At 69.4% G+C, this 115,343-nt stretch carries 90 protein-coding genes and 3 pseudogenes (1 of these 93 running past the window's edge); 37 read left to right on the forward strand and 56 right to left on the reverse strand.

The window, feature by feature from the left end:
• Nucleotides 1-115: 115 nt before the first annotated feature.
• Nucleotides 116-433: a rhodanese-like domain-containing protein gene (locus ABD466_RS05115; protein WP_344655758.1), complete on the reverse strand. Its 318-nt coding sequence runs from the start codon at nt 431-433 to the stop codon at nt 116-118.
• A 159-nt stretch (nt 434-592) separates the two neighbouring features.
• Here ABD466_RS05115 and ABD466_RS05120 point away from each other — a divergent pair, with 159 nt between their 5' ends.
• A complete protein-coding gene (locus ABD466_RS05120) occupies nt 593-856 on the forward strand; it encodes a metal-sensitive transcriptional regulator (RefSeq protein WP_344655759.1) in 264 nt (87 codons plus the stop codon).
• 230 nt (nt 857-1,086) lie between these two features.
• On the opposite strand, the gene ABD466_RS05125 is transcribed toward ABD466_RS05120, so the two are convergent.
• The 4 genes from ABD466_RS05125 to ABD466_RS05140 all read right to left on the reverse strand — a co-directional run bounded on the left by ABD466_RS05125 (nt 1,087) and on the right by ABD466_RS05140 (nt 5,408).
• Nucleotides 1,087-2,322, reverse strand: coding sequence for a penicillin-binding transpeptidase domain-containing protein (locus tag ABD466_RS05125; protein ID WP_344655760.1), 1,236 nt, complete (start codon nt 2,320-2,322; stop codon nt 1,087-1,089).
• A 204-nt stretch (nt 2,323-2,526) separates the two neighbouring features.
• Nucleotides 2,527-2,826 carry a cupin domain-containing protein gene (locus tag ABD466_RS05130; RefSeq protein WP_344655761.1) on the reverse strand — a complete coding sequence of 100 codons (300 nt, stop codon included), beginning with the start codon at nt 2,824-2,826 and terminating at the stop codon, nt 2,527-2,529.
• A gap of 91 nt (nt 2,827-2,917) precedes the next feature.
• On the reverse strand, nt 2,918-4,432 hold the full coding sequence (glpK, locus tag ABD466_RS05135) for a glycerol kinase GlpK (RefSeq protein ID WP_344655762.1): 1,515 nt from the start codon (nt 4,430-4,432) through the stop codon (nt 2,918-2,920).
• 208 nt (nt 4,433-4,640) lie between these two features.
• Nucleotides 4,641-5,408, reverse strand: coding sequence for an IclR family transcriptional regulator (locus tag ABD466_RS05140; RefSeq protein ID WP_344655763.1), 768 nt, complete (start codon nt 5,406-5,408; stop codon nt 4,641-4,643).
• Between the two features lie 340 nt (nt 5,409-5,748).
• Here ABD466_RS05140 and ABD466_RS05145 point away from each other — a divergent pair, with 340 nt between their 5' ends.
• The 3 genes from ABD466_RS05145 to ABD466_RS05155 are packed head-to-tail and all read left to right on the forward strand — an operon-like array spanning nt 5,749 to nt 9,956.
• Nucleotides 5,749-6,591 (forward strand): MIP/aquaporin family protein, encoded by an 843-nt coding sequence (locus ABD466_RS05145; protein ID WP_344655764.1) that lies wholly within the window; start codon nt 5,749-5,751, stop codon nt 6,589-6,591.
• Nucleotides 6,592-6,649: 58 nt separating this feature from the next.
• Entirely contained in the window at nt 6,650-8,170 is a 1,521-nt protein-coding gene (gene glpK / locus ABD466_RS05150; RefSeq protein WP_344655765.1) for a glycerol kinase GlpK, read from the forward strand.
• 46 nt (nt 8,171-8,216) lie between these two features.
• The gene (locus ABD466_RS05155; protein WP_425558537.1) at nt 8,217-9,956 is read left to right on the forward strand and encodes a glycerol-3-phosphate dehydrogenase/oxidase; all 1,740 of its coding nucleotides are present in this window, start codon (nt 8,217-8,219) and stop codon (nt 9,954-9,956) included.
• Between the two features lie 227 nt (nt 9,957-10,183).
• On the opposite strand, the gene ABD466_RS05160 is transcribed toward ABD466_RS05155, so the two are convergent.
• The 8 genes from ABD466_RS05160 to ABD466_RS05195 form a co-directional block, all read right to left on the reverse strand.
• On the reverse strand, nt 10,184-11,524 hold the full coding sequence (locus ABD466_RS05160; protein ID WP_344655766.1) for an FAD-binding oxidoreductase: 1,341 nt from the start codon (nt 11,522-11,524) through the stop codon (nt 10,184-10,186).
• A gap of 217 nt (nt 11,525-11,741) precedes the next feature.
• Complete coding sequence (locus tag ABD466_RS05165; protein ID WP_344655767.1) at nt 11,742-13,547, reverse strand: cytochrome P450; 1,806 nt, start codon at nt 13,545-13,547, stop codon at nt 11,742-11,744.
• Entirely contained in the window at nt 13,544-15,112 is a 1,569-nt protein-coding gene (locus tag ABD466_RS05170; protein ID WP_344655768.1) for a hypothetical protein, read from the reverse strand. Before ABD466_RS05170 ends, ABD466_RS05165 begins: the two co-directional genes overlap by 4 nt.
• Before the next feature lie 247 nt (nt 15,113-15,359).
• A complete protein-coding gene (locus ABD466_RS05175; protein ID WP_344655769.1) occupies nt 15,360-15,974 on the reverse strand; it encodes a hypothetical protein in 615 nt (204 codons plus the stop codon).
• Complete coding sequence (locus tag ABD466_RS05180; RefSeq protein WP_344655770.1) at nt 15,971-17,326, reverse strand: MFS transporter; 1,356 nt, start codon at nt 17,324-17,326, stop codon at nt 15,971-15,973. The genes ABD466_RS05175 and ABD466_RS05180 overlap by 4 nt, the downstream gene beginning before the upstream one ends.
• 690 nt (nt 17,327-18,016) lie before the next feature.
• Nucleotides 18,017-21,577 carry a cell wall-binding repeat-containing protein gene (locus ABD466_RS05185; RefSeq protein ID WP_344655771.1) on the reverse strand — a complete coding sequence of 1,187 codons (3,561 nt, stop codon included), beginning with the start codon at nt 21,575-21,577 and terminating at the stop codon, nt 18,017-18,019.
• A gap of 237 nt (nt 21,578-21,814) precedes the next feature.
• Complete coding sequence (locus ABD466_RS05190; RefSeq protein ID WP_344655772.1) at nt 21,815-22,381, reverse strand: hypothetical protein; 567 nt, start codon at nt 22,379-22,381, stop codon at nt 21,815-21,817.
• A gap of 223 nt (nt 22,382-22,604) precedes the next feature.
• Complete coding sequence (locus tag ABD466_RS05195) at nt 22,605-24,173, reverse strand: FG-GAP-like repeat-containing protein (RefSeq protein WP_344655773.1); 1,569 nt, start codon at nt 24,171-24,173, stop codon at nt 22,605-22,607.
• 339 nt (nt 24,174-24,512) lie between these two features.
• On the opposite strand from ABD466_RS05195, the gene ABD466_RS05200 reads away from it, so the two are divergent.
• From ABD466_RS05200 to ABD466_RS05215, 4 genes are all read left to right on the forward strand, one after another.
• The gene (locus ABD466_RS05200) at nt 24,513-25,742 is read left to right on the forward strand and encodes a hypothetical protein (RefSeq protein ID WP_344655944.1); all 1,230 of its coding nucleotides are present in this window, start codon (nt 24,513-24,515) and stop codon (nt 25,740-25,742) included.
• Complete coding sequence (locus ABD466_RS05205) at nt 25,726-26,496, forward strand: alpha-ketoglutarate-dependent dioxygenase AlkB (RefSeq protein ID WP_344655774.1); 771 nt, start codon at nt 25,726-25,728, stop codon at nt 26,494-26,496. The genes ABD466_RS05200 and ABD466_RS05205 overlap by 17 nt, the downstream gene beginning before the upstream one ends.
• 677 nt (nt 26,497-27,173) lie before the next feature.
• Nucleotides 27,174-28,190: a hypothetical protein gene (locus ABD466_RS05210; RefSeq protein ID WP_344655775.1), complete on the forward strand. Its 1,017-nt coding sequence runs from the start codon at nt 27,174-27,176 to the stop codon at nt 28,188-28,190.
• Nucleotides 28,191-28,386: 196 nt separating this feature from the next.
• Nucleotides 28,387-28,824 (forward strand): VOC family protein, encoded by a 438-nt coding sequence (locus ABD466_RS05215; protein WP_344655776.1) that lies wholly within the window; start codon nt 28,387-28,389, stop codon nt 28,822-28,824.
• A gap of 123 nt (nt 28,825-28,947) precedes the next feature.
• Here ABD466_RS05215 and ABD466_RS05220 read toward each other — a convergent pair whose 3' ends face one another.
• Nucleotides 28,948-30,165, reverse strand: a complete 1,218-nt coding sequence (locus ABD466_RS05220) for a PP2C family protein-serine/threonine phosphatase (RefSeq protein WP_344655777.1) — start codon at nt 30,163-30,165, stop codon at nt 28,948-28,950.
• A gap of 692 nt (nt 30,166-30,857) precedes the next feature.
• On the opposite strand from ABD466_RS05220, the gene ABD466_RS05225 reads away from it, so the two are divergent.
• On the forward strand, nt 30,858-32,081 hold the full coding sequence (locus ABD466_RS05225) for an FUSC family protein (protein WP_344655778.1): 1,224 nt from the start codon (nt 30,858-30,860) through the stop codon (nt 32,079-32,081).
• A gap of 64 nt (nt 32,082-32,145) precedes the next feature.
• Here ABD466_RS05225 and ABD466_RS05230 read toward each other — a convergent pair whose 3' ends face one another.
• The 13 genes and pseudogenes from ABD466_RS05230 to ABD466_RS05285 all read right to left on the reverse strand — a co-directional run bounded on the left by ABD466_RS05230 (nt 32,146) and on the right by ABD466_RS05285 (nt 47,101).
• Nucleotides 32,146-33,165, reverse strand: a complete 1,020-nt coding sequence (locus ABD466_RS05230) for a DUF475 domain-containing protein (RefSeq protein ID WP_344655779.1) — start codon at nt 33,163-33,165, stop codon at nt 32,146-32,148.
• Nucleotides 33,162-34,157 (reverse strand): HpcH/HpaI aldolase/citrate lyase family protein, encoded by a 996-nt coding sequence (locus tag ABD466_RS05235; RefSeq protein ID WP_344655780.1) that lies wholly within the window; start codon nt 34,155-34,157, stop codon nt 33,162-33,164. Before ABD466_RS05235 ends, ABD466_RS05230 begins: the two co-directional genes overlap by 4 nt.
• On the reverse strand, nt 34,154-35,365 hold the full coding sequence (locus ABD466_RS05240; RefSeq protein WP_344655781.1) for a CaiB/BaiF CoA transferase family protein: 1,212 nt from the start codon (nt 35,363-35,365) through the stop codon (nt 34,154-34,156). The genes ABD466_RS05235 and ABD466_RS05240 overlap by 4 nt, the downstream gene beginning before the upstream one ends.
• Nucleotides 35,362-37,428, reverse strand: coding sequence for a formylglycine-generating enzyme family protein (locus ABD466_RS05245; protein WP_344655782.1), 2,067 nt, complete (start codon nt 37,426-37,428; stop codon nt 35,362-35,364). Before ABD466_RS05245 ends, ABD466_RS05240 begins: the two co-directional genes overlap by 4 nt.
• The gene (locus ABD466_RS44365) at nt 37,425-38,393 is read right to left on the reverse strand and encodes a ribokinase (RefSeq protein ID WP_425558552.1); all 969 of its coding nucleotides are present in this window, start codon (nt 38,391-38,393) and stop codon (nt 37,425-37,427) included. The genes ABD466_RS05245 and ABD466_RS44365 overlap by 4 nt, the downstream gene beginning before the upstream one ends.
• Before the next feature lie 12 nt (nt 38,394-38,405).
• Nucleotides 38,406-39,839: pseudogene (locus ABD466_RS44370) on the reverse strand (ADP-ribosylglycohydrolase family protein); the annotation flags it as partial.
• Between the two features lie 65 nt (nt 39,840-39,904).
• The gene (locus ABD466_RS05255; RefSeq protein ID WP_344655784.1) at nt 39,905-41,059 is read right to left on the reverse strand and encodes an ADP-ribosylglycohydrolase family protein; all 1,155 of its coding nucleotides are present in this window, start codon (nt 41,057-41,059) and stop codon (nt 39,905-39,907) included.
• A 75-nt stretch (nt 41,060-41,134) separates the two neighbouring features.
• Complete coding sequence (locus tag ABD466_RS05260) at nt 41,135-42,433, reverse strand: extracellular solute-binding protein (protein ID WP_344655785.1); 1,299 nt, start codon at nt 42,431-42,433, stop codon at nt 41,135-41,137.
• Between the two features lie 113 nt (nt 42,434-42,546).
• Complete coding sequence (locus tag ABD466_RS05265; RefSeq protein ID WP_344655786.1) at nt 42,547-43,410, reverse strand: carbohydrate ABC transporter permease; 864 nt, start codon at nt 43,408-43,410, stop codon at nt 42,547-42,549.
• The gene (locus ABD466_RS05270) at nt 43,410-44,408 is read right to left on the reverse strand and encodes a carbohydrate ABC transporter permease (RefSeq protein WP_344655787.1); all 999 of its coding nucleotides are present in this window, start codon (nt 44,406-44,408) and stop codon (nt 43,410-43,412) included. The genes ABD466_RS05265 and ABD466_RS05270 overlap by 1 nt, the downstream gene beginning before the upstream one ends.
• Complete coding sequence (locus tag ABD466_RS05275) at nt 44,405-45,493, reverse strand: LacI family DNA-binding transcriptional regulator (protein WP_344655788.1); 1,089 nt, start codon at nt 45,491-45,493, stop codon at nt 44,405-44,407. The genes ABD466_RS05270 and ABD466_RS05275 overlap by 4 nt, the downstream gene beginning before the upstream one ends.
• 550 nt (nt 45,494-46,043) lie before the next feature.
• On the reverse strand, nt 46,044-46,616 hold the full coding sequence (locus ABD466_RS05280; protein WP_344655789.1) for a DUF5994 family protein: 573 nt from the start codon (nt 46,614-46,616) through the stop codon (nt 46,044-46,046).
• 74 nt (nt 46,617-46,690) lie between these two features.
• Nucleotides 46,691-47,101, reverse strand: coding sequence for an STAS domain-containing protein (locus ABD466_RS05285; RefSeq protein ID WP_344655790.1), 411 nt, complete (start codon nt 47,099-47,101; stop codon nt 46,691-46,693).
• Between the two features lie 489 nt (nt 47,102-47,590).
• On the opposite strand from ABD466_RS05285, the gene ABD466_RS05290 reads away from it, so the two are divergent.
• Nucleotides 47,591-47,821, forward strand: coding sequence for an RNA polymerase-binding protein RbpA (locus ABD466_RS05290; protein WP_344655791.1), 231 nt, complete (start codon nt 47,591-47,593; stop codon nt 47,819-47,821).
• A gap of 876 nt (nt 47,822-48,697) precedes the next feature.
• The gene (locus tag ABD466_RS05295) at nt 48,698-49,090 is read left to right on the forward strand and encodes an SsgA family sporulation/cell division regulator (protein WP_344655792.1); all 393 of its coding nucleotides are present in this window, start codon (nt 48,698-48,700) and stop codon (nt 49,088-49,090) included.
• 175 nt (nt 49,091-49,265) lie between these two features.
• Here the strand turns inward: ABD466_RS05295 and ABD466_RS05300 are convergent, their stop codons facing one another.
• The gene (locus ABD466_RS05300) at nt 49,266-50,804 is read right to left on the reverse strand and encodes a DEAD/DEAH box helicase (protein WP_344655793.1); all 1,539 of its coding nucleotides are present in this window, start codon (nt 50,802-50,804) and stop codon (nt 49,266-49,268) included.
• A 246-nt stretch (nt 50,805-51,050) separates the two neighbouring features.
• Nucleotides 51,051-51,254: a cold-shock protein gene (locus ABD466_RS05305; protein WP_344655794.1), complete on the reverse strand. Its 204-nt coding sequence runs from the start codon at nt 51,252-51,254 to the stop codon at nt 51,051-51,053.
• A gap of 802 nt (nt 51,255-52,056) precedes the next feature.
• Between ABD466_RS05305 and ABD466_RS05310 the strand changes: the two genes are divergently transcribed.
• On the forward strand, nt 52,057-52,407 hold the full coding sequence (locus ABD466_RS05310; protein WP_425558539.1) for a MerR family transcriptional regulator: 351 nt from the start codon (nt 52,057-52,059) through the stop codon (nt 52,405-52,407).
• Nucleotides 52,408-52,513: 106 nt separating this feature from the next.
• Here the strand turns inward: ABD466_RS05310 and ABD466_RS05315 are convergent, their stop codons facing one another.
• The gene (locus tag ABD466_RS05315; protein ID WP_344655795.1) at nt 52,514-53,017 is read right to left on the reverse strand and encodes a DUF5994 family protein; all 504 of its coding nucleotides are present in this window, start codon (nt 53,015-53,017) and stop codon (nt 52,514-52,516) included.
• A 417-nt stretch (nt 53,018-53,434) separates the two neighbouring features.
• Here ABD466_RS05315 and ABD466_RS05320 point away from each other — a divergent pair, with 417 nt between their 5' ends.
• The 3 genes from ABD466_RS05320 to ABD466_RS05330 all read left to right on the forward strand — a co-directional run bounded on the left by ABD466_RS05320 (nt 53,435) and on the right by ABD466_RS05330 (nt 55,205).
• Complete coding sequence (locus ABD466_RS05320; protein WP_344655796.1) at nt 53,435-53,638, forward strand: cold-shock protein; 204 nt, start codon at nt 53,435-53,437, stop codon at nt 53,636-53,638.
• A gap of 309 nt (nt 53,639-53,947) precedes the next feature.
• A complete protein-coding gene (locus ABD466_RS05325) occupies nt 53,948-54,688 on the forward strand; it encodes an MBL fold metallo-hydrolase (protein WP_344655797.1) in 741 nt (246 codons plus the stop codon).
• Between the two features lie 10 nt (nt 54,689-54,698).
• Nucleotides 54,699-55,205: a nuclear transport factor 2 family protein gene (locus tag ABD466_RS05330; protein ID WP_344655798.1), complete on the forward strand. Its 507-nt coding sequence runs from the start codon at nt 54,699-54,701 to the stop codon at nt 55,203-55,205.
• 89 nt (nt 55,206-55,294) lie between these two features.
• On the opposite strand, the gene ABD466_RS05335 is transcribed toward ABD466_RS05330, so the two are convergent.
• Complete coding sequence (locus ABD466_RS05335; protein ID WP_344655799.1) at nt 55,295-57,604, reverse strand: AfsR/SARP family transcriptional regulator; 2,310 nt, start codon at nt 57,602-57,604, stop codon at nt 55,295-55,297.
• 305 nt (nt 57,605-57,909) lie between these two features.
• Here ABD466_RS05335 and ABD466_RS05340 point away from each other — a divergent pair, with 305 nt between their 5' ends.
• Both ABD466_RS05340 and ABD466_RS05345 read left to right on the forward strand, forming a co-directional pair.
• The gene (locus tag ABD466_RS05340) at nt 57,910-65,544 is read left to right on the forward strand and encodes an RHS repeat-associated core domain-containing protein (RefSeq protein ID WP_344655800.1); all 7,635 of its coding nucleotides are present in this window, start codon (nt 57,910-57,912) and stop codon (nt 65,542-65,544) included.
• Between the two features lie 66 nt (nt 65,545-65,610).
• Nucleotides 65,611-66,054 carry a hypothetical protein gene (locus ABD466_RS05345; RefSeq protein WP_344655801.1) on the forward strand — a complete coding sequence of 148 codons (444 nt, stop codon included), beginning with the start codon at nt 65,611-65,613 and terminating at the stop codon, nt 66,052-66,054.
• 65 nt (nt 66,055-66,119) lie between these two features.
• Here the strand turns inward: ABD466_RS05345 and ABD466_RS05350 are convergent, their stop codons facing one another.
• Nucleotides 66,120-68,753, reverse strand: coding sequence for a serine/threonine-protein kinase (locus tag ABD466_RS05350; protein WP_344655802.1), 2,634 nt, complete (start codon nt 68,751-68,753; stop codon nt 66,120-66,122).
• Nucleotides 68,754-69,562: 809 nt separating this feature from the next.
• Here ABD466_RS05350 and ABD466_RS05355 point away from each other — a divergent pair.
• The 4 genes from ABD466_RS05355 to ABD466_RS05370 all read left to right on the forward strand — a co-directional run bounded on the left by ABD466_RS05355 (nt 69,563) and on the right by ABD466_RS05370 (nt 74,830).
• Nucleotides 69,563-70,462 carry a right-handed parallel beta-helix repeat-containing protein gene (locus ABD466_RS05355; RefSeq protein WP_344655803.1) on the forward strand — a complete coding sequence of 300 codons (900 nt, stop codon included), beginning with the start codon at nt 69,563-69,565 and terminating at the stop codon, nt 70,460-70,462.
• 168 nt (nt 70,463-70,630) lie between these two features.
• Nucleotides 70,631-70,969: a CU044_2847 family protein gene (locus tag ABD466_RS05360; RefSeq protein WP_344655804.1), complete on the forward strand. Its 339-nt coding sequence runs from the start codon at nt 70,631-70,633 to the stop codon at nt 70,967-70,969.
• A 4-nt stretch (nt 70,970-70,973) separates the two neighbouring features.
• Nucleotides 70,974-73,385 carry a WD40 domain-containing protein gene (locus tag ABD466_RS05365; RefSeq protein ID WP_344655805.1) on the forward strand — a complete coding sequence of 804 codons (2,412 nt, stop codon included), beginning with the start codon at nt 70,974-70,976 and terminating at the stop codon, nt 73,383-73,385.
• A 332-nt stretch (nt 73,386-73,717) separates the two neighbouring features.
• Nucleotides 73,718-74,830 (forward strand): serine hydrolase domain-containing protein, encoded by a 1,113-nt coding sequence (locus ABD466_RS05370; RefSeq protein ID WP_344655806.1) that lies wholly within the window; start codon nt 73,718-73,720, stop codon nt 74,828-74,830.
• Between the two features lie 143 nt (nt 74,831-74,973).
• Here the strand turns inward: ABD466_RS05370 and ABD466_RS05375 are convergent, their stop codons facing one another.
• Complete coding sequence (locus tag ABD466_RS05375; RefSeq protein ID WP_344655807.1) at nt 74,974-76,344, reverse strand: hypothetical protein; 1,371 nt, start codon at nt 76,342-76,344, stop codon at nt 74,974-74,976.
• 147 nt (nt 76,345-76,491) lie between these two features.
• Here ABD466_RS05375 and ABD466_RS05380 point away from each other — a divergent pair.
• The 3 genes and pseudogenes from ABD466_RS05380 to ABD466_RS05390 all read left to right on the forward strand — a co-directional run.
• A pseudogene (locus ABD466_RS05380) lies at nt 76,492-76,680 on the forward strand (transposase); the annotation flags it as partial.
• Between the two features lie 266 nt (nt 76,681-76,946).
• Nucleotides 76,947-77,297 (forward strand): effector-associated constant component EACC1, encoded by a 351-nt coding sequence (locus ABD466_RS05385; RefSeq protein ID WP_344655808.1) that lies wholly within the window; start codon nt 76,947-76,949, stop codon nt 77,295-77,297.
• Nucleotides 77,294-78,364, forward strand: a complete 1,071-nt coding sequence (locus ABD466_RS05390; RefSeq protein WP_425558541.1) for a caspase, EACC1-associated type — start codon at nt 77,294-77,296, stop codon at nt 78,362-78,364. The genes ABD466_RS05385 and ABD466_RS05390 overlap by 4 nt, the downstream gene beginning before the upstream one ends.
• Here ABD466_RS05390 and ABD466_RS05395 read toward each other — a convergent pair.
• The 6 genes from ABD466_RS05395 to ABD466_RS05420 form a co-directional block, all read right to left on the reverse strand.
• Nucleotides 78,345-79,952 carry a phospholipase D-like domain-containing protein gene (locus ABD466_RS05395; protein WP_344655810.1) on the reverse strand — a complete coding sequence of 536 codons (1,608 nt, stop codon included), beginning with the start codon at nt 79,950-79,952 and terminating at the stop codon, nt 78,345-78,347. The two genes, ABD466_RS05390 and ABD466_RS05395, sit on opposite strands and share 20 nt — an antisense overlap.
• Nucleotides 79,933-81,111, reverse strand: coding sequence for a hypothetical protein (locus ABD466_RS05400; protein ID WP_344655811.1), 1,179 nt, complete (start codon nt 81,109-81,111; stop codon nt 79,933-79,935). Before ABD466_RS05400 ends, ABD466_RS05395 begins: the two co-directional genes overlap by 20 nt.
• 149 nt (nt 81,112-81,260) lie before the next feature.
• On the reverse strand, nt 81,261-85,250 hold the full coding sequence (locus ABD466_RS05405) for a DEAD/DEAH box helicase (RefSeq protein ID WP_344655812.1): 3,990 nt from the start codon (nt 85,248-85,250) through the stop codon (nt 81,261-81,263).
• Nucleotides 85,251-85,269: 19 nt separating this feature from the next.
• A complete protein-coding gene (locus ABD466_RS05410; RefSeq protein WP_344655813.1) occupies nt 85,270-86,742 on the reverse strand; it encodes a hypothetical protein in 1,473 nt (490 codons plus the stop codon).
• 242 nt (nt 86,743-86,984) lie between these two features.
• Complete coding sequence (gene adhP, locus ABD466_RS05415) at nt 86,985-87,995, reverse strand: alcohol dehydrogenase AdhP (protein ID WP_344655946.1); 1,011 nt, start codon at nt 87,993-87,995, stop codon at nt 86,985-86,987.
• 306 nt (nt 87,996-88,301) lie between these two features.
• Nucleotides 88,302-89,177, reverse strand: a complete 876-nt coding sequence (locus tag ABD466_RS05420; protein ID WP_344655814.1) for a universal stress protein — start codon at nt 89,175-89,177, stop codon at nt 88,302-88,304.
• Nucleotides 89,178-89,666: 489 nt separating this feature from the next.
• Between ABD466_RS05420 and ABD466_RS05425 the strand changes: the two genes are divergently transcribed.
• The gene (locus ABD466_RS05425) at nt 89,667-90,566 is read left to right on the forward strand and encodes a universal stress protein (protein ID WP_344655815.1); all 900 of its coding nucleotides are present in this window, start codon (nt 89,667-89,669) and stop codon (nt 90,564-90,566) included.
• A 353-nt stretch (nt 90,567-90,919) separates the two neighbouring features.
• On the opposite strand, the gene ABD466_RS05430 is transcribed toward ABD466_RS05425, so the two are convergent.
• The 6 genes from ABD466_RS05430 to ABD466_RS05455 form a co-directional block, all read right to left on the reverse strand.
• The gene (locus ABD466_RS05430) at nt 90,920-91,300 is read right to left on the reverse strand and encodes a YybH family protein (protein ID WP_425558553.1); all 381 of its coding nucleotides are present in this window, start codon (nt 91,298-91,300) and stop codon (nt 90,920-90,922) included.
• Nucleotides 91,301-91,603: 303 nt separating this feature from the next.
• On the reverse strand, nt 91,604-92,551 hold the full coding sequence (locus ABD466_RS05435; RefSeq protein ID WP_344655817.1) for an oligopeptide/dipeptide ABC transporter ATP-binding protein: 948 nt from the start codon (nt 92,549-92,551) through the stop codon (nt 91,604-91,606).
• A complete protein-coding gene (locus ABD466_RS05440; RefSeq protein WP_344655818.1) occupies nt 92,548-93,336 on the reverse strand; it encodes an ABC transporter ATP-binding protein in 789 nt (262 codons plus the stop codon). Before ABD466_RS05440 ends, ABD466_RS05435 begins: the two co-directional genes overlap by 4 nt.
• The gene (locus ABD466_RS05445; RefSeq protein WP_344655819.1) at nt 93,333-94,235 is read right to left on the reverse strand and encodes an ABC transporter permease; all 903 of its coding nucleotides are present in this window, start codon (nt 94,233-94,235) and stop codon (nt 93,333-93,335) included. The genes ABD466_RS05440 and ABD466_RS05445 overlap by 4 nt, the downstream gene beginning before the upstream one ends.
• An 8-nt stretch (nt 94,236-94,243) precedes the next feature.
• Nucleotides 94,244-95,329, reverse strand: coding sequence for an ABC transporter permease (locus ABD466_RS05450; RefSeq protein WP_344655820.1), 1,086 nt, complete (start codon nt 95,327-95,329; stop codon nt 94,244-94,246).
• Entirely contained in the window at nt 95,304-96,905 is a 1,602-nt protein-coding gene (locus tag ABD466_RS05455) for an ABC transporter substrate-binding protein (protein WP_344655821.1), read from the reverse strand. The genes ABD466_RS05450 and ABD466_RS05455 overlap by 26 nt, the downstream gene beginning before the upstream one ends.
• 166 nt (nt 96,906-97,071) lie before the next feature.
• On the opposite strand from ABD466_RS05455, the gene ABD466_RS05460 reads away from it, so the two are divergent.
• Together ABD466_RS05460 and ABD466_RS05465 are read left to right on the forward strand one after the other, a co-directional pair.
• Entirely contained in the window at nt 97,072-97,701 is a 630-nt protein-coding gene (locus tag ABD466_RS05460; protein ID WP_344655822.1) for an Lrp/AsnC family transcriptional regulator, read from the forward strand.
• A 683-nt stretch (nt 97,702-98,384) separates the two neighbouring features.
• The gene (locus ABD466_RS05465; protein ID WP_344655823.1) at nt 98,385-98,849 is read left to right on the forward strand and encodes a luciferase domain-containing protein; all 465 of its coding nucleotides are present in this window, start codon (nt 98,385-98,387) and stop codon (nt 98,847-98,849) included.
• A 61-nt stretch (nt 98,850-98,910) separates the two neighbouring features.
• Here the strand turns inward: ABD466_RS05465 and ABD466_RS05470 are convergent, their stop codons facing one another.
• Together ABD466_RS05470 and ABD466_RS05475 are read right to left on the reverse strand one after the other, a co-directional pair.
• Entirely contained in the window at nt 98,911-99,324 is a 414-nt protein-coding gene (locus ABD466_RS05470) for a LuxR C-terminal-related transcriptional regulator (protein ID WP_344655824.1), read from the reverse strand.
• Between the two features lie 87 nt (nt 99,325-99,411).
• Nucleotides 99,412-100,080 (reverse strand): hypothetical protein, encoded by a 669-nt coding sequence (locus ABD466_RS05475; protein WP_344655954.1) that lies wholly within the window; start codon nt 100,078-100,080, stop codon nt 99,412-99,414.
• 81 nt (nt 100,081-100,161) lie between these two features.
• On the opposite strand from ABD466_RS05475, the pseudogene ABD466_RS05480 reads away from it, so the two are divergent.
• Nucleotides 100,162-100,684, forward strand: a pseudogene (locus tag ABD466_RS05480) (alpha/beta hydrolase); the annotation flags it as partial.
• 88 nt (nt 100,685-100,772) lie between these two features.
• Here ABD466_RS05480 and ABD466_RS05485 read toward each other — a convergent pair.
• The 5 genes from ABD466_RS05485 to ABD466_RS05505 form a co-directional block, all read right to left on the reverse strand.
• Entirely contained in the window at nt 100,773-101,612 is an 840-nt protein-coding gene (locus ABD466_RS05485) for an SDR family oxidoreductase (RefSeq protein ID WP_344655825.1), read from the reverse strand.
• Nucleotides 101,613-101,721: 109 nt separating this feature from the next.
• Complete coding sequence (locus ABD466_RS05490; RefSeq protein ID WP_344655826.1) at nt 101,722-102,765, reverse strand: zinc-binding dehydrogenase; 1,044 nt, start codon at nt 102,763-102,765, stop codon at nt 101,722-101,724.
• A gap of 49 nt (nt 102,766-102,814) precedes the next feature.
• Nucleotides 102,815-103,705: an aldo/keto reductase gene (locus ABD466_RS05495; protein WP_344655947.1), complete on the reverse strand. Its 891-nt coding sequence runs from the start codon at nt 103,703-103,705 to the stop codon at nt 102,815-102,817.
• A 92-nt stretch (nt 103,706-103,797) separates the two neighbouring features.
• Nucleotides 103,798-104,205 carry a (R)-mandelonitrile lyase gene (locus ABD466_RS05500; RefSeq protein WP_344655827.1) on the reverse strand — a complete coding sequence of 136 codons (408 nt, stop codon included), beginning with the start codon at nt 104,203-104,205 and terminating at the stop codon, nt 103,798-103,800.
• Nucleotides 104,206-104,320: 115 nt separating this feature from the next.
• Nucleotides 104,321-104,590 carry a hypothetical protein gene (locus tag ABD466_RS05505; protein WP_344655828.1) on the reverse strand — a complete coding sequence of 90 codons (270 nt, stop codon included), beginning with the start codon at nt 104,588-104,590 and terminating at the stop codon, nt 104,321-104,323.
• A 113-nt stretch (nt 104,591-104,703) separates the two neighbouring features.
• On the opposite strand from ABD466_RS05505, the gene ABD466_RS05510 reads away from it, so the two are divergent.
• Both ABD466_RS05510 and ABD466_RS05515 read left to right on the forward strand, forming a co-directional pair.
• Nucleotides 104,704-105,591: a helix-turn-helix transcriptional regulator gene (locus ABD466_RS05510; protein ID WP_344655829.1), complete on the forward strand. Its 888-nt coding sequence runs from the start codon at nt 104,704-104,706 to the stop codon at nt 105,589-105,591.
• Between the two features lie 28 nt (nt 105,592-105,619).
• A complete protein-coding gene (locus ABD466_RS05515) occupies nt 105,620-105,814 on the forward strand; it encodes a choice-of-anchor P family protein (protein WP_344655830.1) in 195 nt (64 codons plus the stop codon).
• 119 nt (nt 105,815-105,933) lie between these two features.
• Here ABD466_RS05515 and ABD466_RS44375 read toward each other — a convergent pair whose 3' ends face one another.
• Together ABD466_RS44375 and ABD466_RS05525 are read right to left on the reverse strand one after the other, a co-directional pair.
• Nucleotides 105,934-107,346, reverse strand: coding sequence for a putative Ig domain-containing protein (locus tag ABD466_RS44375; protein ID WP_425558543.1), 1,413 nt, complete (start codon nt 107,344-107,346; stop codon nt 105,934-105,936).
• Nucleotides 107,347-107,509: 163 nt separating this feature from the next.
• A complete protein-coding gene (locus ABD466_RS05525; RefSeq protein ID WP_344655831.1) occupies nt 107,510-107,890 on the reverse strand; it encodes a hypothetical protein in 381 nt (126 codons plus the stop codon).
• A gap of 28 nt (nt 107,891-107,918) precedes the next feature.
• Between ABD466_RS05525 and ABD466_RS05530 the strand changes: the two genes are divergently transcribed.
• The 4 genes from ABD466_RS05530 to ABD466_RS05545 all read left to right on the forward strand — a co-directional run bounded on the left by ABD466_RS05530 (nt 107,919) and on the right by ABD466_RS05545 (nt 111,789).
• Entirely contained in the window at nt 107,919-108,209 is a 291-nt protein-coding gene (locus ABD466_RS05530) for a hypothetical protein (protein ID WP_344655832.1), read from the forward strand.
• 49 nt (nt 108,210-108,258) lie between these two features.
• On the forward strand, nt 108,259-108,681 hold the full coding sequence (locus ABD466_RS05535) for a hypothetical protein (protein ID WP_344655833.1): 423 nt from the start codon (nt 108,259-108,261) through the stop codon (nt 108,679-108,681).
• A gap of 163 nt (nt 108,682-108,844) precedes the next feature.
• Entirely contained in the window at nt 108,845-109,429 is a 585-nt protein-coding gene (locus tag ABD466_RS05540) for a hypothetical protein (RefSeq protein WP_344655834.1), read from the forward strand.
• A gap of 122 nt (nt 109,430-109,551) precedes the next feature.
• Nucleotides 109,552-111,789: a hypothetical protein gene (locus ABD466_RS05545; RefSeq protein WP_344655835.1), complete on the forward strand. Its 2,238-nt coding sequence runs from the start codon at nt 109,552-109,554 to the stop codon at nt 111,787-111,789.
• Nucleotides 111,790-112,076: 287 nt separating this feature from the next.
• Here the strand turns inward: ABD466_RS05545 and ABD466_RS05550 are convergent, their stop codons facing one another.
• Entirely contained in the window at nt 112,077-112,718 is a 642-nt protein-coding gene (locus ABD466_RS05550) for an MBL fold metallo-hydrolase (protein WP_344655948.1), read from the reverse strand.
• A gap of 84 nt (nt 112,719-112,802) precedes the next feature.
• Here ABD466_RS05550 and ABD466_RS05555 point away from each other — a divergent pair, with 84 nt between their 5' ends.
• From ABD466_RS05555 to ABD466_RS05565, 3 genes are all read left to right on the forward strand, one after another.
• Complete coding sequence (locus ABD466_RS05555) at nt 112,803-113,327, forward strand: MarR family winged helix-turn-helix transcriptional regulator (RefSeq protein ID WP_344655836.1); 525 nt, start codon at nt 112,803-112,805, stop codon at nt 113,325-113,327.
• Nucleotides 113,328-113,342: 15 nt separating this feature from the next.
• On the forward strand, nt 113,343-114,023 hold the full coding sequence (locus ABD466_RS05560) for a fumarylacetoacetate hydrolase family protein (protein ID WP_344655837.1): 681 nt from the start codon (nt 113,343-113,345) through the stop codon (nt 114,021-114,023).
• 707 nt (nt 114,024-114,730) lie between these two features.
• Nucleotides 114,731-115,036 (forward strand): hypothetical protein, encoded by a 306-nt coding sequence (locus tag ABD466_RS05565; RefSeq protein WP_344655838.1) that lies wholly within the window; start codon nt 114,731-114,733, stop codon nt 115,034-115,036.
• Between the two features lie 242 nt (nt 115,037-115,278).
• On the opposite strand, the gene ABD466_RS05570 is transcribed toward ABD466_RS05565, so the two are convergent.
• Nucleotides 115,279-115,343, reverse strand: partial view of a hypothetical protein gene (locus ABD466_RS05570; RefSeq protein ID WP_344655839.1) — the end only. Its footprint extends 1,396 nt past the window's final position; 65 of the gene's 1,461 nt are visible here — the last part of the coding sequence; its start codon lies off the right edge, out of view; it ends in the stop codon at nt 115,279-115,281.

Below are 115,343 nucleotides of genomic sequence, written 5' to 3' on the forward strand. Positions count from 1 at the left end.
ACGACCGTCATCACCGTCACCGTTCCCTCCTGGATACCCCCATGGGTATCCCGTGACGATCATTCTAGGCATACCCCGGGGGGTATGACAAACCGGCGCAACGTCCCGGCCGGGCTCAGCGCTTCCGCGCACCTATGACGATCGGACGTCCGGCGCGGACCCACCCGCCGGTGCCGTCGGTCACGGAGAACGCCCGGAGCCCGGCGGCGTTCAGAAACCAGGCAGCTGCCTTGCTGCGGTCGCCCGACGCGCAGATCACGTACACGGGGTCGGTGCGGGACAACTCGACCAGGGCTGAGGGAAGCCGGTTCAGCGGGATCAGCCAGGCGCCGGGCACGTGCCCGCCCGTGTACTCCCAGGCCTCGCGGACGTCGACGACGAACGCGCCGGCCGCATGCTCGGCGGCGAAGGATTCCTGATCGATCTCGTTCATCCGGCGCCAGCCTCCGACTGCGGTCCCAATACCCCCGGGGGTATACTGGCCTCCACGGTAACCCGCGGCCCGGCCCTGTTGTCAAACTCCGGCCGGACCTGCCCTTATACCCCCGGGTGTATATTGGCGAGCATCCGGATATCGACTGAAGAGGAAGCCATGCAGGTACAGGAAGACGCCGTCAGCGACGTGGTCAAGCGGCTGCGCCGCGCCGAGGGTCAGATCCGCGGGGTGATCGCCATGCTGGAGGCCGGCCGGGACTGCGCCGATGTGGTCACTCAGCTCGCCGCCGTGTCCCGGGCGCTGGACAAGGCCGGGTTCAAGGTCATCGCCAGCGGTCTGGAGCAGTGCATGTCCGGCGAAGGCGAGGAACGGGCGGCGGATCTGGCCAAGATGGAGAAGCTGTTCCTGTCCCTGGCCTGACCCAGCGCTATCGGGAGCCGGTCGCTGAAGCCGACGACGCCGGCACCGGATGCGCGGCGCTGGATCTTCGGTGGGCCGACGCGCGCAGGTGGGCCAGCGCCAGATCTGCCTCGTGCAGGGCGACGGCGACCTGCCGGGCCGGCTGCGCTTTCGGCCACGCCGCTCGTCGTCCCCGTCGGTGCGCCGCCGGACCGGCCGACCGCGACGCGTACTCGCCCCTCTCGCTCCCCCTACCGCACGGCCCCCAGCATCGCCGCGATGGCCGGACCCGCGGCGTCATCGCCGTGGCCCCCACCCTCGACCAGGCACGCCACCGCTATGTCGCCCTGGAACGCGATCATCCAGCTGTTGTTCGCCGCGTTGCCGCCCGGCTCGGCCGTGCCGGTCTTCGCGCTCACCGCCGGGCTGACGCGGCGCAGCGAGCTGGCGGTTCCCTCGGTCACCACCCGGCGCATCAGCGTGCGCAGTGTCGCGGCCACGGTCTTGTCCAGCGGCTGGGCGTGCGCCGACGCCTTCGTGCCGCGCACCAGAATCGGTTGGTGGAAGGAGCCCGCGGCGACTGTGGCCGCGACCGAGGCCATGTTCAGCGGTGAGACGGTGATCTCGCCTTGGCCGAACATCTCCCGGGCGAAGTCGCCGCCGGTCGCCTCGGGGACGTTCGCCGCGCCCGAGGCGCCGTAGGTGACCGGTCCCAGGCCCAGGTCCCATGGCTGGTTGAGCCCGAAGTAGGTGCTCGCCTCCCGGTCCAGCGGGCTGCCCGAGAGGCGGCCCAGCAGCCCGGTGAACGAGGTGTTGCACGAGTAGGTGAACGCCCAGCCCAGGTCTGCGTGGCCGTTGGTGAGCGAGGTGTCGTCGTTGGAGACGTCGTACTCGTCGTCGTGCGCCTTGCAAGGAGCCGGGGTCGAGGCACGGACTCCGTTGCGCAGCAGGTCCTCCGCGGTCACCACCTTGAACGTCGATCCCGGGGCCAACTGCGCGTGGTAGGCCAGGTCCGCGGCACCGTGCGAGGCCATCGCGAGGATCTCGCCGGTGTCCGCCCGCAGCACCACCATCGCCGAGTCCTGATACTTGGCCAGCGCGGACGCGGCGGCGTTCTGGTACCGGGGGTCGATGGTGGTGGTGACGTGGGCCGAGGTGCCGAGCGCGTCCGAGATCTTGGTCAGGCTGGGGAAGCTCGACAGCGGTGTCGTGCCGTCCGAGGCGAAGGCGCCGGTGGCGTCCCCGCTCGGCGACGCGCTCGACGCCGTGCTCGACGACGCGGTCGGGGCCGACGAGGGCGAGTCGGCCGCTGTCGGCGTCGTGACCGTGGGAAGGGCGCCGGCCGTGGTCGAAGTCGTCACGCCCGCGGGAGCGGCCGGCTGGGCCGACGAGGAGTTCTTCCCGCCGGTCAGCACCACGGCCCCGGCTGCCACCGCCCCGGCTGCGATGACTCCGACGGCTATGTACAACGGCTTCTTGTTCGGCATGAGCCGACCCCCCGGTTGTGGAAACCATCCGAGGTCCCAGGCTCTCACCCGCGTCGCGCCCGACGCCGTCGCACCGTAACCACCACGGCGAACCGCGACTGCATCGATATGAAGGAGTGGCCAGATAGGTACCGAGTCTTTGTAACCCATTTATGGACCCAAGGCGTCGGCCGCCCCGCCGTCTTGCCGTGCGACCTCTTGGAGCTAATCCTCAGGCACCTCGATGATGACCAGGGTCCCTCGGCTCCCGCTCGGTACGGAATGCGCCACGCCTGCCGGGACTACGTACATCTGACCCGCTGAGAGGGTCACGCTCTCGCCGCCGACCAGCAGTGGCAAGGTGCCGTCAACGACGAGGAGTGCCTCGTCGTGCGAATGAGACTCCTCCTTGAGCGGTGTGTCTTCCATACGCAGGACCTTCACCGCCGCGTCGCCCACCTTGGCCAGCACCGTCGAACTCCAAGCGCTCGGCAGGCCTGCGGCCACTCCAGAAAGATCGATCACGAGGTGATGCTAGCGGTAACCCGCCATGACGGCTACTGCCTATTACCCATGGAATTCCTCGCCCGCCTCGTCGGCGAAGATCAGACGATCCCTACTTCTCCGCCACCGGCTGCAGCCAGCCGAACGTCCGCTCGACCGCGCGCCGCCAGTTCGCGTATTCGCTGTCCCGGTGTTCGGGCTCCATCGACGGGTTCCACAACGCGGCCCGGTGCCAGTTGCGGCGCAGGCCCTCAAGGTCGGGCCAGTAGCCGACCGCGAGGCCCGCGGCGTAGGCGGCGCCGAGGGACACGGTCTCCGCGACCATGGGACGGACGACCGGTGCCGCCAGGACGTCCGCGACGAACTGCATCAGCAGGTTGTCCGCGGTCATGCCACCGTCGACCTTGAGGGTGCTCAGGGCCAGCCCAGAGTCGGCGTTCATCGCGTCCACCACCTCGCGGGTCTGCCAGCCGGTCGCCTCCAGCACGGCCCGGGCCAGGTGGCCCTTGGTGATGTACGAGGTCAGGCCCACGATGACGCCGCGGGCCTCGCTGCGCCAGTGCGGCGCGTAGAGGCCGGAAAAGGCCGGCACGATGTAGCAGCCGCCGTTGTCCTCGACGGTGCGGGCCAGTGTCTCGATCTCCGGGGCGGTGGTGATCAGGCCGAGGCTGTCCCGGAACCACTGGACGAGGGAGCCGGTCACGGCTATCGACCCTTCGAGGGCGTAGACGGCCGGCTCCGTGCCCACCCGGTACGCCACCGTGGTGAGCAGTCCGTGTCGTGAGCGGATCGGGGTGTCGCCGGTGTTCAGCAGCAGGAAGCTGCCGGTGCCGTAGGTGCACTTGGCCTCGCCGGGGGAGAAGCAGGTCTGGCCGAACAGGGCGGCCTGCTGGTCGCCGAGCGCGGCGGCGATGCGGACGCCCGGGACGGCGCGCTCGGCTCGTCCGTAGATCTCCGCCGAGGACCGGATCCGCGGGAGCATCGCCGCGGGAACGCCGAAGAACGCGAGCAGCTCCGGCGACCATTGCAGGGTTCTGATGTCCATGAGCTGGGTCCGGCTCGCGTTGGTCACGTCGGTGATGTGCTCACCGCCGTCCGGTCCGCCGGTCAGGTTCCAGATCAGCCAGCTCTCGATGGTGCCGAACAGCACGTCGCCGCGCTCGGCCTGTTCGTACAGCCCCGGCGTGTGGTCCAGGAGCCAGCGGATGCGCGGGGCCGAGAAGTAGGTGGCCAGCGGCAGGCCGGAGAGTTCCTGCACGATCCCGGCGTCGGGGCGCTGCGTGAACTCCGCGACGAGGGCGTCGGTGCGGGTGTCCTGCCACACGATCGCGCGGCTGACCGGGTGGCCGGTGTTCCGGTCCCACAGCACGGTGGTCTCGCGCTGGTTGGTGATGCCGAGGGCGGCCACCTGCCGGGGCTCGACGCCGACCCGGTGCAGCGCCTCCGGCGCCAGGTGCTCCAGGTTGCGCCAGATCTCGGCGGCGTCGTGCTCGACCCAGCCGGGCTTGGGGAAGTACTGCTTGTGCTCGCGCTGGGACACCGACACCAGGCGGCCTCCGCGGTCGAACAGGATGCAGCGGGTGGAAGTGGTGCCCTGATCGACCGACATCACGTAGTGCGCGACCATGGTGCCGCCTTTCGGTGAGGGGGAGTCAGGCTGACTGCGGGGCGGTGGCGGGCGGGCCGGCCGCGGTGGGGCCAGCCGCGGGTGCCGTGCCGGGCGCTGTGCCCGGGGTGATGCTTCAGGCCCTGCTTCAGGCCCTGCTTCAGGCCCTGCTTCAGGCCCTGCTTCAGGCCGTGCTTCCAACCCTGCCCGGCCCTCGGCGGACGGGGACCTACCAGCGCCCGGCGCCGAGGTCCCGGGAAATCATCTGTGCGGCGTTCTGTACGAAGTCGACCAGCGCCGGATCGGGCCGGCCGCCCGAGGGGCACAACCGGTCCACCGCGCCGGTGATGCTGATCGCCCCCACCACGAGCCCGCCGTAGCCGCGGATCGGCGCGGCGAGCGAGGCCTGGCCCAGCGTCGACTCCTCGATCTCGGCGGCGAAGCCGTGCTCGCGGACCTTCGCCGTCTCCCGGCGCAGCGCGGTGGGGGACACCAGGGTGCGGCGGGTGAGCGGCTCCAGTTCGGTGTCGCTCAGGCACGCCGCGGCCTGGGTGTCGTAGGCGAGCAGGACCTTGCCCAGAGCGGTCGCGTGCAGGGGTAGCAGCGCGCCCACCTCCAGGCTCTGCAAGGAGTCGTCGGGCCGGAAGACATGGTGGACGACGAGGACCTTGCCGTCCAGCAGGGTGCCGATCCAGACCGCCTCGCCGCTGCGCGCGGCCAGGGCGTCGGCCCAGTTGATCGCCCGGGACCGGAGCTCGTTGACGTCCAGGTAGCTGGTTCCCAGGTGCAGCAGGGTGGCGCCGAGCTGGTACTTGCCGCTGGCCTTGTCCTGCTCGACGAACCCGACGCCCTGAAGGGTGCGCAGGATGCCGTGCGCCGTCCCCTTCGCCAGCCCGAGCGACGCCGCTATCTCGCCGACGCCCAGCCGCCCCGAACCGCGGGCCAGCAGGCGCAGGATCGCTGCCGCGCGTTCGATGGACTGCACAGGTCCCGGCATGGCGGTGATGATAACCCTTCGTCTGGCGGTCGACGGTGTCGAACAGGGTTTTCCCCGAGAAGTCCGATGCCGCCCGGTGCGGTGGCGAGTGCGCAGCACGTCGGCCGCCGCTCCGTGCCGCGACCGCCCAGTACGCCGGAGTTTCCGCCATGTCGCGGGACGGTACTCCAGGTCGGGGATCCTGACCAGAGTTCGACAATGTCGACCGTCATACGTTGACGGACCGTTTCGCGGCCCGCACGCTTCTCCGCAAGCCCCTGGCAGTGGTCCAAGCACCGCCACGGGCCGCCAGGCGCCCCGGACGGCCGGGGCCCCAACCGTGGAGGTCTCAGGAGGAGACATGGCGGATCGCATTGCGGATCGCATCCGGGCCAAGGGGCTCGTGGGAGAACTGGCCGCGGAGTTCGCGGGCACGTTCATCCTTCTGCTGTTCGGCCTCGGAGTCGTGGCACAGGTCGTGGCCGGCGGCCTCGGCGGCCACGACAGCATCGCCTGGGCCTGGGGGTTCGGCGTCATCCTGGGCGTCTACGTCGCCGGCAAGATCAGCGGAGCGCACCTCAACCCGGCGGTCACCGTAGCGCTGGCCGCCTTCGGCGGCTTCTCGTGGCGCAAGGTGCTGCCGTACTCGCTGGCCCAGACCGCCGGCGCCTTCGTCGCGGCGCTGGTCGTCCGCTGGAACTACAGCGAGGTGCTCGACAAGCTCGACCCGCACCACGGTGTCAGCAGCCAGGGCATCTTCTCGACGCTGCCCGGCAACGGCGCGCTGCCGGTGCACCTGTGGGGCGGGTTCCGCGACCAGGTGATCGGGACGGCGATCCTGCTGTTCTGCATCCTCGCGGTCACCGACCTGCGCAACACCGCGCCGGCCGCCAACCTGGCGCCGGTCGTGGTCGGCTTCATCGTGGTCGCCATCGGCATGGCCTGGGGCACCGACGCCGGCTACGCCATCAACCCGGCCCGCGACTTCGGCCCCCGGCTGGCCTCGTTCCTCACCGGGTTCGGGCACGCGTTCCGCGACCAGTACGGCGACCTGTACTTCTGGGTGCCGATCGTCGGCCCGATCATCGGCGCGCTGCTCGGCGCCTGGCTGTACCGGGTCCTGGTCGGCGTCTTCCTGCCCGCCGACGAGACGCCACAGCCCGGTTCCCTCGAAACGGCCGTCCCGGAGCATCAGACTGCGTAGTCGGTTCCCGTACAACAGTCCTACCCACCCAGCGCATCCTCCAGAGAGGCGACACTTCATGGCTGACTACGTCGGCGCGGTCGACCAGGGCACCACCAGCACCCGCTTCATGATCTTCGATCACGGCGGCGACGAGGTGGCCCGGCACCAGCTCGAGCACTCCCAGATCCTGCCGCGGGCCGGCTGGGTCGAGCACAACCCCACCGAGGTCTGGGAACGGACCCGGGCGGTCATCGAGACCGCGATGAACGAGGCGCACCTGCACGCCGACGACCTCGCCGCGCTCGGCATCACCAACCAGCGCGAGACCTCCGTGGTGTGGAACCGCCGCACCGGACGGCCCTACTACAACGCCATCGTCTGGCAGGACACCCGCACCGACCGCATCGCCGCGGCCCTGGACCAGGACGAGCGCGGCCAGGTCATCCGGCGCAAGGCCGGGCTGCCCCCGGCGACGTACTTCTCCGGCGGCAAGATCCAGTGGCTGCTGGAGAACGTCGAGGGGCTGCGGGCCGACGCCGAGGCCGGCGACGCCGTCTTCGGCACCATGGACACCTGGCTGATCTGGAACCTGACCGGCGGGGTCGACGGCGGCGTGCACGTCACCGACGTCACCAACGCCAGCCGCACGATGCTGATGAACCTGGAGACGCTGGACTGGGACGACGAGCTCCTGGCGTTCTTCACCGTCCCGCGCGCCATGCTCCCGGCCATCCGGCCGTCCTCCGACCCGCGGGGCTACGGCGTCACCCGCGCCGACGGCCCGCTGCGCGGCGAAGTCCCGCTCACCGGCGACCTCGGCGACCAGCAGGCCGCGACCGTCGGCCAGGTCTGCTTCACCCCCGGCACGGCGAAGAACACCTACGGAACCGGCAACTTCCTGCTGCTGAACACCGGCAAGGAGATCGTCCGCTCGGAGAACGGGCTGCTCACCACGGTCGCGTACCAGTTCGGCGACGAGGACGCCGTGTACGCGCTCGAAGGGTCCATCGCCGTCACCGGCTCGGCCGTGCAGTGGCTGCGCGACCAGCTGGGCATCATCTCCGGCGCCGCGCAGAGCGAGGCGCTGGCCCGGCAGGTCGAGGACAACGGCGGCGTGTACTTCGTGCCCGCGTTCTCCGGCCTGTTCGCACCCTACTGGCGTTCGGACGCCCGCGGCGCGATCGTCGGGCTCTCCCGCTTCAACACCAACGCCCACCTGGCCCGCGCCACCCTGGAGTCGATCGCGTACCAGACCCGCGACGTCGTCGAGGCGATGGAGCAGGACTCGGGCGTACGGCTGGACGTGCTGCGCGTCGACGGCGGCGTGACCGCCAACGAGCTGGCCATGCAGATCCAGGCCGACGTGCTCGGCGTCCCGGTGTCCAAGCCGGTCGTCGCGGAGACCACGGCGCTGGGCGCCGCCTACGCCGCGGGTCTGGCCGTCGGGTTCTGGAAGTCGACGGACGAACTGGTCAGCAACTGGAACGAGGACAAGCGCTGGCAGCCGCAGGCCGACGAGGCGGTGCGGGCCAAGGGCTACCGCAACTGGAAGAAGGCCGTCGCCCGGACCCTGGACTGGGTCGAGTTCGAAGACTGACGCGCACCCGGCGCGCACCCATCCGTCGCATAACGAAGGAAGCACTGTGCAATCCACTCCTCTGGGCGCGCAATATCGGCTCAGCGCGCTCCAGCAGATGGCCGAGGAAGAGTTCGACGTCCTGGTCGTGGGCGGCGGCGTGGTCGGAGCCGGGGCCGCGCTCGACGCGGCCACCCGCGGTCTGTCCGTCGCCCTGGTCGAGGCCCGCGACTGGGCGGCGGGCACGTCGAGCCGCTCCAGCAAGCTCATCCACGGCGGACTCCGCTACCTGGAGCAGCGCGACTTCGGCCTGGTGCGCGAGGCACTGACCGAGCGCGGTCTGCTGCTGAACCGGATCGCGCCGCACCTGGTGCGGCCGGTCCCGTTCCTGCTGCCGCTCCGGCACCGGATGTGGGAGCGCTTCTACATCGGCGCGGGCGTCCTGCTCTACGACACCATGGGCGGCGCCCGCGCCCTGCCCAGGCACCGCCACCTGACCAAGACCGCCACCCTGCGCCGGGCACCCGCCCTCCGCCCGGAGTCACTGGTCGGCGCGATCCAGTACTACGACGCGCAGGTCGACGACGCCCGCTTCACGATGGCCCTGGCCCGCACCGCGGCACAGTACGGGGCGAGCGTCGCCACCCGCGCCCGCGTCACCGGCTTCCGCCACGAGGGCGGCCGTATCACCGGCGCCGTCGTGCACGACCTGGAAGGCGACCACCGCATCGAGGTCCGCGCCCGCCAGGTCGTGGCGGCCACCGGGGTCTGGACGGACGACATCCACGACCTCGCGAACCTGCGCGGCTCGGTGTCGGTCCGGGCGTCCAAGGGCGTCCACCTGGTCGTGCCCCGAGACCGGATCGCTCTGAGCACCGGCCTGATCTCCCGCACCGAGAAGAGCGTCCTGTTCATCATCCCCTGGGGTCGGCATTGGCTGATCGGCACCACCGACACCGACTGGAACCTGGACCGCGACCACCCGGCCGCCAGCCGGGCCGACATCGACTACCTCCTGGAACACGCCAACGCCGTGCTCGCCACACCGCTGACGGACCAGGACATCGAAGGCGTGTACGTCGGCCTGCGCCCCCTGCTGTCGGGCGACGCGGACCAGACCACGAAGCTGTCCCGCGAACACGTGGTCGCCTCACCAGCCCCCGGCCTGGTGATCGTGACCGGCGGGAAGTACACGACCTACCGGGTCATGGCCAAGGACGCGATCGACACCGCGGTCGCGGACCTGACCCCCACGGGCGGATCGCCCTCGACGACCGACATACCCGCATCGGTGACCGACAAGGTCCCGGTACTCGGCGCCGAGGGCTTCGCAGCACGCTGGAACGAGCGGGCGCGGATTGCCCGCCGCACGGGCCTGCATCCGGTCCGCGTGGAGCACCTGCTGCGCAGATACGGGTCCTGCGTGGACGAACTCCTGGAACTGATCGCCGCCGACGATTCGCTCCGCGACCCGATCGCGGGCGCCGACGACTACCTGCGCGCGGAGGCGGTCTACGCGGCATCCCACGAGGGCGCACTGCACCTGGAGGACGTGCTGACACGCCGGACCAGGATCTCGATCGAGGTCCGCGACCGCGGGGCGGCGGCGGCGCCGGAGGTGGCGGCCCTGATCGCACCAGTCCTCGGATGGAGCGAGGAGACGGTCAGGGAGGAGGTGGAACGATATCTGGCTCGCGTCGCGGCGGAACGGGAGTCGCAGACCCAGGCGGGCGACTCAGCGGCCGACGCGGCTCGGCGGGCTGCGCCGGATCTGTATGACGTCGCGGGGGAGAGGGTCTTCGGGTAGGCGGTCGATCGCCGGAGCTCGATCCTCACCCGACTCACACGCAACCGAGGGTTGACGGCATGTCGCCGTAGAGCAGGCCGCCGTGGACATCACGATCGCGGTGGCCAGAAGGGCGAAGGCCAGGCGTCGCGGCTCCGATCGGAGCCGCGACGCCACGGGCTGCCTGGCCGATGTCCACCGGGACCGAAGCCGCCGTGGTCGTGGGCGCCGTGACCGGTACCGGCTGTCTACTTCGGCATCGGCATCGCCATGAACACCCCGTCAGGGTCGTAGTGCGCCTTGACCGCGAGCAACCTCTCCGTGTTGCCCCCGTACGCGTCGGCCACGCGAGGGTTGTCGCGCGCCATGAGATTCGTCCAACCGCCTGCCAGGGCGTATGCGTCCATGCGGCGCTCGGTCTCTCGGACCCAAGCTGACTCCTCCGCGCCGTCGCCGTCCGTCCAGGATCCCAGGATCTCCAGCACCAGGTGTTCGTCACGGTACTGGTATGCCGTCTCGGTCGCGGCCACGCGGGTCGCCGCGCCGTGCGAGTGGTGGACGTTCAAGGCGCAGGTGGCGGGCATCGCGTCACCTGCGCGCACGAAGTCGTCGACGGCCGCGTCGGTGAGGCGCGGCAGGAGCAGGCTACTGAGATAGTAGTTGCCCCCGCGGGGGAACAGCTCGTCCATGGCGTGGACGGCGTCGGCCAGCGCGCGGCGTCCGAAGTCCTCCAGCACCGGATCGCCGAGGGCGCGGACCCGGCCGATCTGCTCGTCGGCGCCGGCGGGGTCTCCGGCCCACGTCGGGCTGGTGAACAGGACCAGGCCCGCGGGCGTGTGCAGAGCCCCGAACATCACGTCGAGCGCGTCATCCGCCGTGGAGGTCAGATCCCGCCAGCCCCGCAGCACCGACCCCGCCTGCTCCCAGCCGAAGGCGATCATGCCGGTCGTGACCTCGGCATGCGGGTGCAGGCGGGTGCGAAGCTCGGTCACGACGCCGAAGTTGCCGCCTCCGCCCCGCAGGCCCCAGAACAACTCGGGCTCGTGCTGCGGATCAGCGGTCACCACCCGCCCGTCGGCCAGCACGACCTGCGCGGACGACACGTTGTCGACACCGAGGCCGACCAGGCCGATCAGCGTCCCGTACCCACCCCCGAGCGTCAACCCGGCGAATCCGACCGAGCTCACGGTGCCCACCGCCGCCGCGTACCCGTGCGGGCGCACCGCGTCCAGGACGTCGCTCACGGTCGCACCCCCGGCCACCCGCGCCTCCGCACCCTCGACGACGACCTGCCGCATGGCGCTCAGGTCCACCAGCAGCCCACCCTCGCGAATGGCGCCCCCGGCCCAGTCATGCCCTCCACCGAGCACCGACAGCGGCAGGCCCCCGGACCGGGCCGCGAGCACCGCCGCCCGGACGTCGTCGGCCGTGCGACACCGCACGATCACGGCAGGCCGCTGGCGCACCTGCGCGTTCCACGGCTTCACCGCCTCGACCGCCGACTCCCCGACCACGACCATGTCGGCAGGCAGCTGGTCACGCAGCAACCCGACGGCGATCTCGATTCCGTTGCCTGCAGGGGAAGACATGGATCAGGGTTCTCCTTCACCTAGCGGTGCGCTCTATCCTCCAATCGTCACTGAGCACGGCGGCCGCGTACAGGGCTTAGTAACCCTTTAGGGTCGGCGGCCAACCCCTTCCGCGCATTGGTACAAGTCGGCACAAAATACTTTGAATGCTGAACGTGCCGCGGCCCGCCTTGCGACCGCGGCACTTCGTCTTGCCGGCCGGAGGCCTGGTGGCTGTTCAGCTGAAGTCGAGCTCCAGTGTGTCGAAGCCGCGCAGCACGATCGCGTGCTTCCAGTCGGCCTTCCGGGGGGTGATCTGCCGAATGCCGGCCGCGACCAGGCAATCCAAGAGAACTGTGGCCTCCAGAGGGGCGAGTTGGTTGCCGAGACAGTAGTGGATCCCCGTGCCGAACGTCAGCGGACTCGGCCCGGTGCGGGTGATGTCGAACCGGTCCGGGTCGGGGTACGCGTCCGGATCGCGGTTGGCCGCGCCGAGGAGGGTCACCACGGCGTTGCCGGCGGGAATGATCGTGCCGGCCAGGTCGATGTCCCGGTTGGCGACCCGGGCGTTGGTCTGCACCGGGCTGTGGAAGCGGTGGCATTCCTGGGCCGCGGAGGGAGCGAGCTGTGGTGAGGCGGTCAGCAGTGCGTACTGATCAGGGTGGGTGGCCATCAGGAACATCGTGATGGACAGCAGGTGGGCGACGGTCTCGAAACCGGCGAAGAACAGGAAGGTGACATTGGCGATCACGTCCTGGTCGGACACGTCGCCGTCGGCGCGGGCCGCGTGAAGCAGGTCGCGCAGCAGCCCCTCCTGCGTATCGCCGAGTTCGGTGAGGAACTCGGTCATCTGCATGATCGCGATGATCGCGTCGTAGGTCCGCTGGGGCGGCAGGGCCGGCTCGAAGATGACCGACGCGTCCCGCATGAGCGACCGGAAATCGTCGCGGGCGCTTGCCGGCACGCCGACCAGGTCGCAGATGACCTGCATGGCCAGCGGATAGGAGATCGCCTCGACCACCTCGACCGGTCCGGCCTCGGACAGCGCCTTGCTGACGATCTCCGTGGCCAGCCCGCGCAACCACGGCCGCCAGTCGTCCAGCCGCCGGCGGGTGAACCCGGTGTTCATCAGCCGGCGTACCGGGGTGTGCTCAGGCGGGTCGATGAAGGCCAGCGGCAGGGTCAGCGAGGCCGGTGGTGGCGGCACGGCCTCGCCGGTGACGAAGTCCACCGCCATGTACTCGGTGTTCTTCAGGAACTCCGGATGGCGCAGCACCTGACGGCAGTCTTGGTACCGCGTGGCGTACCAGACCGGGCTGCCGCCGGACAGCTGGTGCAGCGGCGAGGTCTCGCGCAGCTCCCGCAGCAGAGGGTACGGATCGTCGTTGTGTTCCGGGGCGAACATCACGTCCACCAGCAGCTGGTCACCGCGGCTCTTGACGGGCGGTCGCCGCGGGCCGCGGTAGCCGACCGCCCGGCGCGGGGCGTCCGCCCCGACACCGGTCAGCTCGCGGATGCGGGCGATGCCCTCCTGGCCGCTGCCGTCGACGGTGGTCACACCGAGGGTGTGAGCCGACTCGCGGTTGGCCGGCAGGTCGTCGACGAACAAGGTCTCGCTCGGCTCGGTTCCGAGTTGTTCCAATGCCGTGCGTACCATGCGCACGTCGGGCTTGCGCGCGCCGATGTCGCAAGAACGGATGATCACGTCGAAGACGTCCGCCCAGGGGTACAGCGCCTGCCACAACGGCGCGGACTCCTTGGGCGTGTTCGTGCACAGCGCGAGCTTCACACCGGCCTCGGCCAGCTGCTCGGCGAGTTCGAGGTAGTCCTCGTCCAGCGTGTACGGCAAAGGCGGGCGCGGCGGGCCCGGCGGCAGGTCCAGCAGCGGCATCGCCTGCGCCAGGGTCAGCTCGCCGCGTTCGAGGCGATGCCATGGGTGGTCGCCGTCCGCCCACCGGCTGCCGAAGAACTCCTCCGGGAACTGGCCCGCACCGGGATGGGCCAGCACGCCACCGACATCGAAGATGACCGCGGTGACCGTCATCGACCGGTCTCCTCGAGCGTCCGCAGCACCTCGGGATAGTCCTGCTTGTCCCAGGAGGCGACCATGGCGTCGAGCCGGGCGACGATCTGCTCGTAGATCCCGGTGACCAAGGCGACGCCCTGCTGTGCGGTCTCCTCGCTGACCGGCAGCCGCCAGAACTCGATGGCCTCGGCCTCCGGATCATCCTCCAGCTCCGGCGCGTCCGGGCGCAGCCGCAGCGTCATGTACGGCAGATCCAGCCCGGTCTCCCCGGCCACCCATTCGGCCAGGTCACCGGTGGCCGACGCGTACGTCTCGGTCAGACCCTTGAGCGTGGCGATCGTCCAGTAGCGCAGGACGGGATCGAGCGTGATGTCGATGTGGTGGGTGATGATGCCCCGGGTGTCGCGGTGCGCGTCGGTGGCCTTGTCGAGGTAGATGAAGTCGAGCGTGCGGCTGACCGACCAGTCCAGGTGCTCGTCGAGTCGCAGCGACTGCCAGTCGACGAACAGCATCGCGGCCCGGCGGCCGAACCGCTTGCTCAGCCGGTTGATCGCCCGCTGCTGCGCGTTGACCGGGATCGGGTACGGCAGCATGTACTTGTAGACAGTCGGTGTGCCGCAGGTGTCGGTGGCGCTGTAGAGCACTGCGAAGCGCAGTTTGGCCTCCGCTTCGGCCAGCGTGTCGGCGTGGAAGAAGCTCATGTGCTCGGAGTCGCGCAACGCCTGCCGGCACTGCCGCCAGGTCTGCTGGATGACGCGCTGACTCGGATGCGCGTCTGTGTCCGGCCAGAAGTTGAAGTCGAACACCTCCGGACCGGGAACCGTGGGCACCCAGCTCGGCGGCGCCGCGTGGATGCCACGCCGGTAGCCGAAGCCGCCCTGCGAGATCGTCTCCTGGGCGAGCCGCAGCATGTCGCTGTTCTGCTCGTCGATCAGCTCGAAGATCCGGATCGCCCGCCGCCGCGCCGCCTCGCGCTGCTCCTCGGTGAGCACCGCCCCATCGAACGCGTCGTCGTCCACGGCATTGCCGGTCTCCCGCGCGAGGTGGAAGTCACCCCAGTAGATGAGCTCCTTGCCGGTGCGGTCCTTGAACTCATTGGCCACCTTGTTGGTGTGCCGGAACAGCGCGTTGCCGCATATCTCGATCGATTCCACGACCGCGAAGCGGACCTCCGGGTCCTCCGCCTCGATGACCAGCTTCGTGATCTGCGTGGTGCGGCGGCGCAACTGCTCGTTGACCTCGCTGAGGAACAGCCAGTAGTACAACTCCGACGGACGCCACCCCAGCATCTCGTCCCAGCCGAGCGTCCGCAGATCCCGCATGAACATCCGGGAGTGCGTCATGTCCTCGTCGGCGTGCGCGGAGATCGCCTCCCGCCGCGGGTCGAGCACCCGATCGTCGCGGTAGGAGATGTGATAGAGATTCAGCTCCTTGAAATACATGATGAAGTTCGTGAAGTAGAGCGCGAACCACAACTTCTGTTCCGGGAGAACGCCCTCCTCATCGGTCACCAGCCAGGTATGCAGCGGGTGGTCCTCAATGCGGCGACGCCAATACTCGATGGTCGGTAATACCTGCTCCATCTGCCCTCCGCTAGGATGTCTTACAGCGATGACTTCCCTGTCCGCGAATCTCGCCGTCGCGCACCACCCGGCCACGCTGAGAAGCGTCTGCGGACCGTTCCCGCGCCGCAGCCGGCCGGCCGATCACGCGCCAGCGCACCACCATCATGCCGCTAGGGTCGCCACTGTGGGGTCCCATGACCCCGCTGCGCGGCTGACCTGCGGTTATTCTGGTAGGTCGCCTTCGTCGCGCCCCAGGGGGCTGATATCAACAACAGTGCAGATCGTCGGCGAAACGCTCCAGGACCGCCTTCGTGACAGCCGAGTTCACCTGGACGGTCAGGTCGTGGCGGTTGCCGAGGTTGGCCAGCAGGGCGCGCAAGTCGAGATCGTTGATAGTGCGACGCAGGACGTCGTCGGTCGTAAGAGTCTTATCGATGAGAGCATCAGGGATCGCGCGGAGCGCGGCCTTGCGGAAGCTGCTGAGGTTCGAGTCGCCGATCGCCTCGCGGGCGAGTTGCGATGCCCGCGGGAGTCTGCCGTCGGCCTTCAGGCTGTCGACCGCGGTGAGCAGTCCGGTTCGCAATGCGTTGATCTGCGCATCGGTGTGGGTGCCAGGCTGCGTGAGTTGCAGGGCGAAGGCCTCACGGGACATGCCGATCTGGCAGGCGGCGACGTCCAGACCGGTCAGGACGAGTTGCTCGGTCAGGCCGTCGATCCCTGTCGCTACCGAACTGGCCGGTCGTATGACACATGAGTTGGCCGGGCGAAGCAGGCCGTAGTGGCCGCCGCCGTTGGCGAGCTGGACGGCCAGGACGCCGCTCACCAGCACGGCGGCCAGGGCGGGGAGCGCCGCCGCCCGCAGACGGCCCGCGCCGGTCATCGCACGCCCCGTCGACGCAGCGGGATCAGGGACAGCAACGCCGTGACGGCGAGTGCCGCACCGATGAGGAAGGCGTTGCGGAACGCATGGGTGGCTGCCCGTTCGAGCTGAAGATCGAGGTCCCGCTCAAGCTGCGCCGCCGCAGGCTTCTCCGCCGCGGGCACGCGCAGTTGCTCGAAGGCGGGACTCAGGTCGGGAACCCGGCCGCTGTCCTGTTTCAGCCGATCGGCCAGTCCGTGAGCGATCGCGATCTTGTCCTGGGGCGCCAGCGGAGCGTTCAGCACCAACGCGGTGATGGCGTCTTTCGCGGGCGGCTGGGCGCTCCGAAGGTCCGCGGTGAAAACCGGCGTGAGAATCGCCAGTCCCAGGACTACGCCCGCGTGCCGGGCCGCAATGGTCCAGCCGCCGTGCAGGGAATACGGCGTGCGGCCGTCCATCGCCTGCAGGGAAAGAGGATCCAAGGTCAGACCGAGCCCGAGTCCGACGAGCGACTGAGGTGCGATCGTCCACGCGAGATCGGCCGACGGCAGCAACGCCAACCCGGTCAGGCCGCCCGCGATGAGCAGGCACCCTGACGTCGTCTGTGCCAACGGCCCCGACCGCAGCATCCGGATCAGCGGCCGGGTGAGCAGCGCCGCGAGCGGTATGACCGAGACCGTGACGGCCGCGACCGCCGGTGACCGACGCCAGCCGTCGACCAGAAGCAGCACGAACAGGAACAGCGCCGCGGTCAGTGCTGCCGAGAGCAGCGCCAGGGCGATGTTCGGCTGGATCCGCACACGGTGTCTCGGTGCGTCGTCGGCGAGGCCCTGCCCGTTCCTGCGGCGCTTGACCAGTGCGGCAGGCACGGCCAGTACCGCTATCGGCACCTGGACGACGAAGATCGAGCGCCAGGAGAAGGCATCGGTGAGCAGGCCCCCCGCCATCGGGCCGACAGCGGTTCCCAACACCCCCGCGGCGATCCACCATGCCGTCCCGCGACGCTCGGCCAGTTCCTCGACCAGGAGCTGAAGGCTGCCGACCACCGCGAACGCGCCACCCACCGCCTGGACCGACCGGGCGAGGATCAGAACCTCCAGAGAACCGGCCACCGCGCACAACGCCGAAGCCCCGGCGAACACCGCGATGCCGGCCGCACACAAAACGGCCGGATCATGCTTCTTGTAGAACCACGCGGCGGGCCGGGCGACCACGGCGAGAACGAGGTTGAACGCGATCAGCACCCAGGCGACCTGACCCACCGTGGTGTGAAGACGCACCAAGATCTCCGGCAGGGCGAGGGTGACCACCGCCGAGTCGGCCAGCACGCACCCCACGGTCAACGCGAGAAGGGCTGCTGCGGCCCGCCTCACCCCAGAACCCCGGCTTCGTGTCGGTGAGCTGCTCTGCGCGAGGCCACAACCAGGCCGTTCGCGGTCTGGAGGCCAGCACGACTGAGTCCCGCGGGGGCTATGGCAGAGGACAGGGGTATGTCAGCCTCCGTCGCCAGATCGGCCGGCCCCATCCTCATCAGCATGCCGGCCAGCTTCGATCGGACGTACGTCGCCCACCATGTGCAGCGCCTCGAGCATCGGAGGCCGTCGCATCGGATGCGGCGGTGAGCATGCGCTTCGGTGGCGGTGTCGAGGCGCTCGGATGGTCCCGGAGGATCTCGGCCCTCGCGGCGACGTCGGTGCTGACGAATCGCTTTCCGGCCTGGTCGGAAATGGTGTACACGCAAGCTCCTCCTGGATGGCTACAGCACTCTACGTCGGACGCAGAGGGAATGGCTCAGTGGGCGACTGGGGGAGTCGCTTGTTGTCCAATCCCGGAGGGGGTTTCGTCCTGTAACGGGTGAAGGGCCCCGAGTTCACGCCGCAGTGATCCTTGGCAGCAGGCCGGTCTAGTGCCGTCGGCGGTGTGCGCGTGCGAGCTGGCCGCCGTCGCTGAGATGCGTGGGCGCGTTGACCCTGTCAGGTACTGGACGAAGCCCGGCCCCGCTGGCGCCGAGCCCGACTTCGTGGCCGACGCCGCCGCTCCCCGACATCGATCAGCGGATCGAGTTACTGAGCCCGCCCGTTCACCGTCGAGGTCACCTGGCCGGCGAGGGATGGGCTGATGACAGCCGTCCCACCGAACAGGTCCACCGACGTCAGCTGTGGTCGGAGCGCGCTGAGCAGGGCCGCTGTCTCCTGGGGCAGGGTGGACGGCACCAGTACCAGCTCGCCGCCGGTGGTCGCGGTCAGCGCGCCGCCGGTCAGCGCGTCGGCGAAGCCGCCGCCGGTGGCGATGCCGATCTGGTGGACGCCTCCGGCGGCCATCGCGGCCTGCACCACCTTGATGTCGGTTTCGTAGCGGGTGGCACCCGACAGCGGTTTGACGTAGCCGGACAGCCCTGCCGTCGCCGTCACAGCCTGGCCGCCGATCGCCCAGGCCGCGGGCGCGTCCTGGGACGATCGGGCGACTCGGCCGGCGATGAAGGCCCGCACGTCCGGTGCCAGGGTTCTGCCGTCGGTCAGGATCACCGCGGCCGGGCCGGTCGCGGTCGCGGCGGGGCCGGTCGCGAACGGGCCGGCGGCGAGCGCGTCGGCGTAGTCCAGCCCGGTGGCCAGGACCACGTGCTGCGGGTTGCCGAGGCCGCGCTCGGCGATGTCCAGGGCGGTGTGGTCGCGGTCGGCGCCGGCGAACCGGTCCACGCTGTACCCGAGCCGGGTCAGCTGGCTGACGATGCCGGGGGAGATCGCCTTGGCACCGCCGAGGACTTCGATCTGTCCGCCGTGCGTTCCGAGCACGCGCTGGATCTCGGTCAGGGACTCGGGCGTCAGCGAGGTCGGGTCGGTGAGCAGCAGCGGGCCTCCGGCTTTGGCGGCCAGCGGCACGCCGGCCAGCGCGTCGGCGAACTGGTCGCCGCGGGCGAGCACGACGACGTGCGCGGTCGGCCGGCCGGAGGAGTCGCCGCCGGCGTCGGCCCAGTGCGACCGCGACACCGCGACGCCGGTGCGGAACCGGTTGTCGCCGGACAGCCGAGTGACCACCGGATTGCCCGGGGTGCCGCTCCCGCCGGGCGGCGGGGTGCCTGGGACGACCCCGTTGCCGCTCATCTGGACGTACATCGCCCCCTGGCCGTCGGCCGCGGTGATCTCGTACGCGGCCTGCTGCGGCCCAGTCGCGGTCGGAGTGAAGGTCATGTCCACGTGAATGCTTTGACCCGGTCCGAGGACCTGGCCTTCCGAGATCGGTACAGCGGTGGTGAACACGCCGGTCGGCGCTTTCGCCTTCGAGATGGTCAGGGGAGCCGTTCCGGTGTTGGTCGCGTCGAAGCCCGCCTTCGCCGTGGAGCCGACGGCGACGTCGCCGAAGTCCAAGGCGGCGGGGGAGAGCTGCAGGTGACCGAAGCCCGACACCGCCCCACCCGTGAGCGGCACGTTCAGAGTGCCGCTGGTCGACACGATGGTCAGCTGGTCGCTGGCAGGGCCGGGCGCGGTCGGGGCGAAGGTGATCGTCGCCGAGATCGACTTGCCGACGCCGATGGTCGAGCCTTGCGACAGCCCCTGGACGGTGAACGGAGCGTCGGGCAGCGTGAGGCTGTCGATCGTCTCGTCCACGGAGCCGGTGTTCCAGATCCGGACCGCCATCGTCTGCTGCGTCCCCGTCGGCTGGTCATCCTGGAACTGCGCCGGGCTCGGCGACGCCCCGAGACCGTTCGCCAGGCCGGTGCCGTTCAAGGACACGCCGACGCTCCCGGCGCTGGTCGCGACCGTCATGATGCCGTTCGCCGCGCCGGGGGCGGTCGGGGTGTATGTGACGGTGAGGGTCAGATGGCCGCCGGTGTTCAGCGACACCGGCGACTTCAGCGGCGAGGTGTCGACGGTGAACGGCGAGGCGTTCACCGTGGCGCCGGTCACCGTGACCGGCTGCGTGGCGGTCAGCGTCACCTGCTTCTGGGCGCTCGAACCCACCTCGACCGGTCCGAACGTCACCGGTGCCGTGGTCAGCGCGGTCTTCGCGGGCTTGCCGAAGCCGATGACCTTCCCCACGGCGTCGGTCTCGCGGGTGCCGAGGTAGACGTGGTCGGAGTCGGTGGCCACGACCGAGTACTTGGCCGCCCGGCCGATGGGCGCGGAGAACAGTCGGCTGAGGGTGCCGTGGGAGTCGGGGACCGCGGAGTACGCGTTCAGTGTCGCGTTCTCACCTGTCGCGCCGTTGCCCCACGGCCCGCTCGGGCTGTCCACCACCCAGACGACGGCGCTGCCGGAGTCCGTGCCGTTCGAGGTGACGATCGGCGATCCACTGGTGTAGCCGAAGGAGTCGGTGCTGGTTCCGGCCTGGGTCAGAGTGGGCGTGCCGTCCGCGGTCGCCCCGGCCTGCAGCGCGATCAGCGGCTGCTGGTTGCCGACCCGGTAGACGTAGCCGCCGTCGCCGCCCCATACCGCCGGGTGCCCCCACAGGCCGCCGGGCAGCGGGCCGATGGTCTGCACGACGGCGTCCTTTCCGCCGGGGCCCTGCCCCATGCCGCCGAAGTCGTCGCGATTGAGCAGGAAGATCCGGCCGTCCTTGCCCCCGGCGACGAGCAGGTGGGGCACCTTGGGGGTGCCGAAGCTGTCCGGAAGCGCGACCGGACCTCCGGAACCCAGGTCGGTGTCGTTCAGATCCAGCGTCGCGTTGTCGGACGGACTGAAGAAGTCCACGGCCGACAGCGACCGGTCCGAGCCGACTTGGAGCCGGACCACCGATTCGGCCAGGTAGTCGCCGGGACTGCTGCCGGGACCCGGTTTCGGGCTGACGCCGTTGCCGGTGGCGAAGATGATGCGGCCGTCGCCGTCGGAGACCAGACCGCCGCCGGCCTGCCAGATGCCGGCGCCGCTGCCGGCGTCATCGGTCTCCGAGGTCCACATCGCGGTCTGGTGCCCCGAGACGGCGTCGATGCCGACGACATAGCCGTGCCACGGCGTGAAGTCACAGTGTGAGCCGAACGCGGCGTAGACCACGCCGTTCATGAGCAGCAGCCCGGCGCGCTGCATCTGATGGAACGCGTCGAACGGCGTCGACGGATCGTTGCTCGGCGCGCCCTGAATCGTGACCGGCCATCCCGCCTTCTCGGCACCGGTGCCGGGGTCGATCGCGTGCATCAGCCAACTCGCCGCGGTCGGGTCGCCGCCGGCGTAGGTCTTCGACGTGAAGTACACCGTCTTGCTGGCCGGGTCGAAGACCGGGGTGCTCGTGATGCCGACCGTGGGGCCCAGGTCGCCGCAGCCGGTCGGCGGCTCGATCGATGCCGACGGCCAGGCCGGGCCCAGGTCCGCACGGGTCCACAGGATCGCGCCGGTCTGCGGGTTCAGGCCGTAGACCTTGTTGTTCTCGGTGGTGACGACGAGCATGCCACCGGCCACCAGGGGCTGGGCGAAGACCTGCCCGTCGACCGTGGTCGAGAAGATCTGCCCGAAGGCGGGGTCGGAGACGTCGGCCGGGCTGAGACCGGGCTCGTTCCGGTCCCACCCCGTGCGGGCGTTGTCGACCGAAACGGTGGTGTCGTCGGCCGCGGCCGGCTGGGGCAGAGCGAGGCCCGCCGCGACGACCGCCGCGCCCGCGCCCAGCGCGGTTATTCGAGCTCCGAGTGTTGACACGGCCTGCCCCCTCATGGAACACGCCGACAACCGGCGGTGACGTCGAACGACCTCAAAGTCCTATCGGCCACGCAGTAAACGAGTCAATGCGGGTCAATCCCCATGACGCCGCCGCTGTTCCGCCGTACGGGAGGCGGATCTGGAGTCACAGCGGCTCGTGGGGCCCGACTGTCCCATCCTCGCGCTGCCGGCCCGAATCCCTGCCGGACAGGGTCGGGCGAGCCGCATAGACCGTAATCAGGACGCCGCCCCGAAGCTTCCCGGTCCCAGGCCAGGGTTCGCAATAGATGTGTTCGCGCGCTGTCTGCGCGATGCGCGCCTCACCCCGACCGCGGCTACCGTGACGCCCGCTCCGGTAATCACGAGGCCGACGAGGGCGCCTGGGATCGACCTGTGGAAGGTGATCACGGTCTGGTAGACGACGAGGCCGGTCCCCGTCCCGTCGGGGCTGGACGCCTGATAGGTGTAGACGCCGTCTGCCGGCGCGTTGAAGACCGCGATCGAAGGGACCTGAGACATCGATCCCGCGAACACCCAGGTGCCGTGGGATTCCGTCAGGTGCACCGGTGAGCCGTCCGGGGCTGTGATCCGGATGCGGGACAGCGGGATGGAATCCTCGCTGTAAACCGTGGCCTTCCCTGAGCGCAGGCGAGCGGTATGCGCCCAGGTACCGTGGACTTCGTCAATGGTGGATGCATGCGCGCTCACGTAGTACGTGATCTGCCAGGCCACCCACAATCCGGCGAGCGCTGACAGCAGGCCGGTGGCGATGCCGATTCCCACACTCTTCTTCGACGCGAACATGATCCGATGATCTGTGGCGGCGCCGGCAAGCCACATCCGCTGTCGTACTCAGGTTTGTGATGGCGGATTGAGTAGATCGCCGCTGCGTCCCTCACCGACCGCGAGGGCGCCGACCAGATCGTCGACGCCCTCAGCCGCTGCCGCCCGCGCATCGTAGGGCCAGCTCAGGGCCGGCTCAGCAGGTTTCAGTCGGCGACACCGCAGTACGACGCGAAGTGTTCCGTCAAGCTCCCGTCGCGATCTGCCCGTCGTACGTCCAGCCGCCGCTGCCGTCCCCGCCGTTCCACAGCCATGCCTCGATCGAGCCGTTCGTGTTGGTGCGCAGGTAGTCCGCGTGGGTGTCGCCGTTGAAGTCGGTGAGCTGCACCGCATCGGCGTTCGTCGTGGTGCCGGTGGCGATCCGCCCCAGCGACTTCCAGCCGCCGTGGCCGTCGCCGCCCTGGTTCTGCCACGTGTTCAGCGATCCGTCGGCGTTGATCTGCGTGTAGTCCGCGTAGCCGTCGCCGTCGATGTCGGCGATCCGCACCTTGGTGGGGTCCGACGTGAGTCCGGTCGCGATCTGACCGATGCTCCACCAGCCGCCGGCCGTGTCGCCGCCCCGGTTCAGCCAGACGCTGATCGCGCCGCTGTCGCTGAACAGCAGGTAGTCCGTGCGGCCGTCGCCGTCGAAGTCAGCGAAGCGCACCTTGCTCGCGTCGGTTGTCAGGCCGGTCGCGACCTGGCCCAGTGCGGTCCAGCCGCCGTGGCCGTCGCCGCCGCGGTTCAGCCACACGCTCACCGAGCCGTTCGGGTTGATCAGGATGTAGTCCGCGCGGCCGTCACCGTCGAAGTCGGCGATCCGTACGTGGCTCGCGTCCGTCGTCAATCCGACGGCGACCTGGCCGAGCGGGTTCCAGCCGCCGTGGCCGTCGCCGCCCTTGTTGAGCCAGACGTCGACGGAGCCGTCGGCGTTGACGGTGAGGTAGTCGGCGTGGCCGTCGCCGTCGAAGTCCGCCCATCGGACCCGGCCCGAGCCGCCGACCTCGTCGGCCGCGCCCCGCGACGTGGCCGGCGTGACCCATCCGGCTGTGTAGGCCTGATCGAACGCTGAGAAGTACACCCGCGCCAGCTTCGAGTGCCCGCTGTCGTTCGGGTGCAGGCGGTCGAACATGTCGGCGGAGTTGAACGTCGGGTCCGGGTCGACGTACTGGATCTTGTGTCCGGCAGCCTGTTCGGCGGCTGCCATGCTGCGCGCCGCGTTGTTGTAATCCGTCGGACTGGCCTTCAGTCCCTGCGTGATCGGAATCAGGCCCTGCAGGATGATCGTCACGTTCGGCTTGTCGGCGAAGATCTGGTCGACGAGGTTGTGCAACCGGGCCGGCGCGCCGAGCGGGTCGTCCGATCGGTCCAGGTCGTTGATGCCGATGTGCAGCAGGATCACGTCCGGCCGCGCGTTGCGGATCCATGTGTCCGCGCCGGCGCTGATGTCGGCGATCAGGGCGCCGCTGTGGCCCTCGTTGTCCGGATCCGCGACCTCCCACGCGCCGGATTCCATCGAGCCGACAAGGTCGACCCGGTACCGGGACTGCGCGGCCGCCTCGTTGAGGAACGTCACCCGGTAGCCTGCGCCGCCCGCGCCGCCGGGGCCGGATGTGCTGCCGACTCCGTAGGTGATGGAGTCGCCGAGGGGCATCACCCGGACGACCGGCGGAGGCGTCGTCGCCGTGGCGGACGCTGGAGCGGCGGCGAGCGCCAGCGCGGACGGGACGGTGAGTCCGAGAACGGTGAGTATGGATCCGAGGCGTCGCGGCATAGGCGGAGGATAACAGCGCAGACTCCTGATAAACACGGACTTCCTCTGGCGGATATATGCCGTGCGCCCGCCTTGCGCGCCGAGGTTCCCGGCGCCTGGACCGTTGGCGCCCATATCTCTGGCGCTGGGGCATCGGGTCCGGCGTTCGGCCGTGCCCCGCCCTGGACCGGCGAAGCCCGCTCCGGAACGGAACCTCGCCACCGCTATGGTCGAGGCGGGCTGACATCGGGGGAGCGGCTGTGGTGGGGGGACATGGCTGATCTGCTGGACGCGGGACAGATCTCGTTGGCGTCGGCCATGGCGCAACTGAAAAGGACTGCGAATGACGGGTGCGATGTGATGTACACATCAGAGCTGACAGAAGCTTACATCGATGACGCGAGAAGCATCTTGGTTGCGCCTTCGGCATTGAGTGACAGCGACTTGGTGAATGACTTCTTCGGAGCCGTGATCACGCCAGAGGACCTTGCTTCTGGTCTGGCTGACCTCGCGCAGAAGACCGTCTACCTGTGTGGCGATATATCCGGGATCAGCGACCACCACCTGGATGGGGCCAGCCGGGTGTTCGTCATCAGGGAGCTGTCGCACGGTGACGACGAGAACGTCGACCGGCCCTGGACTGTCATCGACCTCGGTCGGGTGCCCATCCGCGTCCACGGGCTCGGCGTGTACTATCGCCGCTTCTTCGGACTCGGCGCCGACTACTTCGGACGGATCCGTGCGGAGCACGAGTTCCAGTCCCTGACCGAGTCCACCAAACCTGGGACGGCCCATCGCAGCGGAATCTATCTGACGCCGATCACTCGACTCGGTGACGAGCTGCACTTCCGCCTGCTCCGGTGCTCCACAAACTTCTCAGGGCCGACCGAGAATTTTCAGCCGACCGACACGCTCATCGTCGAGGCTTTGAACCGCGAGGCCGCCGCCGTCTTCCGGAACCCGGCGCCGCTGAATCACGTCCTCGCTCAGATCTACCACAACACCCTCGCCACGGCCGAGCGCAAGCAGGCGAAGGCCAAGATCTCCGCTCATGCTGACAAGACCAAGGACATGCCGGTCAACGGGATCATGGCCTTCTGCACCTTCTATGACGGGCTTGAGAAGCTGCATCCCTTGGCTGACGACGTCTTCGACTGTGGCGTGAAGGGCAACAGTGGGTTGACCAAACTCCACTTTCGTCTCAAGGAGCAGGCCGACGAACACGATGGGGCGGTGCTGCCCTCGCGGTTCACCTTGACTCTCTATCCTGGCTCCGTCTTCTTTATGCCCCTGTCCACCAACCGCCTGTATACGCATGAAGTCCGGCCCTCGGGATTGGACGCCGAGTTGCTTCCGACGCGCCTGGGATACGTGGTGCGCTGCTCGAGCGCCGAAGCCGTTCACAAGAACGGGCACACGTTCCTCAAAGTGGCCGGAGACTTGGTGGGGCTGGAACCGCCCACACCGAACGGCGTGGATGAGCTGCGCAGGCTGTACGCCGAGGTGAACAGGACCTCGTCCTTCATTGATTACGGCGACGAGATTCTCTTCAGTATGAACATGGGAGACTACGATGCCCCTCGAGCCTAGGATCTCTGATGAGATCCACTCCTGCGTCTTGCCGACCGAGGAGAACCTCTTTGCGGAGCTGTCCGCCTCGGCCCGGCTGGAAGACGTAGGCAAGGGCCGGCGAGGCGCCGTGCTCACCAAGATCGGCGAGGCAGGCGACGTGCCTCTTGTTCGCACCACCACTCGATACAGCAGCCCGGCGCAGCGTTTCCGGGCGGTGCACGAACTGCTGGCGCAGCAGATTCAAGGACGGGCAGGGCTTTCGGTCGGCTTCAACAACGCTCTCATCGAGTGCTATACGAACGCTTACACCACCATGGGCAGCCACTCCGACCAGGCCCTCGATCTGGCCGACGAGTCGTTCATCGCCGTCTTCTCCTGCTATCAGGATCCCGGGGCTGGCCCGCTGAGGAAGCTGATCTTCGAATCAAAGGACGTCGACGGCGAGAAGTTCGAGATCCCCCTCGCCCACAACAGCGTCGTCGCGTTCTCCGTCGACACGAATCGGCGGCTCAGGCACAAGATCGTATTGAACGCGCCCGCCGAGGCGGCGGACAACCTATGGCTGGGTGTGACGTTTCGCACGTCAAAGACCTTCGTCCAGTTTCACGACGGACATGTGTACCTATCGCGAGATGTATGCCTCACGTCGGCCGACGACGAGCAGGCACGCGAGTTCTATCAGCTACGGCGCCGTGAGAACAACGAGGCAGACTTCACCTACCCCCTGTTGACCTACACCATCAGCGCGAGTGATCTGATGTCCCCCGTGTGACTGTCGTGGAACTACTGACTCTGAATGTGTGTTGTCGTCGTGGCAACGGCTGGTGGATGGCCAGTCGGATCTCGGCGAGGCAGCGGTCAGCGAGGCAGCCGTCAGCGAGGTAGGGCCGGTACTGATCCGGTTGAGTGCGAAACGGGATGGTGCGATCGCCGCATCGTCCTGCTTGACGGTGTGACGCGCCAGGACCTCCCGGGGCTCGGGACCAGCTGTTGCGGCGCATCACCATCGCCCACGTGCGGCCCGCCGTCGGCTTCTTGGATACCGCGCACTCACCGACGCACCGCAGCGATCAAGGCCCGTCAGCACGCGAAATCATAAAATTGAAATCAGCAGCAACTGCCCGGGTTGCGAGGCAGAGGGGCTGCGGTACGTTGGGAGAAACGTCCTATATGGAAACTCTTCCAGCGCCTTCGCGCAGTCAGCCGGCCAGTATTATTGGCTATTCAACCAATGGTGGCCGCAAGGGGTCGGCGGAAGTAAAGAAGAGACATCCCATGAATGTCGCCGAAGGCTGGTTCGCACAGACTGCGGACTCTATGACCCCGTGACCGTTGCCCTGCGGCTGGACTCGACTCAGCAGACAGCCGGGCACTGGGAACTTCTCCGTCACGGCAAAGAGCCGGCGACAAAAAAGGAATGAGCCGACGACGAAACCAAGGGAGGCAATCATGACTACGGTCATGACCGAAACCATCTACCAGGACATCCTGATCAGGGACAATTTCGCCGACACCGGCCAGATTCCCACCACTGGAACGATCTGCGCATCTCCGGACATCATCCCGTATGGCCGAGACGTCCTCGGCTTCGAGGAAATGCAGCAGGCGATGAACCGGGATCTCGGGAAAGCATTCCTCACCAGGGGGCAGCCGAACAACATATACATCAGAGCCAAGAACATCAAGCCCGAGCCGACCCACGGGACTGTGGAAATGTACTGGGCTCCGCCGTCCTTGCTCCTGGCGCCCTCGCAGTGGGGAGTCATCGAGGCACCGTCAGGAGGGCGCCTTCTGCCGCTAGTGAACGGTCAGCGGAACCAGACCATTCAGGCGCAGGAAGTCTGCGCCGCCAGTCAAGCCTTCGAGTGGATGGGCTCGGCCGCCGTGGACACCAACCATTACTGCCTGATCGCCAAGGTCAGTACGGATGATCACCACGATCCCATGCCGCGAAGCTTCGCGACGAATGTGGAATTCGCCAATTGGGTGGCGAACAACCCCTCCGTCGCTTGGCGCAATGTCGATCTGGTGCAGAAGAACACCAAGACCATCACTCGCCACTTGTTGATCGCCAACCTCGACCCGCAACCAGGGACCTTCAGGATCGAATTCGAGGGACGAGGCGTTCCCAACGGTGCTGCTCTGCGTTTCACCTGCAGCGACACGGCGGCTCCGGTGGACTGGGAGGGCTGGCTGCCAGGCCCCGACCGCCAGGGCTGGCAGAGGACCCGCACGGATGATTTCACCCTGCCCGGCGGCCTTCCCGACACAGGCACCACGTACACCCTCACCCAAGACGCCCTCCCCGAGACCGCGTATGTGAACGCCACTCTCTACAAGGTCCTTGACAATAACGCGACCGACCTCGAGAGAGACCTCGTCGAACAGATGCCGGCAGGATTCAGCTCCGCACCCGTCAAGAACCTGCTCAGACTGGGTAACTACGAAGTGCGAGTCACGAGCTGACCGCGTCTCGACTCCGCACGAGGGTCCGCTAGTGGCTTTGAATGCGTGATGTCGTGTGCTGACAGGTCCTGATCCCTGCGGTACGCCGTAGGTGTGAGGTGTCCGCAGGGTGGGGCCTGACCGCTAGGCAGCGTGAGTTCCGCGAGCACGTACGGCTGTCCGCGATCGACTTCTTCGAGGGGGGAGTTCCACCACCATGGATGTTCTCTTCATCACGAGCGTGGCGGCGGTCGTGGCCGACCCGCCGCTGAGCCGCAAGCTGTTCATCGAGACTCTCGGCCTGCCCCTGGAGGGCGAAGCCGACGGCTATTACTCCAGCGGGAACGTCGCCGGGAGCAAGCACTTCGGCTTGTGGCCGCTCTCGCAGGCGGCCGAGGCATGTTTCGGCACGCCCCAGTGGCCCTCCGATCGGGTGATTCCGCAAGCTTCGATCGAGTTCGAGGTGGCGGATGCGGAGGCCGTCTCAGCTGCCGGTGCCGAGCTCCAGCGGGCCGGCTTCGAGCTGGTGCACCAGGCCCGGACCGAGCCCTGGGGCCAGACCGTGGCCAGGCTGCTCACGGCAGACGGCTTGATCGTCGGGATCTCCTACGCTCCCTCCCTGCACGAGGCTCCGGACGATCAGCACCTTGAGTGAGTCTGGCGCGAGCTCCGTATCGCTGCGTCGAGCCAGATTGCAGCTCACGTCCACGCACCTCGTTTGCTGGCTACCTTGCTGGCGACACCGATGCCGGCGACCGCAGAGTGCATGGAGGTCCGTTCACAGCCGGAGGACGACCACGGCGGTGTCGTCGGTGGCGGATGGGAGAAGCTCGCCCAGCAGGCGGTCGGCCAGCCTCGCGGGACTGTCTCGCCGGTGCCGGGCCGCGGATTCGACCAGCCGGGCGAGGCCGACGTCGATGTCCTCGCCGCGGCGCTCGATCAGGCCGTCGGTGTAGAGCAGCAGAACGGCGTCTTCGGTGAACGTCACGGCCGACTGGTGTCTGGCGCGGTGCTCCGGGCTCGCCCCGAGCGGCGGGTCGGTCGCCGCATCGAGGAGGCGCACCGACCCGTCGGCGTCCACCAGGATCGCGGGTGGATGCCCGGCAGTGCTGTACACCAGCGTGTTGTCCTCCCAGTCGACGATGACACTGACGGCTGTGGCGTTCTCGCCGCCGGGGACGCTGCGCGCGTAGGTGTCGAGCACGTCCAGTGCCTGCGCCGGTCCCGCCGACACTCTTGAGGCCGCGCTGAGGGCGCTGCGCAACTGGCCCATGACGCCGGCGGCGGCGAGCCCGTGGCCTACGACGTCGCCTACGGACACCGCCACGCGATCGGCTGACAGGTCGATCAGGTCGTACCAGTCCCCACAGACGTTGAGCTGGTCCACGGCGGGTCGGTAGCGGACCGCGACCGGATGGTGCAGGCCCAGGTGGGGCGGCGGCAACATCGCTTCCTGCAGGGCGAGCGCGACCTGGCGTTCCCCGGCGTGGGCCAGCCGGAGATGTTCGTTGGCCTCCTGGAGCTCCCGGGCGCGGGTCTGCAGCTCCGCTTCGAGCACCGCCAGCCGGTCGCCTTCGGCGGCACGCGCTTGGACCAGCGCCGTGACCTCTTCCACCCGGTGCAGCACCAGCACGACCTTGCCGTCGGCATCCAAGACCGGGACATTGACCGGGCTCCAATATCGCTCGTCCCAGTGGCCTGGCCGCTCCGGAGATTCCACGTCGTAGCGCTGCACGGCCATCGTGTCGCGCTCGCCGGTGTCAAGAACCCGCTGGAGGGACGCGGCCAGGTTCCGGGTCCCGGTGGCGTTCGGATCGTCGGGGTTGTCCGGGAAGACGTCGAACAGGTAGCGGCCGATGACCTGCTCACGGGAACGACCGGCTGATCGCAGGTACTGTCGGTTGGCGTCCGCGTACCGCAGATCCGGGGTCAGGAGAGCCGTCATGCCGGGCAGGGCCTGGAACACGGCTTCGTAATCTATTCGCGCTGCACACACGCTCTACCGCCTGGAGCCAAACGTGCTGGTAGCTACCACGGTACTCACCAGCGCCTTCTCCTGCAGGCTGGCTGTGCGCTGTGAGAGCGGTGGACGTTTTCCGCGGCGCGTCGGGGTGGCCACTAGCACATCACCGGAAACATCCTTCACCGTTCTCTCTGACAGACCGCTGGCCCCAGCCACACGAGCAGCATCAGCGGTGGCCGGTGCTCGAACTCACCGACGTCTAAGGCGCAGGACCATGGCAAGGCTCTGAAATCTCAGCACGTCGAGGGGCCATATCGACAACCTCGGAAGCAACTCGCTCGCGTTCTACAATGCCTACGTGCGGGGCGGGCAGCCCTAAAAACCCTACGATAAAACGGTCAGGCGATTTCCGGCGCTGGTGAAGCCATGAATTGGGAGACGAGCATCTTGGGCCGCAACTGTCGTATACAGAAAGTTCAGTGGATGTGCTCGATCCGACTTGGTCCAACCTGATGATAATCACGGGTCGCCGATGGCGGACACAGCCCCTGGATCCCGTAAGGTCTTCCGATCGGAGCGACACTTCCGGCTGAAGTAGGTCGCCGGGTTCACCCATCGCACGATGCTGCTGACCAGCGAGCGGGACGCGCGTGCGGATGGGTGACCCGCGTGGAAATCTAGTGTGGTGCGCTACGCATAACCGGCGGCCGGAAGGGCAGGAGCAGATGCCGAAGGTCTCGGCGCGGGTGGCGTCCCTGGTGCGGTTCCGCGATGACCCGGTTGTCATCTGGACGATCCGCGCTACCGCTGCGGCGGTGGTGGCCTACGCCGTCGCGGTGCTTCTCACTTCCCAGCCCGCCCCGCTGACCGCTCCGCTGACGGCGCTGCTCGTCGTTCAAGTGACCCTGTACTCGACACTCACCACCGGCGTCCGGCGGGTCGTGTCGGTTGTGGCCGGGGTGCTGATCGCCGTCGGCTTCAGCGCCGTGGTCGGCCTGTCCTGGTGGAGCCTGGGCCTGATCATCCTGGCCGCGCTCACCGTCGGCCAGTTCATCCGGGTCGGCGAGTTCGTCGTCGAGGTCGCGATCAGCGCGATGCTCGTCCTGGGTGTCACCCAGTTGGCGTCCCAAGCGTGGGAGCGGGTGCTGGAGACGCTGATCGGCGCGGGAGTCGGTCTGCTGTTCAACGTCGTGCTCGCCCCGCCGGTCTGGGTGGACCCGGCCGCCGAGTCCATCGTCGGGCTGGCCCGCCGTACTCGGAGTCTGCTGCTGAGCATCGGCGAGGAGCTGGACACTCCGGTCGCCGTCGAGCACGCCGCGGACCGGCTGCACGAGGCCCGTCGACTCGACCATGCTGTTGCCGGCGTGGACGCCGCACTGCGCCAGGCCGAGGACAGCCTGCGCCTCAACCCGAGGATCAGCGAGGGCTTGCTCGTCCGCCTCGTGCTGCGGACCGGACTGGATACGCTGGAGATCTGCGTGGTCGTGGTCCGGGTCCTGGCCCGCTCGCTGACCGACCTGGCCAAGAGGCGCGAGGAAGGCGAGCCGCTGTTCCCCGCCGAGACCGCGACGGCGCTCCAGGAACTCCTGGCCGATGTCGGCGCGGCGATGGTCAGTTACGCAGTGCTGGTGACGTCCACGGTAAGCGGCAACGCCGAGCAAGCGGAGAACCGACTGGCGGCCGAGTTGTCGGCCGCGTGGGACCGCAGGGAACAAGTAGCCCAGATGCTCCTGGACAGCGTCCAACGAAACCCTCACGCCTGGCAGCTCCACGGTTCGCTGCTGGCTGAGATAGACCGCATCCTGGACGAGATGGACCTGGAGCACCGGTCCCAGCGGTTGATGGCGGAACTGGACCGTGCCGCGGCCGCCCGCCACGAGCGGGCGGCGCGACTCGCCGGACTCAGGCGGCTCGCGCGGGTGGGAGGGCAGCCTCGCCGCGAGGGCTGAACCGCTGGGCTCCGGCGACGCGACGCCGGCCCGGCGGGCTCGGTTCGGGGCGGGCCGGGATTCTTCACACGGGCGAGCGGGTCAGGCGCCGGTTGCGCACGACGGAGGAGGCGAGCGACGTGCCGATCACCCCCAGCCCGAGCAGGCCACTGAGCAGCTGTGGCAGCGAGCCGTATGCGGTCGCGAGCAGCAGCGTGCCGAGCAGGCCGATCGCGTAGTGCGCGCCGTGCTCCAGGTAGACGAAGTCGGTGAGCGTGCCGCGACGCACCAGGTGCACCGTCAGCGAGCGCACGGCCAGCGCGCCGATCCCGAGGCCGACGGCGATGACGAACAGGTTCGACGTGAACGCGAACGCGCCGATGACCCCGTCGAAAGAGAACGAGGCATCCATCAGCTCGAGGAAACAGAAGGCGAAGAACGCGTCCCGGCCTCGTAGCGGTGCCGGGGCCGCACTGCCTTTGCGATCCGCGCCGTCTGTGGGATCCGCGCCGTCCGCGCGGTCCACCCCGTCCTCGGCGCTTCCATGTTCTGCCAGCCCGCTCAGGCCGCTGATCAGCAAGTGCGCGATGATGCCGAGCAGCCCCGCGGCGAGCACCGAGTTGACCTGGCTCTCAGGGTGCTGACCGACGAGCGCGGTCGCCAGCAGCGCGCCGAGGGCGATGGCCGGGGCGAGCCGGTCGAGCCGGGAGATCCGGGCGGAGAGCCGTTCCAGCGGACGCAGCCAGGTCAAGTCACGCTCGGTGAACAGGAAGTCGAGGAACACCATCAGCAGGAACGCGCCGCCGAAGGCCGAGATCTCCGGGCGTGCCGAGGCCAGCCGCAGATCGTAGGCGTGCGGATCGGCCGTGGCGAGGTGGAGCACGCCGACGGGGGACAAGCGGGCCGAGATCGCCACGACGAGCAGCGGGAACAGCAGCCGCATGCCGACGACGGCGATCAACATGCCGACGGTGAGGAACAGACGCTGCCAGAACGCGCTGAGCCGGCGCAGCACCGTCGCGTTGACGACGGCGTTGTCGAAGGACAGCGACACCTCGACAGCCGCGAGCAGCAGGGCTCGTCCGACGGTGTCCATGGCCGTCATGAGGACTCCGGTTCGGCGCCCGCCTCGTCCAGGCCCGCCCGCCGGGCCAGCTGCGCAGTGTGACGGCGCAGCGCGAGCGTGCGCGAGGCCGCCTCGGCCATCGCCCGGTCGACGAAGCTGCCGTCAGCCAGCACGGCCGTGCCACCCTCCATGATGTCGGCGCTCCCGAGCGCGGAGAGCGTCGCCTCAGCGGACGCCACTTCCGCCGTGCTCGGCGTGAACGCCCTGATCACCGCGGGGATCTGCTTCGGGTGCAACACGGAGCGGCCGAGGAAGCCCGCGCGCCGCCCGGCGACGCAGGACTCGTACAGCCCCGCCTCGTCGTCCAGCCGCGGGTAGGCGGACAGGGCCGGCGAAGGCAGCCCGGCGGCGCGCGCCGCGACGACCAGCCGTGAGCGCGCCCACGCCAAGCCCTCGCCGGTGACACCCAGGTCCCCGGCCAGGTCGGCTTCACCGAGCGCGACGCCCGCGACCGCCGGGTGTGCGCCGGCGATCTCGTACGCCGCCTCCAGACCGCGGGCCGACTCGATCAGGCAGTACAGCGGGATCTGGTGTCCGAGCAGTTCGGCCACCCGCCGGATGTCCTCCGGCGACTCGACCTTCGGGACGCGCACCGCGGCCGGGCGGCTCTCGGGCCGGCGGGCCGCGAGCTCGCCGAGCGTGGCGGCGTCCCGCTTCCACCACGGCGACGACAGGCTGTTGATGCGCACATGGACCGCGGTGTCGGAGATCTCCCGGGTGCTGTCGGACAGCAGGCGCACCGCCTCCGCGCGGGCGGAGTCCTTCGCCGCCGCGGGTACGGCGTCCTCGAGGTCGAGGATCACCGCGTCCGCGCCGACGGTCAGGGCCTTGCCGAAGCGGTCGGGGCGGGTGGCCGGGAGGTAGAGCGCCACGATCGGCCCGAAGCCGGTGCCGTACGTGCCGGGCGTGGATGCCGAGTGCTCACGGTGCGCGGTGGCGGTCTCAGGATGTGCCGCGTGGTCAGTGCTCATGCGGCTCCCTCCGCGCGCAGCGCGGCGATGCGGGCCGCGTCCAGGCCGAGTTCGCCGAGCACGGCCTCGGTGTCGGCGCCGTGGGGCCGGCCCGCCCAGCGGATCGCGCCGGGCGAGCCGGAGAGCCGGAACATCAGGTTCTGCATGCGCAGCGGGCCGAGTTCCGGGTCGGGCACGGTCACCGTGGTCTCCAGCGCCTGATACTGCGGGTCGGCGAGGATGCCGCGGGCGTCGTAGACCGGCCCGATCGCCGCCTCGGCCCGTTCGAAGGCCTCCATCGTCTCCGCCAGCGAATGGGCCGCGATCCAGGCCGCGACCGGCGGATCCACTTCCGCGCGGTGTGCCGCTCGGCCGGCGCCCGAGGCGAACCAGGGCTCGTCGATCACCTCGGGCTTCCCGACGAGCCGCATCACCCGTTCGGCGATGTTCTGCGCGCTCGTGGAGACCGCGACCCAGGAGCCGTCCGCCGTGCGATACAGGTTGCGCGGGGAGTTGTTCGAGGTCTGGTTCCCGGTGCGCGGCTGGATGTAGCCGAGCTGGTCGTACGCCGTGATCTGCGGGCCCAGCAGGGCCAGCAGGGGCTCGATGATGGCCAGGTCGACGACCTGTCCGCGCCCTGTGACGCCGCGTGAGGCGAGCGCCAGCATGACCGCGTACGCGGTGGCCAGCCCGGCCACGCCGTCGGCCAAGCCGAAGGGAGGCAGCAGCGGCGGTCCGTCCGGCTCACCGGACAGGGCGGCGAAACCGCTCATCGCCTCGGCGACGGTGCCGAAGCCGGGCCGGCCGGCGTACGGTCCGGTCTGGCCGAAAGCCGTGACCCGGGCGAGGACCAGCCGCGGGTTGACCTCGGCGAGCCGGTCGGGGCCCAGGCCCCAGCGCTCCAGCGTGCCGGGGCGGAAGTTCTCGATGACGACGTCGGCTTGTTCGGCGAGCCTGAGCGCCATCTCGCGGCCGCCCGGCTTGGACAGGTCGAGGGTGACGGTGCGCTTGTTGCGCCCGATCGTCTTCCACCACAGCCCGATGCCGTCCTTGGCGATTCCGTGGCCGCGTGAGGGGTCCGGGCGCCGCGGGTGCTCGACCTTGACGACATCCGCGCCGAAGTCCCCGAGCCACGTCGCGGCCAGCGGCCCGGCGAAGAGGGTGGCGAGTTCGACGACGCGCAGCCCGGCCAGCGGGGGCGGGGCGGCGGAGGCGGGTCCGGATATCACGCGTGCTCCTTCCCGGGCCCCGGATCCGTGGCGAGGTCGACGGCGCACCGGAATCCGATGCGGGCGGACCGGGCGACGGGTGCGCCGCAAAGCAGGAGTTTCACAGCCTCCTGCGGATCGCGCTCACCACCGTCCACGTACCAGTCGGAGCCCTGGGCACGGAAAGCGCTGCCGCCCTTGAGCATGACGAACCGGGTGCGGCCGTCGCGGTGCTCACTCTCGGTCCAGTTCCACACCTTCGGCTCGCCGCGCCGCAGCAGCCCGGCCTCGGCGGCGGCCTGCCATTCGTGCTCGGTCGGCAGGCGCAGTCGCGCCCAGTCCGCGTAGGCACGTGCGTCGGTCAGGTCCACGTGCGTGACCGGCTCGTTCTCGGTGCCCGGTGTGGGACGTCCGTCAACCCAGTGCTCGAGGAAACGCTCGGGCCGCACGGGTGCGTATCGGCTCTCCATCAGGAAGCGCGCGTACTCGGCGTTGGTGACTTCGTACACTGCGACACCGCAGGGCGCCGGCGACTCTTCGCGGTGCCTCTCGGTGATCTCCTGATGCAGGCGCGGAGGCAGCGGCTTCCAGTCCTCGACGTAGGGCGCGCCTTCGTAAAAGCCTGTCTCGCGCAGCCGGTAGCGCACGGTGAGCTCCCGTGGGCCTGCAGGCAGCGCCGCGAAGTTCTCCGGAATCACCGCGGCGGGCGCATACGGCGGGGGCACCCGAACTGTCGGACGCGCCGGGAACGCCGTGTCCGTCGACAGTCGCTGCCCCGCCTGGCGGTCGAGGAAGGTCAGAAGGTCGTCGTCCACGGCGTCGGCCGGGAGCGCGACCACCGCGCCGAGGCCGCGTCCGGGCAGCGTGCCGTGGACCGCCCCCGACTCAGCGTCGAGCTCGGTGCCGCTGATCACGTCGAACCAGCGTCTGCCGGGGGCGATGTCGCGTGATTCGGGAACCAGCAGTGTGCCGGTGTACGGCTCCTCGGCGCGGTTGACCAGCGTCCACAGCGTCAGATCGCCGTCCGCGAAACGTGAGGCGAACACGGGCCCCGCGCCGCCGCCCACCGCTACCGCCGTGCCCTCCAGCGGGCTCCAGTCACCGCCGGTGAACGCCCCCTGATACCGCCGCAGCACCGGCGCGACGGTCTGCCAGACCGTGCGGTCGCGCTCGCTCCAGCCGACCCAGCTGCCGAACACCACGTCCCACACGAGCATGCCGGCGCCGTTGAGCCACGCGGTCTGCATCTCGTCGCTGTGGTCGCGGTTCCAGCGCCGGGTCTGGTGCATCTGGTGCCTCGGCTCGAACCAGCGTGCCCGGAGCACACCCGGGGTCGCGGAGTCGGCGAACCACTGTGCCCAGGAGAGATGGTGATCCGCTATGCGCGCCAGCGGCACCCGCGACTCGCCCTCCAGCGCCACACCAGGCCGGACCCGGTCGAGCACCGTCCGCATTCCCGCCGCGCCCTCCTTGAGCGTGTCGAGGAACACCCCGTCCGCGTCGTACTCCGAGACGAGCGCGGCGACGGCCTCGGCGTCCGGGAGATCCTCGCGCCGGGTCCCGGTGTCCCAGGGGTTGTAGTCGAGGAACACACGGACGCCACGAGCGTGGAACTCACCGATCAGCGCCTTGAGGTCGGGCACCTGGCGATAGAAGTCGAACTGGTTGCGCTCGTCAACGCCGATCACGGGATACGCGTGCCACAGCACGACCGCGTCGTAGCCGCCGTAGTCCCGTCTTCCCGCTTCCAGATACGCCTCCGGTGTGAAGGCGCCGAGCTCGTGGTCGTAGAGCGCATCGTCCCAGAGCCATACGACGGCCACCGTGTAGGCGCCCTGTGTCCAGGCGAACTCGGGACGGGCGTAGAGCGCGCCGTCGTAGCCGATGCGCGAGGCCGCGTCCCGGCGCCACGCGCGCAGCGCCTCCCGCCACGCGGGCCACCGTGCGGGATCGTCGGGCGCCGCGATGATCTTCGCCTCGTCCAGCGCGGCCCGGTCCGCGACCACCTCGACGGGTTCGTCGATCGGGCGCGGACGGTACGGGCCCCGCGGGTGGGTCGCGATCGGGGCGTGACTCTCGTTCATGCTCCGCGTTCCTCCGCGCCGTAAGCGGATGTGTACCGTGCCGCGACGCGGGCCGCGTCCGGGATCGACGAGCTCGCACCGAGCGTCTCGACCGTCAGCGACGCCGCCGCGCACGCCCGCCGCAGTACCGTCTCGACGGGCTCGCCCGCCGCCAGGCCGGCCGCCAGGACTCCGGCGAACGTGTCGCCCGCGGCCGTCGTGTCGATCGCCTCGGCCTTCGGCGCCGCGACGCGATGACTGACGCCGTCGCGCTCGGCATAGAGCACGCCACGCTCGCCCAATGTCATCGCCACACTCGGTACGAGCTCCAGCAGCCGTGCGCACAGCGCTTCCGGGGTGTCGTAGTACCCCATGACGACGGCAGCCTCGATCTCGTTGACCAGCAGCAGATCCGTGACGTCCAGCAACTCGGCGGGCAGCGGCACCGCCGGAGCGGCGTTCAGGACGGTCCGGGCGCCGGCGGCCCGCGCCACCGAGAAGGCCCGGGTCACCGCGTCGAGCGGGATCTCCAGCTGGGCGAGGACGACAGCGGCCTGCTTCAGGGCCACGACGTCGGCTTCGCCGGGCGCGTCCCACGTCGCGTTCGCACCAGGCACGACGACGATGCAGTTGTCTCCCGCCGCGTCGACGGTGATGAGTGCGGTGCCGGTCGGCGTGCCGGACGCCTGCCGCACCAGCGACGTGTCGATCCCGTCCGCCGACAGCTGCTCCCCGATGCGGCGACCGGGCTCGTCCGAGCCCACCGCGCCCAGGAACGTCACCCGGGCCGATCCGGAACGCGCGGCCGCGACAGCCTGGTTGGCCCCCTTCCCGCCGGGCACCGTGGTCAGGTGACCGCCGAGAACGGTCTCGCCGGGGCGGGGGAGGGCGGCGCAGTCGGCCACGAGGTCGATGTTGGCGCTGCCGACCACGGCGACCAGCGGCCGGGCGTCCGCACCGGTCACCGCCCGCGACGCCGCCGCCATGGGGTTCCCCGCGCTCGAGACCGCCGATGTACGCGCAGCCAGATCGGAGAAGCGCAGCTCGCCCATGCCCGGCAAGCTCGTGCTCAGCCGGTCCTTCAGCGGCGCGATCCATCGCTCGGGCAACGCACGTGCGCCCAGGAGCGTGCCGAGCACCGACCCGACGGTGGCGCCGTTCGAGTCGGTGTCCCAGCCTCCGGCGACCACCGTGCAGATCCCCGTCTGGTAGTCGCCGCCGGACGCGGCGAGGGCGAGCGTGGTCAGGGCGGCGTTGTTGAGCACATGCACCCAGTGCAGGTCGCCGTACGCATCGTAGAGTTCGTCGACGGCCGCCTCGAGGTCGCCCGCATGCTCGGCGGCCAGATCGCGGGAGAAGCGCACCGCGTGCGCGAAGCGGCTGTCCGCGGGCACCACGCTCAGGCCCGCGTCCAACACCGTCTCCACGTCCTCGGCGACGCAGGCCGCTGAGACGAGCGCTGCCGCGTACATCGCGCCGTAGATCCCGTTGCGGGTGTGGCTGATCCGCGCGTCGCGCCAGGCCAGCGCCGCGGCACCGCGCGGGTCGCCGGGCCGCGCCCAGCCGTACACGTCGCCGCGGATCTGGGCGCCGATCCACTCCCGGAACGGGTTGCGGTACGTCGCGGATTCCGGCGGCGAGTAGCCGTCCAGCAGGTTGCGGTACGCGGCGCGCTCCGCGGTGAACACGCGTCCACCGGGCAGATGGGTGAGCCACAGCTGTGCGACGTCGTCCTCGGTGAACGCCTCGCCGTGCCGCTCCAGCAAGAGCAGTCCGAGAAGCGGGTAGTTGAGGTCGTCGTCCTCGGGCATGCCGTCGATGTTCTCGACCAGGCTCGTGCCGCGGCTCGCCTTGTTCCACGGCCAGCGCTCCGACACCTCGGCCGGCAGTCCGCGCGCGGTGAAGTAGTCGGCCAGCGGCCAACGGCCGGTCGCCTCCAGGATCTCCCGGATCCCGGCGCGCGGGATCTTCTCCACCGGCTTGCCGAGCAGACAGCCCGCCGCCCGCCCGCGCCATCCGCCCAGCAGCCGATCGCTGATGTCCGGCGCGCCGCCGCCTCCCGCCGCGCCGCCCGCGTGCGATACGGCGGTCGCGTGCGGCCCGGCGATTGCGTGCGGCCCGGCGGTCGCGGCGGGCGATCGCAGCTCGGGGACCGGGCGAGCCGCGCTGAGGATCTCCGCGAGCCCGTCCGGCTCGGCCGCGGCGAGCTTCGCGTCGACCGGCGACGCGGCCAGTACGTCGAGCAGCTCGCGGGCCAGCGCGCGCAACTCCCGCGAGGCGGGCGGCTGCGAGGCGCCGCCGTGCGGCGCCGTCACCACACCGCCGGCCGCGGTCCAGCGGGCGGCGACGGCCGCGACCTCGCGGCCCTCGTCCGCCGACTGGCGCAACTCGTGCGCCAGCAGGTCCTCGGGCTGGGCCCAGGTGACCCTCATCGTCGTCCTCCTTCCCGCATCCCGCCGCGGCGGGATGAAACCGGTGTGGTGCGCGGACCGTGCCGCTACGCCTCGGCGGCGACGGCGGCGAAGGCCTCCGCCGCCTCCGTCCGGCGGCGCTGGTCGGCGGCGTGGATCTCGCGCGCCACCGCCGCCATCGTCAGGCCGCTGGCCGCCAGGTCCAGGCGGCTCGCCGTGCCGACGGCCTCGCGCCACTCGGCCGGTACGGCGTCCACGCCGTGCAGCGCGCCGGACAGAGCGCCCGCCATCGTCGCGATCGAGTCCGAGTCGCGGCCGTAGTTCACGCCGCCGAGCACCGCGTCGGTGTAGTCGCCGCCGGCGAGCACCAGCATGCCCAGCGCCAGCGGCAGCTCCTCGATGGCGTGCAGCCGGCTGGGCCGGCGCGCGCCGAGGCCGGGGTTCCGGTATTCCGGGCCGACCGTGTCGAACGGCTCCATCGCCGCGCGCAGCGGAGCGGATGCGTCGTCGCAGGGCACACCGGCCGTGGCGAGTTTCGCCGCGCGCTCGCAGACCGCCTCGATCGCGGCCCTGGTGCCGTCGTGCGCCAGGGCCAGTGCCGTGTCGACGAGCCCTGTCACCGTGGCCCCGGGGCGGAACGCGGCGGCGACCGCCGCCGCGAACACGCCCGCGGCCTCCCGGCCGTAGCTCGACTGGTGCGCCCCGGCGACTTCGATCGCCTCGGCGTACGCGGCGGCCGGGTTCGCCGCGTTGGCGACGCCGATCGGCGCGCAGTACATCGCGGCGCCGCAGTTGACCACGTTCCCGACGCCCGCCTCGCGAGGGTCGACGTGCCCGTAGTGCAGCCGCGTCACCAGCCACTTCTCGGCGAGGAAGAGCCGGATCAGCGGCACCGTCTCGCGTTCGAGTTCGGGGATCCACACCACCTCGCCGTTGATCAGCGGCACGAGCCGCTCGGCCACGTCGTACGCGTCGAGATGGTCGCGTTTGTCGGCGTACACCCGCACCAGCAGGTTCGTCATCAGGGTGTCGTCGGTGACGTGTCCGTCGCCCTTGTGGTACGGCGAGGCCGGGCGGGCGGTGCGCCAGTCCGGCAGGAAGGGGCCGACGATCCCGCGGACCGGGCCGCCGTGCCGCTCCCGGATCTGCGCGGGGCTCCAGCCCTCGGTGGCGCCGCCGAGGGCGTCGCCGACGGCCGCGCCGGCGAGCGCGCCGACCGCCTTGCGTTCGAGTGCGTCCATGCTGTGGTGTGCCTCCCGTGGGGCCCGGCCTGCTCCGGGCCCCGGTTGGTGGGTCGTTCGTCGGCGCGGGCGGGCTCAGTTGCCGGCGGCGCCGACCTGGTTCCAGCCGTCGGTCAGCTTCTGACCGAGCTGCTCGAGCGTGATCGATCCCGCGAGGTAGCCCTGGAAGGCCGGCGTGGCGATCTGCGACTTCCACCGCGGGTAGTTCGACAGCTGCGATGTCGGCGAGTTGACCAGGTACTTCACCGAGTCCGAGACGGCCTCCCAGCCGTCCTGGCCCTTGGTGTCGGCGAGCAGCCGCTGCTGCGCGGCGGTGCTGGAGGGAGCCAGCCAGTCGCCTTGCGCGAGCGCGGACAGGTGCTCGGCGTTCAGGAAGTAGTCGAGGAACTGCATGGCCTGCTGCGGGTGCTGGCTCTGCCGCGCGATCGAGTACGTCTGAGGGTCGGCCATCTGGTTCTGCGTGTCGCCCTTGAGCAGCGGCAGCATGGTCCACTGGAAGTCGCCGGTCTTGTCCTTCAGGATCTGCTGGGACAGGTAGTTGCCGCCGACGATCATCGCGTACTTGCCGCCGAGGAAGCCGGGCAGCACGTCGGAACCGGCCTCGGTGACGGTGGTCGGCGCGATCGACTTGTCCTGGAAGATCATGTCGTGGATGGTCTTCGGGACCTGCTGCTCGGCGGCGGTGAACCGCATCGTGGTCTTGCCGTTGTCCGAGTAGAAGAACTTGCCGCCGTAGTTGAGCGACATGCTGACGACGGTGGAGACGGGGGACTTCAGGCCCCAGCCGACGCCGAACACGCCGTTCGTCGTGGCCTGCTTCGCGGCGGCCTGGAACTGCTGCCAGGTCCACGGGTTCGAGGTGGTCGGCAGGGTGATGCCGTCCTGCTTGAGCAGCGCGGTGTTGGCGAAGACCGTGTAGGACTGAAGCAGCGACGGGACGCCGTAGACACTGCCGTTGACGGTGGCCGAATCCCACACGCCCTGCGGGATGCCGCTCTTGAGGTCGGCGGGCAGCAGGCCGTCGAGCTTGGCGAGGTAGCCCTGCTGCGCGAAGCCGGCGATGTCGGCCGCCTCGTCGTGGATGATGTCGGGCGCGGTGTGGCTGGAGAACTGGGTGACCAGCTTGTCGTGCACCGAGTTGGCGTCCACGGGGATGTACTGCACCTGGACGTCGGGGTGCGAGGCGTTCCAGTCCGCGACGATCTTCTTGTTCGCCGCCACCGTGGGCTCCTGCCAGGCGTAGCTGGAGAAGGTCAAGGTGATCTTGCCGCCGCCCGGGGAGCCGGACGAGCCCGAGGAACTGCTGCTGCAGCCGGCGAGTGCCGTGGCCGCGAGCGCGGCGGCGGTGATGCCGGCGGTGAGGCGGTGCTTCATCGTGTGTCCTTCGGGGGTGAGGGAGGGAAACCAGACAGCCGTATTCCTATATCCATGCCTTGATAGAAGGGGTGGGTGTCTTCCTGCCGTCCGGGAACGACCGGCGGCCGGCGCTAACCTTTGACGGCGCCGGAGAGCAGCCCTGAGCTGATTCGGCGTTGCAGCAACGCGAACACCAGCAGACCCGGCAGGGTCGCCAGCAACGCGCCGGCCGCGAGCGGACCGAGGGCGACGATGCCTTCGGAACCGACGAATCGGGCCAAGGTCAGCGGCAGCGTCGCCAGATGGGGGTTCTGCAGCAGGACCAGGGCGAAGAAGAACTCGTTCCAGGCCGAGATGAAGGTGAACAGCACCGTGATCGCGATGCCCGGGCCCAGCAGCGGCAGTACGACGGAGACGAGGGTGCGCAGCTTACCCGCGCCGTCCACCGCCGCGGCCTGCTCCAGCTCTACCGGGATGGTCCGCACGTAGGACTGCAGCATCCACAGCGCGAACGGCAGCAGCCAGACGAGGTAGGCGAGGATCAGCCCGATCAGACTGTCCCCGATGCCGAGCTGCTGCAGGATCAGGAACAGCGGCACCACGACGAGGATCACCGGGAAGACCTGGCTGACCAGGATCCACACCAGCGACACCCGGCGTAGCACGGTGCGGTACCTGGCCAGCGCGTACGCCGCGGGCACCGCTACCACCGTGGTCAGCAGCGAGGAGGCGACCGAGACGCGCAGGCTGTTCCACGCCGCCCGCACCAGATTCTGCTCACGGAAGGCGGTGCTGAAGTTGGAGAGCGTCGGCTCGCGCGGGATCAGCGTCGGATGCAGCGAGACCAGTTCCGGCGCCGACTTGAACGCCGTGGACAACAGCCACAGCAGCGGGAAGCCGAGGAAGACCACGTATCCGGCCAGCGCCACGTACTGCAGAAGGCGGCCGACGGGCCCCCGGCGCAGCGCCGGGCTCGTGGAAGAGTGGTCGGCCATCAGGTCTCCTTCATCCGGAGGCGCAGGTACACGCCGAGCAGTGCGAGGATCAGCAGGACCATGGCGTCGCCCATGGCGGCCGCGTAGCTGAAGTCCCCGTACTTGAAGGCCTCGTTGTACGCCAGCAGCATCGGCAAAGTGGTCTTGCCTGCCGGTCCGCCGTCGGTGAGGACGTACACCAGGCCGAAGGAGTTGAAGTTCCAGACGAAGTCCAGCGAGGTGATCGTCGCGATCACCGGCCCCAGCTGGGGGAGGGTGATGTGGCGGAAGCGCTGCAGGCTGCCGGCGCCGTCCACCGTGCCCGCCTCGTAGAGCTCGCCGGGGATGGACTGCAGTCCGGCCAGCAGCGAGACGGTGGTCTGCGGCATCCCCGCCCACACGCCGACGACGATGATCGCCGGGAAGACGGTGGCGGTCTGGCCGAGCCAGTTGGTGCCGCCGCCGGTGATGTGCAGCTTCATCAGGATCTCGTTGAGCAGGCCGGCGTCCGGGTTGTAGACCAGCTGCCACATGATCGCCACGATGACCGGCGGCATCGCCCAGGGCACGAGCGCCAGGGTGCGGGCCAGCCAGCGCATCCGCAGCCGCTCGTTGAGCAGCAGAGCGAGACCGAGCGCGAGGCAGAACTGCAGCACCGTCACGGCGAAGGCCCATATCAGGCCATTGCGGAACGCTTGCCAGAAGTACGTGTCGTGCCACAGCCTCACGTAGTTGTCGAAGCCGTTGAAGCGCGAGGTGATGTCGTAGCCGGCCTTCGTGTCGGTGAAGCCGAGCCAGATGCCGCGCAGCAGCGGGTAGACGCTGAACAGCGCGATCGGTATCAGGGCCGGGGCCATGAACAACCAGGCCTCGCGGCGAGTGCGTATGCGTAGCCCGCCGCTCTTGCCGCCCTGGCGTCCCTGGGAACCACGCCCGGGCGGGCGGCTCCGCCGGCCGGCGCTCCTGCCCGCGGCCGGCGTCGGCGTCGCACTGCCCAGCTCGGTACCGAGGCCGCTCATGGCTCACCTCTCATGAGTTCGGCCGGCTCCGCCGGCCGCCGTGTCCCCGAGGACGCGGCGCTCGTGCCGCCGGCCGTCGACTCGCGCACCACCAGGCGCGGCGGCACGGTGCAGCGCCGCGGCGGCAGTTCCGGGTCCTCGATCCGCTCGAGCAGCAGCCGGGCCGCGGTGGCGCCGCGCTCGGCGGCTCCGGTGGAGACGCTGGACAGCGGCGGGTTGCACATCGCCGCCAGGTCCGTGTCGTCCATGCCGGTCACGGCCACGTCGTCGGGGACGCGCAGTCCGTGCTCGGCGAGCGCGCGCAGCGCGCCCATCGCGATCAGGTCGTTCGAGCACGCGATCGCGTCGATGGCGCCGGGAGCGGTGCGGGCCAGCAGGCGGCGCACCGCTTCGAGCCCGGCGACGTGGGTGAAGTCCGCGCTCACCTCCACCGGAGCGGCATCCACATCCAGGCCCGCCGCGGTCATCGCCTCGGCGAAGCCGGTCCACCGGGCCACGCCGGGCACCGTGTCGATCGGGCCGTTGACCAGCGCGATCCGCCTCCGCCCGGTGGCGACGAGGTGTTCGACGGCGAGCCGCATGCCCTGCCGGGTGTCGGTGCGCACGTTGTCGATCGGCACCTCGTCGGGCAGCAACCCGATGACGACGGTGGGGATGGTGAGCCGCGTGATCTCGGCGAGCAGCTCGCTGCCGACACGCAGGGACTGCAGGATCAGCCCGTCCACGTACCCGTGCCGCATGGTGCCGAGCAGGTCGAGCTCGGCGCCGAGGTCGGCCTCGGTGGAGTGCAGCACGAGCCGGTAGTCGGTGGTGCGCAGCGACGCGTCGATGGCGCGCATCATCGCGACGTACACCGGGTTGCCGACGTCGGCGACGGCGAGCGCGAGCTGGTTCGTGCGCCGCGCGCGCAGCGAGCGGGCGAAGGCGTCCGGCACATACCCGGTCCGCGCGACCGCGTCGATGACCCGGCTCTCCATCTCAGGGCTCGCCGGCATCCCGTTGAGCACCCGGGAGACGGAGGCGACCGACACACCCGCCAGCTTCGCCACGGTGGCGAGGGTCGGACGCACCGACGGATCCTGCATGGATGTCCCCTTAGTCCCATTTACGGTGCAACGTCACCAAGAATCCGGAAAGCGTTCCGTGAAATCGTTCTTGTAAACGTTCTCGCACAGGGTGGCACGCACGCTCGTGAAGCGTCAAGGGTCGGCCGACGGCGCGGAGCCTGGAACGTCGCTGGAGGTCAGGGGCCTTAAACAGGGGACGAGGGTGCCCGCCGGGTCGGGTCGGGCCGGGGCCGGCGGGCACGTGCTGTGGCGTGAAACGCTGGTCGGCGCCCATGAACGGCTGGATCCAGCTCGGCCTGGCGGTGGGCGCGGGCTGTCTTCGAAGACGCCTCGGCACCGACGCGACTGTTCGTGCTCACCGCGTGGCGGATCAGACCACTGACGATCGCACGCGTCGGTGTGTCAGGTCGATCTCATCGACGCGCACTCTGCGCGGGTCTCCGGCTTCGAGTGTGCGGTGGAGGCTGTCCTGATGGACCAGGCCCTCGATCGAGGTGTCGGCGGAACCGTGCTGAAAGCGGCCGTGCGGCGCGTACGGCACGGTGCCGCACGTAACCGACGTGGCTGGTCACCGCCGGGAAGAGCTGCCGCCGTCGAAGTCGAGCAGTTCGTCTGCCGGTGTGCGGTTGCCCGTCGTGGCGGCGACCGCCATGGCCGCGGCGGCGGTGTGCCATGCCGTCGCCGGGGGCACGACGAGGAGAATGTGATGATCGTCGATCCCTCGGCTGAGGGTGATGGTTCCCGTGCTGGTGGCCAGCCAGCCGATCCTGACCGTGTCGCCGTTCGCGGCGATGGAGCGCGGGACGTCTCCCCATGCGGCGGTATCCAACGCGACTCGGCGGATGCGGCCCAGTCGCAGGCTGAGAGCTGTGATCAGATCCGGCAGTTCGAGCGCGATGTCGTTCGACCGGGGCCACCACGCCCCGTCGAACAGGCCGCTGCCGCTCATCGTGGGTTCGAGGGACAGGCGTGGCAGGTAGCCGGCTCCCAGAGGGGGGTGTCCCGGCTGCCAGGTCGCGAAAGAGAACAAGTACTTCGACATGCGGGGCGGCGCCCGTCTGGTCTGCTGGAGGAGACCGGTTGTGAACCCAGGCGGACACCGATGCGGATACCGATGTGTGACTCGTCCTCGGTTGCGCATCAGTCTACGCCTGAATTCCGTCACTGAGCGGGAAAGTTCGTCGGCAGGCTGTTCGACGGTGCCTTCCAGCGTTTCTAGACGTCGGCGAAAGCCTCCATCGGGCTGGAATAGCAGCGCAACGTCTTCGCCGGATCGGTGATGCGGAGAATTCTGCGAAGGGTCGGCCCGGCTGCGCAGAGGCGTAGCCAGCCCTCGGCTTCCTGTGCCTGGCGGTGGAAGCGCAGTAGCGTACTCGCGCCCGTGCTGTCACAGAACGACAGCTGGGCCAGGTCCGCGGCCACCTGCTGGTTGTGTGAGAAGTCCAGTACCCCGCTGCAGGCGGCGTCGAGCGTCGGTGTCGTCGACAGGTCCAGATAGCCCTTCAAGGTGACTACCGCTCCCTGCAGCGTGTCGTGGACTGTGACACGCAGACTGCCCGGGGGTGTCCCCTCGGCCGCTGAGAACCTGCGTCGGCGCCGCGGATCAGGCTGAGTGGTGCTGTTCATGGGGTTCCTTCTCGCTTCAGGATCATGCGTGCTGCACGCCCTCTGAGGTGACCCTCGGTCGCAAACGCGTGCGGCCCACCGTCGATGTGCGGTGGGAATGGTGCCAGCCTTCGTTGTCGCGATGCTTCAAGCGGAATGAAGACGTGAACGCCTTCGGGCGTTCGAAGCTATAACGCGACTGTTACCCCGGTCCGAATGCCTACGAGGCATTGGATACCGCGCCATCGAGACCCGTTCGGCTGACTGACGTGACCCCACTGTACCGCGAGCGGTGCGCTGATAACGGGTATCGGCGCGCCTTCTGATCTGTATGTTCTCAAACACGGCCGTTACTGCTACTGTCGCTGAAAGTGCCGCCTCCCAGAAGCGGCAGACCCTCCGGCGCCGCGGAGTCTTCCGACTCCGTCTTCTCCGGTCCGGCCGTGGTCGCCCAGACAATGCGATCGCCTCGAAGTCTCGTGTCGGGCCAGGATTTGATCGCCTCGCTCGATGATCGGCCACTCGACCACGCCGGTCTTCGCCGAGTCGGCGGCGATTCCCCTCACCTGGGACTGCCGAGGCTGCGACCGGCTCGCGGGCCTGGACCCGGACAATCCCCCGGCCCAAGTGTTCACGGGCCCGTTCAAATCCCATCTGGCCTACGTCCGCGACCGACGCAGTGCGGCCGAAGCCGAGGCCATCCTCGACGAGGCGCTCACCAAGCTGCGCACCGCGGCCTGATCGCCTGATGGTGCCGCCGCCTGCGTGATCTTCCTGGAAGCTGTCCCGGCGGGCATCGACCCCGATGGTGGTCGCGATCTGCACGCCTGGGAGATCACCTCCAGGGCGGACCGCCGGATCAGCGCGTCACCAGAACGGGCTAAGGGTCCCGCCATTGAGCCGTCCGGCCGCAGAGAACGAAGCTCGGCTCGTCCATCACCGTGAGGCCGCCATCGCACCTGCTCATTCAACGCGGCGGTCGTGTGCTCGGACGTCGTGACGGAGATGCTCCAGAGCACATCTGTCGTACCGGCCCCGAAAAATCTGTAGCAGTCGTGGTAGACATTCGCTTCCTCCGTGGGTAGGGTTTCTTGCGTAGCAACAAGCGGTCAAGGAGGCGCGGCAGACACGAACTGGCGCGAAGTACGGAAAAGTAGCAGGACGGCATTGGGGTTCCGGGGCTGGTAGTGCTGGTTGGCGCCGGGGCCGATGGCCGGGCCGTGCAGGCCCGGAGCTGCCGGAGCAGTACCGCTGGTGAAGATCCAGCATCCCGTGTGGCAGTACACGAAGAAAAGAGGAGCGAACACCATCAGGATCGCCCGGACGGTACATGGTGTCCGGGCGGGCAGGTCAGGCCCCGGATTGGAAGGTGGTCCCCGGTCAAGAATCCGAAAATCCCCGCACGCCGCCCTACCCCAGGGTGCTCGCGGGAGAAGTAAGCCGGCGTGTTCAGCCGGTACGTAGATGGTGTTATCCCCCAAGGGCCCGGTGCCATGGCACCGGGCCCTTCCTCACGTCTCATCCCACAAAGGGCGTGATCGCCGTCAGCGAGCGGGGCGGAGAGGATGCCCAGGTGATCGTCGGTTATTCGGATTGACGGGAGGAACGAGGCGCCGGATGCGCACAGGGGTGATCGAACGGCAAGTGCTGATGACGCACGTCCACTCGGGCGACCCCGGAGGGTCCACTGTTCCGATTCAGGTCGACCTCCACTGGGCGGCTGCCGCCCCGTGGTCGGTCCGGGTCGGGTTCCGCCGTGACGGCGAGCAGGTGTTCTGGAAGTTCGGATTGGATGTGCTGGCCGCCGCGCTGGTGCGGCCACAGGCAGGTGCGGCCGAGGACGGGCTGAAGGTGGTCTGGACCTGCGGACGTCAGCGTGAGGCTGCTTTCCTGGTCCGGGTCGAGGACCCGGCCGGAGGGCTTGGTTGGTTGGAAGCTCGGACGACGGACGTGGCCGAGTTCCTTGCCGATGCGCTCAGAGCGATGGCCATCCGGACCGCGACGGAGTAGCGGCCCCGCGGCGGCGTGCCCGCCGCAGGGCATGGATTGCCAAGGCCCTTGGGAACTCACACCAGAGCAGAGCCGACTTTGAAGGGGATCCGAGCACGCCTGGGCGATGACCGGGTGTGGCGCCTGCTCGCCGGCGAGGGCCGGGTCTGGCCCCCGCTCGCCGGCGAGGACCGGTTCAGGCGGCGGCGCGGGCGCGCCGGGATGAGGTGTTCGTCTGTGCGGTACGGGTCTTGTTTTGCGTGGTGCGGGTCTTGTCATGGGCGGTGCGGCCGCGCCGCTTACCACCGCCGCTGGTGGGGCCGGTGTACCGCGGGCGTTCGATGACGGGGTTGGGGATCGTGACGGGTATCCCGGTCGGGATGCGGGCTCCGGTGATGGCGGTGAGTTCGGCGTCGCCGGAGCTGACGTGGGTGGTGCGCGGGGTGATGCCGGCGGTGGCCATCATGCGGGTCATGTCACGCCGCTGGGTGGGCAGGACCAGGGTGACGACGGTGCCGGCCTCCCCGGCCCGGGCGGTGCGGCCCCCGCGGTGCAGGTAGTCCTTGTGGTCGGTGGGCGGGTCGACGTTGACGACCAGGTCCAGGCCGTCGATGTGGATGCCGCGGGCCGCGACGTTGGTGGCGATCAGGGCGGTCACCTGGCCGTTGCGGAACTGCTCCAGGGTGCGGGTGCGCTGAGGCTGGGACTTGCCGCCGTGTAGCGCGGCGGCTTTCACCCCGTTGGCCAGCAGGTCCCGAACGAGGCGATCGGCACCGTGCCGGGTGTCGGTGAACATGATCACGGCACCGTCGCGGGAGGCGATGTGGGCGACGGTCGCGCTCTTGTCGTCGCTCTGTACATGGAGCAGGTGATGCTCCATGGTGCCGACTGTGGCGGCCGCGGGGTCCACGGAGTGGACGGCGGGATCGGTGAGGAAGCGGCGGACCAGGCGGTCGACGTTGCGGTCCAGGGTCGCCGAGAACAGCATGGTCTGTCCGCCCGGGGCGACTTGCTCGAGCAGCTCGGTGACTTGCGGCAGGAATCCCATGTCGGCCATCTGGTCGGCCTCGTCCAGGACGGTGACCGTGACATGGCCCAGATCGCAGTCGCCGCGTTCGATCAGGTCCTTCAGGCGGCCCGGGGTGGCCACGACGATCTCGGCGCCGCCCCGCAGGGCCTGGGCCTGGCGGCCGATGGACATGCCGCCGACGACGGTCGCCATTCGGAGCCGGACGGCGCGGGCATAGGGGGTGAGGGCCTCGGTGACCTGCTGCGCGAGCTCCCGAGTGGGGACCAGGATCAGGGCCAGCGGCCGGCGCGGCTCGGCGCGCCGCCCGGCGGTCCGGGCGAGGACGGCCAGGCCGAAGGCGATGGTCTTGCCGGAGCCGGTGCGTCCCCTGCCCAGGACGTCGCGTCCGGCCAACGAGTTCGGAAGGGTGCAGGACTGGATCGGGAACGGAGTGGTGACGCCGTGGCTGCTCAATGCGGTCAGCAGCGCGGCCGGCATCTCGAGCTCGCTGAAAGCCTGCACGGCGGGAAGCGCGGGTGTGGTGCCGACCGGTAGCGCGAACTCGGTTTTCGCGGTCGAGCCCCGGCGGCCGACCGGAGCGCCGGCCCGGCGGCCGTCACCGGCCCGGCGGCCGTCACCGGACCGGCGTCCGGCACCGGACGGACGCGACGCCGAGCCGCCGTGTTGAAGGGGATCACGCCCGAGGGAGCGGCTGGAACGAGTCATTGGAAAACCTTCCTCATTGGGCACGTATCGAGGAGGGCTCCGCGCCGCGGCGGGACCGCGGGGGAGACGACACGAACGAGCCGGAAAAGTCGCCGGTCGGCGGGGCCGCGTGGGTACCTGCCGCCGGTGGTGCTGCTGGCCGGCCCCGATGCGCGGGACCGGATGAGAGATGGGCTGGGGCTGCTTGCCCGAACCGGGCGTGAGCACGGTGAAGGCGGGATCCTCGGGGCAGCCGCGGCGGTGAGGCTAGATCGGTCGGATGTTCTCGGCGTGCGAACCCTTGGGGCTCTGCGTGATGTCGAACTCGACTCTCTGGCCCGCATACAGCTCGCGGAGGCCCTCGACGATGATGTTCGAGAAATGGGCGAACACGTCAGGGCCGCCGTCGTCCTGCTCGATGAAACCGAAGCCCTTTTCGGCTTTGAACCACTTCACAGTGCCGGCAGCCATGTATACGTCTCCTTGGTGGGGTTTGTGCCGAAACCCGCGTTCGCGCGTTTCACGCCGCCGTGATGACGACCACCCCGGAAACAGCCCGGGACACGAAGATGCGCCTGTCGGTCACAACCGCCAGGCGCACATAAGTTCATGGGAACCACAACTGCAACACTGTGACTCTACCACTGTGAGCTTGATACCGGGCCGTTTTCGGCAACGCGTGAACACTGTGTTCGGTATCAGGTATGCACGATGCCCCGAATGGTCGAACTGCTTGCGGCTGCCGTCGTGTCTCCTCAGTGTGCGCCGGCCGGCGGCGGGTTGGCGGGAGGGCCTGTCGTGGGCGTCCTTCGGAGGCGCACCTCGAGTACCGGCTGGCGAAAATCTACAGCGGCTGGAGTAGACATGGCACAGCCGCCTAGGTAGTGTTCCTGTCGTAACAACAACAATCGAAAAGGCGCGACAGACACGAACTGGCGCGGATCCGCCGAAGTAGTACTGCATGCGCAGTACGCGGAACGGCAGGCGAGAACGCAGTATCCCGTCTGGCAGCACACGAAGAAACGAGGAGCTGACACCATCAGGATCGCCCGGAACGCGTGCAGTGTCCGGGTGGGCGACTCAGTCCCGGATGGGAAGGTGATTTCCGGTCACACCTCCGAGATCCCCGCACCAGCCGCGCCAAGCGGCCCGGCGGAACAGTGAGCCGGCGTTCAGCTGGCAGATAGATGGTGTTGAACCTCACCGGGCCCGGTGCCACACGGCACCGGGCCGCTCCGCGTGTCATGCCACAGAGCAGACCGAAGAGGTGCAAGTGACAGGTAGTACCAGCTCCACCCCGGCCGACCGGCTGGACGATGACGACTATCCCGCCTACACCATGGGCCGGGCCGCCGAGATGATCGGCGCCACCCCGGCGTTCCTGCGGGCGCTGGGCGAGGCGAAGCTGATCGTGCCGCTGCGTTCCGCCGGCGGTCACCGCCGCTATTCCCGCTACCAGCTGCGAATCGCCGCCCGAGCCCGCGAGCTCGTCGACGCCGGAACCCCCATCGACGCCGCGTGCCGCATCATCATCCTGGAAGACCAGCTCGAAGAAGCCCAACGCCTCAACGCCGAACTTCGTCAGCACAACGAAGCCGGTACGTCGGCGACCGACGGCGCCTGACCCGAGCCGGACCCCGAGCCCATCGGCGTGCAGCCACGGGAACGACGTAGGCGGTCGGGCGCAGGGCGGCGCGGCCCGCAGCCGGGCCGGGCGGCGTCGGCCCGCGTCAGGTCGTCGAGGGGGCCGAGGGGGCCGAGGGATCTCGGCCGGCTCCGGTGTCGATGAGGATCTGCTCGGCTCCGGCGGCGTTGCCCGGCAGGACTGCCTGGGCCATGGCGGCCCGTGCCGCCTCCGGGGTCGCGTGCGGTGGCACCACCAGCAACGAGAAGTAATCTTGGTCCCCGCGAGTGATCAGCACGGTGTCGTCCCCGACCGGATACGAGTCGATGCGTACCACCCGATCGTCGACGACCAGCCGGGTCGGCAGTTCCTCCCAGGCCTCTCTGTCGAGCCCGACACGCGTGATGGGGCCGATGTGCCGGGTCAGGGCGCTGACCAAGGCGGGCAGTTCGGCAAGGATGTGGCGGGATCGTGGCCACCAGGCTCCGTCCAGGACGCCGGTGCGGGATTCAGTCGTCTCCAGCCGCAACAGGGCGGTTCCCGGCCTCATGGCCGTATGGACGCCACTCGGCAGAAGCCCGCCGGCGGGGGGTGTCTCGGATTCGGCCATCGTGGTTGCGCCTGTCTTCAGGTCCGGCTGCTCGGCGAATCTCGTGGATCCTTTTAAGACACTACGCTACCGAATACGGCAAGCGCTCCTTCTTCCCGGTATGTTCTCGATCAAATGTATGTATTACTTCTGCGGTCTTCAACCACTTTGACGCGCCGCCGGAGACCGGAACCTGGGCGGCGCCGCAGGTGGTGGACCAGGTCCGCGCGGAGTTCTGCTTCGGCCTGAACGCTCTGAGATCTGTGCTACAGTGATCTTGTTGCAGTAGTGGTACCCATGAACTTAGTGTGCGCCTGATGCTTTGCGGCTTCAGGCGTCTTTTGTTTCTTCCGGAGTCCTCCGGTGGGGTCATTTCAGCGACTGGGGCTCCGCGCGGTGCGGAGAGCCCTTCGTACCCCACACCGAGGAGGAAAGATCATGACTACCGGTACCGTGAAGTGGTTCAACGCGGAAAAAGGCTTCGGGTTCATCGAGCAGGACGGCGGCGGCGCCGACGTCTTCGCGCATTTCTCGAACATCGCCGCCAGCGGCTACCGCGAACTGCACGAGGGCCAGCGGGTGAGCTTCGAGGTCACGCAGGGCCAGAAGGGCCCGCAGGCCGAGAACATCGTCCCGGCGTGATCGCGGACAGGGAAGCCCGGATTTCCGGATGATCCTTGAGTGCGGCCCGGAACCTGATCCAGGTTCCGGGCCGCACTTTCCGTTGCCGGACGACCTGCCCGGTCAGCCGGAGCCGATCCGACGGGGCTCGACCGCAGCGCTCAGCTGCCGCCTCGACCCCTGGCGCCGTGTCAGGCGGCCGTGCGGAGTGATCACCGTGGCGTGGACTCGGGGCGCTTCGGCCGTGCCTGGCAGACGAACCGGATGCGCCGCGTGTGCGTGCGTGTCCCGTGTTAGCGGCGTGTGATCGCGGTCGGGGATGCTCGGCGCATGGCTAACCAACCCGCTTACGAGGTGGCGAAGAACATCTGGCGCATTCCGGCCGCCGCGTTCGACTTCGTCAACATCTACGCCCTGGTCGAGGACGACGGTGGCGTCACGCTGGTCGACACCGGTGTGAAGAGCTCGCAGAAACGGACGGTCGCGGGGCTGGCCGCGATCGGGAAGACGGTGCGGGACGTTCAGCGGATCGTGCTGACGCACGCGCACAGTGATCACGCCGGCAACGCGGCGCACTTGACGGAGGAAGCCGGGTTGGAGGGCGTGGCGATCAGCGCGATCGACGCGCCGTTCGCCCGGCTGGGACAGGCGCCGGGGCGGGATCCGTCGACGCGCCTCGGGCGGCTGCTGAACCGGATGTCGAAGCCGGGCAAGGACTTCCCGGCGGTGGTGGTCGGTGAGGAGTTCGCCGACGGGGACGTGTTGCCCATCGCCGGCGGGCTGCGGGTGGTGCACACGCCCGGGCACACGCCGGGGCACGTGGCGCTGATGCACGAGGGGACGGGGGTGCTCATCACCGGGGACTCCATCTGGAATGTGCGCAAGCTGAGTTTCGGCGTGCGGGGATTCTGCAGCGACATCATGCTGAACCGGCGGACGGCGCACGTGCTGGGCGAGATGGACTACGAGGTCGCGGCGTTCACGCATGGGCCGCACGTCAGCGACCGTGCGCGGGAGCGGGTGCGGGGATACCTGGCGGACGCGGTGAAGGCGGGGAAGCTCAGTGAGTAGGAGTGACGCGATGTATGTGACCAGTCATCAGGCGCTGGCCGCGGGGTCGGCGGATCCGGTCGCGGTCGCGGCCGAACTGCGCGACCGGGCGGAGATCCTGGACGCGCTGTATCGGTTCGGGCTCGGGCAGGACTTGGCGGACCGGGAGTTGTTCGCCTCGGCCTTCACCGAGGACGCCGAACTGGACTTCCGGCCCGCGGCCGCGAAGTGGGACGCCGAGCCGCCGCTGATGACCGGCCGCGCCGCGATCGTGGACACGATCCTGGCGCTGTTCGCCGACCGCGTGGACACCACGCACCAGGTGACCAACGCCCGCATCGCGGTCGACGGCGACACGGCGCGGCTCACGGCCCTGGTCGAGGCGCAGCACCTGCTGAGCGCGGACCACGCGACGTACGCGCTGCTGAAGAACCCGTACGACGTGGAGCTGGTCCGGGACGGGGACCGGTGGTTGATCCGCCGGATGCGGATCGACAACGCGTGGTTCGCGGGGGAGCCGAAGGCGATCTTCGGCTGAGGGTCGCGGGCGGCCGACCCGCGGCGGCGGAACAGCGAAGCGCCAAGGCGGCACGGCGGCGGGCGATCTTCGGCGGAGCGGCCGCCGGCTCACGCGGCTGACCGCACCCGCCGAACCTCCCGCGCAGCGCGCAGACTCGGCCCTGAGGGCGGTCCCGAGGACGTCGGCGAGGGCGTTCCCGAGGGCGGCGGCGAGGGCTTGGGCGCATCAGGCGCGGGCTCGCGTGCGGCAACCGGACCCGCCGCTCCCTCGCGCACCACTGCGCGCTGCTTCAGGCTCAGGCCCCTGCCACGTCCCGTATCTTCGCTCCGCTGCGCCGCGTCGACCATCCGTGCGCTCAAAGCCGCAGCCCGGTGCCAGTACCCCAGTACTCGCAGGATCGGCAGCGCGGCCCCCGCGACGTCGATCCCGGGACGCGTCCGGCCCAGCGCCACCGCCTGGCCGGCCAGCGCCGCGAGGTTGTCGCGCTCACCGTTCAGCCAGGACTGTGCCTCCTGCTCGTCGGCCCACGTCGCGCGCGTGGGCGAGACATACTGCTCGTAGCGGCGCACTCCCGCCGCGCTCGCCGCGTGCAGATAGCACTCGACGAGCCGGTCCAGCGCAGCGGTCCGGATATCAGCACTCTCCGTCGTGGCGAGTTGTGCGGCGTGCTCCCGGATGAGATCGTGCATCCGGTACCGGCCCCGCGTCACCTCTTCGAGCAGGTGATGGTCTTCGAGGTCTTCCACGAGCCGCCGCGCCGCCGGGAGGTCGGTCTGAGCGAGCGCCGCGGCCGAGCGCGCGTCGAAGACGGTCCCCGGGAACAGCCCGAGCCGGCGGAACATCACCTGGGCTTCCGCGCACAGCGCACGATACGACAGATCGAAGGCAGCCGCCGCCGACACGTCCTCGGCGACCAGCGCTGCCAGCCGCCGACGTTCGCGCACCAGGTCCCCGATCAGGTCGCGCACCGTCCAGGCCGGGTGGTGCCGCAGCCGGCTGGCCAGCAACTGCATCGCCAAAGGCAGGTGGCCGCACAGCCGCACCAACTCCGCGACGTCCGGATCAGCGCCGGACAGCACCGCGCGGCCGGCTTTCGCAAGGAAGAACTCTGCGGCCTCCTCGGGCGCCATCACCCCGAGGGCGACCGGATCCGCGCAATCCAGGCCCACCAGCCGGCGCCGGCTCGTGACGATGGTCGCGGTGCCGGGGAAGCGCGGGATCAGCGACGAGACCTGCGCGCTGTCGTGCACGTCGTCGAGCACGAGCAGAAGCCGGCGGCCGGCGACCCGGTCGCGCCACAGCGCCGCTCTGGCCTCGAATCCCTGCGGTATCCGATCATCGGCCACTCCGACGGCCGGCAGCAGGGCGGCCAGGACGTCGGCGGGCTCGGCCGGGGCGCGGGAGGCGCTGTGGCCGTACAGCGAGGCGAAGATCTGACCGTCGGGGAAGGCCGACGCGAGCAGATGGGCGGCGTGGACCGCGAACGCGGTCTTGCCGACGCCCGGCATCCCGCTCACCGAGTGGATCGCCGCCGGGCCGCCGTTCGCGGCGACGCGACCCGCGGCCACGACCCGGTCCAGGTCTGCCGAGCGGCCGATGAAGGCCACGACGTCCCACGGGAGGCGCGCGCCGGGGGCCTGCGGCACAGGCGACTGGTCGCGGACTGCTGAAGCCTTTCGGGTGCGCGGAGCGGAGAGGACCTCAGCTTGAGCCTGCCGTGCCGCCGCTCCCGGCTCGATCCCCAAGTCGTCGACGAGCCGGCGGCGCAGCTCCTGGAACACCTCCAGCGCCTGTGCGCCGCGTCCGGTCTGATGCAGAACCCTCATCAACAACACGGCGAGGTTCTCGTCCAGCGGATACAGGTGCACCAGCGCCGTCAGGCGGGCGGCGGCGCCTTCCAGGCGTCCCAGGCGCAGCAGCGCGTCGAAATGCCACTCGGCGAGGTCGACGTGGTTCCGGACGAGCCGGGCCGCCTGCGGCTTGAGCGCGTCCGGCGGCACCTCGCCCAACGGCGTCCCGCGCCACAGGTCCAGGCCGCGGCGCGTGTGCCGCTCGACACCGGCCCAATCCTGCGCGCGCCGCGCGTCGGCGGCCGAGCGGTACGCCGCGTGGAAGTCGTCGACGTCGAGTTCGCCGGCGGTCAGCGTGAGCCGGTACGTGTTGTGCGCCGCGGTCAACCGGACCGCGTCGGTGTCCCGCAGCGTCCGGCGCAGCCTGGCCACGTGGTTGTGCAGCGAGGCGTCCGAGCGGGCCGGCGGCTCGTCGGCCCAGAGCACGTCGGTCAGCGCGCTCGTGGACACCTGATGGTTCGCCTGCAGCGCCAGGGCGGACAGGAGAGCTTGGAGCTTGGCTCCCGGGACCGGGATCACCTCGTCGCCGTCGCGCACTTCGAGGGGGCCGAGCAACGAGATGCGCATTCGCTGATCGTAATCCGAGTCCACGCTGTGGGCCCCGCCCTTCGAGGAGGTCAGCGGTGTGTTATCGACATGTGATCAGGTACGGCATGTCCTCGCCATGGCTGACCGCAGCCCATGCGCGGCCGTAGCACCCAAGCCGACACGATGGTGAGTCGTCATCGGGTCGATGTCCGGCCTTAGCGATCTCGTCTCAGGGCCCTCATCGTAGACCGCGATCTTCCTCGGGCACGCTGCGCAATCGGTGCGTCGGTGCTCATGGGAGGCGCAGGATGCTGCGACGGAGTAGGCCTGCTCGGTTTCGGCTGGTGACGCTGTTCGTCACGGTCGTGGCGGTGCTCGTGGGGATGCTGCCCCAGAGTCCGGTGACAGCGTGGTCTTCCAAGGCACCGGGCATCTCCTTGCCGAAGCCCATCCCGTCCAAGCCTTTGCCTCCGGGGCAGGTGTCGAAGGCGGCCGGCGCCGCGTACGTCCCGAGGCCGACGCAGGCCTCCGACGCGGCTTCCGGCCCCCGGCACGACGCGATCGCCCGGGCCCAGGCCGCGGTGACCGCACGGAGCCGGCCGCTCAAGCCGGCCGCCGGGCCGGTGCTGCCCCCCGAGCTGGCCGAGCGGCAGCGGCATCTGCAGGACATGACCGACCGGCATCTGGTCGGCAAGAGCGAGCAGCGAGGAGAGCCGACCACCGTTGGTCCGGCCCTGGATCAGCTGCCTGCCACCGTGGGTTCTGCTGCCAGGCACGTCGCGCAGATGACCGCTGCGAGCAGCAACGGATACGGCGCGACCTACAGCTCGGCAGCGAACTTCGACGTCGTCCCGACGTACTATTCACCGGGCCGAATCTGGGTCACCGTCACGAACACGTCGAACTTCACGTGGAACACGAACTTCGCCCTCGGCTACCACCTCTACAACGCCGACGGCTCGGTCTACAACTTCCGCGGCTTCAGTTCGGCCCTGTCCGCACCGCTGGCTCCCGGCCAGTACACCACCCTCTACGCCGGTGTGCAGTTTCTGCCCGCCGGCTCGTTCAAGCTCGTCTGGGACATGGAGGACGACTCCGGGACCTTCTTCACCGACTATGGCGTCCCGGCCTCCCAGGCCCTGGCCTTCACGGTCCCGCACTACCCGCCGACCGCGACGATCTCGTCCCCGGCGGCCGGCGCCTCGCTCGACACCCTCCTCCCGCAGCTCGTGATCACGGTGGGCGCCGACGGCACCAAGCAGACCAGCGACGAGTTCCGGGTCTGCACCGCTTCCGACCCCGCCGCCGGCACGTGCTGGGATTCCGGATGGCGGGCACTGACCTGGTCGGCCGCGGGTTTCTCCGTCAACGACGTGTGGAAGCCGCCGGCCGGGGCGCTGTATTGGAACCGCACCTACTACTGGCAGGTCCGGGTCCAGGACTCCACCGCGACCACACCCTGGTCGGAGATGAGCCCGCTGGAGACGGTGGTCACACCGGATCCGCTCGGCAACGTCGGCCCGGGCCACGCAGACCCGGCCGGTGTCGACCTCTTCCAGGGCGACTACACCCGCACCGACACCGACATCTCAGTGCCCGTGTTCGACACCTCGATCACCGTTGGCCGCACCTACAACAGCGCCGACGCCGCGGTCGGCGTATTCGGGGCCGGCTGGTCCTCGTTGCTGGACCTGAGGCAGACGACCGCGTCCGACGGGTCGATGACCGTGGCGTACCCGGACGGCCGGCGGCTGCGCTACGAGAAGAACCCCGACGGCAGCTGGGCGGCACCGTTCGGCGAGAGCGACGAGGGCGCCTCGGTGTCCAAGGGCTCGATCCGCATGCCCGACGGCACCTACTACTCCTTCGACTCCTCCGGAGTCCTCAGCGGCATCACCACACCCTCGTACGACCAGATCACCGTGGCCCGTAACGCCGCCGGGCAGATCACCGCCTTCAACACCGCGCTGCGGTCGGTATACGTGCTCTGGAACAGCGGTGGCACCGTCGCCTCGCTATCGTCGAACGGCGCCAACCCCGCGCAGCGCCTTCAGGGTGTCCAGACCTGGACTTACGGCTACTCCGGGAACCATCTCGCCTCGGTCTGCGGGCCGCGCAGCGACATCCTTTCCTGCACCACGTTCGACAACAACGGCCCGGGCGGCCTGCTCAGCGGCCTGCACGCGCCCAACGGCGGCGGGGAGGTCACGACGATCTCCTACGACTCCGGCGGCTCCGGCCGCGTGACGTCGGTGCGATTCCCGAACTCCGGATCGCCCACCGGCGATTCCTGGCTCTACCAGAAGCTGGACCCGGTCGACTCCGAAGCGGCCTTCACGATCCAGGTCCAGACGCCGGCGGGGGTGCTGACCGATTACGAGTACGGGCCGTCCGGGAACCTGTGGACCCGCTGGACCAACACGGCCACTCCGCAGCCCTGGAACTCGCGCTATTGGACGTATGACGCCTTCGGGCGCGTCGCGGGGATGACAGACGAGAACAGCAACGTCACCGAGTACTACTACGACGGCTGGGGACGCCTGGCGACGGTCGACGGCTACCGCGACAACGCGACCATCGTGAGCCGCAACTACCAGTACTGGACCAGCGACGCCGGTCAGCCGCCGAATCCCAGCGACGCGCGCTGGGGCAAGCTCGTCCAGAGCACCGATCCCGACGGTGCCGCGACCGTCCAGACCTTCAACACGTTCGGGCTGCTGTCCACGGCGACGGCGCCGCCGACCGCGGCGGCGCACGCCGGGGCGAAGACGACCTACGCCTACACCTGCGAGGGCACCGGCACCTGGGGCCCGAACCTCGGCCCCCCGGTCGTCAACGACCCGTGGCAGTCCCAGGTCGGCCAGCCGTGCGGCCTGTTGGCCTCGGTCACCGACCCCATGGGCCGCGTGACCCGCTACAGCTACGACTCGGTCGGGGAGCAGACCAGGATCGTCACCCCGACCGGAACGCAGACCGACCTCACTTATGACGGATTCGGCCACGTGGTCCGCAAGGTCGTCTCCGGCGTGGGCGGTCCCGGCACCGCGGAGACCGACTTCACGTACGACGGCTCCGGGCACGTCCTGACTGAGCTCGATCCCGCGGTGACCAACAGCATCACCGGCGTCGCGCACCAGAAGAAGACCACCAACGGCTACGACGCCGACGGCAACCTGCTGACCAGCACGACCGGCGACACCACGGCGACCACGGCGGGCGGCGACCCGGCCCGGACCACCGAGTACACCTACGACCAGCGGGGCCGCCGGACGCGGACCAAGCTGGACGGCGTCGTCACCGCGCAGACCTCGTACGACGGCATGGGGAACGTCACCTCGAGCACCGACGGCGTCGGCGCCGTGTACTCGTACGCCTACACGCCGCAGGGCTGGCTCGGCACGATATCCCTGACGAACTTCGTCGACGACCCCACCGTCCCGACCGCCCCGCGCACGGTGCCACTGGCCATCTACTACTACGACCACGCCGGACGGCTCGCGGCCACCACGGACCCCATGGGCCACGTCGTCGACTACACCTACTCGCCGGACAACCTGAAGCTCACCGAGACCTTCGAAAGCTACCGCGACACCCCCTCGGCGGCGCCGCGACAGCTGGTCCTGCATCAATACACGTACGACAAGGCCGGGAACATCGTCAAGGACGCCGCCGGCGACGGTGCCCGGGTGACCACCACCGGCTATGACAGCCGCGGAAGCGTCCAGACCACGACGGTCGACCCGGGCGGCCTGAACCGGACCACCTCGACCACGTTCAACGCCGACGAGCAGCCGCTGGTCACCACCCTCACCGACGGCACCCGCACCGAGACCGCGACGAAGGCGTACACGGCCGACGGCCGGCTGTGGCAGTCGGCCGTGCACAACGACGCCACGCCCGACCTGGTGACCCAGTACGCCCGCGACGCCACCGGGCAGATCGTCGCCAGTACCGACCCGCGGGGCGGGACCGCGCTGGGGTCGACGGCCCCGCCCGACCCGGCGTTCACCGCCACCAGCGCCTTCGACAACCTTGAACGGCTGGTGAGCATGACCGCCCCGACGGTCCAGGTCGAGGACGGCACCGGCCAGGCGGCGACCGCGGCGAACCCGACCGCCGCGCGCGGATACGACACCTTCGGAGAGCTGACCGACGTCAAGGACCCCAAGGGCGCCACGACCCACACGGTCTACGACGACCACGGCCGGCGGACCGAGGTCGATTATCCGACCTCGACCGAGTCCGACGGCACCGTCGTCAGCCCGAAGGAGAAGTGGACCTACGACGGCGACGGCAACGTCCTGACCCACACCGACCGGCTCGGCCAGGTCACCAAGTACGACTACGACCGGCGGAACCGGGCCTACCGGATCACCGCGCCGGCCGCCGCGGCCGGGGCCGCGCCCGGGGTCACCCGCCTGGCCTGGAACGACGACGGACACCTGCTGTCCACCATCGATCCGACCGGGGCCCAGACCCTGCGCACCTACGACGTGATGGAACGCCTGTCCACGATCGTGGAGGTGGAGCGCTACGTCAGCGGCACGACCACCCCGGCCCAATACACGACGACCTACACCTACGACCCCTTCGGCGACGTCCTGAAAGTGGCCACCGCGGACGCCTCGGACACCCGGACGTACGACAAGACCGGCGCGCTGCTCACCGACACCCCGGCGGACCGGGGCACCACGACCTACACACGCGACGTCGCCGGACGTCCGGTGAGCGTCAAGGATCCGCTGGGCCGGCACACCGACACCAAGTACGACCTGGCCGGCCGCCGGACGTCAGAGACCTCCTATGACGCCACGGGCGCGGTGGTCGCCGTCCGGAGCTACGTGACCGACAAGGCGGGCAACGTCACGTCGGTCACCGATCCGAACAATCAGGTGTGGCAGACCTCGTACAACGCGCTGAACCAGGCCACCTTGCTGACCGATCCGGCGCCGACCGACGCCGGCGGAACCGTCCAGCCGGCGCCGACCACCGCCTTCGGCTACGACCTCGACGGCGATCGCAGCCGGGTCACGGACGCGAACGGCCACGCGACCCACACCACCCACAACGTCTGGGGCCTGCCCAGCGTGACCACCGCGCCGGCCACCGCGGCCCAGCCCGACACGGCGAGCCGGCAGTGGACGACCGACTACAACGCCGCCGGCCTGCCGACCACGCAGGTCCAACCCGGCGGAGTCACCGTGACATCCGCCTACGACCTGCTCGGGCGCCTGACCGGCCAGACCGGCACCGGATCCGAGGGCCTGACCATGGCCCGGCAGTTCGGCTACGACCTGGACGGCCGTCTCACCTCCCTGAACGCGCTCTACGGCACCGAGACGATCGCCTACAACGACCGTGGTCTGCTCGCCGGATACAGTCACGGCAGCTTCTCCGGCGACGGCACCGACACCTACCTCTACCAGTACGACGCCGACGACCGCCTGACCTCGCGCTCCGGCGCCGCGGGCACGACGAACTTCACCTACGACGGCGCCAACGCGGTCTCCACCGTCAACGATCCGCTCACCGGCGGCAAGCGGACCTTCCACTACGATGCCGCCGGCCAGCTCACCAAGGAGAACGACACCACCAGCGCGGGGCTCACGGGGCCGAGCTACCAGTACAACTACGACGGGCTGGGCAGGCCGACGACCGAGTTCTCCTACGCAGCCTCCGGAACCCTGAACGGATCCATCAACTACGGCTGGGACCCGAACGGCAACCTCACCTCCACCGGCGGGTTCGGGCTGCTCGCCACCGAGCCGAGCCGCACCTACACCTACGACGCGGACAACCGCCTGATCAGCTCCAAGGACGTGACCAGCCAGACCGACTACGGCTGGGACGGTGCCGGGAACCGCACCTCGGTCACCACGTGGACGCTCAGCGGGGGAACGAAGATCAACCCGATCGTCACCACCGCGGCCTACGACCAGCGCAACCGGCTGCTGTCCACCAGCAGCCCCCAGGGCACGAGCACCTACCAGTGGCAGCCGCGCGGTCCGCTCGCGTCGCAGACCACGACACCGGCCGGCGGCCCCGCGACCACCACGACGTCGCAGTCCGACGCGTTCAACCAGCTGCTCGGCGACGGGCCGTCGGCCACCTATTCCTATGACGCCCTCGGCCGCGTCACCACAGCCGGTTACAACATCGTCCAGTACGACGGGCTGGACCGGGAGCCGGTCGCCGACGGGGCCTGGCTGTACGCCCGCGACCTGGCCGGCGGCCCGATCGCCGCCAAGCCGGCCACCGGCGGCGTCGCTGCCTCGTCGTTGTTGCGCAACATCCACGGCGACGTGATGGCGGCGGCCGATCCCGCCACCGGAAACGTCCAGAGCTCCCAGTCCTTCGGCCCGTTCGGCGAGCCGGTGTCCCACGGAGCGGGGATGGCCCCGCTCGGCTTCCAAGGAGGCTGGACCAGCCCGGCCACCGGCCACGTGCTCGCGCAGTCCCGCTGGTACTCGCCCGGCACCGGCGGCTTCCTCTCGCAGGACTCCGCACCGGGCGGCATCGGCGCCGCGGCGGACGCCAACCTTTACGCCTACGGCTCGGGCAACCCCACGAGCCGCGTCGACCGGAACGGCCACGACTGGTGGGGCGACATCACCTCGACGGTCTCGGACACCTTCGACGAAGTCACCTCGGGCATCGGTGACACGTTCGACCAGGTGTACTCGGACTTCGCGGACAGCGTCGGCGGGTGGCTGGAAAGTGTCACCGACGCCATCCCCGAAGTCGCCGAGGCCGTCGGCGGCGCGCTGGCCGACGCCGGCGTCGACATCGCCGCCGGCGCCGCGTGCATCATCGGCTGCCTGGAAGCCCTGGTCGTCGGCGCTGTCGTGGTCGTGGTGGTGGCAGGGGTCTACTACTACATGAAGGTCGACGCCGACGGCTCACTGTCGGTGGACAACGGCGCGGACCCCGCATCCGACGCGAACACGAACGTCGCCACCGGCACCAACGTGGCGACGAACCCGAACACCGGCACCGCGCCCGGCACCGGCACCACCCCGGGCGCCGGCCCGGCGAACCCCGCGGCCGACCCCGGCCCGCCGGCCCCGCCGCCGGTCGTGGTCACCGGCACCGCCACCAACACCCAGGTCAAGACCTGGTCCACCGTCACGCAGTGGTACGACGACACGTACCTCTACACGCGCACCGACAAGTACGTCCAGACGACCACGACGGTCACCACGTACTACTCCGACGGCTCATGGACCACCAACACGAACACCGTCGTGGAGCATACCTGGGAGACCATCTCCCAACTGCTCATCGACCTCGACAACCCGATCGTGCTGCCCACCCCGGGAGTCGGCACCGCACGGACACCGGTGTCGGGACAAGGCGTCGCGGCCGCGGACGGAACCTGCGGCAGCGGCGGAGCCCTGACCACCTGCGCCCAAGCCGCCGACGGACCGCAAGTCCCAGGGCTGCTGGACTTCGGAGGGGCGGGGGAGCCCAAGCGGTGTCTGTTCCTCCCCGACGGCTTCCAGTGCACCGCCGACGGCAACTGGCTCAACCAGGACACGGGCGAGACGATCTGCGCACCGGGCGGAGGCCCGGCCTGCGTCCACCGCGGCGACCTCTGCACCGCCGAAGGCACCACCACGGTGTACCGGGTCGAGGGATCAGGCAACGAGCGGATCCGGATCGTCAACGGCAACCCCCTGATCCGAGGAGCCGGCAAGCCGCTGTTCCTCAACTTCGGCAAGAAGGCGCGCGCCGACTACTGGCTCGCCAAGCGACTGGCTCAGGGCTACAGCGACACCCAGATCAAGAGCTTCGACGTGTCGAGCAGCTTCCTCGATCAGCTGAGGCAGACCGCGGTCCCGGAGAACATGGCGAGCGATTTCCCCGACGCGCCGCTCCGCGTCGACGTCACCAAGGCGGCCGACCAGTACATGCTGCGACCACAGCACATAGCGCAGATGTTCGACGCGATCATCCCCGACACCGGATCGGCCTGCTAGCGTCGTGGCCACCGCGGGAGATCATGGACCCATCGGATCCACCGGACGAGAGAACGGGAAACCTCGATGAGAAGTGCCATTCCAGTCGGCGGCGACGCCGCCGTCGACGCGGCACTCGTCAGTCTCATCGAGGTGTTGACGGCGCCCCACGTGCCGGACCGGTCGGACCACGCGGGCTGGGCGGCGCTCCTGCCGGACTGGCTGCTGCGCAGGTTCGCCACGCCCGCGACTCGCGAGCAGAAACTGGCATGGCTGGAACAGTGGCGGCGGATGTCGCCGGAGCGGCAGGCGGCGGCTGAGGCTGAGCGCGGCTGGGAGCTGGGGCAGTGGCTGTACTGGGTTCTCGGAGCCGGCGGTCTTTGGCGTCTGGCCGGGTATGACCATGCTGCTCCGGGAGGAGGTCTGCGGGTCGTCCTCGAACACGACGACGACCCGTTTCCTCAGGCGGCGCTCACGTGGATGATCGACGTGGCCGGCGGAGAGGCAGGGGAGGCCGTGCCGCTGACGTGAGGAAGTGAAGCGCCGCGGGTCCAGCTTGACTCTGCCGGGGATCTCGGGGTTCCTGTCTCAACGCTTCATAGCGGGCTGCCCAGGTCAGGGTCCCAGAAGAGCTTGTTCCTGGCGAAGGTGACGACGCCGCTGCCCGGTCGCCAGGCTTGTGGATCGGTCCCACGGATCAGGCAGCACGCGACGAGCCCGAGCGCCCACATCCGCCATTCGTCCTCGAGGTCGCGAGCCATCGACTCGGCGCGCTCGGGATCGAGCCCGGCGATGAGCGAAGCCGCCGTTCCGAGCGCCGCGGTGCGGGCCGGGCCGGCCGGTACCGCGGCGGCGATGTGGATCAGCTCGTCCGGCAGGGTCCGCGTCCGGTGCGGGTCGGCGGCGGCGCGGGCGGCTGTCGCCAGGAGATCGCTGACCGCGTAGAGGTCCGGGTCCTTCAGCATGGTGTCCTCGGCGTCGTCGCACAGCCGGCCGGTCAGGTCCGGCTCGCGGTCGGCCACCGCCTCGGCGAGTTGCACCAGCGCGGCGAGGCGGTCACCGGCGTCGCCGATCCCGCCGGCCAGGCGGGCGGCCCGGTGCGGGTCGGTCGCGGCGACGGACAACACCGCTGCCGCCGTGGCCGGTGTCGCGGCTGCGGCCGCTTCCGGGTGACCCGCGGACAGCCGCGCCACCATCTCGTCGCGGGAGTGGTCCCACACGAGGGTGGCGGCGACGCGGTCGGCCAGGTCCGGGAAGGCGCCCGCCACCGCGACCGCCGCATCGACCGAGAAGTGGGACTGGGCTTCGGCGATGCGCAGTGCCTCCTCGGCCAGCTGCCTCGCCCGCTGGGGCTCGGTGGCGGCATACGCCGCCGCGAGATGGCCGAGGATTCCGACCTTGATGGCCGCGTTGCGGAAGTCCAGTTCGGAGGTCGGCTGCGTGAGATCAGCCGCTTCAGCCTCCCGCGCCAGCTCCCAGCCTCGGCGGGGGTCGGTCCGGGCGACGGCGGCGGCCACCGGGGCCAGTGCCGGGGCGAACGACAGCAGTGCGCTGCCGTCGCTGCGGGATCTGCGGCGAGCACGCCGTTTATCCGGCTGGTCGAAGGACTCCATCAGGCTGCGGGCGATTCGCTCGGCCCGTTGTGGATCGAACAGCGCGACCGAACCGGCCACTTTGCGCAGGGCCACGGCACGTTCCGGGCGCTCGGTCAGCGCCGCCGCGCAGCTCACGGCCTCCTCGGCCAGCTCCCGTGCCCGCGCCGGGTGAGTCATGGCGATCGCGGCGGCGACGGCGGCCAGTGCCGCCGCCCGCCAGTCCGCCAACGGGACTGTCCGGGCGATGCGCTCACCGTCCGCGGCGTCGACCGACGCCACCGCCGTGGCGAGGTCGGCCAGACATTCGGACTGCCACAGAACGTTGTTCTCGGACCGGACCAGGCGCTCGGCGGTGCCGACATCGATCCGCCACAGCGTCATCGCCGCCACGTGGTACCCACTGCTGGGGCTGATGTCGGCGATCAGCCGCTTGGCCTGCTGCGGGTCGCGCCGCCAGACTGCCTTCGCCAACGCGATCCGGGCGTCGTCGCGCCAACCCGTTTCCGGTATCGCGTCGACCAAACGCTCAGCCGTCCGCGGTTCGTCGTCGGCCAGATGGAGGGCCATCGCCCACACCACCAGCTGCGCCTCGTCCGCGCCGTCGTCATCGCCGGCCGCCACGCGGATCAACTCGTTCGCCAGTGCCCGCCCGTGCCGCCGCCCGGAGACGGTCTCGGCGTCGCGCGAGGGGGTGGCGGCCACGGTCTCCGCGATCGGCGCGGCTGCCGCCACGTTCGCCACGGCGGCCGTCGCCGCAGCAGGTGCACCCGCCGTTGCCGCAGCAGCAGGCGCCACCGCCGTCGTCGCCACAGCGGGCGAAGCCGCCGGCCGCGCAGTCGATCGCCCGAGCAGCGCCAACGCCGCCACGGCGTCCGGCCGATCCGTGTGCTGCTTCGCCAGCAGTGCCTGCACCAACGGCGTCAGCGAACCAGCGTGCTTCGGCGCCTCGGGCGTGTGCAGCACCACCGCGGACATCATCGCTGTCAGGGAATCTCTCGCGAACGGTGAAACCCCCTCGGTCATCTCGTAGAGGGTCACGCCGAGCGCGAACAGATCCCCCGCCGCCAGGCTGTGCCCGTCCAGCCGCTCGGGAGCCATGTATGGCAGTGAGCCGATCACCGTGCCGTGGGCGGTCTGGACGGTGTCAGCGTGGTGCTTGGCGATCCCGAAGTCGGTCAGCAGCACGCTGCCGTCGTCGGCGAGCATGATGTTGGCCGGCTTGACATCCCGGTGGACGATCCCGGCCGTGTGCGCCGCCGCCAGCGCCGCCAGCACGCCCCCGGCGATCCGTCCGGCCTCGTCCGGAGCCAGCCGCCCGCGCGCCGCCAGCTCCTGCTGCAGCGACCGCCCGGCGACCAGCTGCATGACCAGCCACGGCGTGCCCCCTTCGGTGACCACGTCGTGGACGGCGACGATGTTGGGGTGGTCGCGTAGCCGGGCGGCGTTGCGCGCCTCATGCTCGGCCCGCACCACGGCCGCGGCCCGCTCGGCATCGGTCGCCGCCGGATCGAGCCGCACCTGTTTGACGGCCACCCCGACCCGCAGCGTGGTGTCGAACGCCTCCCACACCGTCCCGAACCCGCCCGCGGCCAGCTCGCGGTCCAGCCGGTACCGGCCGCCGATCAGAACCGCCACACGTCCTCCCGCCCCGAAGCCCGATCACTCACCAGAGCCGGGCACGCCCCGACAGACAACATACTGACGTCCACGACGCCGACGCGAATAGCGCCCGCCTCCTACCTCACCAGCAGCAGCCGCGGCGGCAGCGGATCAGGCTTCCGGCGGTTTGACGGTCAGGTCGTCCCCGTCCATCCGCACGTGGTATCCGCAGCGCATCGGCTCGCGGTGTACAGATGCAGCGGGGCGGCTCTGTCCGCGCTCCCGGCGCTCAGCCGCGCCGCAGGCACACCGCAACCGCCGCAGGCTTCAGATAAAAGGCCCATGGGGTGTCGGCTGACCCCGACAAGTGCAAACCACATCAGGGCTGGTGCCGGCGCTCTCCGGCGCCGTGATCATCGCCGCCGCGGTGACCCCGCCCGGCGTTCTGGACATGATCGTCGCATGAGTTTTCGGCCAGCTCAGGCGAGCCCCATCCGGCCCAGCACCGATGGTGAGAGCTGGCACGGGCCCATAGCTTTGATTCGGTGAAAATCGTCTCAATAGTCGAAAACGTCGGCGACGGCGCCGTCAAGGGAAGGTGGGAACTGATGCCCTCAGGTCGGGCTCGACCCTCGTCGGGCATTGCGGTCGGTGTTCTCGCCACCAGCGTGCTGGTGGCAGGCGCCGCCCTGCCCGCGCAGGCCGCTTCCCTCAAGATCGTGCACCCTGGTGAGTCGGTCCAACAGGCCGTCGATCGTGCCCACCCTGGCGACACGATCCTCCTCCTCCCCGGCACATACCGGGGAAGCGTCCTCGTCTCGGTCTCGGGTGTGACGATCCGGGGAATGGGCAGCGCGACCGTGATCACCCCAGCGGACGATGCCGGCCATGCGACCGGAGCCGGCCCCGCATCGCGGGCCGCCCAGGCCACCGGAGGCGGCGACCCTGTCGGAGGCGACTGTACGGCCCCGGGTCACGGCATCTGCGTGCACGGGACGGCCGGACACCGGGTCACCGACGTCGTCATCGAGTCGCTCACCGTCTCCGGTTTCCCGAAGAACGGCGTCTCGGGCTCCGAGACCGACCGGATGACCGTCCGCGACGTCCTCGTCGAGGACAACGGGGAGGAGGGCATCAGCCAGGAGAAGTCCACGCGCGGGCTGCTGGTGGGCAACCGGGCCCGGGGCAACGGGCAGGCAGGGGTCTTCGTCACGAACATCGCCTACGGCGAGGGAGGAGCGATCGACACCGCCGGGACCGTCATCATCGGCAACAAGCTGACCGGGAACCGGTTCGGCGCCGTACTGCGCAGGGCCCGGAACCTGGCGCTCGAGGGCAACGTCATCACCGGCAACTGCTCGGGGGTGTTCGTAGTCGGTGACGAGGGGATCCCGCGCGGCGGTGCCCTGACCGTTCGCGACAATCTGGTGACCGCGAACAACAAGTACTGCGCCTCGGACGGCCGCCTGCCATACCTGCAGGGCATCGGCATCGTACTCACCGGCGTGGAGGACACTGTGGTGACGCGCAACGTCATCGCGGGCAACGTCGGTGCCTCCCCCATGTCCGGCGGCGTCGTGCTGTTCCGCAGCTTCCGCGGCGGACCCGACACCGGCAACACCATCACCGGCAACGTGGCCACGGGGAACAAGCCCGCGGACATGGCCGACCGGGACGGCGGGCCCAGGAACACTTTCAGCCGCAACGTCTGCCACACCTTCGAGCCCGCGGGCCGTCTCTGCTGATCGACTTCCAAGAGCTCCAGGGCGGCACGTGGCGAGGCGGATCAGCCGAGGACCACGTCGACCTGGTTCTGCGAGGGGTTCACCGCGGCGGCCGGGGACAGTGGACACAAGCCCCTCGATTCGGCAAGGATCGCAGTGCTTTGATGTCGTCATTCGATGGGGGAGAGCATGGACGTGATCCAGATTCCGGTCGACGGTGGCGGACGGCTGTTCGTCGAAGCGGTCGCAGCCGAGGCGGACACGGGCGAGCTCACGTTGGCCGCCCGGTCCGGCCTGGCCAGCGTGAACGGGGCCCGTGAGTCGCTGGAGACCGCGCTGGACCAGATCAAGCCCGCCATCGAGGCGATCGGCGCCCGGCTGCGCGCTCTCGAGCCCGACAGCGTCACCGTCGAGTTCGGGCTCATGCTGAGCGCGGAAGCCGGGCTGATCGTTGCGAAGGGAACCAGCGAAGTGCACTTCACTGTGAGCGTGAACTGGAGTGGCGGCGCCGAGCCGGAGGGGAAGTGAGCTTGTGACTTCCCGCGGCGGTTTTCTCGTCCAGATCGCGACCGTCGCCCGGGAGACCGCCGGAGTCGGCTGCTACCTCGGCGACGCCGACGTTGTCACATGTGCGCACGTGGTGAACGCCGCACTCGGGCGAGAGCTGCGCAGCCGCGAGGTTCCCGATGATGAGGTCACGCTCCGCTTCCCGCTCCTGGACGAGAACGCCTGGAGGCAGGCCCGCGTCGTCCTGTGGCTGCCGCCCACGCAGACCGACCAGCCTGGCGCTGATCTCGCGGTCCTGCGCATCCAGTGGCGCGTGCCGGCCGGCGCCACACCGATCGGCTTGGCATCCGGAACACCGACGGTGGGGCGGATCGCCGACGTGTTCGGCTACCCCGGTGTCCCGCCGCGTCCGGACGGCAGCTGGGTGTCCGCAACCGTGCGCGGCGTCGTCGGCGGAGGGCGGCTGCAACTCGACAGCGACGTCGCGGCGGCGCTGCGCGTCCAGCCCGGCTTCAGCGGCAGCCCGGTCGTCGACCGGGAGACCGAGGAACTTCTGGGCCTCCTGGTCGCTGCGCCTGCGGGCAGTTCCAGCGAGCGGGACAGCTACGCCATCTCCGTCGACCAGGTCAGGAGCTTGCTGGGCAGTCGAGCCGTCGGCACCACCCCGATGGTCGGCGGTCGTCCCGTCACGTCCAGGACGCTTCCCATGCACAGAGGCCCCGTGACCGCGGTGGCATGCGCTGACCGGTCAAGTCTGGTCGCCACTGCCGACGCCGCCGGGACCGTGCAGATCTGGCGAGGCGACCGGGGTGTGCCGGGTCCTGTGCTCCGGCACTCGGCCCGGGTCGCGACCATGGCATTCCACCCCACGGAAGATCTTCTGGCGGTCGGCGGCGAGGACGGGGCCGTGGCGCTGTGGGACGTCGAGTCCGGACGGACCGTGGCCCGACTCGAGCATGTCGGCCCGCTCTCGTCGCTCGCGTTCAGTTCCGACGGACGGTCGTTGGCAGTCGGCGGGAACCACGGCACCGTGACCGTGTGGGACGTGGAGACCCGTGTCCGTGACCTGGTTATGGAAAGCGGACACCCGGTCGTCGCCCTCGCCTTCAGCAGCCAGGGCTCGATGCTCGCCGTCCACGGAACCAACGACGTCGTAGCACTCGCCGACACCGAACAGCGCAGCTCCGAAGGTTCCGTCCGCATCGACAACCTCGGCGGCGGTATCGTCTCGGCCGCGCTGTCCGCCGTGCGGCGCGACGGGTTGCTGGGCGTCACCGGCGACAAGCAGGGAACACTTCGGTTCTGGCGCCTCGACAAAGCCTTCCACCCCCGCGCCCACATTTGGTTCTCGGTTTCCGGCGCCGACCACACAGTGGTCTTCTACGACGATCGCGACGGCCGACACACCGCAGCGATGGAACCCCGCATCGAACTGGCGTCGATCCCCGCACACGCCGACGCGGTCACAGCAGTGGCCTTCCACGTGGGCGGCGAAGTCCTCGTCACCGGGAGTCGCGACGGATCCGTCCGGCTATGGGCGTTTGGGGCGGCGGCGCTCGATGCGGTGACGAGGTTGTCCGGGCACGTGGGCGCCGTGACCGTTCTGGCCTTCGCGGCCGACGGCAGAACCCTGGCGACAGGCGGCGACGACGGGGCCGTGCGGCTGTGGGACCCGGTCACGGCAGCCAACTTCGAGGTCTTGTTCACCGAACACGGCACCGCGGTAGGCTCCGTCGCCTTCGTCATCGCCGGGGAGATGGTGGTTGTCGGCACGCCGGACGGCCCGCTCCGGATGCACGCCCTCCGGCGCCGCAGTGTCTATACGCTCGAGCTCTCCGAGGAGTCTTGGGGCGTTGCATTCGGCCCGGAGGAAGGGGGCGAGGACGGAGAAGGCGAGACCTCGGCCCCGATGAGCCCGATGCACGGGAATATGAGCCGTGTCGAGATCCTTGCGTTCAGCCCCGACGGCAGGACGGCCGCCATGGCTGCCGGTACCTACACGGCGCTCTTGGATCTCGCGGATGGTCGGCAGCACGAATTCCCCCAAGCTCAGAGCCAAGTGCACGCGCTGGCGTTCAGTCCGGATGGCGAGACGCTGGCCATCGTGTTCGAAGACGGATTCCGGTTGGAGCCGGTCCAAGGGGCGCTGGGATCCGATTCGGACACCTCATTGCCGGTGTGGGGAAACGCGGGCGGTGCCGCAACGGTCGTTCACCACCTGCACACCCGGAATCCGGCAGCGTTCAGCCCCGACGGGCGGACCTTGGCGATCGGCGCCGCCGACGGGACGGTCCGCCGATGGGATGTGGCGACCAGACAGGTGGGTTCCCTCCACACCGCACACGCAGGGGCGGTCACCGCAGTCACGTTCAGCCCCGATGGACTTCTGGCAACCGCCGATGAGGACGGCATGGTCTACCTGTGGCACTCGGGATGAGCGTTATGGAAGATCCAGGTTGTGACAACGGAGGGCAGCCAGGACTGGCGGTGCGGCGGAACGCGCTCGCCCGCGCCGGTCGTGCGCGTCCGCGCTGGTGACGCCCCCCGCCTCGGTGGCGCTAAGCCTCACAGCGCGCTCCGGCGACGAGCCGCGGACGACGGTGCCCGCACCGGAGGCGCACAGTGTCGAGCTGCCACAGAGTTTGTAGGTCTTTTGGGCGGGGTGAGGTTAACCCTCCCCCGGAATACGCGGTCTGCACCGTGTTCACCAGTCGTCCGACCCCACGATCATGGGGCGAGATCCTCGGGCACTGACTTCAGGGAGCACAGATGCGTCGGCGCACACTGTTGACGGCCGGGTTGGCCGTCGCCGCCTCGGCCACGATCACGTCCACTTCAGCGGCGGCCGCCGACGAGGTCTCGCCTCAGCGTTCGGCGGGGCCGGACTTCGTGGCGCTGCTGGACGCGGTCGTGACGGCGGGCGCGGTCTCGGCGATCGCCGAGGTCCGCGAGGACACTCACGTCTGGCGCGGCGGCAGCGGCAGCGCCGAGCTGGGCGGTCACCGGGCGGCGCCGGTGGCCGGCCGCTACCGGGCGGGCAGCGTGACCAAGACCCTGGTCGCGACGGTCGTGCTCCAGCTCGCCGACGAGGGCCGTCTCCGGCTGTCCGACTCCGTCGAGCACTGGCTGCCCGGCCTCGTCCCCGGCGGCCGGCGCATCACGGTCCGCCACCTGCTCCAGCACATGAGCGGCCTGTTCGACTACACCAGCGACCTGCTGCCAGAGCCGTCCGCCGTGCTCGCGATCCGCTCACGCACGTTCCAGCCGGTCGAGCTGGTCCGCATCGCCGTCGCGCACCCGCCGTACTTCGAGCCCGGCACGAATCAGAACTACTCCAACACCGACTACATCCTGCTCGGCATGATCATCGACCGTGCGGCGGGCCGGTCCTGGCGGACTGAGGCGGAGCGAAGGATCCTGCGGCCGCTGGGCCTGCGCGACACCGAGCTGCCTGGAGCGTCGCCGCGGATCGCGGGCCCGCACGCGCACGTCTATATCGCCGCCCCCGACGGCGTCCCGGTCGACGTCACCACGATGAACCCGACGATGGCCGGCGCCGCGGGCGAGCTGATCTCGACCACCGCGGACCTGAACCGCTTCTTCGACACCCTGCTCACCCCCGGCTGCCTCCTGCCCACCGCCACACTGGCCGACATGACGGACCCCCGCGACACCGGCTTCGGCCTCGGCCTGGAAGTCGCCGACCTCCCCACCGGCCGCGTGTTCGGCCACGGCGGAGGCGGCCCGGGCTTCCTCGGGCTGTCGTTCATCACCGCCGACCGCGCACGGCAGATCACGCTGACCAGCGCGGTGTGGGGCGGCGAGCCGCACGCCGCCGCCGCTGCCATGCTCATGGCGGCACTGGGAGGCTGCCTGATATGACCACGCCCGCCATGTGACGACACAGCGAAGGGCGTCATTGCAGCGTGTGGCAGCTGACATCGACGTCCTTCTGATCACCGATCCGGCCTGACCGACGCCGTGGTCGCCAGGCCGATGGTTCGGCATTGACGTCTGTGACGTGGTCAGGCGGGCGTGGGGCCGGGGCCGGCCGTGTCGTCCACCGCCACCTCGTCGCGGCGGATCAGGCCGGGACCGGGGGCGAAGAACTCGCGGATGGCGAACGCGATGACGATGATGAACGCGAACCAGAACACCACCATGCCGGTGGGGTGCTCCCAGATGACGAAGACGGCCGAGGCGAGGATCAGGATCCCGACGCCGATCCAGTGCTTGTAGCGTGCCGTGAACCGGTCGACGGCGCCGGCCTTGAACCCGGCCGAGTCGGCGACCTCCCGCAGGGCCCCGATGCTGCTGCTGCAGGCCGCCCGGATCCACACCGCCAGCGGCGCCGGGCCGTTCAGGAACGCGCCGACCGCGACGAGGACGGCCAGCGTACCCACGGTCCGGGTGCTCATCCGTAGGAATTTCACCAGTTGGTCGTAGGTGGCCTCGGCCGCGCCGGTGTTGATGTCCGTCGGGAGCTGGTCGATGAAGAAGGGCCGGAAGATCGTCACCGCCAGGCCCAGGAACAGCATCGCCACCGCGACTCCGATCGCGTTCCCGATCAGCGCCTTGCGGCGGTTCCGCGCCAGGTAGACCCCGGCCGCAGCGATCAAGACGGTGATGATCGGCAGCCAGTCGCCGATGATCTGCAGGAGCCTGAACAGGGTCTTGACCTTGTTCAGGCTCTTCGACTGGTAGACGGTGAAGCTCGTGTTCACCGTCGGGATCTTGGACGCCAGTGCGAAGCCCTGAGAGACCAGCTGGTCCTTCACCTGCGCCACGGCCGGCCCGATGTTGATCTGGACCTCGTCGTCGTTCAGGGAGACCGCACCCCCGCCCTGGCCGGTCAGGGCTTTCTCGAAGGCGGTGTGGGCCTGCCGCAGCGCGTTGTTCCAGACGGTGGCGAACTGGTCGCTGGTGACGACCTTGTCGGAGACCACGCCGACCAGGTCCTTCAGCCCGCTGACGATCGGCCCTTTCAGGGTGGTGATCAGAGCCTGCGTCTGCGGCGGGAGGTTGGAATTGCCGGCGGCCCGCGCGAGCTGGTCGACCACCTGGTCGACGTTGGCCTGGTCCAGGACGACGTCCGTGACCCGGTTCGACACCGCGGTCTGCACCTGCGGGTTCTTTACCAGGGGGCCCAGCGTCGAGACGAACTGATCGGTGTCGGTCACCGTGTTGGCGGCCCAGACCGACACCACCGACAGCAGGGCCAGGATGGAGGCCAGGACGATCAGCACCGCCGAGAAGAAGGAGCGCACGGGGTGGTGCCCCAGCTTCTTGTCCCGAGCCGCTACGACGGCCTCCAGCTGTGTGACGCGCCGGTGGAGTGCCGCCACCTCCTCGTCGCCGGCCTGGGGCGTGGGGGAGTCGGGACCAGTGGCCGACATACAGCCCTCCCATCACCTGCGCGAACACCATCGACAGCCGTCGGCCGGCGTCGGGGCACCAGTCCTGGAATCCAGGGAAACCGCAAGGTGAGAATCTTGCGACCGGTGATACACCAGCGGGGTGACGGGCAGGTGGAATACATGCGGCAGGCCCAGGCCACCACCGCCATCGGCGCTGCCCCCTACCAGCGCAGCCCGGAGCGCACCGGTGTGCGCTCCGGATACCGGGACCGTGGCCTGACCACCGCGGCCAGCGATGTCGAGCTGCAGATCCCCAAGCTGCGCACCGGCTCGTTCTTCCCGTCGCTGCTGGAGCGCAGGCGCCGCATCGACCAGGTCGGTGATGACGACCCAGCCGTGCGACCGGGCCGGCGATGATACGTGGCAGAGATCAGATCGCGATGGCTCGTACGTATCTTCGGGATGGTCCGCAGCCCGCGAGGCCTCGGATTCGGCGAGGTGATCACGCCTTTGGTCCTTCGCTGCCCGCCCGCGACTGAGTGGCTTCGATGAGGACCGGAGCCCTGGGAGATCGGCCATCGTTTGCGTATCGTTGGCGGTGTCATAGCAGAGCTCGTATAAGGGTCTCACCAAGGGGAAGCATGGACGGCCTTCAATACCGGTTCACGCTGTCGGTCTCGGAGCAGGACCAGCTCGGGTCGTTGGAGCGGTGGTTGGCCGGGGTTGACACGGCCATTGTCCGACGGCATTCCGGAGAGCCGGGAACGGGCGAGCTCGGCGCCCTCGACGTCCTCAGCGTTATGGTGGGTAGCGGCGGACTCGTGGCGCTGTCCAAGGTCCTCCCGGAGTTCCTTCGTGCCCGGCGTGCCGGAATCAGGATTGAGGCCGAAGTGGCCGGCGAGAAGTTCTCCATCGAGGTGACGAACGCCGATGCCGAGACGCGACGCATGGTTGAGCGGCTGCTCGGCGGTGGGCCTGGAGCCGGGGCTTGACGGACGCGGCCGAGCGGGACTTCTCGCGGTCGGCGGCGGTCCTCGTGGGCACCTCGGAGTACGAAGAGTTCGATGACGTCCCCGCCGTGCGGAACAGCCTGCATCTCATGCGGTCGGTCCTTCTGCGGGACCGTTGCGGGTGGCCGGCGGAGCGGGTGGCGGTCTTCGAGAACGAGCACAGTCCGGGAAACCTTCCCGACCGTCTGGTCCAGCTCTTCGCCGAAGTTCGGGATGTAGCCCTCTTTTTCTTCGTGGGCCACGGCATACCTGATCTCTACGATGAGCTGTGCCTCGGTCTCGTGGGCACCACCCGGGTGTCGGAGCGCCGCGCCACCACGAGCTTGCCGTTCTCGGCGGTGCGCAATGCCTTCCGTATCAGCCGCGCCCGCGTGAAGATCATCATTCTCGATTGTTGTTTCGCCGGTCTGGCGCTCGAGCACCGGGGCCGGCTCGGATCGGAGGCGATGTTCGAGTACACCGCCGCCACGGGAGCCGCGGTATTGGCCGCGAGCAGCGCTTACGCCACCGCGTGGTATGAGGACGGACCCGGTGTCGCGGTGCCGTACACACACTTCACCCGACGCCTGGCCGACATCGTCGACTCCGGTACCGCCGACGTGGAGGGCCGGCTCACCGTGGCGGCACTTTGGCATCGGGTTACCGACGACCTGGCTGTGGCCGGGCTTCCGGTGCCGACGTATCGGATCGAGGACGGCGCCGGGCGGTTCGTCTTCGCCACGCGTCCGACTGCTGTCGGTCCGAGCCGCTGTGTGCCCCAAGAGGACGTCGCGACCGCGGGCGGCCGCCCGGCCGGCGTGGATCCATGGGACGTCGACGCGCTGATCACGGAGTTTCCCGACGTGCCGGTATCGGTGTGGGGCACCGCGGATCGTGCCGAGCTCGTCGAGATCCTGATCAAGCTCGGCGCCGACTTGCGCCACACCGATCGCGACCAGTCGAGGCGCATACTGTCCCGTGCGTCCGAGCTCGTGCAAGGGCTTCCGGCCTCCCTGATGGCCGACCTGCTGGCCGAGGAGGTCCGGAAGCTCAGCCGCCTTGTCGGATGAGCCTCGTCGCGAGCACCCCACGCAGCTCTTCGTCTGCCTTGTTCCTCTCGAGGCTGGTCCGTCTGTTGTCCAGCCACGACTCCAGCAGATCCGCCTGCACACGGTCCGGCTGCCTGGGCGCGGTCCGGGTCTGGAGCCTCCATACTCCGCCTCGTGACAGCAGTTGCCATGTCCCGTCGCCGATGTGGAGCTGCCAATCGTCGTCGGAGACGCGGGCGAGCAGGGCCGGACTGCGCGTCCGGGTAAGGCTTGCCCACGTCCTGTCGTCGGCGGTGACTTCGAAGACGGCGTCGGGATCCCACCTCTGAAGCTGAGGCGCGTACAGGCTGTCGGCGGCTTCCCGCGCGGTCGGATCCCCGTGCAGGCGTTGTGGCGCATGATCAAGACAATGCTCGAAGAACCGGAGGGCCTCCGCCAGCGCCGTCTCGCCGTCCAACCGCATCCCCATCTCGACGCCTCGGTAGATGCCGTGTTCGGCGTCGAAATTCGCCGAGAACAATGCCCCGGCCCGGCCGTCCGCGATCGCGCACTTCGCGTGGGTCTTGTCGTCGCCGTGGACCGCGACGCCCCATCCCGCCATCAGTCCGAGCGCGGATCGGGTCGCGAGGAAGTTTCGCGACCGGACGAGGAGTCTGATGCGGACGCCCCGCGCCACCGCTGCGCGTACCGGTTCGTAGAGCATGTCCGGGTGGGAGTCGAGTTCCTTGACGCTGAAAGTGGCCAGCACCAGTTCCTTCTCCGCCAACCCGATGATGTCGTGGAGCGTTTGGAGGATCAGCTGTTCCCCCGATCCGGTCCATATCGGCCCCACGCGCCCGACGTCGGGAACCGGGACTTCGCACGGACTCGGCGAGGCCGTCCGCTGACGAAGTTGGTATCCGACGCCCGGGGGAGCGTCCCATATGCATTCCGCATGCCACAGCCTGGCGAAGAACCGGCCCAGCAGCCGCGCGTCCTCGGCCCTCGTGGTGACCACTCCGCTTTCCCCGGTCACCGCGTCGAAGCCCCGACGCCGTCCGGGGCGGTCCACGGCGTCGGCCAGGGCCGCGGCCTCCAGATTCGCGCTGGAGACCAGGGCGGCGCGGTCGTCGACCACAAGGAACTTGGCGTGGAATTCCGGATGACCCCGAACCCAGACACCGCTTCGAATCAGTTCCGCGTAGTGCTTCTTGTTCTCCTCCGCGTTCGGATCGGCGCCCACGGAGTCGAAGCTCAGCCAGTCCTCCTCCTCGTCCTCCTCGTAGACCGCCTTGAAGTCGACGGTTTGCCGCAGGTCGCGGGACGCGATCGAGGTGATGACGTAGACCCCGCCGCGGAGCCGGTCGGCCGCCTTGCTCAAAGCCGCCCGCAAGTCGTCGTCCACAAAGCGGAAACTCGCCAGGAAGATCTTCCGTTCGGCGCCGGCGATGAGGCGGAGCGCTTCTTCCTTGATCGAGCTCGGTGAGCGTTCGTAGGAGAAGCAGTGTCGCACGCTCCCGGTGCCGGGTGTGGGCTCGAACGGTCGGCGCTGGACACCGGACTCGAACCAATACCACCCGGGCACGCGCCGGGCCCCGAGGTCGATCTCGTCAGGAGTAATCGAAGTCATCTCCCGCCCGCATCAAATAGACAGCCTCGTATCTGCGCATCCGCCACATCCGCTCGCGCACCGTCTCAGTCTCCGGATAGTGAGCCGAATACCGGGACAAGCTGTACTCGGCAGCGGCGCGATCGATGGCGTCTGCCATCCCCGCATCCGGGTCGGTCTCGAACAACGCGGTCGCCCGATCGATGGTGAACCCTGCGACGGCGGCCTCGTCATCCGGCTGTGGCCGGAAGCGCACCGTGGCCTCGATCTCAGCCTCTTCGTCACCCACCTTGATCCCGCGCGGGCCCAACAGCGGTGTACCGAGCTCCAGCAGGCGGTTCACCGATTTCTCCGGCAGCCACAGCGTGAAACCGCCGGACGTCTCGCGCACCACGTCCAGGTCTTCGGGCGGGTCGTCCGAGTCGCCACTCGCTGCCCGCCACAGCAACGGCATCAGTTCGTCGCGACACACCGCGTCGACCATGTCGAGCCACGAATCGACCAGCAGGTCCACCCCAGCCAGCGATGCCCCGACCGTGCGTTTCGGCGAGGACTTCCGCTCCGCGTCGACGCCGCTGCGGAACCGCAGGCTGACGACGCGGTCCCCCTCGACGTCGGTGACGGTGACGCGTTCGGCGGCGAACACCGGGCATGTCGACCCGACCGGGTCGTCGTCCTCCGCCTCGATCGCGCGGTACAGCGTGTCCGGACGCTGGATCGCGGTGTCGTCGGCCAGGTGCCTGTTGATGACGTCATAGCGACGCCACTGCGCCCAGGAGTCGGGCAGCGGGAGCCGGAACGCCTGCTGAACCGTCCTGGTCCCGAGCCTGGCCGCCCACTGCTCCAAAGGGGAGGGGAGCACGATCAGCTCATCGGTGAACGGCAGGAAGGCGAAGTTCGCCGTGGCCGTCTCGATCGTCGTGAGGGTGTTCCCGGCCAGTACCTCGGGGGTCGCCGCCGTGGGCGTGTAAGCGGTCCCGGATTCATCCGCATCGAGACTTCCCGTGGACAGCAGCCGTTCGAGTAACGGCATCACCGCTTGGGGCGGCAGGCCGGTGAGTTCGCTGAGCTCCACCGCCGACACCGGATCCAACGCGAGCGCCGCCTCCAGAGCGAAGCGCTCCACCACGGTGATCTTGTCCCGCACGGTGTTCACCACCGGCACGCCGCGCCAGACCATCAGGGGGATGAGCGCCCTGCTCAGGCGGACGACGGTGTCGGTGCGGTCCCCGGCCGGTACCGGACCCGGTGCGACGGAGATCCGACGGACGGGCCCGTCACCGATCCGGATTCGAGCGGACGGCGCACCCCGGCTTCTCGCCGCCGGGTTCACAACGCCGAGTCCGGGACGTACACGGTGCCCTCGGCGCCGTCGTCCAGCAGGGAGAAGAGGTTCCGGTAGAACCTCACCGCACTGTCGTCGCCCCGCAGGGCTTCCAGCGTCGGCCGGTCACCGACCAGCGCCAGCGCGCGCCGGGCCCGTGTCACCGCGACGTTCAGCCGGTGCAGGTCCTGCAGCCACATGAGCGTGCCGGGTCCCGGTCTGCGCGGGCGTCCTCGGCGGTCGCGCAGAGCCCGCACGAAGCTGATGATCACCAGGTCGCTCTCCTGGCCCTGGATCTTGTCGATGGCGTTGACGACGCCGCGCTGCAGCCGGGTCAACGGCGTACGGCGCAACCTCCGGTCGATGAGGCTCGCTTGTGCCTTGTAGAACGAGAGGACGGAATAGGTCGGAGGTGCTGTCTGGTTCGAAGCGGTCGCCATGTCGTCCCACATCCGGAGGATCTTGACGACCAGGTCTGCTTCGAAGTCGTTGACGAAGCCCGTGCCGACCAGGCGCTCGCTGCGGGAGGATCGGCCGGTGTCGTAGAAGGCCAGGGGAGCGGGGTAGCGGGGGCCGGTGAAGGCCGCGATGCCGAGCCGTTCCAGTTCCTCGGGATGAGGAGATTGATACCGTCCGTCATACACCGGCTCGTTCACGAGGGCGGCGATCGACGGGACCATACGGCGCTGGATCGTCATCCGGGACACCAGACGGTCGGCCTCGGGCACGGTGACGCAGCGTTCGAAACGGCTGACGGCCTGTCCGATCGCCAGTTCGCTGATGAGCGCCGCGATCGGTTCGGGGTCGGTGCCGCCCTGGACTCCGGACAAGCCGTCTTCCAACCGGGCGAGCGTGTCAGCGAGATGCTGCCGGTAATGCGCGTCCCAACTGCCGTCCTCCAGCAGCGCGCGTGCGATCGAGGTCGTCGGGGCCACCCGGATCGGTCTGGTCGGCGCGGCCTGGGCGTGCGAAGCGGCCACCCAGCTGATCGCCGCGTCCAGCGGGTCGGTGTCCGACGGCGGCGCCGAGGCGGTGTGCTCCAGGTGATCCAGCGCGAGCATCGCGTGAACGTGTTGCTCCACTTCTTGGTCCACATAGGGCGGCAGCTGGTGCTCGTCGCCGACCAGAATCCAGCGGCGGGCTCGGACGGCGGGGATCAGGAAGTCGACGTCCACGACACGACTGGCCTCATCGAGGATGAGCGTGTCGAAATCGGCGTCCCGGGCCGATGGCGACCCGGCGATGCCGGCCGTCGTCGTGCACACCAGGTTCGTCGCGTCGACCGCGATGCGCCCGAACTGGTCCAAGCGGTCTTCCAGTGATCCGGACTCTTCCCGGTCGGCGCCCAGAAGCTCTCTCCATCGCTGTCGGAGCGCTCGGAGCGACGCGATGCGCGCCCGGCGTCCTGTGGCCTCGTCGACCGCCCGGTCCAGATCCGCCGGCAGGACTTCTCCGAGCAGGGGCAGCGCCGTGGCCCGCGCCTGTTCCAACAACTGCCGCTTTGCGGCTACGTCTTCCTTGAGCTGAACGAGACGTGTCCGGGTAGCTGCCAGTTCCGCAGCCGTATCGCGCCCTTCCTCCTCCGCTTTCGCGACAAGACCACGCTCGAGTTCGCTTCGCCGCCGGGCACGTGTCCGTCGTCCCCGGACGATCGAGCGGCGTGCCGCGAGCTGATCCGCCTGCTCTCGCGCCGCATCTCGCTCATGGCGGAGCTCGGTCGCCTGAGTCTCGGCCGCGTGCATCCGCGCTCGATCATCGGCCACCCTGTCCGTCCACCTTTGTGCCTCTGTCGAGGCCGCCTGGTGATCCGCATCCTCGCCCAGGATCTGAATCTGCTGTTGTTGCAGGATTCTGCGTTGCTCGGTGATCTCTGCCTGTTGTGACCGCAGCTTCGAATCGGCCTTTCCGATCTTCTTTTCGGAAGCGGCGGCCTTCGCGAAGGCGCGTGCTGCCTGCTCCTGCGCGCGACGGTGCTCGGCCCTCAACCGTGACAGCTGTCCCCGGCCTCGATCGGCGAACCACAGCTTGATGGCGCCGCTGCTGCGCTCGCTCTTGACGACGATGTGCGAAGCATGGTTCGCGGCCTCTTGCCGGGATTCCGCCTCGGCGTACAGCCCGGCCAACGCGTTCCGCGCTGACTCCTGCCTGCGCGCGGCGAGCTCGGCTTCCTTCTCCATTCGGGCGATCACCGTGCTTGCCTGCGCGATGGCAGCACGTGCTGCCGCCATCTTCGCCGTGAGGCTGTTCAGGCGGTCCTGGGCCTGGTTCTGCTGTCGTTCTGACTCTGCCAAGCCAGCCGCGGCCTGCTGCGAAACCGACTGGGCGTCCGACAAGCGCCTGTCGATGCTTCTCAGGTGATCGAGCGCGGCAGTGATCTGGGCGTCGAGGGCGTGCTCCTCCTGGCCCCACTCCCGGTCGGCAGCGTCGGCTGCGTTGACCAGAGTGCGGTACTTCGCCTCGTCTTCGCTGATGGCGGCCAGCCGCGCCTCCAGTTCCGCGACCACCTCTTCCAGCGCTTCTCGCAGCAGGCGTTGCGACGCCGCGGAATGCAGACGCTGAGCGGTACGCAGCCCGATGAGGAGCTCGACGCGGTGCGCGATCAGCTTCTCCTCTTCCGACCACGGATCTTCCGAGCTGGTGACGGTCTGTTTCAGCCGCCGCGCGACGCTCGCCGCGAGGGCGTCCTCTCGCAGGTCCGCGAAGGCCGGCCGGATGTTCTTCGACTCGGCAGCCACCCGCATCGGCCAGACGGCCGGGTCTTCCCGCACCTTCGACAGCACCTCGTCCACGGCAACGTGCATCGGAGCCGCCAACAGGATCCGCTCGCCCCGGCGCACCAGCCGACGCACGATCTCGGCGATGACCGTCGTCTTACCGGTGCCCGGAGGCCCCTGGATGAAGAAGGCGTGGCGCGCCTCGACCGCCCGGCGCACCGCTGTCTCCTGTTCGGCGCTGAGGCGGGATCCGATCGCGCTTCCAGGGCACTCCGTCGCGTCGACCCGTACCTGTGGCAGCTTCGCGGGATCGATGACCAGCCTGGTCAGCATGTCCCAGTCGCCGACGACGGCACCGGTGCGGGCACGATTGATCGCGTTGTTCGCCGCCCACTTGATCCTGGGCTTGGCCTGACGGATGACCCACAGCGGTCCTTCGCGAGCCTCCAGGTTCTCGACGTCGGTCGCGGATCTCGGACGTACTGCCAGGTCCCGGCCCTGAACGTCGGCGACCTCGGCCGGGATCGGCGGTGATCCGTCCCGGAAGTCCACCATGACATCAGTGTCCTCGACGAAGGCGGCGTTCGCCTCGTCCAGTCGGATCCGTACGAAATCGGCGGCCTCGGGTCTTTCGCCGGGCGCGTGAGCCGATCCGGCGGCGTCCAGCGTTCCCCGCACTGTCGTGGCGGCCGCGACCTCGTCTCGCTTCTCGATGAGGCTGAGCAACGCCAGGGCCGGGAGCAGGCGGCGGTCCAGGGCCGCGAGTCTGGCGGCTCGCGGGGTGGAGGGCGCGTTGCCGTAGGCGGCTTCGGCGGCGTACGCCTTGGCCGCGATGACGCTTTCCTCATAGGCCCGCAGCGCCGACGCGAGGTCGAACGCCACAGGTTCACGGGCCGAATACAGGCGCCCTCGAACCAGTGGAGAGATGAGCGGGTTCATGTCGGGGATCCGGTGCCGGCCGAGATCGACGACCTGAGCCACCCCCGACACGCCGTCCCAGTCGACGTTGGCGGCCAGGAGCCAGTAAGACGGCGTCTTGATCTCATAGGCGGGATCGGGATAGCGGGCTGTCACCGGACGACGCCGAAACGATGTGATCATCTCCAGGTCGAGGGCGATGTCCTCGCCGGTACAGCGGGCGTTGTCGAGTTTCTGCGCCAGTTTGCCACGCTCGCTCATCGTCAGTTCCAGGGTGACCGACCCTGCCGGATCGGCCTGCGCCGCCCGCGCGATCCACCATCTGTGCCAGTGCTCTGGGATCCGTGCCTGACGTTCTGCCATGACGACCTGCCTCAGCCGGCTAGAACGGCGCCTTGATGAAGGCGAGGGTGTTAAGCCGGTGGTTCAGCGCGGTGCCGTCACCGTGCTGCTGCCAGTAAGCGTTCAGAATCGCGTCCGCCATGAGGATCAGCCGATCGAGGCCGGCTTCGGTGACAGACCCGGTCCCTCGGGCGAGCACCGACTGCTCCCGGATCGCCGCCACGTCCCGCAACTCCCGTATCTGCGACTCGTGCGTCAGCCGCGCCGGACCCAGCATCGGGTCACCCAGCACGTCCAGCAGTACCGCCGCCGCCACACCCGCGACCGGTGACGGCGGCGCCTGGTCTTCCGGAAGCCCCAGGCGGACGCGCGCCGCCCGATACCTGTTGACGACCGCCAGTGCGCCGTCTGGGAACAAGGAGTAGTCCGGCGCGGTGCAGTCGAACCCCGGCACCAGCGTCTCCAACCGGTGTGCCAGCGCCTCCTCGATCGTCCGATGGTAGAGGAGCGCCGCGAAGTCGCGGCGGTCGTGGTCGAGATGGAAGCGCCCCAGCAGCGTGAAGCAGAGTGTCAACTCCGCACGGTTGTCCGGTCCTGTCAGACGCCTGAGGAAGGCCAGCTGCTGCTCCAGTTGATCGCGGAACGCGCTGGTGGTGTGTCCGCCGACGCGGTCCAGGGCGGTCAGCGTCTCGTCCGCCGATCGCGGAATCCGATCCAGATCCAGGTCGCACCACGCCTGATAGAGATCGCTCAGGGCTGCCATGAACCGCGCACGGGCCGGCTCCGGCACCGACTCGGCGAGCTGTGCGTACCGAGCCCGTGCCGCTGCGAACGATCCCTCGTCGAACATGACCCGTGCCCGGTCCATCTCCTGGTCCCCGAACAGCGCCGCCGGATTGGGCAGGAGCAGCAGCCGGTCCTGGCCCGGGATGTGCTGCCGCAGACGCGCGCTGTAGGTCCCGTCCAGATAGCACAGGGGCAGGTCCAGCTGCCAGGCCGCGAGCGCTGCCGCCGCGCTCATCACCTTCTTGCCGCCGGTTATGTCGATCATCGCCACCGGTCGTCGTCTCTCCGCCTTGGACACAGTGTCCAGCCGGCTCTGGATCAGCCGATAGATGGACATCGGATCCCGGGGGTCACAGGGTTCGTGGTTGAAGTTGCGGTGTGCCAGCTGCCCGGGGCCGACCACTGCGTCCCCGATCACATCAATAGATCGTTTCGACTCCTCTGAGCCGATTATCAGCAGCTGCCGCGGGCGCAGCAGCCGATAAGTGAGGATTGTCCCCATGGGGGAGAAGCCGCTCAAGCTGACAAGCAGGTCCAGGCCGCCGACGGGCAGAGCCGCTGCGCTGCGCTCTCGAGTGCGCCGGACGATCTCTTCAAGCAGCTCATCGAGCTGGAACCGCAGCGCCTGATCGATAGGGCCCAGATCGTGGCCGTCGTCGCCATACCGTTCCTCGCCGCGCAGAATCCGTTCATAGCGCGCGAGCTTCTCCTCGAATTCGTCGCTCATGACGGTCGCCCCCCCAACACCCCGCAGATATCAGAGTTCGTATTATAGTGCGGCGTCTGTGCGAAGTGTCGCGACTCGATTGCGTGCGGTGAAGACAGCCGCGATCTCAGCCATCGCCCGCGCGGCCTTCTGAGCGCTGGCCAGAGCCAGCGCTCTTACGAGCCCTCGCGGGTCCCGGACAGGAGGCGGCGTCAAGAGCGGCGTTCGCTACATCCCGCCCGCGTCCGCTGCCGGTTTCGATCTCAGAACGTGAAGACCAGTCGTGCGGGCACGTTGCCCGCGAGGACCTCCTCGATACAGGTGTTCACGTCGTCCAGCCGCCGGGCCTCGGCGATGACCTTGGTCCGGCCCGCCGCGTGCAGCGCGAACACGTCGGCCAGGTCCTGCCGGGTTCCGACGATCGACCCGATCACCGACTTCCCGCCGAGCACCAGATCGAAGATCGGGATCGTCATCTTGTCGTCGGCCGGCAGTCCCACGCACACCAGCCGCCCACCGCGGCGCAGTGAGGAGAACGCCTGCTCGAACACCCGCGGCGAGGTGGCCAGCACCACTGCGACGTCCGCGCCGCCCAGGTCCCCGACCGCTTCGACCGGGTCGGTGGTGCGGGCGTTGACCACGTGGTCGGCGCCGAGGTCCCGGGCCAGTTCGAGCTTGGCGTCCTCGACGTCGACACCGATGACCCGGGCGCCGAACGCGCGTGCGTACTGCACGGCCAGGTGTCCCAGGCCGCCGATGCCGTAGACGGCGGCGGTCTCACCAGGCTGGATCCCGGAGACCTTGACCGCCTTGAACGTCGTGACGCCGGCACAGGTCAGGGGTGCGGCGTCGAAGGACGACACGGCATCGGGGACAGCCACCACGTGGCTGTCCGAAGCCACCGCGTACTCAGCCCAGGCCCCGTCCACCGCGTAGCCGCTGTTGCGTTGTGCTTCGCACAGGGTCTCCCAGCCGGTCAGGCAGTACCGGCAGTGCCCGCACGCCGATCCCAGCCAGGCGATCGCGACCCGGTCGCCCGGGCGGTGCAGCGTGGCGCCGGGACCGACCTTCTCGACGATCCCGACGCCCTCGTGCCCGGGGGTGAACGGCGGTCTCGGCTTGACCGGCCAGTCCCCGTTCGCGGCGTGGATGTCGGTGTGGCACAGCCCGGACGCCAGCATCCTGACCAGAACCTGGCCCGGACCCGGTTCGGGAACCGGCACCTCGCGGATCTCCACTTTGCCGCCCAGCTCCGGAACGACAGCCGCACGCATCAACGTCATGATCTTCCTCCTGTTGGAACACAGCTCCTGCGGGCACAAGCCTCGATCAAGCCCCAGAGTCACAACAGGGCCCTACGGCCCGTGTCGTGACGCCGGACGGATCTGGACCGCAGCCGGCCGTCGGTGCGCATTGGACTGAACCGCTGACCTGTATGGTGCTGCGGTTCTGGAAGCCGGCGAAGACGGCGACCCGCAGCGACGACGCCATCGCTGGGCCCGGCGGGTGGCCGGTCATGCGGCCGGCCGGGGCACGACCTGGGACACGGGGCCGTGCCAGGTCCGGGCGCACCGCGGCGGTCAGCTCTCAGGAACGATGATCACCGGGCAGTGGGCGTGGTGCAGGACGGTGTGGGCCAGTGCGCCGATGCGCATGCCCTGGTGCCCCTCGGTGCGCGCCAGGCCGCCGATGACCAGCATGTCGACGACTCGGGTGGAGTCGACGAGCATCCGGCTGGGCGTTCCGGGGAAGGCCTGGCGCGAGACGCGGACGTTCGGGTACTTCTCCACCCACGGTTCGAGGGCCGCGTCCAGCAGCCGGAGGCGATTGGCGCGGACGGCTTCGACGATGTCGTCGACGAACTGGCCGCCGCGGGCGTAGAGCGGCGTCGGGTCGTCCCAGATGTGGACGGCGAAGACCTCGGCGTTGCGCAGTGCCGCCTCCGCGAAGGCGAACTCCAGGAGGCCGGCGTCGCCTCCGGGGTGGTCGACGTCGACACCGACCATGATCCGACCGGTGGCCGGGGCCTCGGCGCCGCGCGCGATCATGACCGGGCAGGTCGCCCGGTCCAGGACGCGCAGGGCCACGGAGCCCAGCAGCTGGCCGGCGAAGCCGCCGCGACCGCGTCCACCGACGACCACGAGCGCGGCGTCGCGTCCCTCGTCAGCCAGGGCGCCGGCCGGATCGCCGCCGACCGACACGGTCTCGACGGTCAGACCGGCGTTCTCGGCGCGCAGCCGTTCGGCTGTCGTGTTCAGCAGGGCGCGCGAGGCTTCGGCGACGGCCTGCTCCGTGGCGATTCCCGGCGGAAGGCCGAACGTCGTCGGCGGGATCCATTGGTAGGCGTGGAGCAGGCGCAGCACCGCGTTCCGGGCGGTGGCCTCGCGGACCGCAAGGGTGATGGCGTGGGCGCTGTGCTCGGTGTCGTCGAAGCCGACGACGACGGACTGGGTCATGGCGATCTCCTTGGCGTGGACGGGCCGTGCTCGCTTCCGGTCCAGCCTCGGGGAGCGTCGTCTGCCCGGACAGTGCCGAACGGCCTGGTCGCGCCCAGGCCCTGGGGCTGGGGGCGGGTCCTTCGCGGCCCGGCCACCGATGTGACCGCGCTGATCCCCGTGAGGTGCGTCACCGCTCACCACCTTCGGTCCCTTCCACGTTCCCGCCCGGTGACGCAGCGGATCAGGGTCGAACGGCCGGTTCGGCGAGGGTCGCCGGGCAGGACTTGCGGCCCTGCTCCGGCCCGTCGATCCCGCAGACCGGTGCCCCCCCGAGTCCTGATGCCCGCACCCTCCGCCATCGACGGTCACGCCGGGCCGAAGGTCCTGTCCGGCCGGGGCGTATCGGACGCTGCGGGCCGGGCCTTGGGCCTCTGACCACGGAGCCGGTCCTCGGAAACGCTGGGAGCACCGACTCCGCCAGGAGCCGTATCAGGTTTGGAGGACTCCATGAGCGCACCGGTGGTCGTCGCCTACGACCAGACCCCGCACAGCAAGAGCGCAGTGGCCGAAGCCGTCCGGGAGGCCGTGTCGCGCGGCACCGGGCTGCGCATCGTCCACGCGTACACCACCGTCGAACGGATCCCGATGGGGCCGTTCTCCACGGTCCTCCCGGCGGGGAACGTCGAGCCGACGAACCGTCACGACGCCGAGGAGATCCTCGCGGAACTCGCGGCCGCGATCCGCGCCGATCAGCCCGCGCTGGCGGTCGAGACCAGCGCCGTGCCCGGCGAGGCCGCGGCCGCGATCGTCGCCCAGGCCCGCGACGCCTGCCTCCTGGTCCTCGGCAGCCGCGGCCGGGGCGGCTTCACCGGCCTGCTGCTCGGCTCGACGTCCCAGCGTGTCCTGGCCGATGCGGTCTGCCCGGTGATCGTCGTCCACGACACCCCGTCCGAGCCCAAGGGCGAGATCCTCGTCGGCCTCGACATCGACGGGCCCTGCGACGATCTGCTGGAGTTCGCCTTCGACACCGCCGCCAGGCTGGGTACCGGCCTGGTCGCGGCCACCGTCTGGACCGAGCCGTGGGCCATGGCCTACGCGGCACGGCTCGGTGACGAGGACGGTCTCGCCTACGAGCAGGCCCGTGCGGACCGTCTGAAGGAACTGCTCGACCCGTGGCGCGGCAAGCACCCCGACGTCGGCGTGGTGGCCCGCCTGTACGCCGCGGTCAGGTCCGGCACGGCCGGCACCTGCCTGGTCGAGGCCTCGACGAACGCCGATCTGCTGATCGTCGGTGCTCGCTCGGAGGCCGGACACCGTCACGCCAACCGGCTCGGTCCGGTCGCCCACGCCGCCCTGCACCACGCGCACTGCCCGGTCGCGGTCGTCCCGTCATCGGATGACCGCTGACCAGGGGTCAGGAGCGTTGACGGAGAGCGCGTCGACGCTCCTGACCGGCCGGCATGGATTCTGGACGCGGGTCGAGGGTCCACGGCGGGGCACCGCAGTGGTGAGGTGGCCGCGAACCGTTGAGCGTCGTCCATTCCGGCGCGTGGTCGATCGCGTCCGAGGCCGCCAGTCCGCCCGGCGATCCGTTCTTCACCGGGGCGGCATGTTCCTGAAGCGCCCCGAGTTCACGCCACGATGATCCCTGTGACAGCAGGCCAGGCTCTCCCTTGCCGGCTGTCGAACAGAAGACTGCGGCGTGATCCCGGCGCGGTTCACTTACCAGACCAGTGGGCCACGCAACGCAAAGCTCTGCATCAAGGGGGGCCGCCGACATCGTCCTCACTCTCGCGGTGGACTTCTTCGTGAAGGTGCGCGATGAGCCATCCGTCACGATGGCGTTGCAGGACGGCGGTGTTGCGCACGAGTTCCGGTGCGAGGCCGGGGAACTCGACGCGTAGCCAATAGCGGGCCACCGCGAGGTCGTCGAAGATGTCGACGACCTGGGAAAAAGCCGTCAGAACGGCTTGCCCGCCGCCCTCGGTCGCCGGTGGGCGGCTGTCGCGGATTCGGTCCAAGTCCGCCTTCCCGCATGCCAGGCGCGGGGTTTCGGAGTCGAAGATGGTCGCGTCGGGGTCCAGGAAGGCGTCGACGCGGTCGCGGTCTCCCGTCATGAAGGCCTGGTACATGCCGGTGATCGCGGTCCATACGGCTGCGAGGTCGTCGCGGGATCCGCCGGGGCGGGCGCCGCCGGACGTCCGGTCGCGCGCCGTGCCACATCGGTGCTGGCTGGTCATCGGGAGAGGTGCCTGTCTTTCACACGCTGGAAGGGGCCGGCTGCCCGGATCAGGGGCGCTCGACGGGTTCGTGACTGGTGAGGGTGAGCTGTTCGGGCTGTCTGCCGTGCGGACGACGTCGCCTCCTGACGCCACCCTCAGTACGGAACCGGGCCGGGAAGTGGCCCGGTCCCGCTGACGGCTGCGACGTGCCGAGGACGTCGGTCAGGCGTAGAGGCGGCAGGCGACGCCGTCGGCATTGAGTCGGGGGTCTTCGCGGTCGCACCCGTCGAAGGCGCGCGGGCAGCGCGGATGGAAGCGGCAGCCGCTCGGGGGCGCGGCCGGGTCGGGGACGTCGCCGGGGAGTTCGGTGGGCAGGCGTCCGGCACCGTCGGGCTGTGGGATGGCCGCGAGCAGAGCCTGGGTGTAGGGGTGGCGGGGGTTGTCCCAGACCTCCGCGGTCGTCCCGGTTTCCACGATCCGGCCGAGGTACATCACCGCGATACGATCCGCGATCAGGCGGACGACGGAGAGGTCGTGGCTGATGAACAGCAGCCCGGCACCGGATTCCACGGCCAGGGACCGCATCAGGGAGGCGACTTGCGCCTGGGCGGAGGCGTCCAAAGCGGAGATGGGCTCGTCGCCGACCAGGAGGCTGGGGCGGGCGGCCAGCGCCCGCGCGATGGCGATGCGCTGCCGCTGGCCGCCGGAGAACTCATGGGGGAAGCGCTGCGCGGCGGATGCGGGCAGGCCGACCCGGGTGAGGAAGTGCTCCACCGGGCCGTCGGTCGATTCGGGTACGGGAATGTCACCGCGCAGGGCGGCGATCCGGATGCCGTCCGCGATCTGCGCGCCGACACGTCGCCGGGGATTGAGCGAACCGTAGGGGTCCTGGAAGACCATCTGGATGCGGGTCAGCGCGGGTTCGCGGCGGCGTACCCGCAGCGGGCCGACCGGTGTGCCGTCGAAGACGATTCCGCCTGCCGTGGGCGCGGTGAGTCCGCAGACCGCGCGGGCCAGGGTGGACTTGCCGCAGCCCGATTCGCCCACCAGGCCGACGACTTCCCCGGCCTGCACGTCGAGGCTGACGCCCGCCACCGCCCTGGTGGGCAGCTGGCCGGGCCGGCGGTACTGGACCTCCAGGTCGGAGACCGAGAGCAGGTGCGGGGTCATGCGGTGCTCCTTCCGGGGAGCGCGTCCAGAAGGCTGCGGGTGTATTCATGCCGGGGGTCGGTGAGGACCTGGCCGCGGGCTCCGGTCTCGACGACGAGCCCGTGCCGCATCACGCTGACGTCGTCCGCGATCGCGGACATCACCCCGAGATCGTGGGTCACCAGCAGGACGGCCAAGTCGAGGTCGTCGCACAGCCGGCGCAGCAGCCGCAGCACGCCGGCCTGCACCGTGACGTCGAGGGCGGTGGTGGGCTCGTCGGCTATCAGCACCTTCGGTTCGCAGGCCAGGGCGATGGCGATGGCGATGCGCTGCCGCATTCCGCCGGAGTACTGGTGAGGGTACCGTCTGAGCGCCTCTTCGGGGTTGGGGATGCGGACCTGGCCGAGCAGCTCGACGGCTCGCCTCCGGGCCGCCTTGCGGTCGAGCTTCAGATGGTGGCGGAGGTGGTCGGTGAGCTGGTGACCGATGCTCAGCATGGGGTGCAGGCTGGTGGACGGGTCCTGGAAGACCATGCTGACCGACCGGCCGCGCAGCGCGTTTAGCTGTCGGGGCGGCAGCGTGAGCAGGTCCTCCGAGCCCAACCGGATCTGCCCCATGGTGGCGGCGCCGGGCGGCAGCAGGCCGAGGACCGCCAGGCCGGTCATGGTCTTCCCGGAGCCGCTCTCCCCGGCAAGGCCGTGGATGCGGCCGGGCTGCAGGGCCAGGTCCACGCCGTGCAGGATCCGCGTGCGGCCGGACTCCGCGGGCAGGTCGACGGTCAGGCCGGCGATCTCGAGGACGTTCATGCCGCCCGCTCCTTGTCCGCGCCGATGGTTTCGGCGCCAGCCGGATCCAGGGCGTCCCGCAGCGCGTCGCCCAGGAAGTTGAAGGCCAGGACGACGGTGAGGATGGCCAGGCCGGGGAAGACGCCGATCCACCAGCTGTCGAACTCCTGGGTGCCGGCGGCGACCATCGCGCCCCATTCGGGGGTGGGCGGCTTCGCGCCCAGGCCGAGGAAGGACAGTCCGGACAGCAGCAGCGTCGCGGTCCCGATGTCGAGGGTGGCCAGGACCAGGATCGGTCCGAGCACGTTGGGCAGCACGTCCACCCGCAGCGAGCGCCAGGCGGAGAAGCCCAGCAGCCGTCCGCTGAGCACGAACTCGCGGGAGCGCAGGCCCATGACCAGGCCGCGGGTCACTCGAGCGTAGGAGGGCCAGGCGACCACCAGGACGGCGAGGACCGCGTTCTGCAGGCTCGCGCCGAGCGCGGCGGCGACGACCATCGCGAGGATGACGGTCGGGAAGGCGAAGAACAGGTCCGCGAAGCGCATCACCGTCTCGTCCACCCAGCGTCCGAAGAAACCGGCGATCGCGCCCAGCGTCCCACCGAGGAGCAGGGACAGGACCACCAGCAGGAGCGCCAGCGGGATGGAGACCCGGGCTCCGTGGAGCACCCGGCTCAGCACGTCGCGGCCGAGTTCGTCGGTGCCGAACCAGTGGCCGGGCCCGGGCTGGGCGAGCCTGGGCAGGTCCTGGGCGAGCGGGTCGTGCGGCGCGAGCAGCGGTGCCGCGATGACGACCACCAGCCATCCGAGGGTGACCAGGCCGCCGATCACCGCCAGCGGTCGGCGCCAGGCGCGGGGCAGCCGGGTGAGCAGCCGGCTCCCCTGCCGCTTCCGGTCCGGCGCCGGCTTCAGTGTGTTCATGGCGCCCCTCACTGGACCCTCACCCTCGGGTCGATGACGCCGTAGAGGACGTCCACCACGAGGTTGACGAGCAGGTAGATGATGCCGACCACGAGACCCACCCCCATGACCGCGGGCAGGTCGAGGGTGGTCGCGCTGCGGTAGGCGTACGCGCCCAGACCCGGCCACGCGAAGATCGACTCCACCAGCACGGTGCCCGACAGCAGGGCACCGAAGGCCAGTCCCACGACCGTGATGATGGGCACCAGGGCTGCCCTGAGCACGTACTTCACCAGAACAGTGCGGGCCGGAAGCCCTTTGGCGCGGGCGGCCCGGACGTAGTCCTGCCCGAGCACCTCCAGCACCGCCGAGCGCGTGAACCGGGTGAGCAGGCCGACGGTGTAGGCGGTGAGCACCAGGGTGGGCAGCATCAGGTGGCTCACCGCGCTCCAGAACACCGGCCACTGGCCTGCCAGCGCGGCGTCGACCGTGTAGAGGCCGGTCACCGTCGGCGGCGCGGTGAGGTCCGGGGCGAGCCTGCCGCTGCCCGGTGCGATACCGAGCCGGTAGAAGAAGACGTAGAACGCCAGCAGGGCCAGCCAGAACGTCGGCACGGACACCCCGAGCAGGCTCAGCACGCGCAGCGCCTGGTCGACGATCCGGTCCCGCTTCAGCGCGGCCAGCACGCCGAACGCCACGCCGATGACCAGCGACAGCACGATCGCGGACCCGGCGAGTTCGAGCGTGGCCGGAACGGCGGCCCGCAGGTCGTCGAGCACCGGCTGGTGGCTCTGCTGCGACACGCCGAGATCGCCGTGTACGAGGTTGGCCAGGTAGGCGCCGTACTGCTCCGGCAGCGGCCTGTCGAGACCGTTGTGGTGCCGGAACTGCGCGACGATCGCCGGATCGCCGATGGCCCGCTGCCCCAGGTTGGCCGCCGCCGGGTCGCCGGGGACCAGGTTCGTCAGCACGAAGGTCACCAGGGTCACGCCGAGCGCGAGCAACAGGGCCGTGCCGACACGCCGGGTCAGAAAGCGCGCGAACGGATGCCGGCGCCAGGCGGCGGCGATGCGCCGCCTGGCGTCGGAGCTACTTGGTTCCGACAGCTGCGACATCAAGGGTCCACACCGGGTTGTAGACGACGCCGCTGAGCGAGCCGGCCGCGACGGTGTTGCGGCTGGGCTGCAACAGCGGGATGAACGGACCGGTCGCGTTCATCTGGGTCTGGATCTGCTCGAACAGCGTCTTGCGCGCGTCGTTGCCGATGGTGACCGCGGCCGTGTTCCCGGCGGCGGTCAGCGCCGGGTCGGCGCCCGCCTTCCAGCCGGCCCGCAGGCCCACCAGGTTGCCGGGCAGGAACGCCAGGTAGTCGCTCGGGTCCGGGTAGTCCGGGCCCCAGTACCACAGGCCCGACTGCTCCTTTCCGTTGCGGTAGTTGTCCAGTTCGGTGGTGGTCGGCGCCGGAGCGAGGTTGACGGTGATGCCGACCTCCTTGAGCTGAGCCTGGATCCGCTCGGCGAGGGTCTGCAGCGAGAGCCCGTCGACGGTCAGGTCGCTGGCATAACCGAGCGTCACCGTCGGGTTCGCGATGCCGCTGGCGGCCAGGGCGCTCTTGGCGCCGGCCAGATCGCGGGCGGTCGCCTGGGAAGCGGGCAGCGCCCCGAGGAAGCTCGATGGGATGACTCCGGCGGGTTGCACCGATCCCTTTCCGGCGATCTGCAGCAGGCCGGCGTAGTCGACGCCCTTGCGCACCGCTTCGGCGAACTTGGGGTTGGAGGTGGTGCCGCTCACCGCGGAGTCCTGGTTGAGCAGCAGGAATATGACGTCTGAGGAGGCGCCGCTGAGTACCTGAAGCCCGCCGCCGATGCCCTGCACCTGGTCGGCTGTCAGGTCGAGGGCGATCTGGCTGTCCCCGCGCTGCACGTTGAGCTTCTGCGTGGGCGCCTGGACGTTGCGGATCACGACCTTGTCATAGGCGGGCTTCTGCGGCCCCGTGTAGGCGGGGTTCTTCTTCAGGACGACCTGCGTGTTGGTGTTGAACGAGGTCAGCAGGTAGGGACCGGAGCCGGCGGACTCGGTGTTGAGGTAGGACTCCGCGCTGTCGCCCGCGGTCGCCGAGCCCCCGTGTGCCTGCATCACCTTGGAGTTGAGGATGCCGAGCGCGGGGTTCGGCAGGATGAACGGCAGCGCCGGGTTCGCCTGCTTCGAGACCAGCGTGATGGTCGAGGCGTCGGTCTTGCCGACCGTGACGCCGTCCAGCAAGAACGAGGGGTTGCCCTTGAGCGCGATCACCCGGTTCAAGGAGAAGACGACGTCGTCGGCGGTGACCTCGGTCCCGTCGGAGAACTTCGCCCCCGACCGCAGATGCAGGGTCAGCGTCTTGCCATCCGTGGACTCCTCGTACGAGGACGCCAGGCCCGGGACGGGCTTGGTGACGTCGTCGCCGTGGAAGGTCAGCAGCGTCTCGTAGAGCGCCTTGTCCACGATCTGGCCGGTCGGCTCGAACTCGCGGCCGGGATCGGCGGTCTTCAGGTTGAACGAGGTGTCGACGACCAGGGTCTTGCCACCCCCGGTCGATGTGGAGCTGGAGGAGGCACCGCCGGATGAGCAGGCGCTCAGGGCGACGAGCGCCGCCGCCGAGAACAGGGACACTGCGGCCGCCGGATGCGATCCGATACGTGGTCTGGACATGGGCGTCTCCAGGAGTCGGGCAGAACGGGAGCGAGCCGGGCGGGGTGCCATCGGCTGCCGAGGGGGAGTTGACCTGGACGAATGCTTGCTAGGGTGAGGTGAAGCTACACAGGTCATCGGCCCCGGTCCAGTACGGCGAGATGGATATCTCGGGAAGAGGCGAATCATGGAAGATCTGTCCAGCGGGGAAACAGCGCATGATCATTCACCTGGACGAATCGGCGGCGGCCTGGCCCTTGACGCGGTCCACCTGAAGATCCTGGAGGTCCTGCGCACCCATGGCCGGATCTCCATCGCAGCCCTGGGCAAGCAGGTCGGAATCTCCCGCGCCAGCGCATACACCCGTTTCGAGGCCCTGCGCGCGGACGGAGTGATCAGCGGGTTCGCGGCCCGAGTCGACGCCGCCCGGGTCGGCCTGCACGTCTGCGCCCTGGTCTTCGTCACCGTCCGACAGGACATGTGGAAGCAGTTCCGCGCTTCACTGGCCCGCATGCCGGAGGTGGAGTACTGTGCGGTCACCACCGGACAGCACGACGCCATGATCCAGATCCGGGTGCCCGACGTCCTGGCCGTCCATCGCCTGGTCGCCGACCGGCTCGCCGCCTTGCCCGCGGTGCGGGCGACGGAGACTGTGATCATCCTCGACGAGGTGCTCCGCAGTCCCTATGTCCTCCCTCGCGGCACGACTGACGAGTTCCCTCCAGCTGCCACAGGCGCGCAGGGCGTGCGGCAACTCGGCATGACGCGCTTCATACCCGCTGCCGACGGACGCGCCAACCTGGAACGCGGTACATAGTCAGGGATCTGACAGAGCCGAAGGCGGTGGCCGCGAGCCGAGATGGCGTGCTGCGCGAGCAGGCAGGTGCGGCATGACGAGCGTCGATCCCGGGCAATCCCACGGCACTCCGGCCGATCTGGAGCCGGCGCATCGGCTCGCTGACCACGCCGACGCCATGGCCGCACGCCATGGCCGAGCTGATGAAGATGATGGCAACGATCAAGGACACGTACGAACGCCTCGCGTCGTAAGCCGTTGATCGTTACCGGCTGGGTTGAGTAGGTGCTGAGGAGAAGATCAGCACACCGTCCACGAGGTCCGTCTCGAGGACGTGAACAACGGGCGCATTCGGACCGGCGGGATCGAAGGGGCTGTGGTGGGACATGGCAGGCACGCCCTTCCCCCGCCAGATCCGAGCTCTCAGCGAGGACTTCGGCAGCGATCACCTTCTCTACGGCAGTGACTACTGCTGGACTCCGGCCGTCGGTACTTCAGCGCAGATCGCTCCCATAGACGGGGCGGAGCAGCCGCCGGGCACCGCGTGGGCAGGCGCTCACCACCGAAAAATGCCTCCAAGCTCTTCCGCGCCTCGGAAAGCCAGCCGGGCATGTTCGACCGCTGGGTTCTGTCCGGTCGATCAGTGAACCGGCACGTCGAAATCTCGGTGCTCGTGCGATGCTGCGTGGGCTAACGTCCGACGCATGCATGACCAGTTGCGCCCAGGAGCGCGTCCTGCCACGTCCGACCAGGGTCCGCATCGCCAACTGGATCAGAATGCCAGCGCAGCGTTGTGGGGTGAGCTGGTCGCGCGGACCTTTGCCCTGCCGGGCGTCGTCGAGGGCCACAGCCAGGTGTCGCCGGCCGATTCCAGAGCGGTGTTCCTGGTCGACCAGCCCACGGAGCGTTCGCCCGAGACGTCTTTGGCGCCGGGCAAGCGGCTGGAACCAGTCCACTTGCATGGGGTCAGCGATACCAGCGTCCACCTAGTTCTGCCTGCTGGACGAGGTGCACGGTTGGTGGAGTTGGGTTGGGCAGAACCCCACCAGTTCGCCGATTTCGGCACCGAGTACATGGTCTACGGGCCGCGGACCGAGGCCGAGGTGGAAATCGTGCTCTCGATCATCGAGGAGAGCCTGGCGTTCGCTCGTTCGGCCCCGGTCGACTGAGGAGCGTCGAACCGAAGTCAGGACCGCAGCCAGATGACCAGCGCGGCGCTGCGGACACGGCCTAGTCATCTCCCAGGTCGATCGCGCTGAGCTGGCCCCGAGAGCTGATACCGAGCTTGGGGAAGACTCGGTAGAGGTGGAAGCCGACGGTCCGGTGGGACAGGAACAGTCGGGTACCGATTCCCGATTGGTCAGCCCGGCTGCCGCCAGCCTGGCGATCTGCAACTCCTGCGGGGTGAGCAGATCCAAGCTGTCGGGCGCGCGGCGGGCCACCGCCTCGCCCGCCGCCCGCAGCTCGGCTCGGGCCTCCTCGCCGAGGGCCGTGACGCCCAAGGCGTCCAAGCTCTCCGTAGCGGCCCGCAGCGGCGATCGGGAATCGGTGAGCCGGCGCCGACGCCTCAACCACCTGCCGTACGCCAGCAGCAACCGCGCCCGGTGCAGTGGCCAACTCGACAGGCGGTCCCGCAACGCGCACAGGTAAAGGTGCTCGGCTTCATCGTCGTTTGCGACCAAAGGATGCGCATAAGCTGCCATCGCCTCCAGGTATGGCGAGGAGGTCTGCTCAGCCAAGGCGTCCAACTGCGCCAGATATCGTCGCGCTTCGCCGTCGCGGCCGGTGTGGACCGCTGTCTCGATCAGCTCTGCGATGCCCCAGTAACCCACGAACGGGTGGTGGGCGATATCGGTCGGGTCCAGCACCCTGGCCAGTTGTTCGAACGCGTCGTCGGGCCGGTTGTCGACGCGAGCGTACCGGCCCCGGACGAACTGGACGAAACCGAGGATCGACCTGGGCGCCGATCGAGAGCAGTTCCGCTTCTGTCGCGGAGACAAGCGTGTTCGCGGTCTCGTGATCGCCGTGCTCGCCGGCCAGCATGGCGATCGCGAGATCCGCGATGAGCGCCCAGCGGGGGCGGCCGGTGTCCCGGGACAGCCGGCCGGCCTCGGCCGCCGCGGTCGCCGCTGCCCGGGGCTTGCCGAGATGGATCGCCGCCCACGCCTGCGACGTGAGGGCCTCGCCGAGCAACCCGAGCCGCCCTTGCTCGCGCAGCCTCTCGACAGCCGTGCACAGATGAGGCCAGGACAGATCGAAAGCCCACACGGCGGTCAATGAGGCCCCCAGCGCGTGCAGCTCCGCCGGATCGTCGACGGTCTCCGGTGCGACCTCATCAGCCTTCCCGATGACCCACGCCGCCTCCCGTATCGGATCTGCGCAGGCCGCGATGGACAGCACCAAGGGGTCGCTGCCGCTTCGACCCAGGCGACGCGCCGTCCCGACCACCATTCCCCGGGTCTGCGGGGTCGGGTTGCCGGCCGCTGGATCGTCACCGACGGCGCCTCCAAGGGCCTGGACGCCGGGCGCCTGGCCGTGGCCGGCGACAGCGTCGGCGGCAACATGACCGCCGCGTTGACCCTGATGGCCAAGGAGCGCGCCGACGTGCCGCTGCGGGCGCAGGTGCTGTTCTACCCGGTCACCGACGCCTCCTTCGACACCGACTCCTATCACCAGTTCGCCGAGGGCTACTTCCTCCGCAGGGACGCGATGCAGTGGTTCTGGGACCAGTACACAGCCGACGAAGCCCAGCGCTACGAGATCACCGCCAGCCCCCCTGCGGGCCAGCCTGGAGCAGTTGGCGGGCCTGCCCCCGGCGCTGGTGATCACCGGCGAGGCCGACGTGCTGCGGGACGAGGGCGAGGCCTACGCCGCCAGACTGCGCGCCGCCGGCGTGCCGGTCACCGCGGTTCGCTGCCAGGCCGTCATCCACGATTTCGTGATGCTCAACGCACTGCGCGGCACCCACGCCGCGGAAACCGCGATCAGCAACATGGTGGTGTAGCCGTGGATGGCGGCCACTGCGATGCGACTCGGCGTGCCAGGCCCGCCGGCCAACGCCGTGGCGCCGCGCCAGCGGGATCAGGGTTCACTCATCCCATGGTCAGCTCGCCGGTACGGAGTGCTGCGGTGACGCCGCCGTCCATCAGGAGGTCCGCGCCGGTGATGAAGCCGGCCTGTCGGCCCAGGAGGAAGGCTGCGACGTCGCCGACTTCGTCGGGTGTGGCGAACCGCTTAGCCGCGCACACTTCGCGCATGTGCTCGAACCACTCTTTGCGTGGCCCGGCCAGTTCGTCCAGGGCCAGCGGGGTGATGACGACGCCGGGGCTGATGGCGTTGACGCGGGCCCCGCGCCTGCCCCACGCGGCGGCGGAGGTCTGCACCCGCAGTGAGTTGGCTCGCTTGGCCAGCGCGTAGGCGTGGACGGAGGAGCCGATCTTCTCGGGGTCCAGGAACGGCAGTGCGAGCAGCTCGGCGGTCGGTGTGGTCGCCAGTGCCCGCTCGACGTCGCGGTCGTAGGGGCTCTCCCGGTGCCCGGCCATGCTGGCGACCACGATGCCGGCGCCGCCTCGCGCGATGATCTGGGCGAACGCGTCGAGGATGTGCGCCGTTCCGAGCAGGTCGACGTGTAGGACCTGTTCGGTGCTGGCCTGGGTCGGGGAGACTCCGGCCGCGTGGATCATCTGTGTGACCGGACCCATCGCTGCGGCGGTATCGGCCAAGGACTGCACGGCGTCGTGGTCGGAGATGTCGGTGGCGTGGACGTCGACGTCGAACCCGTCGCCGCGCAGCTGTTCGGCGGCGGCTTCGGTCGCCTGCTCGTTGTGGGCGGCGAGCAGCAGGGTGCGGCCGGAGCCGACGCGGCGGGCGATTGCCTGACCGATGCTGCCGGGGCCGATGACGACGACGATCTCTTTCGTTTCCGTGCTCATGGTCAGATCTCTATCGGTTGCGGTGTCGGAGTTGGTGCCGCGTCCGCAGGCGTGCGGTGGAGGCGGAGTTGGACGGCTGCAGCGGCTGCTGGCGATTCGGGCATCTGCGTCACGGCTTGATCAGGACCTTCAGGGCTCTGCGTTCGTCCATCGCCTTGTATCCGTCTGCGATCTCCTCCAGAGGCATCTCGCGGTCGAACACCTTTCCGGGTTCGACCGTGCCGTCCAGCACGTCCGGGAGCAGGACGGGGATGTAGGCACGAGCGGGGGCAGGTCCGCCGGTGAGGGTGATGTTGGGCCCGAACAGGCTGTCGAAGCCGACCGGTGCTTGCTCGTACTGCGGGACGCCGACGCGACTGATGACGCCGCCGGCCCGGACGACTCCGACGGCCTGTTCGTAGGCGGGCATGTGGCCGACGGCTTCGATGACGGCATGCGTTCCGTCGCCGCCGGTGAGTTCCTTGACCTTGGCGATTCCGTCGGCTCCGCGCTCGGCGACGACGTCGGTGGCACCGAATTCGCGGCCGAGGGCGGTACGGTCGGTGTGGCGGCCCATGAGAATGATCTGCTCGGCACCGAGGCGTCTGGCAGACAGCACGGCCAGGAGTCCGACGGCGCCGTCGCCGATGACGGTGACGGTGGTGCGCGGGGTGATGTCGGCCTTGACGGCGGCGTGGTAGCCGGTGCCGTAGACGTCGGACAACGTCAGCAAGGAGGGCAACAGCGGCGAGTCCTCACCCACGGATGCCGGCACCGCCACCAAGGTGCCGTCGGCCAGCGGCACACGCACGGCTTCGGCCTGGCCGCCGCGCACGTCGCCGGAGTTCCAGAATCCGCCGTGGCGGCATGAGGTCTGCAGACCCTCGCGGCAGAAGTCGCAGGTGCCGTCGGACCAGGCGAACGGGGCGATCACCAGGTCGCCCCTCTTGATGGTCGTGACGTCGCTGCCGATGTCCTCGACGACGCCGAGGAACTCGTGCCCCATCGACGAGCCCTCGGGGGTGGTCGGCATGGAGTGGTAGGGATGCAGGTCCGAGCCGCAGACGCAGGAGCGGACGACGCGCACGAGCGCGTCGGTCGGATGCTTGATCGTGGCGTCGGGCACGTCGATGACGCGGACGTCGCCGGCGCCGTACATGTAGGTGGCACGCATGGGTGTGTGTTCCTCGTTCTGTGGGGGCGTGTTGGTGACGGGCGGCGGCTCAGGCCTCGGGAATCTCCCGGCCGAAGGCTTCGAGGGTGATCGCCTCAGGCTCGGGGCCGCCGCGGACTCCGCGGTCCAGAGCGTCGATCGCGGCCAATTCGGCGGTGTCGAGCTGGAAGTCGAACACGTCGAAGTTCTCGGCGATGCGCTCGGGCCGGGTCGACTTGGGGATCGCCGATCGGCCTTGCTGAAGGTGCCAGCGCAGCATGACCTGGGCCGGGGTCTTGCCGTGCGCCTGTCCGATCGCCACGAGGGCCGGATCGGTGAAGGTGCTGGTCGCGTGGGTCCCGCGGTAGGAGGTGATGCCGCCGATCGGCGACCACGCCTGAGAGACGATCCCGTACTCGGCGTCGGCGGCCAGGACCTGGGGTTGGCTGAAGAACGGGTGGACCTCGATCTGGTTCACCGCGGGCACGACGCTCGCCGTTTCCATGAGGTCCTTGAGGTGCTGGGGCATGAAGTTGCTGACGCCGATGGCACGGACCCGGCCGTCGGCCAGCAGCGTCTCCAGCGCCCGGTAGGCCTCACGGGTGAGGTCGAAGCGGGCCGGCAGCGGCTGGTGCAACAGGAGCAGGTCGATCTGCTCGACGCCGAGCTTGCCGGCGCTTTTGTCGAAGGCGTGCAGGGCGGCGTCGTAGCCGTAGTCCGAGATCCAGATCTTGGTCTCGACGAACACCTCGGATCGGCCCAGACCCGAGCGGGCGATGGCGTCGCCGACGCCGCGCTCGTTCAGGTAGGCCGCCGCGGTGTCGATGAGCCGGTATCCGGTGCTCAGGGCGGTTTGGACAACCTCGGCGGTCTGGTCCGGCGGGGTCTGGAACACCCCGAACCCCAGGGCCGGCATCCGGACGCCGTTGTTGAGGGTGAGGTCGGGGAAGCTGTTGGACATGGGTCGTGCCGAACAGGACGTCGTCGGTGAGTTCGACCAGCTTGGGGGCGAGTCCCCGATCGCGTGCTGGGCGGGGGTCTGCTGCGGATCCGTCATCGCTGTGCGCTCCTGTACTCCTCGTCGGTGACTGCCTCGCCCCATGTCGTCTCCTCGGCGCCCGGGTCGCCGGTGCCATCCCAGATCGCCAGGTGGACCATGAACCGGTCGGCGGTCGCGCCGTGCCAGTGCCACTGGCCGGGCGGGGTGCGGACGGTGTCACCGGGACGCATCACGATCACCTCGCCGTCCCGGCTCGCGACGATCCCTACGCCCTCGGTGACGTGCAGCGTCTGCCCGACGGCGTGGACGTGCCAGTTCGTGCGCGCGCACGGCGCGAATCGCACGGCGTTCACCCGCGCGCGCGAGGGCTCCTCACCCCGGTAGATCTGGTCGAACCAGACGTCGCCGGTGAAGATCTCGGACGGCCCCTTCGCCGTGGCCGGTGCGGTCAACTTCTGCATGACATGACTTCTTTCGTCGATGTGTTCTTGTCGTGGGTGGTCAGCGGTCAGCGGCGGATGCCGGTGGTTGCAGGATCCCCCGGAGCATGCCGGGCCGCGACCTCGGCGGGCACGATCAGCGCGAGCGTGACGACCAGGCACAGCGTGAGCAGTCCTGCACCCACGCCAGCCAGGTCGTTGAATACCGCATCGCCGTGTGGAGCTTCGGCAGCGCGGTGAAGATGATCGAGTCGTCCAGCAGGATCATGAAGTAGCTGACCAGGACGATCGCCGGGATCGCCCGGGTGTGACGGGCGGCACCCGTTGCGGACGGCACGGCCGACACAGTCGGCGTCGGCGTGCCGGCGGTCGGCCGGCTCGGGACGGTGACGGTCGTTGTGGGCATGACGTCGAGTCAACGCGCTTTCGCCGCGGGCGGGCAGTGACTGCTCTTCCAGGTAACAGCAGTACCTCCCTCGGACCACCGCCCAGCCTCGATCCGCGCCTACCCTGGATTCCATGGACATCCGAGCGGACAACCGAGCCCAGGTCCGGGAGTTCCTCGCCTCCCGGCGTGAGCGCATCACCCCCGAACAGGCCGGCCTGCCCGCCTACGGAGGCGGCAACCGCCGCGTCAAAGGCCTGCGCCGGGAGGAGGTCGCGCTGCTGGCCGGGGTGAGCATCGACTACTACGTCCGCATGGAGCGCGGCAACCTCGCCGGCGCCTCCGAGGCAGTCCTGGACGGCATCGCCACCGCACTCCAACTGGACGAGGCCGAACGCGCCCACCTGTTCGACCTGGCCCGTGCCGCCGGGCCGGCGCTGGCCAGGCGGCGGCAGCCGAAGAGCTCCGGCGTCACCGACAGCGTGCAGCAGGTCCTGGACGCCATCACCGACGCCCCGGCCTGGGTCCGCAACGCCCGCCACGACATGCTCGCCGCCAACCGTCTGGCCCGCGCCCTGTACGCTCCGGTCCTGGCCGACCCCCGCCGCCCGGCCAACAACGCCCGCTTCGTCTACCTCGACCCCGCCTCCCAGGATTTCTTCACCGACTGGGAACGCGCCGCCGACGACATCGCCGCCATGCTCCGCTCCGAGGCCGGCCGCAACCCCCACGACAAGCAGCTCATCGAACTCATCGGCGAGCTGTCCACCCGCAGCGAGGACTTCCGCACCCGCTGGGCCGCGCACAACGTCCGCTTCCACCGCACCGGACACAAGCGGCTCCACCACCCGGTCGTCGGCGCCCTCGACCTGAACTTCGAGGCCATGGAGTTCCCGGCCCATCCCGGACTGACCCTGCTCGTCTACACCGCACCCGCCGAAACCCCCGCCGCCGACAGCCTTAGACTCCTGGCCAGCTGGGCCGCCACCGCCGAACAGGCCGGTGAACTCGCCCACCACTGACCGGGCGGCTTGGCGACGGGTGCCGGCAGTGCCGATCGCCAACACGAACGTCGGCCCGAACACCGGCATCGATCTCGGCGGCCTGGCCAAGCTGATCCTCAACGAACAGCTGCCGGTGCCCGGGGCCGACCGCGGCCTCACGGTCAACGCTCTGCACCTGCAGGTGCTCGACGGGACGGTCGTCGTCGCCTCGGCGACCAGCGACGCGCACAACTGCCCTTAGGCGGCGAAGGGGGGAGCATGACGATTGCATGACACCGCCGTCCGCCGGCCCGGCACCGCGCTCGCAGCGGCGGTGCCGGGCCGGCTTCAGCGGTCAGTGAGCCGCGGCGTGGACGGCGGTCAGCTGACGTTGACCGCGGTGTCGTCGATGACGAACGACGTCTGCGCGGTGTAGTCCTCAGTGCCGGTGAACTTCACGGTCACGCTCTGCCCCGCGTAGGCGGACAGGTCGAAGTTGCGCTGCGTGTAGCCGGTGTTGTGGTCGAGGTTGGAGTACGTGTGCAGCGTGGCGAGGACGGTGCCCGAGCTGTTGAGGACCTGCACGGCCAGCGTGTCGTAGGCCGTGCTGGTCGTGGTCTCCGCGGTGTCGGTGTGCAGCCAGAAGCTCAGCTGGTAGGTGGTGCAGCCGCTGGGGAGAGTGATGGTCTGGGCCAGGGTGTCGGTGTGGGCGCTTCCGTAGCCGTCGAGCCAGGTGTCCCAGCTGCCGGAGTGCGGCGGTTCCGAAGCCGAGTCGCTGTTGATGATGCCGGTCGAGGCGGTCCAGGGGGCGGCGGTCCCGGTCTCGAAGCCGGGGTTGCCGAACAGCTGCGCCGCGGTGCAACCACCGGTGCCGGGGTTGACGGTCCAGGTGAAGCTCGCGCTGCCGGACGGCCCGGTGGAGTCGGTCGCGGTCACGGTCACGCTGGACGTCCCGGACGCGGTCGGCGTACCGGAGATGCGCCCGGTCGTGGAGCTGATCGACAGTCCGGCGGGTAGCCCGGAGGCCGTGTAGGACAACGTCCCGCCCGCGCTGTCGTTGGCGGCGATCTGCAGCGACACCGCGGTGCCGACCGTGCCGGTCTGGCTGCCGGGGTTGGTCACGCTGACGCTGCCGCCGGATCCGCCGCCGAACGTGATGTCCGTGACGGCGTGCAGCTCGATGCCGTTGGGGGCCACGCCGGTCTGCCCGTGGAGGAAGTCGAAGAAGCCCACCCCGGTGACGGTGACCGGAACGTTCACGACGTGGAAGGTGCCGGTCGGCGTGTACTCGGCGTCGAACTCGCTGCGGGAGTTCGTGATCTGCGACGTCAGGACGCTGCCGGTGCCGACGCAGGCGGGGTCCGGGATCTCGGCGATCATCGTGTGGCCGGAGCCGTCGGACAGCACCAGGTGGTAGTCGGAGTCGGCTTCCAGCTTGAACTCGGTGAGCGTGGCCTGGACCCGGAACACCGTGGTCTCCGTGGGCTGGATCCGGTTGTTCGCCGGCAGCGTGGCCGGGGCGGTCAGGGACGTCAGCGAGGCGATGGTCGTCGACGTCACCGATGACAGGTTCACCAGGCTCTTGTCGGCGTCGGTACCGGTCTTGACCGACCACCGCTCGACACCGCAGCTGGTGGTCAGGGAGTTGGCGTTGTGAACGACCTCCTCGACCTCTTCGGCGTCCGGATGCGGTCCGTGCCGCAGAGCGGCGCCGGCGACCGCGCCGCCGGACATCGCCGCGAGGGTCGCGATCAGGGTGGTCGCCAACCAGATTCGGGGTCTGGAAATCCGCACGATGGCCTCCCGGCTCCTCGTCGTCTCCGGGCCTGTCCCAGGCCCTAAGGCGCAGTGTCGCGACCCTCAGGTCGCGGGGAAAGGTGAAGGTCGATGAACATCGCAGATCCTGTTGGCAGATCGTGAACACCACGAAGGAGCTGCGGAACCGTTGCGGGCCCGGTCACGTCCAAGAGAGTCGTAGTGCACCGCCGTCCATTGGGAGCCCGAGTATGAAAGCCAGTGCCGTAAGACGCGCAACGGTCGGTGTGGCGGTCGTCGCGATCGGTCTTCTCGCCGGGTGTTCTTCGCCGAAACACTCGGCGTCGCCCGCAGCGGCCTCCTCTTCGCCCACTCCGATTTCGGAGGTCTCGAGCTCAACATCCGACAGTGGGTCGACCGCCGCGTCGTCGGAGCTGACCGCTGCGCCGTCGACCGCGACAGCCGGCAACGCGGCGGGCGCCACGTCGACCTCGTCGTCGGCCGCGCCGACCGTTTCGCGGCCGTCACCGCCGAGGTCGACCGGTCCGACGGCGGTGCCGAGCCTTCCGGCGACGACCAGCACGGGTACTTGTTTTTCCGGGACGTTCAGCGTGGTCTACCCCGCCACGGACAATCCGGTGCGCAGTGCCTGCGTGCACATGGGCACTTCGATGAACGTCGAGCTGCTCGCACTGCGCGGTGTCACGTGGGAGGTGCCGAGCGTCTCCGACTCGTCGGTGGCCACCGTCACCGACGTCGTCACGCCGCCCGGCACCCGTCATGATCACGTCACGCTGCTGCGGCCCGGCACTGTCACGTTGACCAGCGCCAGTACCTATAATCCGGATCCGCACGGACCGCCGTCCAGGCAGTGGACCTTGACCCTGACGATCGTGTCCTGATCCACTGCCTCACAGCCTCAAAGGTCTGCGGCGGACGTTTCAGCTCAGCGTGACGTCGTCGTTGGACACGGTGAGCGTCGATTTGATCCTCGATTTCAGGGATGCGCTGATGTCCGTACCGGAGCCGCCGGAGGTAACGACATTCGTACATCGGCCCGGTGATCCCTGGGAAGTGTCTGTGCGAGCGGCACAGGGGACGGCGCTGCGTATCGAGCTGTACCCGGCCGGCGGCTACCGCTGGTCCGGCATCGACTCGTCTGATCCGGACGTGCTGGGCCTCGATGGTGGGGTCGACGGTGAGGGCGTAGCGCGGTTCACCGGCGTCGCCCTCCATGCCGGGCAGACGGTGCTGGTGGCGACGACGCAGTTCCAGGGCGACCGGTTCGGGCCGCCTGCTCGGCGCTGGACGATGACCGTCCAGGTCGACGCTTGGGTCTCACGGGCGGAACTCATCAGAAGTCTGTGTCAATGATCGACAGTAACTCAGGGTATCTATTAGTAAACGTTTGGTAAAAATTCACAATACGGTTGAACCGGTCTTGCTGACCGCTCGTTCGGGCGCAACGATCCCCTTCGCACATCCCCGCACCTCTTGGTCGCCAGGTTTCGGCCTGGCCGTGTGAAGGGTGTACTTCATGTCTCACCTTCGTCAGAGGTGGGGCATAGGCGCGGCAGTGGTCCTCGCCGCCGCCTTGCTCCCGGGTGCAGCTGCGGCGACCAGCGCGTCTGCTGCCACCACCGCTCACGTCGCCGCGGCGGCGGCGCCGCCGACCAAGAAACACCAGTCCCCTGACTCGGGTCCCGCGGTCTACCACGACCTGTCGCCCACGCAGCAGCTTGACTCGCTGTCCGACCGGATCATGTACCGGCTGGCGTACCGCAACTTCGGCGACCACGTGGGCTCGACGTCGCCGACCAACGGCGACTCCTCGATCGCCCAGACCTTCACAGCCGGCGGCGGCGGAACGCTGTCGTTCTGGTACAACCTGACCTGCCCGGACACCCTGACCTACGACTGGGCCACGGCCACGTTGACCGACAACACCGCGGGCACCACCGCCACGGTGCTCGCCAAGACCTGTGTCTCCAGCTCCGGCTGGACCCAGGTCAGCTCATCACTCACCGCGGGGCACAGCTACACGCTGACGTTGACGTCGCATGACGACAACTACAGCAGTGACCCCACCTACACGCTCTACGACGACGTCGTCGTGAGCTGATTCCCCCTCGAACCGGTGCGAGGGCCGGACCACGCCTCGGCCCTCGCACCGCACCACGTACGAACCCCGTGCGACCCCTCTGCCGGGCGCGGATCCGTCCGGCACAAGCATCAGGAGTCAACGTGCGCCACCATCCGTCCCGCCCGCTGCGGCGCAGACTGCTCGCGGTCGTCTCCGCGGTCGGGCTGACGTTCCTCGGCCTCGCGGCCGCCGGTACCCCGGCTTCCGCGGCCACCTCCATCACCAACGGCGGGTTCGAAGCCGGGAACCTGTCCGGCTGGACCACCAGCGGTTCCACATCGGTCACCACCTCCGGTCCGCACTCGGGGACCTACGCCGCGATGGTCGGCTCGGCTTCGCCGGGCAACACGTCGTCGATCTCGCAGTCGTTCACCGCGCCGGCCAGCAGCCCGTCGCTGTCGTTCTGGTACGACGTGTTCTGCACCGACACCGTGACCTACGACTGGGCGACCGCGACGCTGGTGGACACCACCACCAACACCACGACGACGGTGCTGGCCAAGACCTGCACGAACGGGCAGGGCTGGAAGCAGGTCACCAAGACCCTGACACCGAACGACAACTACACGCTGACCCTGACCGACAAGGACGACAACTACCCGGGTGACCCGACGTACACGCTGTACGACGACGTCACCCTGTCCGGCGGCGTGCCGACCAACGACTTCTCGATCAGCGACAGCCCGTCCTCGGCCTCCGTCAACGCGGGATCGTCGGCGACCTCGACCATCTCCACGGCGGTCACCGCGGGATCCGCGCAGTCGGTGACCCTGTCGGCCTCCGGCCTTCCCTCCGGCGCGGCAGCGTCCTTCTCACCGAACCCGATCAACTCCGGCGCGTCCTCGACGATGACGGTCACGACCGCCTCCAGCACGCCGGGCGGCACCTACCCGATCACCGTCACCGGCACCGGCGCCTCGGCGACGCACACGACCTCGTTCACGCTGACGGTCAACGGCACGGGACCGTCGCTGGTCAAGGTGAGCACCGACCCGTTCACCGACACCGACGCCCAGCACGCGACCGAGGTCGAACCGGACACCTACGCGTTCGGGACGACGGTGGTCGCCGCGCACCAGACCGGCCGGGTCTCCGGCGGCGGCTCGTCGGACGTCGGCTGGGAGACCTCCACCGACAGCGGCGCCACCTGGCACAACGGGTTCCTGCCCGGCATCACCGTGAACTCCGGCGGCGGGACGTACTCGCAGGTCTCCGACGCCGCGGTGGCCTACGACGCCAAGCACAACGTCTGGCTGATCTCGACCCTGCCGATCGACTCCTCGGGCGGCGTTCCCGGCGTGTTGGTCAGCCGCTCCACGGACGGCGGGCTCACCTGGGGCAACCCGGTGAACTCGGCCGGGTTCGACGGCTCGGACTACGACAAGAACTGGATCGTCTGCGACAACACGTCCACCAGCCCGCACTACGGGAACTGCTACACCGAGGTCGACATCACCTCCTCCGGCAACTCCGAAGTCATGTCCACCTCCACCGACGGCGGCCTGACCTGGGGCGCCAACGTACACCCGTCCGGCTCCCCGAGCGGTCTGGGCGGCCAGCCGGTCGTGCAGCCCAACGGCAACGTCATCGTCCCCTTCTCCACCAACGGCTCGTCGATCGCCTCGTTCATGTCCACCAACGGCGGCACGTCGTGGAGCTCGGCGGTGACGGTCGCGACGGTCAACGCCCACGCCGTGGCCGGCGGCCTGCGTGACGGCGAAGGTCTGCCGTCGGCGGAGATCGACGCCTCCGGCAAGGTCTACGTGGCCTGGCAGGACTGCCGGTTCCGGTCCGGCTGCCCGGCCAACGACATCGTCTACTCCACCTCGACCAACGGCACCACCTGGTCGGCTGTCACCCGGGTCCCGATCGACGCCACCACCTCCGGCGTCGACCACTTCATCCCCGGCATCGGCGTGGACCGGTCGACCTCCGGCACGACCGCCAAGATCGGGCTCTACTACTACTTCTACTCCAACGCCAACTGCACGGCCTCCACGTGCCAGATGTCCGTCGGCTTCATCTCCTCGGCCGACGGCGGCAGCACTTGGAGCACGGCGCAGACCGTCGCCGGACCGATGACCATGGCGCAGATCGCCGACACCAGCCAGGGCCGCATGGTCGGGGACTACATCTCCTGCTCGGTGCTCAACGGCAAGAGCATCGCGCTCTTCGCCGTCGGCAAGACACCGACCAACGGCCAGGCGTTCGACGAAGGCATGTACACCGTCTCCGGCGGCCTGGCGCTGACCGCCGGAACAACCCCGTCCAGCACAGGACCGGTCTACGGCAAATCTCACGGCGACCCCGGCGCACCGGGGCTGCTCAAGGCCCACTGACCGGTGACATCCAGTGGGGCTCCCGTCGGACCGACGGGAGCCCCACCTCATTCAGTCACCGTTGCCGCAAACGGCGATTACCAGCCCGAGTGGGTTGCAGGGTCGTCGAGGATCTGCCGAACCGGTCGAGGATGCCTGCGCGCCGCCAAGCGGTGGCGTAGACGTAGACCGACTGCCAGGGCGGATAGCAACTGGGCAGTTCCTGCCAGCGCGTTCCCGGCAGGTCGATTCCGATTGATGCCGGCTGCGCACGGCCGCCCCAGGGCTGGCGCCGCCGAGCATCGATCTCAGAGGTCGGCCGTTTCCCCGATCGGAACGATCTCCAGCGGGACCTTCGTCAGCATGTCCGGGCCCAGGAACCGCGTCATCGACTGCTGCCCGATCTCGCTGAGCATCACCTCGTGGATCTGGATCGCCTTCCGGGGGCCGACCTCGTTCATGAAGTCCGCCGCCTCGCCGACCTTCGTCCACGGCCCGCTGGTCGGCAGCAGCAGCGTGTCGACCGGTGCCGGCGGGACGTGATACGCGTCGCCGGGGTGGTAGACACGCTCGTCGACCAGGTAGCCGACGTTCGCCACCCGCGGGATCGCGCGGTGGATGGGGGCGTGCAGTTCGCCGAACACCGCCACGTCGAAACCCGCGGCCGTGAACCGGTCCCCGGCTGCGACAGCGGTGACCTGCCCGCGCCGCGCCTCCCAGCGCCCGACCACGCTCTGGGGCCCGTAGACCCGCAGCTCAGCACGGGCTTCCAGGGCCTTCGCAATCAGCTCCTCGTCGAAGTGGTCGAAGTGCTCGTGGGTGATGAGCACCGCCGCGGCCGCGGCAACCGCCTCGGCGGCGTCCGGGGTGAAGGTGCCCGGGTCGATGACGATCCGGGCCTCGTCCCGTGTCAGGGTCACGCAGGCGTGGGCGTGCTTGGTCAGCTGGATGGTGGGCCGCATGGTCCACTCCTCTCGGTTCAATCTACAGACTGAACTGTACAGTGCACGCTGTAGATCTGCTAACGTGGAGCCATGTCCGACACGTCAGCCAGCCGACCGATGCGTACACCCGCCGCCGCGCCCCCGCCTAGCGCCGGGGAAATCGCCGACCATCTGCGCGCCGCTGTCAGCGCGTTGGTCCGTGGCACGCGCGCGGTCGACCAGCTGGCCCCGGTCCCGGCCTCCGTGCTGGACTTGCTGGACACGCGCGGTCCGATGACCACCGCCGAGCTGGCGGCCGGCCGCCAGGTGCGGCACCAGACGATGGCCGTGACCGTCAAGGAGCTGACCAGTGCCGGACTTCTCGGCGCCGAGACCGATCCGGCCGACGCGCGCAAGAAGATCCTCACCCTGACAACCGCCGGAAAAGCGGCCCTCGATGCGGACCGCCGGAAACGTGTCGCAGTCCTCGCCGAGGCTGTCGATGAAGCGCTGGACGAGGACGAGCGGCGGGATCTGGCCCGCGCCCTGGACCTCATCGACCGGATCACCCACAGCGCCGGCCGCCTCAGTCGATCCCCGCAGGCCAGTCCCGGTCCCATCACCGGAGCCTGGTAGGGAAGGCAGGGGAGAATGTCCGTCGAACCCGAAGCGACCACCATGTCGGCCGCGCAGCGGCCCGGCAAAATCGTTGCCATCGGCCTGAACTACGCCGCGCACGCGGCCCAGGTCGGCCGCACGACCGCCGGCAGACCTCAGATCTTCTTCAAGGCGCCCAGCTCGGTGATCGGCCCCGGCGAGGTGATCGTGCTACCGCCGGAATCAGCGCGGGTGGAGCACGAGGCCGAACTCGGCATCGTCATCGGCCGCCGGATGCGACGAGTGACCGGCGCTGACGCGTTGGCCGGAGTCGCCGGCTACTGCTGCGCCAACGACGTCAGTGCCCGGGACATCCAGCACGCCGAGGGGCTGCCGGACTACGCCAAATCCTTCGACACCTTCTGCCCGCTGGGCCCGGTCGTCCCCGCATCGTCGGTGGACGTCGCCGACCTGGTCGTGGAGTGCCTGGTCAACGGCGAGATCCGGCAGCGCGGACGGACCTCGGACATGCTCTACTCCGTCAGCGACCTGCTCGCCTACATCACCACGGCCATGACGTTGGAGCCCGGCGACGTCGTCCTCACCGGGACGCCGGCCGGTACCGGGCCGTTGGCGGCGGGGGACACCGTCACCGTCCGGATCGGTGGCGTCGGCTCGCTGACCAACCCCGTCGTGGCAGCCACCGAAGCAAGCAGGCCTTCAAGCGCCTGTTAGGCCCTGTATGCGAGTGGGCAGGGCTGCCGGCGGCCTGCCCGGGGCGTGAGCCCAGACACCAGCGGGCGCCAACGTGCCTCGGAGGCCAGGTGAACGTGGCTGGTCGGCCCGTCACGCGGCCGCCCAGCGCGGCAGCCGTAAACCGGGCACGGCGCCGACGTGCAAGCGCCGACGCTCCCCCCGTTTGATCACGGCTGCGCTGATGCGGCGACATGGCCCGAAGGAGGCGATGACTCGCGCGGCTGCGAGGGCTGACGCCCGAGGACGACTTCATCGGCCTCATCGAGGACATGGACCCGCCCGCAACTCGCCGACCCGTACAACGCGGCGGGGGACCAGCTCGCGGGTCAGATCGCGGCGATCGTCATCGGCGGACTGGCCGGCTGGGAACCCGCCGCGGCAGCGGCCGACAGCGGCGCGGCGGTGGCCTCCGCGGCCGGCGGAACGTCCAGCTCGTGGCTGACCAGGCAGCGGGCTCCGACTCAGCTTGCCGTTCAAGGTCAGAAATCGATCAACGCTCTGCTGCTGGTTTCGAAACCAGGTTCAGCCTCTCAGGTCACGTCGTATCCGCTCGGTCCTGAGGCCCCGCCGGTCCAGGCGGCCCTGCTGGTCCCGGGGGTCCTGCCGGCCCGGCGGGCCCTACCGTTCCCCTCGTCGCAGCTTTGGCGGTATTGGACATCGACTTGATGCCCAGATATGCCGTAGTCATGGTCGCGATTGCCGTGAACGCGCTTGTGAGAATTCCCACGATCTCATTGATGCTGGTGTTTTTCGTGTCGTGCAGCCATAGAACGCCGAGTATGGCAGCCAATCCGATCACTGCATCACTCACGCAGATCGCAAACAAGCCGGCCACGGTTCGGGCGTTCTCGACGCCGTTCTCGCTGTCCTTTATCAAGTCGCTCACCTCTGCTCGCGGCATCATTGGCGGGCTTTTTTGCCTCCAGAATGCACTGGGTGCGCATATAAGGCTATGTTCCAGCATGCCATGGACTCGCCTGCCGTGTCGGTGAAGAGGCATGCATTGAATGGGCTGATCGGGTGACACCGATCGACAATGTCGCCGTCGGCGTTAAAAGAACTACGGATGCCTTCGGTCCCTGACCCTGGACGGTGGCTGGACCGCACGGTGAAGCTGGAGCCACGCCAAGAAGCTCTCGCTGGAGGTCCGCACAAGGCTGACCTGCCGCCGGCGCGAACACCGCCCGGCGGCACGGTGCGCGCCCGGTTCGCCCTCCTTGTATTCGAGCTCTTCTCACAACGCAAGCAGGCGTCGCGTCAGATCGGCCCGCGCATCGTCCGGCAGGCTGGCGCCCAGCG

Source organism: Catenulispora subtropica, assembly GCF_039531675.1.
In the GTDB taxonomy this organism is placed as follows: Bacteria; Actinomycetota; Actinomycetes; order Streptomycetales; family Catenulisporaceae; genus Catenulispora; species Catenulispora subtropica.

Excerpts from the sequence above, each read along its gene's own strand:
- ABD466_RS05115 (WP_344655758.1), bottom strand. The coding sequence starts at position 433 with ATGAACGAGATCGATCAGGAATCCTTCGCCGCCGAGCATGCGGCCGGC.
- ABD466_RS05445 (WP_344655819.1), bottom strand. The coding sequence starts at position 94,235 with ATGAACACACTGAAGCCGGCGCCGGACCGGAAGCGGCAGGGGAGCCGG.
- ABD466_RS05375 (WP_344655807.1), bottom strand. The coding sequence starts at position 76,344 with ATGTCGGCCACTGGTCCCGACTCCCCCACGCCCCAGGCCGGCGACGAG.
- ABD466_RS05170 (WP_344655768.1), bottom strand. The coding sequence starts at position 15,112 with ATGGAGCAGGTATTACCGACCATCGAGTATTGGCGTCGCCGCATTGAG.
- ABD466_RS05440 (WP_344655818.1), bottom strand. The coding sequence starts at position 93,336 with ATGAACGTCCTCGAGATCGCCGGCCTGACCGTCGACCTGCCCGCGGAG.
- ABD466_RS05370 (WP_344655806.1), top strand. The coding sequence starts at position 73,718 with ATGCGTCGGCGCACACTGTTGACGGCCGGGTTGGCCGTCGCCGCCTCG.
- ABD466_RS05495 (WP_344655947.1), bottom strand. The coding sequence starts at position 103,705 with ATGTCCAACAGCTTCCCCGACCTCACCCTCAACAACGGCGTCCGGATG.
- ABD466_RS05320 (WP_344655796.1), top strand. The coding sequence starts at position 53,435 with ATGACTACCGGTACCGTGAAGTGGTTCAACGCGGAAAAAGGCTTCGGG.
- glpK (WP_344655765.1), top strand. The coding sequence starts at position 6,650 with ATGGCTGACTACGTCGGCGCGGTCGACCAGGGCACCACCAGCACCCGC.
- ABD466_RS05490 (WP_344655826.1), bottom strand. The coding sequence starts at position 102,765 with ATGCGTGCCACCTACATGTACGGCGCCGGCGACGTCCGCGTCATCGAC.
- ABD466_RS05555 (WP_344655836.1), top strand. The coding sequence starts at position 112,803 with ATGTCCGACACGTCAGCCAGCCGACCGATGCGTACACCCGCCGCCGCG.
- ABD466_RS05165 (WP_344655767.1), bottom strand. The coding sequence starts at position 13,547 with ATGACGGTCACCGCGGTCATCTTCGATGTCGGTGGCGTGCTGGCCCAT.
- ABD466_RS05510 (WP_344655829.1), top strand. The coding sequence starts at position 104,704 with ATGGACATCCGAGCGGACAACCGAGCCCAGGTCCGGGAGTTCCTCGCC.
- ABD466_RS05145 (WP_344655764.1), top strand. The coding sequence starts at position 5,749 with ATGGCGGATCGCATTGCGGATCGCATCCGGGCCAAGGGGCTCGTGGGA.
- ABD466_RS05260 (WP_344655785.1), bottom strand. The coding sequence starts at position 42,433 with ATGAAGCACCGCCTCACCGCCGGCATCACCGCCGCCGCGCTCGCGGCC.
- ABD466_RS05120 (WP_344655759.1), top strand. The coding sequence starts at position 593 with ATGCAGGTACAGGAAGACGCCGTCAGCGACGTGGTCAAGCGGCTGCGC.
- ABD466_RS05295 (WP_344655792.1), top strand. The coding sequence starts at position 48,698 with ATGCGCACAGGGGTGATCGAACGGCAAGTGCTGATGACGCACGTCCAC.
- ABD466_RS05305 (WP_344655794.1), bottom strand. The coding sequence starts at position 51,254 with ATGGCTGCCGGCACTGTGAAGTGGTTCAAAGCCGAAAAGGGCTTCGGT.
- ABD466_RS05485 (WP_344655825.1), bottom strand. The coding sequence starts at position 101,612 with ATGAGCACGGAAACGAAAGAGATCGTCGTCGTCATCGGCCCCGGCAGC.
- ABD466_RS05160 (WP_344655766.1), bottom strand. The coding sequence starts at position 11,524 with ATGTCTTCCCCTGCAGGCAACGGAATCGAGATCGCCGTCGGGTTGCTG.
- ABD466_RS05355 (WP_344655803.1), top strand. The coding sequence starts at position 69,563 with ATGGGCAGCGCGACCGTGATCACCCCAGCGGACGATGCCGGCCATGCG.
- ABD466_RS05300 (WP_344655793.1), bottom strand. The coding sequence starts at position 50,804 with ATGACTCGTTCCAGCCGCTCCCTCGGGCGTGATCCCCTTCAACACGGC.
- ABD466_RS05140 (WP_344655763.1), bottom strand. The coding sequence starts at position 5,408 with ATGCCGGGACCTGTGCAGTCCATCGAACGCGCGGCAGCGATCCTGCGC.
- ABD466_RS05325 (WP_344655797.1), top strand. The coding sequence starts at position 53,948 with ATGGCTAACCAACCCGCTTACGAGGTGGCGAAGAACATCTGGCGCATT.
- ABD466_RS05235 (WP_344655780.1), bottom strand. The coding sequence starts at position 34,157 with ATGAGCACTGACCACGCGGCACATCCTGAGACCGCCACCGCGCACCGT.
- ABD466_RS05400 (WP_344655811.1), bottom strand. The coding sequence starts at position 81,111 with ATGGTCTGGCGCGGCGTGCCGGTGGTGAACACCGTGCGGGACAAGATC.
- ABD466_RS05435 (WP_344655817.1), bottom strand. The coding sequence starts at position 92,551 with ATGACCCCGCACCTGCTCTCGGTCTCCGACCTGGAGGTCCAGTACCGC.
- ABD466_RS05330 (WP_344655798.1), top strand. The coding sequence starts at position 54,699 with ATGTATGTGACCAGTCATCAGGCGCTGGCCGCGGGGTCGGCGGATCCG.
- ABD466_RS05245 (WP_344655782.1), bottom strand. The coding sequence starts at position 37,428 with ATGAACGAGAGTCACGCCCCGATCGCGACCCACCCGCGGGGCCCGTAC.
- ABD466_RS05255 (WP_344655784.1), bottom strand. The coding sequence starts at position 41,059 with ATGGACGCACTCGAACGCAAGGCGGTCGGCGCGCTCGCCGGCGCGGCC.
- ABD466_RS05410 (WP_344655813.1), bottom strand. The coding sequence starts at position 86,742 with ATGAGCGACGAATTCGAGGAGAAGCTCGCGCGCTATGAACGGATTCTG.
- ABD466_RS05500 (WP_344655827.1), bottom strand. The coding sequence starts at position 104,205 with ATGCAGAAGTTGACCGCACCGGCCACGGCGAAGGGGCCGTCCGAGATC.
- ABD466_RS05455 (WP_344655821.1), bottom strand. The coding sequence starts at position 96,905 with ATGTCCAGACCACGTATCGGATCGCATCCGGCGGCCGCAGTGTCCCTG.
- glpK (WP_344655762.1), bottom strand. The coding sequence starts at position 4,432 with ATGGTCGCGCACTACGTGATGTCGGTCGATCAGGGCACCACTTCCACC.
- ABD466_RS05205 (WP_344655774.1), top strand. The coding sequence starts at position 25,726 with ATGCCCCTCGAGCCTAGGATCTCTGATGAGATCCACTCCTGCGTCTTG.
- ABD466_RS05290 (WP_344655791.1), top strand. The coding sequence starts at position 47,591 with ATGATCGGCCACTCGACCACGCCGGTCTTCGCCGAGTCGGCGGCGATT.
- ABD466_RS05565 (WP_344655838.1), top strand. The coding sequence starts at position 114,731 with ATGGTCGCGATTGCCGTGAACGCGCTTGTGAGAATTCCCACGATCTCA.
- ABD466_RS05540 (WP_344655834.1), top strand. The coding sequence starts at position 108,845 with ATGTCTCACCTTCGTCAGAGGTGGGGCATAGGCGCGGCAGTGGTCCTC.
- ABD466_RS05405 (WP_344655812.1), bottom strand. The coding sequence starts at position 85,250 with ATGGCAGAACGTCAGGCACGGATCCCAGAGCACTGGCACAGATGGTGG.
- ABD466_RS05425 (WP_344655815.1), top strand. The coding sequence starts at position 89,667 with ATGAGCGCACCGGTGGTCGTCGCCTACGACCAGACCCCGCACAGCAAG.
- ABD466_RS05560 (WP_344655837.1), top strand. The coding sequence starts at position 113,343 with ATGTCCGTCGAACCCGAAGCGACCACCATGTCGGCCGCGCAGCGGCCC.
- ABD466_RS05270 (WP_344655787.1), bottom strand. The coding sequence starts at position 44,408 with ATGAGCGGCCTCGGTACCGAGCTGGGCAGTGCGACGCCGACGCCGGCC.
- ABD466_RS05280 (WP_344655789.1), bottom strand. The coding sequence starts at position 46,616 with ATGCGCAACCGAGGACGAGTCACACATCGGTATCCGCATCGGTGTCCG.
- ABD466_RS44365 (WP_425558552.1), bottom strand. The coding sequence starts at position 38,393 with ATGGCGGCGGCGTCGCGGGCGGTGACCGGTGCGGACGCCCGGCCGCTG.
- ABD466_RS05420 (WP_344655814.1), bottom strand. The coding sequence starts at position 89,177 with ATGACCCAGTCCGTCGTCGTCGGCTTCGACGACACCGAGCACAGCGCC.
- ABD466_RS05505 (WP_344655828.1), bottom strand. The coding sequence starts at position 104,590 with ATGCCCACAACGACCGTCACCGTCCCGAGCCGGCCGACCGCCGGCACG.
- ABD466_RS05335 (WP_344655799.1), bottom strand. The coding sequence starts at position 57,604 with ATGCGCATCTCGTTGCTCGGCCCCCTCGAAGTGCGCGACGGCGACGAG.
- ABD466_RS05200 (WP_344655944.1), top strand. The coding sequence starts at position 24,513 with ATGTACACATCAGAGCTGACAGAAGCTTACATCGATGACGCGAGAAGC.
- ABD466_RS05190 (WP_344655772.1), bottom strand. The coding sequence starts at position 22,381 with ATGTTCGCGTCGAAGAAGAGTGTGGGAATCGGCATCGCCACCGGCCTG.
- ABD466_RS05275 (WP_344655788.1), bottom strand. The coding sequence starts at position 45,493 with ATGCAGGATCCGTCGGTGCGTCCGACCCTCGCCACCGTGGCGAAGCTG.
- ABD466_RS05345 (WP_344655801.1), top strand. The coding sequence starts at position 65,611 with ATGAGAAGTGCCATTCCAGTCGGCGGCGACGCCGCCGTCGACGCGGCA.
- ABD466_RS05175 (WP_344655769.1), bottom strand. The coding sequence starts at position 15,974 with ATGACCGGCGCGGGCCGTCTGCGGGCGGCGGCGCTCCCCGCCCTGGCC.
- ABD466_RS05265 (WP_344655786.1), bottom strand. The coding sequence starts at position 43,410 with ATGGCCGACCACTCTTCCACGAGCCCGGCGCTGCGCCGGGGGCCCGTC.
- ABD466_RS05460 (WP_344655822.1), top strand. The coding sequence starts at position 97,072 with ATGGAAGATCTGTCCAGCGGGGAAACAGCGCATGATCATTCACCTGGA.
- ABD466_RS05360 (WP_344655804.1), top strand. The coding sequence starts at position 70,631 with ATGGACGTGATCCAGATTCCGGTCGACGGTGGCGGACGGCTGTTCGTC.
- ABD466_RS05315 (WP_344655795.1), bottom strand. The coding sequence starts at position 53,017 with ATGGCCGAATCCGAGACACCCCCCGCCGGCGGGCTTCTGCCGAGTGGC.
- ABD466_RS05450 (WP_344655820.1), bottom strand. The coding sequence starts at position 95,329 with ATGTCGCAGCTGTCGGAACCAAGTAGCTCCGACGCCAGGCGGCGCATC.
- ABD466_RS05210 (WP_344655775.1), top strand. The coding sequence starts at position 27,174 with ATGACTACGGTCATGACCGAAACCATCTACCAGGACATCCTGATCAGG.
- adhP (WP_344655946.1), bottom strand. The coding sequence starts at position 87,995 with ATGCGTGCGGCTGTCGTTCCGGAGCTGGGCGGCAAAGTGGAGATCCGC.
- ABD466_RS05395 (WP_344655810.1), bottom strand. The coding sequence starts at position 79,952 with ATGACTTCGATTACTCCTGACGAGATCGACCTCGGGGCCCGGCGCGTG.
- ABD466_RS05215 (WP_344655776.1), top strand. The coding sequence starts at position 28,387 with ATGGATGTTCTCTTCATCACGAGCGTGGCGGCGGTCGTGGCCGACCCG.
- ABD466_RS05225 (WP_344655778.1), top strand. The coding sequence starts at position 30,858 with ATGCCGAAGGTCTCGGCGCGGGTGGCGTCCCTGGTGCGGTTCCGCGAT.
- ABD466_RS05195 (WP_344655773.1), bottom strand. The coding sequence starts at position 24,173 with ATGCCGCGACGCCTCGGATCCATACTCACCGTTCTCGGACTCACCGTC.
- ABD466_RS05385 (WP_344655808.1), top strand. The coding sequence starts at position 76,947 with ATGGACGGCCTTCAATACCGGTTCACGCTGTCGGTCTCGGAGCAGGAC.
- ABD466_RS05230 (WP_344655779.1), bottom strand. The coding sequence starts at position 33,165 with ATGACGGCCATGGACACCGTCGGACGAGCCCTGCTGCTCGCGGCTGTC.
- ABD466_RS05125 (WP_344655760.1), bottom strand. The coding sequence starts at position 2,322 with ATGCCGAACAAGAAGCCGTTGTACATAGCCGTCGGAGTCATCGCAGCC.
- ABD466_RS05465 (WP_344655823.1), top strand. The coding sequence starts at position 98,385 with ATGCATGACCAGTTGCGCCCAGGAGCGCGTCCTGCCACGTCCGACCAG.
- ABD466_RS05285 (WP_344655790.1), bottom strand. The coding sequence starts at position 47,101 with ATGAACAGCACCACTCAGCCTGATCCGCGGCGCCGACGCAGGTTCTCA.